The 115343-nt window shown below is 66.9% G+C and carries 97 protein-coding genes and 1 pseudogene (2 of these 98 running past the window's edge); 35 read left to right on the top strand and 63 right to left on the bottom strand.

What is annotated here, in order from left to right:
• From glnA to rdgB, 3 genes are all read right to left on the bottom strand, one after another.
• Positions 1-1357, bottom strand: the 5' portion of a protein-coding gene (glnA, locus tag AAID08_RS13265) for a type I glutamate--ammonia ligase (protein WP_049073515.1). The gene continues 56 nt to the left of window position 1, outside the view; the window shows 1357 of its 1413 coding nt (coding positions 1-1357); the start codon lies at positions 1355-1357; the stop codon falls past the left edge of the window.
• 184 nt (positions 1358-1541) lie between these two features.
• A complete protein-coding gene (hemW, locus tag AAID08_RS13260; RefSeq protein WP_269873900.1) occupies positions 1542-2765 on the bottom strand; it encodes a radical SAM family heme chaperone HemW in 1224 nt (407 codons plus the stop codon).
• Between the two features lie 36 nt (positions 2766-2801).
• Positions 2802-3425: an RdgB/HAM1 family non-canonical purine NTP pyrophosphatase gene (rdgB, locus tag AAID08_RS13255; RefSeq protein ID WP_054502632.1), complete on the bottom strand. Its 624-nt coding sequence runs from the start codon at positions 3423-3425 to the stop codon at positions 2802-2804.
• A 125-nt stretch (positions 3426-3550) separates the two neighbouring features.
• Here rdgB and AAID08_RS13250 point away from each other — a divergent pair, with 125 nt between their 5' ends.
• A complete protein-coding gene (locus AAID08_RS13250; RefSeq protein WP_231132851.1) occupies positions 3551-5407 on the top strand; it encodes an EAL domain-containing protein in 1857 nt (618 codons plus the stop codon).
• A 198-nt stretch (positions 5408-5605) separates the two neighbouring features.
• Here AAID08_RS13250 and AAID08_RS13245 read toward each other — a convergent pair.
• A pseudogene (locus AAID08_RS13245) lies at positions 5606-6991 on the bottom strand (methyl-accepting chemotaxis protein); the annotation flags it as partial.
• 233 nt (positions 6992-7224) lie between these two features.
• On the opposite strand from AAID08_RS13245, the gene AAID08_RS13240 reads away from it, so the two are divergent.
• Positions 7225-8385: an acyl-CoA dehydrogenase family protein gene (locus AAID08_RS13240; protein WP_054502634.1), complete on the top strand. Its 1161-nt coding sequence runs from the start codon at positions 7225-7227 to the stop codon at positions 8383-8385.
• Positions 8382-9752 (top strand): MmgE/PrpD family protein, encoded by a 1371-nt coding sequence (locus AAID08_RS13235; protein WP_395757816.1) that lies wholly within the window; start codon positions 8382-8384, stop codon positions 9750-9752. Before AAID08_RS13240 ends, AAID08_RS13235 begins: the two co-directional genes overlap by 4 nt.
• Before the next feature lie 16 nt (positions 9753-9768).
• Here AAID08_RS13235 and rph read toward each other — a convergent pair whose 3' ends face one another.
• Positions 9769-10503, bottom strand: a complete 735-nt coding sequence (gene rph / locus AAID08_RS13230) for a ribonuclease PH (RefSeq protein ID WP_054502636.1) — start codon at positions 10501-10503, stop codon at positions 9769-9771.
• 179 nt (positions 10504-10682) lie between these two features.
• Between rph and AAID08_RS13225 the strand changes: the two genes are divergently transcribed.
• The 3 genes from AAID08_RS13225 to AAID08_RS13215 all read left to right on the top strand — a co-directional run bounded on the left by AAID08_RS13225 (position 10683) and on the right by AAID08_RS13215 (position 12536).
• Entirely contained in the window at positions 10683-11612 is a 930-nt protein-coding gene (locus AAID08_RS13225) for a YicC/YloC family endoribonuclease (RefSeq protein WP_054502637.1), read from the top strand.
• 298 nt (positions 11613-11910) lie between these two features.
• Positions 11911-12255 carry a hypothetical protein gene (locus AAID08_RS13220; protein WP_064522992.1) on the top strand — a complete coding sequence of 115 codons (345 nt, stop codon included), beginning with the start codon at positions 11911-11913 and terminating at the stop codon, positions 12253-12255.
• Complete coding sequence (locus AAID08_RS13215) at positions 12252-12536, top strand: DNA-binding transcriptional regulator (RefSeq protein WP_064522994.1); 285 nt, start codon at positions 12252-12254, stop codon at positions 12534-12536. Before AAID08_RS13220 ends, AAID08_RS13215 begins: the two co-directional genes overlap by 4 nt.
• Before the next feature lie 96 nt (positions 12537-12632).
• Here the strand turns inward: AAID08_RS13215 and AAID08_RS13210 are convergent, their stop codons facing one another.
• A complete protein-coding gene (locus AAID08_RS13210) occupies positions 12633-14216 on the bottom strand; it encodes an amino acid permease (protein ID WP_336236256.1) in 1584 nt (527 codons plus the stop codon).
• 160 nt (positions 14217-14376) lie between these two features.
• Positions 14377-15876: an AMP nucleosidase gene (locus AAID08_RS13205; protein ID WP_369815833.1), complete on the bottom strand. Its 1500-nt coding sequence runs from the start codon at positions 15874-15876 to the stop codon at positions 14377-14379.
• Between the two features lie 222 nt (positions 15877-16098).
• On the opposite strand from AAID08_RS13205, the gene AAID08_RS13200 reads away from it, so the two are divergent.
• The 3 genes from AAID08_RS13200 to AAID08_RS13190 all read left to right on the top strand — a co-directional run bounded on the left by AAID08_RS13200 (position 16099) and on the right by AAID08_RS13190 (position 19405).
• Complete coding sequence (locus tag AAID08_RS13200; protein ID WP_054502639.1) at positions 16099-16452, top strand: hypothetical protein; 354 nt, start codon at positions 16099-16101, stop codon at positions 16450-16452.
• A 59-nt stretch (positions 16453-16511) separates the two neighbouring features.
• The gene (locus tag AAID08_RS13195) at positions 16512-18599 is read left to right on the top strand and encodes a TonB-dependent receptor (RefSeq protein ID WP_064522999.1); all 2088 of its coding nucleotides are present in this window, start codon (positions 16512-16514) and stop codon (positions 18597-18599) included.
• 212 nt (positions 18600-18811) lie between these two features.
• Complete coding sequence (locus AAID08_RS13190) at positions 18812-19405, top strand: C40 family peptidase (protein WP_175167355.1); 594 nt, start codon at positions 18812-18814, stop codon at positions 19403-19405.
• 208 nt (positions 19406-19613) lie between these two features.
• Here AAID08_RS13190 and AAID08_RS13185 read toward each other — a convergent pair whose 3' ends face one another.
• The 13 genes from AAID08_RS13185 to AAID08_RS13125 all read right to left on the bottom strand — a co-directional run bounded on the left by AAID08_RS13185 (position 19614) and on the right by AAID08_RS13125 (position 41451).
• A complete protein-coding gene (locus AAID08_RS13185) occupies positions 19614-20312 on the bottom strand; it encodes a hypothetical protein (RefSeq protein ID WP_175142381.1) in 699 nt (232 codons plus the stop codon).
• Positions 20309-23128, bottom strand: coding sequence for a hemagglutinin repeat-containing protein (locus tag AAID08_RS13180; RefSeq protein ID WP_395757731.1), 2820 nt, complete (start codon positions 23126-23128; stop codon positions 20309-20311). Before AAID08_RS13180 ends, AAID08_RS13185 begins: the two co-directional genes overlap by 4 nt.
• 3 nt (positions 23129-23131) lie before the next feature.
• A complete protein-coding gene (locus tag AAID08_RS13175) occupies positions 23132-23644 on the bottom strand; it encodes a hypothetical protein (RefSeq protein ID WP_395757730.1) in 513 nt (170 codons plus the stop codon).
• Positions 23641-24648: a hypothetical protein gene (locus AAID08_RS13170; protein WP_395757729.1), complete on the bottom strand. Its 1008-nt coding sequence runs from the start codon at positions 24646-24648 to the stop codon at positions 23641-23643. The genes AAID08_RS13175 and AAID08_RS13170 overlap by 4 nt, the downstream gene beginning before the upstream one ends.
• A gap of 484 nt (positions 24649-25132) precedes the next feature.
• The gene (locus tag AAID08_RS13165) at positions 25133-25477 is read right to left on the bottom strand and encodes a hypothetical protein (protein ID WP_395757728.1); all 345 of its coding nucleotides are present in this window, start codon (positions 25475-25477) and stop codon (positions 25133-25135) included.
• A gap of 2 nt (positions 25478-25479) precedes the next feature.
• Positions 25480-26019 (bottom strand): hypothetical protein, encoded by a 540-nt coding sequence (locus AAID08_RS13160; protein WP_395757727.1) that lies wholly within the window; start codon positions 26017-26019, stop codon positions 25480-25482.
• Positions 26020-26140: 121 nt separating this feature from the next.
• A complete protein-coding gene (locus AAID08_RS13155) occupies positions 26141-26992 on the bottom strand; it encodes a hypothetical protein (protein WP_326339597.1) in 852 nt (283 codons plus the stop codon).
• Positions 26989-29082 carry a hemagglutinin repeat-containing protein gene (locus AAID08_RS13150; protein WP_395757726.1) on the bottom strand — a complete coding sequence of 698 codons (2094 nt, stop codon included), beginning with the start codon at positions 29080-29082 and terminating at the stop codon, positions 26989-26991. Before AAID08_RS13150 ends, AAID08_RS13155 begins: the two co-directional genes overlap by 4 nt.
• Positions 29083-29599: 517 nt before the next feature.
• The gene (locus AAID08_RS13145) at positions 29600-29794 is read right to left on the bottom strand and encodes a hypothetical protein (RefSeq protein WP_395757725.1); all 195 of its coding nucleotides are present in this window, start codon (positions 29792-29794) and stop codon (positions 29600-29602) included.
• Positions 29795-29828: 34 nt separating this feature from the next.
• A complete protein-coding gene (locus AAID08_RS13140; protein WP_175188737.1) occupies positions 29829-30266 on the bottom strand; it encodes a hypothetical protein in 438 nt (145 codons plus the stop codon).
• A 470-nt stretch (positions 30267-30736) separates the two neighbouring features.
• On the bottom strand, positions 30737-38698 hold the full coding sequence (locus AAID08_RS13135; RefSeq protein ID WP_395757724.1) for a hemagglutinin repeat-containing protein: 7962 nt from the start codon (positions 38696-38698) through the stop codon (positions 30737-30739).
• A gap of 38 nt (positions 38699-38736) precedes the next feature.
• Positions 38737-40440, bottom strand: coding sequence for a ShlB/FhaC/HecB family hemolysin secretion/activation protein (locus AAID08_RS13130; protein ID WP_395757723.1), 1704 nt, complete (start codon positions 40438-40440; stop codon positions 38737-38739).
• 240 nt (positions 40441-40680) lie between these two features.
• Positions 40681-41451, bottom strand: coding sequence for an SDR family oxidoreductase (locus AAID08_RS13125; protein WP_054502644.1), 771 nt, complete (start codon positions 41449-41451; stop codon positions 40681-40683).
• A 360-nt stretch (positions 41452-41811) separates the two neighbouring features.
• On the opposite strand from AAID08_RS13125, the gene AAID08_RS13120 reads away from it, so the two are divergent.
• From AAID08_RS13120 to AAID08_RS13100, 5 genes are all read left to right on the top strand, one after another.
• The gene (locus AAID08_RS13120) at positions 41812-42534 is read left to right on the top strand and encodes a c-type cytochrome (RefSeq protein WP_054502645.1); all 723 of its coding nucleotides are present in this window, start codon (positions 41812-41814) and stop codon (positions 42532-42534) included.
• On the top strand, positions 42531-43460 hold the full coding sequence (locus AAID08_RS13115) for a c-type cytochrome (RefSeq protein WP_395757722.1): 930 nt from the start codon (positions 42531-42533) through the stop codon (positions 43458-43460). Before AAID08_RS13120 ends, AAID08_RS13115 begins: the two co-directional genes overlap by 4 nt.
• A gap of 84 nt (positions 43461-43544) precedes the next feature.
• Complete coding sequence (gene gmk, locus AAID08_RS13110; RefSeq protein ID WP_020927510.1) at positions 43545-44177, top strand: guanylate kinase; 633 nt, start codon at positions 43545-43547, stop codon at positions 44175-44177.
• 46 nt (positions 44178-44223) lie between these two features.
• A complete protein-coding gene (gene rpoZ, locus AAID08_RS13105) occupies positions 44224-44427 on the top strand; it encodes a DNA-directed RNA polymerase subunit omega (protein ID WP_006394760.1) in 204 nt (67 codons plus the stop codon).
• 22 nt (positions 44428-44449) lie between these two features.
• The gene (locus AAID08_RS13100) at positions 44450-46744 is read left to right on the top strand and encodes a bifunctional (p)ppGpp synthetase/guanosine-3',5'-bis(diphosphate) 3'-pyrophosphohydrolase (protein WP_006394759.1); all 2295 of its coding nucleotides are present in this window, start codon (positions 44450-44452) and stop codon (positions 46742-46744) included.
• A 123-nt stretch (positions 46745-46867) separates the two neighbouring features.
• Here the strand turns inward: AAID08_RS13100 and glnQ are convergent, their stop codons facing one another.
• From glnQ to glnH, 3 genes are all read right to left on the bottom strand, one after another.
• A complete protein-coding gene (glnQ, locus tag AAID08_RS13095) occupies positions 46868-47596 on the bottom strand; it encodes a glutamine ABC transporter ATP-binding protein GlnQ (protein ID WP_049073501.1) in 729 nt (242 codons plus the stop codon).
• Complete coding sequence (glnP, locus tag AAID08_RS13090) at positions 47593-48249, bottom strand: glutamine ABC transporter permease GlnP (protein ID WP_035360348.1); 657 nt, start codon at positions 48247-48249, stop codon at positions 47593-47595. Before glnP ends, glnQ begins: the two co-directional genes overlap by 4 nt.
• 167 nt (positions 48250-48416) lie before the next feature.
• Entirely contained in the window at positions 48417-49169 is a 753-nt protein-coding gene (glnH, locus tag AAID08_RS13085) for a glutamine ABC transporter substrate-binding protein GlnH (protein ID WP_006388205.1), read from the bottom strand.
• 165 nt (positions 49170-49334) lie between these two features.
• On the opposite strand from glnH, the gene AAID08_RS13080 reads away from it, so the two are divergent.
• Both AAID08_RS13080 and AAID08_RS13075 read left to right on the top strand, forming a co-directional pair.
• Entirely contained in the window at positions 49335-50375 is a 1041-nt protein-coding gene (locus AAID08_RS13080) for a C45 family peptidase (protein ID WP_064523006.1), read from the top strand.
• A 167-nt stretch (positions 50376-50542) separates the two neighbouring features.
• On the top strand, positions 50543-50695 hold the full coding sequence (locus AAID08_RS13075) for a hypothetical protein (RefSeq protein WP_395757721.1): 153 nt from the start codon (positions 50543-50545) through the stop codon (positions 50693-50695).
• A gap of 80 nt (positions 50696-50775) precedes the next feature.
• Here the strand turns inward: AAID08_RS13075 and AAID08_RS13070 are convergent, their stop codons facing one another.
• From AAID08_RS13070 to nudC, 3 genes are all read right to left on the bottom strand, one after another.
• Positions 50776-54399, bottom strand: a complete 3624-nt coding sequence (locus tag AAID08_RS13070; RefSeq protein WP_395757720.1) for a hydantoinase B/oxoprolinase family protein — start codon at positions 54397-54399, stop codon at positions 50776-50778.
• 84 nt (positions 54400-54483) lie between these two features.
• On the bottom strand, positions 54484-54993 hold the full coding sequence (locus tag AAID08_RS13065) for a winged helix DNA-binding protein (protein WP_006388202.1): 510 nt from the start codon (positions 54991-54993) through the stop codon (positions 54484-54486).
• Positions 54994-55193: 200 nt separating this feature from the next.
• Entirely contained in the window at positions 55194-55964 is a 771-nt protein-coding gene (gene nudC, locus AAID08_RS13060; protein WP_054502648.1) for an NAD(+) diphosphatase, read from the bottom strand.
• Positions 55965-56247: 283 nt separating this feature from the next.
• Here nudC and AAID08_RS13055 point away from each other — a divergent pair, with 283 nt between their 5' ends.
• The 4 genes from AAID08_RS13055 to AAID08_RS13040 all read left to right on the top strand — a co-directional run bounded on the left by AAID08_RS13055 (position 56248) and on the right by AAID08_RS13040 (position 60431).
• Positions 56248-57222, top strand: a complete 975-nt coding sequence (locus AAID08_RS13055; protein ID WP_116791231.1) for a TRAP transporter substrate-binding protein — start codon at positions 56248-56250, stop codon at positions 57220-57222.
• 7 nt (positions 57223-57229) lie between these two features.
• Positions 57230-57730: a TRAP transporter small permease gene (locus AAID08_RS13050; RefSeq protein ID WP_054502650.1), complete on the top strand. Its 501-nt coding sequence runs from the start codon at positions 57230-57232 to the stop codon at positions 57728-57730.
• A complete protein-coding gene (locus tag AAID08_RS13045; RefSeq protein WP_175167363.1) occupies positions 57723-59024 on the top strand; it encodes a TRAP transporter large permease in 1302 nt (433 codons plus the stop codon). Before AAID08_RS13050 ends, AAID08_RS13045 begins: the two co-directional genes overlap by 8 nt.
• A 336-nt stretch (positions 59025-59360) precedes the next feature.
• Positions 59361-60431, top strand: coding sequence for a porin (locus AAID08_RS13040; RefSeq protein WP_054502652.1), 1071 nt, complete (start codon positions 59361-59363; stop codon positions 60429-60431).
• Between the two features lie 101 nt (positions 60432-60532).
• On the opposite strand, the gene AAID08_RS13035 is transcribed toward AAID08_RS13040, so the two are convergent.
• The 13 genes from AAID08_RS13035 to AAID08_RS12975 all read right to left on the bottom strand — a co-directional run bounded on the left by AAID08_RS13035 (position 60533) and on the right by AAID08_RS12975 (position 73968).
• A complete protein-coding gene (locus tag AAID08_RS13035) occupies positions 60533-61240 on the bottom strand; it encodes an ABC transporter ATP-binding protein (protein ID WP_054502653.1) in 708 nt (235 codons plus the stop codon).
• Positions 61241-61244: 4 nt separating this feature from the next.
• Complete coding sequence (locus AAID08_RS13030) at positions 61245-61967, bottom strand: ABC transporter ATP-binding protein (RefSeq protein WP_054502654.1); 723 nt, start codon at positions 61965-61967, stop codon at positions 61245-61247.
• Positions 61948-62937 (bottom strand): branched-chain amino acid ABC transporter permease, encoded by a 990-nt coding sequence (locus AAID08_RS13025; protein ID WP_054472166.1) that lies wholly within the window; start codon positions 62935-62937, stop codon positions 61948-61950. The genes AAID08_RS13030 and AAID08_RS13025 overlap by 20 nt, the downstream gene beginning before the upstream one ends.
• Before the next feature lies 1 nt (position 62938).
• Positions 62939-63790, bottom strand: a complete 852-nt coding sequence (locus tag AAID08_RS13020; RefSeq protein WP_064523012.1) for a branched-chain amino acid ABC transporter permease — start codon at positions 63788-63790, stop codon at positions 62939-62941.
• A gap of 45 nt (positions 63791-63835) precedes the next feature.
• Complete coding sequence (locus AAID08_RS13015) at positions 63836-65086, bottom strand: ABC transporter substrate-binding protein (RefSeq protein ID WP_006388192.1); 1251 nt, start codon at positions 65084-65086, stop codon at positions 63836-63838.
• 296 nt (positions 65087-65382) lie between these two features.
• Positions 65383-66189, bottom strand: a complete 807-nt coding sequence (locus tag AAID08_RS13010) for a putative hydro-lyase (protein WP_217484221.1) — start codon at positions 66187-66189, stop codon at positions 65383-65385.
• A gap of 101 nt (positions 66190-66290) precedes the next feature.
• The gene (locus tag AAID08_RS13005; RefSeq protein WP_054502656.1) at positions 66291-67202 is read right to left on the bottom strand and encodes a LysR family transcriptional regulator; all 912 of its coding nucleotides are present in this window, start codon (positions 67200-67202) and stop codon (positions 66291-66293) included.
• A 194-nt stretch (positions 67203-67396) separates the two neighbouring features.
• Entirely contained in the window at positions 67397-68743 is a 1347-nt protein-coding gene (locus AAID08_RS13000) for an amidase (protein WP_064523014.1), read from the bottom strand.
• Between the two features lie 92 nt (positions 68744-68835).
• The gene (locus AAID08_RS12995; RefSeq protein ID WP_395757719.1) at positions 68836-69519 is read right to left on the bottom strand and encodes a DUF2848 domain-containing protein; all 684 of its coding nucleotides are present in this window, start codon (positions 69517-69519) and stop codon (positions 68836-68838) included.
• Between the two features lie 71 nt (positions 69520-69590).
• A complete protein-coding gene (locus AAID08_RS12990; RefSeq protein ID WP_006388187.1) occupies positions 69591-70874 on the bottom strand; it encodes a TRAP transporter large permease in 1284 nt (427 codons plus the stop codon).
• The gene (locus AAID08_RS12985; protein ID WP_006388186.1) at positions 70871-71491 is read right to left on the bottom strand and encodes a TRAP transporter small permease subunit; all 621 of its coding nucleotides are present in this window, start codon (positions 71489-71491) and stop codon (positions 70871-70873) included. The genes AAID08_RS12990 and AAID08_RS12985 overlap by 4 nt, the downstream gene beginning before the upstream one ends.
• Positions 71492-71577: 86 nt before the next feature.
• Positions 71578-72624: a TRAP transporter substrate-binding protein gene (locus tag AAID08_RS12980; protein WP_006388185.1), complete on the bottom strand. Its 1047-nt coding sequence runs from the start codon at positions 72622-72624 to the stop codon at positions 71578-71580.
• A gap of 435 nt (positions 72625-73059) precedes the next feature.
• Positions 73060-73968: a LysR family transcriptional regulator gene (locus tag AAID08_RS12975; RefSeq protein ID WP_054416693.1), complete on the bottom strand. Its 909-nt coding sequence runs from the start codon at positions 73966-73968 to the stop codon at positions 73060-73062.
• A gap of 86 nt (positions 73969-74054) precedes the next feature.
• Here AAID08_RS12975 and AAID08_RS12970 point away from each other — a divergent pair, with 86 nt between their 5' ends.
• Both AAID08_RS12970 and fabV read left to right on the top strand, forming a co-directional pair.
• Entirely contained in the window at positions 74055-75005 is a 951-nt protein-coding gene (locus AAID08_RS12970; protein WP_054502660.1) for a DMT family transporter, read from the top strand.
• Positions 75006-75105: 100 nt separating this feature from the next.
• Positions 75106-76302, top strand: coding sequence for an enoyl-ACP reductase FabV (fabV, locus tag AAID08_RS12965; protein ID WP_054502877.1), 1197 nt, complete (start codon positions 75106-75108; stop codon positions 76300-76302).
• A gap of 93 nt (positions 76303-76395) precedes the next feature.
• On the opposite strand, the gene serB is transcribed toward fabV, so the two are convergent.
• Positions 76396-77130: a phosphoserine phosphatase SerB gene (gene serB, locus AAID08_RS12960; protein ID WP_395757718.1), complete on the bottom strand. Its 735-nt coding sequence runs from the start codon at positions 77128-77130 to the stop codon at positions 76396-76398.
• A gap of 11 nt (positions 77131-77141) precedes the next feature.
• Positions 77142-78044 carry a LysR substrate-binding domain-containing protein gene (locus AAID08_RS12955; protein ID WP_395757717.1) on the bottom strand — a complete coding sequence of 301 codons (903 nt, stop codon included), beginning with the start codon at positions 78042-78044 and terminating at the stop codon, positions 77142-77144.
• Between the two features lie 243 nt (positions 78045-78287).
• Here AAID08_RS12955 and AAID08_RS12950 point away from each other — a divergent pair, with 243 nt between their 5' ends.
• The 3 genes from AAID08_RS12950 to AAID08_RS12940 are packed head-to-tail and all read left to right on the top strand — an operon-like array spanning position 78288 to position 82030.
• Complete coding sequence (locus AAID08_RS12950) at positions 78288-79364, top strand: ABC transporter ATP-binding protein (RefSeq protein ID WP_054502663.1); 1077 nt, start codon at positions 78288-78290, stop codon at positions 79362-79364.
• Positions 79365-79377: 13 nt separating this feature from the next.
• Positions 79378-81024, top strand: a complete 1647-nt coding sequence (locus AAID08_RS12945) for an iron ABC transporter permease (protein ID WP_049073477.1) — start codon at positions 79378-79380, stop codon at positions 81022-81024.
• 22 nt (positions 81025-81046) lie between these two features.
• Positions 81047-82030, top strand: coding sequence for an ABC transporter substrate-binding protein (locus tag AAID08_RS12940; protein ID WP_395757716.1), 984 nt, complete (start codon positions 81047-81049; stop codon positions 82028-82030).
• A gap of 106 nt (positions 82031-82136) precedes the next feature.
• On the opposite strand, the gene AAID08_RS12935 is transcribed toward AAID08_RS12940, so the two are convergent.
• Positions 82137-82808 (bottom strand): ABC transporter ATP-binding protein, encoded by a 672-nt coding sequence (locus tag AAID08_RS12935; RefSeq protein ID WP_049073475.1) that lies wholly within the window; start codon positions 82806-82808, stop codon positions 82137-82139.
• Here AAID08_RS12935 and AAID08_RS12930 point away from each other — a divergent pair.
• Positions 82807-83466, top strand: a complete 660-nt coding sequence (locus tag AAID08_RS12930; RefSeq protein WP_167517612.1) for an arylesterase — start codon at positions 82807-82809, stop codon at positions 83464-83466. The two genes, AAID08_RS12935 and AAID08_RS12930, sit on opposite strands and share 2 nt — an antisense overlap.
• A gap of 38 nt (positions 83467-83504) precedes the next feature.
• Here the strand turns inward: AAID08_RS12930 and AAID08_RS12925 are convergent, their stop codons facing one another.
• The gene (locus tag AAID08_RS12925) at positions 83505-85475 is read right to left on the bottom strand and encodes a SurA N-terminal domain-containing protein (protein WP_054502666.1); all 1971 of its coding nucleotides are present in this window, start codon (positions 85473-85475) and stop codon (positions 83505-83507) included.
• 335 nt (positions 85476-85810) lie between these two features.
• Between AAID08_RS12925 and AAID08_RS12920 the strand changes: the two genes are divergently transcribed.
• The 3 genes from AAID08_RS12920 to AAID08_RS12910 all read left to right on the top strand — a co-directional run bounded on the left by AAID08_RS12920 (position 85811) and on the right by AAID08_RS12910 (position 89303).
• Entirely contained in the window at positions 85811-87106 is a 1296-nt protein-coding gene (locus AAID08_RS12920) for a M20/M25/M40 family metallo-hydrolase (RefSeq protein ID WP_175142398.1), read from the top strand.
• Between the two features lie 544 nt (positions 87107-87650).
• A complete protein-coding gene (gene ugpQ / locus AAID08_RS12915) occupies positions 87651-88400 on the top strand; it encodes a glycerophosphodiester phosphodiesterase (RefSeq protein ID WP_395757715.1) in 750 nt (249 codons plus the stop codon).
• Positions 88401-88412: 12 nt separating this feature from the next.
• A complete protein-coding gene (locus tag AAID08_RS12910; RefSeq protein ID WP_372413492.1) occupies positions 88413-89303 on the top strand; it encodes a 23S rRNA (adenine(2030)-N(6))-methyltransferase RlmJ in 891 nt (296 codons plus the stop codon).
• Positions 89304-89388: 85 nt separating this feature from the next.
• On the opposite strand, the gene AAID08_RS12905 is transcribed toward AAID08_RS12910, so the two are convergent.
• The 5 genes from AAID08_RS12905 to AAID08_RS12885 form a co-directional block, all read right to left on the bottom strand.
• Positions 89389-90075: a GntR family transcriptional regulator gene (locus tag AAID08_RS12905; RefSeq protein ID WP_395757714.1), complete on the bottom strand. Its 687-nt coding sequence runs from the start codon at positions 90073-90075 to the stop codon at positions 89389-89391.
• Positions 90072-91736 carry a histidine ammonia-lyase gene (gene hutH / locus AAID08_RS12900; RefSeq protein ID WP_395757713.1) on the bottom strand — a complete coding sequence of 555 codons (1665 nt, stop codon included), beginning with the start codon at positions 91734-91736 and terminating at the stop codon, positions 90072-90074. The genes AAID08_RS12905 and hutH overlap by 4 nt, the downstream gene beginning before the upstream one ends.
• Before the next feature lie 231 nt (positions 91737-91967).
• On the bottom strand, positions 91968-93404 hold the full coding sequence (locus tag AAID08_RS12895; RefSeq protein WP_144655052.1) for a dihydrolipoyl dehydrogenase: 1437 nt from the start codon (positions 93402-93404) through the stop codon (positions 91968-91970).
• Between the two features lie 204 nt (positions 93405-93608).
• Positions 93609-94337, bottom strand: a complete 729-nt coding sequence (locus AAID08_RS12890; RefSeq protein WP_175167371.1) for a glutathione peroxidase — start codon at positions 94335-94337, stop codon at positions 93609-93611.
• A 177-nt stretch (positions 94338-94514) separates the two neighbouring features.
• Positions 94515-94715 (bottom strand): heavy-metal-associated domain-containing protein, encoded by a 201-nt coding sequence (locus AAID08_RS12885; RefSeq protein ID WP_064528716.1) that lies wholly within the window; start codon positions 94713-94715, stop codon positions 94515-94517.
• Positions 94716-94880: 165 nt separating this feature from the next.
• On the opposite strand from AAID08_RS12885, the gene AAID08_RS12880 reads away from it, so the two are divergent.
• Together AAID08_RS12880 and cueR are read left to right on the top strand one after the other, a co-directional pair.
• Complete coding sequence (locus AAID08_RS12880) at positions 94881-97157, top strand: heavy metal translocating P-type ATPase (RefSeq protein WP_395757712.1); 2277 nt, start codon at positions 94881-94883, stop codon at positions 97155-97157.
• Between the two features lie 26 nt (positions 97158-97183).
• Complete coding sequence (cueR, locus tag AAID08_RS12875) at positions 97184-97576, top strand: Cu(I)-responsive transcriptional regulator (RefSeq protein ID WP_020927477.1); 393 nt, start codon at positions 97184-97186, stop codon at positions 97574-97576.
• Positions 97577-97639: 63 nt separating this feature from the next.
• Here the strand turns inward: cueR and rlmD are convergent, their stop codons facing one another.
• From rlmD to surE, 7 genes are all read right to left on the bottom strand, one after another.
• Complete coding sequence (gene rlmD, locus AAID08_RS12870; protein WP_064528712.1) at positions 97640-99145, bottom strand: 23S rRNA (uracil(1939)-C(5))-methyltransferase RlmD; 1506 nt, start codon at positions 99143-99145, stop codon at positions 97640-97642.
• Between the two features lie 165 nt (positions 99146-99310).
• Positions 99311-100063 carry a TorF family putative porin gene (locus tag AAID08_RS12865; protein ID WP_054502674.1) on the bottom strand — a complete coding sequence of 251 codons (753 nt, stop codon included), beginning with the start codon at positions 100061-100063 and terminating at the stop codon, positions 99311-99313.
• A gap of 347 nt (positions 100064-100410) precedes the next feature.
• Positions 100411-101016: a hypothetical protein gene (locus tag AAID08_RS12860; RefSeq protein WP_175142402.1), complete on the bottom strand. Its 606-nt coding sequence runs from the start codon at positions 101014-101016 to the stop codon at positions 100411-100413.
• A 169-nt stretch (positions 101017-101185) separates the two neighbouring features.
• The gene (locus AAID08_RS12855; RefSeq protein WP_054502676.1) at positions 101186-101965 is read right to left on the bottom strand and encodes a 3'-5' exonuclease; all 780 of its coding nucleotides are present in this window, start codon (positions 101963-101965) and stop codon (positions 101186-101188) included.
• Positions 101962-102816: a peptidoglycan DD-metalloendopeptidase family protein gene (locus AAID08_RS12850; protein ID WP_054502677.1), complete on the bottom strand. Its 855-nt coding sequence runs from the start codon at positions 102814-102816 to the stop codon at positions 101962-101964. The genes AAID08_RS12855 and AAID08_RS12850 overlap by 4 nt, the downstream gene beginning before the upstream one ends.
• A gap of 17 nt (positions 102817-102833) precedes the next feature.
• On the bottom strand, positions 102834-103658 hold the full coding sequence (locus AAID08_RS12845) for a protein-L-isoaspartate(D-aspartate) O-methyltransferase (RefSeq protein ID WP_054502678.1): 825 nt from the start codon (positions 103656-103658) through the stop codon (positions 102834-102836).
• On the bottom strand, positions 103643-104401 hold the full coding sequence (surE, locus tag AAID08_RS12840; protein WP_054502679.1) for a 5'/3'-nucleotidase SurE: 759 nt from the start codon (positions 104399-104401) through the stop codon (positions 103643-103645). Before surE ends, AAID08_RS12845 begins: the two co-directional genes overlap by 16 nt.
• Positions 104402-104591: 190 nt before the next feature.
• Here surE and plsY point away from each other — a divergent pair, with 190 nt between their 5' ends.
• Positions 104592-105233: a glycerol-3-phosphate 1-O-acyltransferase PlsY gene (plsY, locus tag AAID08_RS12835; RefSeq protein ID WP_054502680.1), complete on the top strand. Its 642-nt coding sequence runs from the start codon at positions 104592-104594 to the stop codon at positions 105231-105233.
• A gap of 75 nt (positions 105234-105308) precedes the next feature.
• Here plsY and tsaD read toward each other — a convergent pair whose 3' ends face one another.
• Complete coding sequence (gene tsaD, locus AAID08_RS12830; RefSeq protein ID WP_064528704.1) at positions 105309-106340, bottom strand: tRNA (adenosine(37)-N6)-threonylcarbamoyltransferase complex transferase subunit TsaD; 1032 nt, start codon at positions 106338-106340, stop codon at positions 105309-105311.
• Between the two features lie 108 nt (positions 106341-106448).
• Between tsaD and AAID08_RS12825 the strand changes: the two genes are divergently transcribed.
• A complete protein-coding gene (locus AAID08_RS12825; RefSeq protein ID WP_049073458.1) occupies positions 106449-107741 on the top strand; it encodes an NCS2 family permease in 1293 nt (430 codons plus the stop codon).
• Positions 107742-107825: 84 nt separating this feature from the next.
• Here the strand turns inward: AAID08_RS12825 and AAID08_RS12820 are convergent, their stop codons facing one another.
• The gene (locus AAID08_RS12820; RefSeq protein WP_336236085.1) at positions 107826-108182 is read right to left on the bottom strand and encodes a VOC family protein; all 357 of its coding nucleotides are present in this window, start codon (positions 108180-108182) and stop codon (positions 107826-107828) included.
• 314 nt (positions 108183-108496) lie between these two features.
• Between AAID08_RS12820 and AAID08_RS12815 the strand changes: the two genes are divergently transcribed.
• Both AAID08_RS12815 and AAID08_RS12810 read left to right on the top strand, forming a co-directional pair.
• Positions 108497-109519, top strand: coding sequence for an LLM class flavin-dependent oxidoreductase (locus AAID08_RS12815; protein WP_054502681.1), 1023 nt, complete (start codon positions 108497-108499; stop codon positions 109517-109519).
• A 192-nt stretch (positions 109520-109711) separates the two neighbouring features.
• Positions 109712-110086 carry a co-chaperone YbbN gene (locus AAID08_RS12810; protein WP_049073455.1) on the top strand — a complete coding sequence of 125 codons (375 nt, stop codon included), beginning with the start codon at positions 109712-109714 and terminating at the stop codon, positions 110084-110086.
• A 32-nt stretch (positions 110087-110118) separates the two neighbouring features.
• Here AAID08_RS12810 and AAID08_RS12805 read toward each other — a convergent pair whose 3' ends face one another.
• The 6 genes from AAID08_RS12805 to AAID08_RS12780 form a co-directional block, all read right to left on the bottom strand.
• On the bottom strand, positions 110119-110706 hold the full coding sequence (locus AAID08_RS12805; RefSeq protein ID WP_395757711.1) for an IMPACT family protein: 588 nt from the start codon (positions 110704-110706) through the stop codon (positions 110119-110121).
• 72 nt (positions 110707-110778) lie between these two features.
• On the bottom strand, positions 110779-111597 hold the full coding sequence (locus AAID08_RS12800) for a transporter substrate-binding domain-containing protein (RefSeq protein ID WP_395757710.1): 819 nt from the start codon (positions 111595-111597) through the stop codon (positions 110779-110781).
• A gap of 5 nt (positions 111598-111602) precedes the next feature.
• Positions 111603-112376 (bottom strand): ABC transporter permease, encoded by a 774-nt coding sequence (locus tag AAID08_RS12795; protein ID WP_049073452.1) that lies wholly within the window; start codon positions 112374-112376, stop codon positions 111603-111605.
• Entirely contained in the window at positions 112373-113371 is a 999-nt protein-coding gene (locus AAID08_RS12790; RefSeq protein ID WP_395757709.1) for an ABC transporter substrate-binding protein, read from the bottom strand. The genes AAID08_RS12795 and AAID08_RS12790 overlap by 4 nt, the downstream gene beginning before the upstream one ends.
• Before the next feature lie 73 nt (positions 113372-113444).
• Positions 113445-114215, bottom strand: a complete 771-nt coding sequence (locus AAID08_RS12785; protein WP_395757708.1) for an ABC transporter ATP-binding protein — start codon at positions 114213-114215, stop codon at positions 113445-113447.
• 111 nt (positions 114216-114326) lie between these two features.
• On the bottom strand, positions 114327-115343 hold the 3' portion of the coding sequence (locus AAID08_RS12780; RefSeq protein ID WP_054502685.1) for an MFS transporter. It continues 201 nt past the right edge of the window; only the last 1017 of its 1218 coding nucleotides appear in the window; the start codon falls outside the window, past its right edge; it ends in the stop codon at positions 114327-114329.

Below are 115343 nucleotides of genomic sequence, written 5' to 3'. Positions count from 1 at the left end.
TCACATCGGCCATCTTCAGGTCGATGTAGGCGTTGAGCATGTCGTTGCTGAACACGCCGCCGCGGGTCAGGAACTCGCGGTCGTTGTCCAGCGCTTCCAGCGCCTGCTCCAGCGAGGAGCACACGGTCGGGATCTTGGCGTCTTCTTCCGGCGGCAGGTCGTACAGATTCTTGTCGGCCGGATCGCCGGGGTGAATCTTGTTCTGCACGCCGTCCAGGCCGGCCATCATCAGGGCCGAGAAGGCCAGGTACGGGTTGGCCAGGGGGTCCGGGAAGCGCGCTTCGACGCGGCGGCCCTTCGGGTTGCCCACGTACGGGATGCGGATCGAGGCCGAACGGTTGCGGGCCGAGTAGGCCAGCTTGACCGGGGCTTCGTAGTGCGGGACCAGGCGCTTGTACGAGTTGGTGCCCGGGTTGGTGATGGCGTTCAGGGCGCGGGCGTGCTTGATGATGCCGCCGATGTAGTACAGCGCGAATTCCGACAGGCCGGCGTAGCCGTTGCCCGCGAACAGGTTCTGGCCGTCCTTCCAGATCGACTGGTGCACGTGCATGCCGGAACCGTTGTCGCCGACGACGGGCTTGGGCATGAAGGTGGCGGTCTTGCCGTAGGCATGGGCCACGTTGTGCACGATGTACTTGACGATCTGGGTCCAGTCGGCACGTTGCACCAGGGTGCTGAACTTGGTGCCGATTTCCAGTTGGCCGGCGCCGGCCACTTCATGGTGGTGCACTTCGACCGGCACGCCCATCTGTTCCATCAGCAGGCACATTTCCGAACGCATGTCCTGGAACGAATCGACCGGGGGAACGGGGAAGTAGCCGCCCTTGACCGCGGGACGGTGGCCGGTGTTGCCGCCTTCGAATTCCAGGCCGGTGGACCAGGAGGCCTCTTCCGACTTGATCTTGACGAAGGTGCCCGACATGTCGGTGTTCCAGGTCACGCCGTCGAACACGAAGAATTCGGGTTCCGGACCGAAGTAGGCGGTGTCGCCCAGGCCCGAGGCCTTCAGGTAGGCTTCGGCGCGCTTGGCCAGCGAACGCGGGTCGCGGTCATAGCCCTTCAGGTCCGACGGTTCGACCACGTCGCACGACAGGATCAGGGTCGGCTCTTCGCGGAACGGATCCAGGTTGGCGGTCGACAGGTCGGGGATGAGCAGCATGTCGGAGGCTTCGATGCCCTTCCAGCCCGGGATCGACGAACCGTCGAAAGCCTGCCCGCTTTCCAGCTTGTCTTCATCGATAGCGGAAGTGGGCACCGACACGTGGTGCTCGCGGCCAACCGTATCGGTAAAGCGGAAATCCACGAATTTGACTTCGTTGTCGGCGATCTGTTTCAGGACGTCTTTCGGGCTTGCCATGTCATCTCCATTAGATAAAAGGGTCGAGGGCTGTGCCGCTCGACTGGCATAAAAGAAGGAAGCAATAAGCGTGCCAGGTCCCACCCCCGGGATTGCCCGGGGAGGCCTGTGAGGTCATGGGGCAATGTAGCACCATCTTGGTGCAAATGATGGGGCATGATTGCCCCATCATGGTGCTTTATTGCTACAGGAACATTTCCTGCAGGTCGTTCAGGAAGCGCCAGCCCAGGGGCGTGGCCCGCAGGCGGGTGGGATCGGCGTCCAGCAGGCCCTTGGCGGACGCTGCCTCCAATTGGTGCGCGATGGCGGCCAGCGACAGGCCGGTGCGCTCGTTGAACAGCGTGGCCGCGACGCCGTCCTTCAGACGCAGGGCGTTCAGCATGAACTCGAACGGCAGCTCGTCGGGGCCGACCTGGCGGCTCTCCGCCAGGTGGCTGCCGTCGCCGGCGGCGGCCGCGCGCATCCAGGACTCCGGGCTGCGCAGGCGCGCCTCGCGCACGATGCGGTCATGGAACGACAGTTTGCCGTGGGCGCCCGGCCCCAGGCCGAGGTAGTCGCCGAACTCCCAATAGTTCAGGTTGTGGCGGCAGCGCGCCCCGGGCCGGGCATAGGCCGAAACCTCGTAGCGCGCCAGGCCGGCCGCGGCCAGCTCGGCCTCGACCGCGTCCTGCATGGCGGCGCTGGCGTCGTCGTCCGGCAGGTCCTCGGGCGGGAACTTGGCGAAGACGGTGTTGGGCTCCATCGTCAGGTGATAGAGCGACAGGTGCTCGGTGCCGAAGCCGATGGCCTGGCGCAGGTCGGCCACGCAGGCGTCCAGGGTCTGGCCCGGCAGCGCGAACATCATATCCAGGTTGACGCGCGGCGCGGCGCGCTGGGCCATCTCGATGGCGGCGCGGGCCTGGGCCGCGTCGTGGATGCGGCCCAGCTTCTTCAACTGGGCGTCGTCGAAGCTCTGGATGCCCAGCGAGAAACGGGTCACGCCGCTGGCGGCGTAGTCGCGAAAACGGTCGGCCTCGGCGGTGCCGGGATTGGCCTCCATGGTGATTTCCGCATCGGGCCACATGTTCAGACAGGCGCGCAGCATGGCCAGCAATTCGTCCAGGCCGGCGGCCGACAGCAGGCTGGGCGTGCCGCCGCCGATGAACACCGAAACCACCTGGCGCCCCCAGATCGACGGCAGCGCCTGCTCCAGGTCGCTGCGCAGCGCGTCCAGGTAGGCGCGTTCGGGAATCTCGCCGCCGGGCGCGGCGTGCGAATTGAAATCACAGTACGGGCACTTGCGCACGCACCACGGCACGTGCACATAGACCGACAGCGGCGGCAGGCTGGCCAGGGTGGCGCCGGCCGGGGTGACCAGGCGCGAGCGGGCCGCGCCCATTTCGGAGCGGATGGGGATGGTGATGGACATTCGTGTTCCTGGCGGCGGCGCACACGCGCGCCGGGGTCAAGCCTGGTTCAGCTTGCTCAGCAGTTCGCGCAGCGCGCGGGCGCGATGGCTGATGCGGTTCTTTTCCTCGGGATCGAGCGCGGCGGCCGTCAGGCCCTGGTCGGGCAGGTAGAAGTGCGGATCGTAGCCGAAGCCGTTCTCGCCTTCCGGCTGGTCGATGATTTCGCCCTGCCACAGGCCTTCGCCGATCAGCGGGCGCGGGTCGTTTTCACCGCGCACCAGCGCCAGCACCGCCACATAACAGGCGCTGCGGTCGGTCGCCGACGCCAACTTGTCGACCAGCAGCGCGTTGTTGGCCTGGTCGGATTTCTCGCCGCCATGCATCTTGGCGTAGCGCGCCGAATACACGCCCGGAGCGCCGTCCAGCGCGGCCACGCACAGGCCGGAATCATCGGCCAGCGCCGGCAGCCCGGTCAGGCGGCTGGCATGGCGAGCCTTGGTCAGCGCGTTCTCGACAAAGGTGACGTGGGGCTCCTCGGCCTCGGGCACGCCCAGGTCGCCCTGGGGCACCAGCTCGATGCCGAGCGGGGCGAACAAGGCGGAGAACTCACGCAGCTTGCCCGGGTTGTTGGATGCCAGCACGACGCGGCGCAGGGAATCGGGAATCTTGGGGGAAGTCATGGCCAAATTGTATAGGGCGCGGTCACCGCCCCGGGCGGCATGTTACGTGTAAGCGCAACAACACAGACATATTTCGTCGTCAATATGGGCAATCTTGTCACTGATCGTATCTGAACGCCCCGGCGATGAACCCACTTCACGCTTTGCCACGGCCGGTTGCGGCCAGCGCGCCCACCCATTCCGCCGGCGCCGCTGCGCCAGCCCCCGTCAGCCTGGCCGGCATCCTGCGCGAACGGCTGCTGCGCCCCCGCTTCCAGCCGGTGATCGACCTCTCGCACAGCCGCATCTATGGTCATGAAAGCCTGATCCGCGGCCCGGTCGACACCACCCTGCACTTTCCCGACGCCCTGTTCGCCGAGGCCCGCCGCCAGGGCCTGCATCCGCAACTGGAGCTGGCCAGCTTCCGGGCCGGCGCCCAGGGCTTCGACCAGACCGCGGCCGCCGGCAAGCTGTTCCTGAACCTGTCGGGTTCGGCGCTGATCCACTACTGGACGCTGTGGGGCGACGAAATGCCGCTGCGCCTGCTCAAGGATTGCACGCTGGCGCCGTCCAACATCATCGTCGAACTGACCGAGCAGGATCCCCTGTCCGAGCACATGTCGACGCTGGGCAACGCCTTTGCCTGCCTGCGCGAATACGGCATGCGCATCGCCCTGGACGACTATGGCGTGGGCAATTCCAACCTGCAGTTGTGGGCCGAGATGCAGCCCGATCTGGTCAAGATCGACCGCTACTTCTTCAACGGCATCGGCCATGACGATCGCAAGCAGAACATGGTGCGCGCCATCCTCAAGGTGGCGCAGTACCTGGGCACGGCCATCGTGGCCGAGGGCATCGAGACCGCCGAGGACCTGGCGGTGGTGCGCGACCTGGAGATCCGCTACGCCCAGGGCTGGCTGCTGGGACGCCCCGACGAAGCCCTGCTGACCGAACTGACCCCGCCGCTGCGCGACTCGCTTCGGGTGCGGGCGCCCGCCCCACTGTCGCAGCGTTCGACCGGCGGCACCGCCGCCAGCCTGCGGGTCGAGGCCCCGGCCGCGCTGCTGCACAAGCACACCAACGACGACGTGCACCGCCTGTTCATCGAGCACAAGAGCCTGCACGCCGTGGCGGTGGTCGACGGCGACAACCGGCCGGTGGGCATCATCAACCGCCGCGACTTCTCCGAACACTACGCGCAGCGCTACACCCGCGAACTGTTCGGACGCGACGCCTGCTCGACCTTCATGAACGGCGAGCCGGTGCTGGTGGACCTGGACGTGTCGATCGACCAGTTGAGCCACGTGCTGATCTCGGAAGACCAGCGCTACCTGATGGACGGCCTCATCATCACCCGCGACGGCCGCTACGACGGCCTGGCCACCGGCGAGACGCTGGTGCGCTCGGTGACCGAGATGCGCATCGAGGCCGCGCGCTACGCCAACCCGTTGACCTCGCTGCCGGGCAACATTCCCATCAGCCGGCACATCGCCACGCTGCTGGAGGACGCCGCCGATTTCACCATCTGCTACGGCGACCTGAACAACTTCAAGCCGTTCAACGACGTCTACGGTTACTGGCGCGGCGACGACATGATCCTGCTAACCGCCGACATCATCAAGCGCCACTGCGATCCGCTGCGCGATTTCGTCGGCCACGTCGGCGGCGACGACTTCGTGGTGCTGCTGCGCAGCGCCGACTGGAACGAGCGCATCCAGCGCGTCATCGCCGAGTTCAACGAGCGCGCCATCGACCTGTACGACGACGAGGGCCGCCGCAACGGCGGCATCGAGGCCGAGGACCGTTACGGCGTGCCGCGCTTTTTCCCGTTCGTGACGCTGGGGGTCGGCGCGCTCACCGTCACCCCTTCCCTATGCGAGCGCATCCGCCCGGAGGACATCGCGTCGGCCGCTGCCCATGTCAAGCACAAGGTCAAGCATGGGAACCTGTCGCTGGTGACCGAGCGCTACAACGGCGGCGCCCTGCCGCAGCTCGTGCGCTGAAGCCTGCCCGGCGGCCTCCTGCGTCGCCTGGTCGATCTGGAATACCGACACCGCGCGCCGCAGGCCCTGGGCCTGCTGTTCCAGCGCGGCGGCCGCGGCGGCGGTCTGTTCGACCATTGCCGCATTCTCCTGGGTCGAGCGTTCGATATCCGCCACGGCGTCATTGACCGAGGCGATGCCCGCGGCCTGCTCGGCCGTGGCGCTGGAGATTTCCGCCACGATCTGGGTCACGCGGTCGACCGAGGCCAGCATGTCGCGCATGGTGTCGCCGGCCAGGTTGACCTGGCGCACGCCGGCCTCGACGCGCGCGGCCGAATCCTCGATCAAGCCCTTGATTTCCCTGGCCGCCTGGGCGCTGCGCTGGGCCAGCGAGCGCACTTCTCCCGCCACCACCGCAAAGCCCTTGCCCTGCTCGCCGGCGCGGGCGGCTTCCACCGCCGCGTTCAACGCCAGGATGTTGGTCTGGAAGGCGATGCTGTCCACCACCCCGACGATCTCGCCGATGCGGCGCGCGCTGTCGGCAATGCCCTGCATGCTGGTCACCACCTCCTGCACCGCCTGGCCGCCGCGCTGGGCCAGTTGGGTCGCGCTGAGCGCCTGGCGGCTGGCCAGATCGGCGTTGCCTGCGGTCATCTGCACCGTATGGGCCAGTTGCGTCATGTTGGCCGCGGCCTCCTGCAGCGAACCGGCCTGGCGCGCGGTGCGGTCCGACATGTCGGCGCCGCCGGCCGCGATCTCGCCCGAGCCCGTATGGATCTCCTCGACGCCATGGCGCACCGACGCCACCGCCGCCGACAGGCCGGTCTGCATGCGGCGCATGGCCGAATACAGCACGCCGATCTCGTTGTCGCCATGGACGGCGATGTGGCCGGTCAGGTCGCCGTCGGCGATGCGGTCGAAATGCGCGCCGGCCTCGTTCAGCGGCCGCAGGATGCGGCGGCGAAAGCCCAGCCGGATCAGCACCGCCAGCACCAGCACGAAGCCCAGCACCGCCGCGGCCACCACGGTCACGCGCTGCATGGTCTGGCTGGCCCCGGCCACCGCGGCCTGGCCCTGCTGGCGCGCATAGGCCTGGTAGGCGTCGGCCTGCTTCACGTAGGCCGAGCCGGATGCCGGCAACACCTTGTCGACCAATCGATTCACCTCGATGCCGTTCCAGCCCTTGATGGCCTTGAACATGGGCGCCAGCGTCTGGTCGGCAAAAGCAGCATAGGCCGCCAGCGCCTGGTCGAACAGCGGCGCGCCCTGGGCGCTGGTGTCGGGATTGGCTCGCAGCCGCGCCAGGCTGGCAGCGGCCTGCCTGAGCAGCGCATCGGCATGGTTCAGCGACTGGTCGCGGGCTTCCTCCAGCCCGCCCTCCATGGCCGTCTTGGCGTCGGTCAGCGCGGCGCGCGCCTGGAACAGGCTGCTGGTCATGTCCGACAGGTCGCTGGCGCGCTCGATACTGCCCCGCCCCAGCGCCTCGATGTCGGCGCGGTTTTCGCGCAGCACGAAGATCCCGGCCGCCGCGGCCAGCGCGAACAGCACCACAAACACTGCCAGAATGGCGGAAACCGCCGTCGTCACCCTGAGATTTTTCCGCATATCCGTCCGTCTGTTGCATCGCCACACAGGCGCATCGGCGCGATTATGGGGATGCAGTTTGGCAATTTCTTGACACAACCCGGCCCCCCGCATGACGAACGGCCGTCACACAAATGCGCTTTTGCGAACAGGAACCCGGTATTAATGAATTGTGAATTGGCAGGCGCGGCGCCTTGCGGCACATTCGATCCTGTCCCGAATTCCATTTCACTGTCGACATCGCAGCCCACCCCATGCCTCACGCCTCCCACGCCTACCAGGACATCCGCGAAGCCGTCCGCGACCTGTGCGCCCAATTCCCCGCCGAATACTTCCGCAAGGTCGATGAAGAACGCGGCTACCCCGACGCCTTCGTGCGCGCGCTCACCGAAGCCGGCTGGCTGGCCGCGCTGATTCCCCAGGAATACGGCGGCTCGGGCCTGGGCCTGACCGAGGCCTCGGTCATCATGGAAGAGATCAACCGCAGCGGCGGCAACTCGGGCGCCTGCCACGGCCAGATGTACAACATGGGCACCCTGCTGCGGCACGGTTCCGAGGCGCAGAAGCGCGAATACCTGCCGCGCATCGCCGCCGGCGAGCTGCGCCTGCAGTCGATGGGCGTGACCGAGCCCACCACCGGCACCGACACCACCAAGATCAAGACCACCGCCGTGCGCCGCGGCGACCGCTACGTCATCAACGGCCAGAAGGTCTGGATCTCGCGGGTGCAGCATTCCGACCTGATGATCCTGCTGGCCCGCACCACGCCGCTGGATCAGGTCACGCGCAAGTCCGAGGGCATGTCGATCTTCCTGGTGGACCTGCACGAGGCGGTCAAGCACGGCATGTCGATCCGCCCGATCCCCAACATGGTCAACCACGAGACCAACGAGCTGTTCTTCGACAACCTGGAGATCCCGGCCGACAACCTGATCGGCGAGGAAGGCAAGGGTTTCAAGTACATCCTGGACGGCCTGAACGCCGAGCGCACCCTGATCGCCGCCGAGTGCATCGGCGACGGCTACTGGTTCGTCGACAAGGTCACCGCCTACGCCAAGGAACGCATGGTGTTCGGCCGCCCCATCGGCCAGAACCAGGGCGTGCAGTTCCCCATCGCCCGCGCCCACATCAACGTCGAGGCCGCCAGCCTGATGCGCTACGAGGCCTGCCGCCTGTTCGACGCGCACGAACCCTGCGGCGCGCAGGCCAACATGGCCAAGCTGCTGGCCGCCGACGCCTCCTGGGAGGCCGCCAACGCCTGCCTGCAGTTCCACGGCGGCTTCGGCTTCGCCACCGAATACGACGTCGAGCGCAAGTTCCGCGAGACCCGTCTCTATCAGGTCGCGCCGATCTCGACCAACCTGATCCTCTCCTACGTCGCCGAACACATCCTGGGCCTGCCGCGCTCCTTCTGACCATGACCCCCGACACCTCCCATCCCAGCGCCGCCCTCGCCGCCTTCGCGGCCAACCTGCGCTTCGAGGACATCCCCGCCCCGGTGCTGCGCCGCGCCGAAGACCTGTTGCTGGACTGCCTGGCCTCGATCCTGGCGGGCGCCGCGTCGCGCCCGGTGCTGGCCATCGACCGCTACGCCGCCGCCATGGGGCCGGCGGACGGCCCCAGCGAGATCCTGATCAACCGGCGCCGCACCTCGCCGGTGTTCGCCGCCATGGTCAACGCCGCCGCCGCCCACGTGGTCGAGCAGGACGACGTGCACAACGGGTCGGTGTTCCACCCCGCGGCCGTGGTGTTCCCGCCGGTGCTGGCGGTGGCCCAGGCGCTGGGCCGCAGCGGCCGCGACCTGCTGGTGGCGGCCGTGGCCGGCTACGAAGTCGGCATCCGCGTCGGCGAATTCCTCGGCCGTTCGCACTACAAGATCTTCCACACCACCGGCACCGCCGGCACGCTGGCCGCCGCCGCGGCCACCGGCCGCCTGCTGGGCCTGTCGCCCGCGGCCATGCTGGACGCCTTCGGCTCGGCCGGCACGCAAGCGGCGGGCCTGTGGGAGTTCCTGCGCGACGCCGCCGATTCCAAACAACTGCATACCGCCCGCGCCGCCGCCAACGGCATCGCCGCGGCCTACCTGGCGCAGGAAGGCTTCACCGGCGCGCGCCACATCCTCGAAGGGCCGCAGGGCATGGCCGCCGGCATGTCGAGCGACGCCGACCCGGCCCGCCTGACCGACCGCCTTGGCACGCGCTGGGCGCTGGCCGAGACCTCGTTCAAGTTCCATGCATCGTGCCGCCACACCCATCCGGCGGCGGACGCCCTGCAACAGGTGCTGCGCGAACACAAGCTGGCCGAAAGCGATATCGCGCGCGTGGTGGCGCACGTGCACCAGGGCGCCATCGACGTGCTGGGGCCGGTGGTCGATCCGCGCACGGTGCACCAGTCCAAGTTCTCGATGGGCACGGTGCTGGGCCTGATCGCGCGCCAGGGTCGCGCCGGCCTGCCGGAATTCGACGCCGCGCTGGACGATCCGGCGGTGGCCGACTTCCGCGGCCGGGTCACGATGGAACTGGATCCGGAAGTCGACGGCGCCTATCCGCAGCGCTGGATCGGCAAGGTCACGGTGCATACCCGCGACGGCCGCGTGCTGCACGGCCGCGTCGACGAACCCAAGGGCGATCCCGGCAACACCCTGTCGCGCGACGAGATCGAAACCAAGACGCTGAGCCTGGGCCGCTATGCCGACGCCGCCACCGAGGCCGAGCTGCGCGGCCTGATCAAAGCGATCTGGGACCTGGAGCGAGCCGGCAAGGTGGGCGCCCTGCTGCCCTGAGGCCCGCGCCGGCCGCTTACGCCAGCGCCGCCCGCTGCGCCCGCACCAGGCCGGCGATGCCGCTCTCGGCCAGGCCCAGCATCGCGTCCAGTTCGGCGCGCGTGAAGGTCGCGCCCTCGCCCGTGCCCTGCACTTCCACGAAGGCGCCGCTGCCCGTCATGATGACGTTGACGTCGGCGTCGCAGGCCGAGTCTTCCTCATAGTCCAGGTCCAGCACCGGACGGCCCTGCACCAGCCCGACCGACACCGCCGCCACCGCGTCGCGGATCGGGTTCACGGCCAGGTCGCCGCGTTGCATCAGCAGCGCGACCGCGTCGGACGCGGCCACCCAGGCGCCGGTGATGCTGGCGCAGCGCGTGCCGCCATCGGCCTGCAGCACGTCGCAATCCAGGTGCAGCGTGCGCTCGCCCAGCGCCCGCATATCGAACACGGCGCGCAGGCTGCGGCCGATCAGGCGCTGGATCTCCTGGGTGCGGCCGCTCTGCTTGCCACGCGCGGCCTCGCGGTCGCCGCGGGTATGGGTAGCGCGCGGCAGCATGCCGTACTCGGCCGTGACCCAGCCCTCGCCTTTGCCCTTGAGGAATGGCGGCACCTTTTCCAGCACGCTGGCCGTGCACAGCACGTGGGTGTTGCCGGCCTTCACCAGCACCGACCCTTCGGCGTAGCGCGTGAAACCGCGCTCCAGGCTGAACGGCCGCAGTTCGTCGACGGCGCGGCCCGACGGGCGGGCAATGGCGGTGGCAGTGGTCATGGCAAGGCTCCAATCAGATTCGGTTGGCGGCATTGTACGGGCTGCGGGTCGCGGCCCCGCCCGGGTTTGGAGTATCCTGCCGCGATACACGGGTTGCATATACCCGCCCGCGTCCGCGCACGACGGACAGGCGGAACCGGCGCGGCCCGATCCAAAACAAGCAACAGGATATCGACACCATGATTCGCAGCATGACCGCCTTCGGCAACGCCCGGGCAGATCTGGAACAAGGCACGCTGGCGCTGGAACTGCGCAGCGTCAACAGCCGCTTCCTCGACCTCTATTTCCGCCTGCCCGACGAGCTGCGCCATGTCGAGACGCCGCTGCGCGAACTGCTGACGGCGCAACTGGGGCGCGGCAAGGTCGAGATCCGCGTGTCCTACACCCGCAACGTCAGCGCCGACCTGTCCAGGCTGGACCCCGCCTGGCTCGAAACGCTGGCCGAACAACTGCAGGCCGCGCGCCGCGTCCTGCCCGACATCGCCGCCCCGCGACTGGTCGAGCTGTTCAACTGGCCCGGCCAGCGCGCCAACGACGCGCTCGACCCGCAGGTCTGGGGCGCCGCCTGCATGCAGGCCGCCCAGGAAGCGCTCAAGCAGTTGCAGGAAGGCCGCGCGCGCGAAGGCGAACGCCTGGCCGGCATGATGCGCGACTGTGCCGACGGCGTGGCCGCCATCGTCGAACTGGTGCAGAACCACCTGCCGCAGTTGCTCGCCGACCACCGTGACAAGCTCGCCGCCAAGCTGCGTGAAAGCGTGGAAACGGCTTTCCCCGGCGGTTTCACCCATATCTCGGGCGCCGAATTGTCCGAGCGGCTGTCGCAGGAAGCCAACCTGTTCGCGCTGCGCATCGACGTCGCCGAGGAACTGTCGCGCCTGCGCTCGCACGTGGCGGAGCTGCGCCACCTGCTGACCGACGGCGGCGGCAAGGCCGAAGGCAAGAAAAACGCCGGCAGCGCCGGCAAGCGCCTGGACTTCCTGTTCCAGGAAATGAACCGCGAGGCCAATACGCTGGGCTCCAAGGCCGGCAGCATGGAAGTCACCCGCGCCGCCATGGACCTGAAGCTGCTGATCGAGCAGATGCGGGAACAGGCGCAGAACATCGAGTGACGGGTACGCAAGACTCACGCATCCGGATTGCCGATCTTTGTCGCTTCGGCTTGGCCGAGCCCCGACACCCAGCGCCGCAAATGGCAGGACTTCGGCCCTGCTTTGACCGGCAGTCCGGATGATCAACCTCCTCCTGCCGCCTCCTATTCCCGGGCTTGCCACCGACATTGGCTGCTCGCCCCAAAAGGGATGACGAATTGGTCTCAGGCCCGCCGATCGGCCCGCCGCCTATCCATACAATGCCAGTTGCTCTTGTATCAGCTAATCCAATGGATTAGGATAGGACTCACGCGAAGTCATGCACGGCCTTGTCGAACTGCCCTCTTATATTCGCTTGGCCGACAAGCTTCTGACCGAGCGGGAACGCCAAGACCTTATCGACTATCTGGCGGGGAATCCCAAGGCCGGAGACATCATGGAAGGCACGGGCGGCGTGCGCAAGCTGCGCTGGCGCCGCGGCGACCACGGCAAGCGCGCGGGCGTGCGCGTCGTTTACTACTATCACGATGACCAGATGCCCCTATATCTGCTGACGCTCTTTGCCAAAGGCGACAAAGGCAATCTGACCAAGGCGGAGCGCAATGATCTTGCCAGTCTGGTCGACGTCTTGACGAACCTCTGGAACCGGCGAGCGCAATCATGACCAGCACATTCAACAACATCAAGCAGGGCCTGCACGAAGCGATCGCCCATGCCGAGGGCGATACCCGGGGCGTGCGCGTGCACCGCCCCCGTCAAGTCGACGTCAAGGCGGTACGAGCCAAAGTGGGCATGACCCAGGAGCAATTCGCCGCCCGATTCGGCTTTTCCACCGCGACGTTGCGGCACTGGGAACGTGGTGACCGCTCTCCGCGAGGCCCGGCGCTGGTATTGCTCAACGTGATTGAACGGAACCCCGAAGCGGTGATGGAAGCACTGGCGTAAGTTGAACGTTTGTAGCGCTTCTGCTCGTGCGGGCTGTCGGCGACCCGCTGCCTCGGCGCCGTTCGTCGGCACCAGGACAACGGGGGAACCCGCATTTCAGCGGCCGCCAGTACTTGGTGTGGGCGCCGTCTCCGGCCCGACCGTGGCGGGCTCGCCGCGCAGGGCCGAATCCAGGTAGGCGCTGCGCGCCCGGGCGTCCGGGAAGGTCATGTCCTTGTAGCTGACGAAGCGCGAACCCTTGACCAGGCGGTAGCCCAGCCAGATCAGCAGGAACAGCGGGATGCCGATATAGGTGGCCGCCACCCCGCCCCAGTCGATCCGATGCTCCAGGAAGGCCTGGTAGTTCTGCCCCAGCGTGATGACCAGGCACAGCACGAAAGCGAAGATCGGGCCGAACGGGAAGAACGGCGACACGTACGGCAGATCGGCCAGGTTGCGGCCCTGCTTGACGTAGCCGCGGCGGAACCGGTAGTGGCTGATCGCAATGCCCAGCCAGGCGATGAAACCGGTCATGCCCGACGTGTTCAGCAGCCAGATGTAGACCGCCTTGGGGCTGAAGATGAACGAGAAGAAGCACAGCGCCGCCACCACGGTGGTGGCCAGCAGCGCCCACAGCGGCACGCCGTTGCGCGCCACCCGGCCGAAAATACGCGGCGCCTTGCCGTCACGCGCCAGGCTGTAGAGCATGCGGGTGGCCGCGTACATGCCGGAATTACCGGCCGACAGCACCGAGGTCAGCACCACCGCGTTCATGATCGAGGCCGCCGCCAGCAGCCCGGCGCGTTCGAAGATCAACGCGAACGGACTGACGCTGACGTCGGTGACGTCATTGCGCAGCAAGTGCGGATCGGTATAGGGAATCAGCAGGCCGATCACCAGGATCGCCATCACGTAGAACAGCAGGATGCGCCAGAACACCTGGCGCACGGCGCGCGGCAGGTTGCGCGCGGGGTCCTTGGATTCGCCGGCGGCGATGCCGATGAGTTCGGTGCCCTGGAACGAAAAGCCCACTACCATGGCCACCCCGATCAGGGCGGCGAAACCGCCGGCGAACGGCGCGTCGCCCACGGTCCAGTTGGCCACCCCGCCATCCTCGCCGCCGCGGATGATGCCCAGCAGCATCATCACGCCCATGGCGACAAACGCCAGCACGGCGATCACCTTGATCAGCGCGAACCAGAATTCGGCCTCGCCGAAGCCGCGCGCCGACAGCGCATTCAACCCGAAAGTGATGGCAAGGAACAGCGCGCTCCAGTACACGCCCGGCACGTCGGGAAACCAGTACGCCATCACCAGTTGCGCGGCCACCAGGTCCACCGCCACCGTGACGGCCCAGTTGTACCAGTAGTTCCAGCCCAACGCGAAGCCGAAGCCATCTTCGACATAGCGCGCGCCGTAGGTCGAGAACGACCCGGACACCGGCATCGCGGCGGCCAGCTCGCCCAGGCTTGTCATGAGGAAATAGACCATCACGCCGATCAGCACATAACCCAGCAGCGCCCCGCCCGGACCGGCCTGGGCGATGGTGGCGCCGGAGGCCACGAACAGCCCCGTCCCGATGGAGCCGCCCACCGCGATCATCGTCAGGTGGCGCGCCGACAGGGCGCGGCGCAATTCGGACGGTTCTGCCGCCCCCTTCTTGCCGCCGTCGCGGTGCTGGTCGTGTTCCGTCAATGCCAAAGTCGTGTTCCTTCAGAGCAAAAAAGCCCCCGCGGATTGTGCCCCCGGGCGCCGTGGGATTTCCACGCAACGCGCGAGCATAGCGCAACTGCCCCCGGTCGTCGAAACGGCCGGGGGCAGGCGTGGATCCGTCCCCGCGCGGGGGATATTCACGCCGGGGCTATTGAAACGCCGTTTCCATGAAGGTGCGCAGCTTGCGCGAATGCAGCCGCTCGGGCGGCATGTCGCGCAGGCGTTCGAGCGCCCGGATTCCGATTTCCAGGTGCTGATTGACCTGGCGGCGGTAGAACGCGCTGGCCATGCCCGGCAATTTCAATTCGCCATGCAGCGGCTTGTCCGACACGCACAGCAGCGTGCCGTACGGCACGCGGAAGCGGAAGCCGTTGGCGGCGATGGTGGCGGACTCCATGTCCAGCGCGATGGCGCGCGACTGCGCGAAGCGCTCGACCAGCTCGACGTGGTCGCGCAGTTCCCAGTTGCGGTTGTCGATGGTGGCCACGGTGCCGGTGCGCATGATGCGCTTGAGGTCCCAGCCGGACAGTCCGGCGACCTCTTCGACCGCCTGCTCCAGCGCCACCTGCACCTCGGCCAGGGCCGGCACCGGCACCCAGGTGGGCAGGTCGTCGTCCAGCACGTGGTCCTCGCGCACGTAACCGTGGGCCAGCACGTAGTCGCCCAGCCGCTGCGAATCGCGCAGGCCGGCGCAGTGGCCCAGCATCAGCCAGGCGTGCGGACGCAGCACCGCGATGTGGTCGGTGATGGTTTTGGCATTGGACGGCCCCACGCCGATGTTCACCAGCGTGATGCCCGAATGGTCGCCGCGCACCAGGTGATAGGCCGGCATCTGCGGCAGGCGCTGCGCCTGGCCGTCGTCGGCCGGGCCGGATTCGCCGCGCCGCGTGATGCGGTTGCCCGGCTCCACCAGCATCTCGTAGTCTTCGTTGCCGCTGGCCATCAGCGCGCGGGCGCGGGCGCAGAACTCGTCGACGTAGAACTGGTAGTTGGTGAACAGCACGAAATTCTGGAAATGCGCCGGCGCCGTGGCGGTGTAGTGCTGCAGCCGGTGCAGGGAATAGTCCACCCGTTGCGCCGTGAAGGGCGCCAGCGGCTTGGGCTCGCCCTCCTTGCCGCGCCACGAACCGTTGACGATGGCGTCGTCGGTCACCGCCAGGTCGGGCACGTCGAACAGGTCGCGCAGCGGGCGCTTGAGCGCCTCGAGATGCTCGCCTTCGACATACGCGCCCTCGGGGAAAGCGAAGTGCAGCGGGATGGGCGAATCGGATTCGCCAACCTCGACCGCCACGCGGTGGTTCTGCAGCAGTTGGCCCACCTGTTCGATCAGATAGTCGCGAAACAGCGCCGGCTGGGTGATGGTGGTCTGGTAGATGCCGGGTTCGGCCACGTGGCCGTACGACAGGCGGGTATCGATGGGATCGTAGGTTTCCACCAGGATACGGATGGCCGGGTAATAGGCCCGGGCCCGTTCGCGGCCATTGGACGAGCCTTTCAGGACTTCGCGGAACGCCGCCCGCAGGAATGCCGTGTTGCGGGCGTAGATCTCCGCCAGCCGGTCGACCGCCGCCACCGCGTCTTGGTAGGGCTCGAAAGGAATGGCCTCGGGCCGGTTCATCGAGGACAAAGGGTGTACTGCGTTCATCATGCGCTGGACTCCGCTTTCTTATGGTCTTGTTTTCAGCGGCCGCTGTCGGCGATCAAACCGGCAAGGGCCGATGGCACCGATTATGCCCGACCCAATCGCTCGATGAAGTGCCATATTGGCCCGCCTGACCAGACGCCATCTGACGCCTGATCTCCGGCGCCAGGGTCGTCATTGCGATGGAAACAATATATCATTCCGTTTTTCCATTTTTACGCCCTGCCCATGCCGCCGGCCACCGGCTTTCGCCCCCGCCCGACTCAGCGCCTTGCCCGATGGGCGACGCTGGCGTGGCTGTGCGCCTGCCTGCTGCTGGCGCCGCTGGGCGGAGTCCGGCACGCGCTGGCGCACCTGTATGACGCACCCGAGTCCAGCCAGGACGCCGCGCATACCCCCGACAAGCTCGGCCACTGCGACCTCTGCCATATCTGGGATCTGCTGGACGCAACGCTGCCAGCCTCGTTTCCCGTCATCAACGGCAGTCCGCCCCGGCTGACGCCGCCGCCGCCCACCCCGCGCGGCGCCACGCTCGTCACCAGTCCCTGGTTCCAATCGCGCGCCCCGCCCGCCGCGGCCTGATCCCCTCGCGCCCGATTCCAACCGCCGCCGTCCATCGGCCGGCACCCAGGACTGCCACCATGTCTATTGCTTCTTCCTTTGCGGGGACGCGCTCGTCCCTGCGCGCCTTCACCCTCAGCCCGCTCGCCCTCGCCTGCCTGCTGGCCCTGCCGCAGGCCGCCCGCGCCCAGGCCGCCGCCGACGCCACCACGCTGTCGCCCGTCATCATCACCGCCAATCCGCTGGGCAGCGAAGCGCTCGCCTCGCCGTCGACGGTGGTGCAAGGCACCGGCCTCGACCTGCGGCGCGCCTCGAACCTGGGCGAAACCCTCAACGGGCTGCCCGGCGTCTCCACCACCACCTACGGCCCGATGGTGGGCCGCCCCATCATCCGCGGCATGGACGGCGACCGCATCCGCCTGCTCAACAACGGCGTCGGCTCGCTCGACGCCTCGTCCCTGTCGTTCGACCACGCGGTGCCACAGGACCCGCTGTCCACCAACCGCGTCGAGATCCTGCGCGGCCCGGCCGCCCTGCTGTATGGCGGCAGCGCCATCGGCGGCGTGGTCAACACCATCGACAACCGCATTCCCACCGAACCCATCGACGGCATCCACGGCGACGTTGCCGGCAGCTACGGCGGCGCCAACAACGACCGCAACGGCGCAATCCAGCTCGAAGGCGGCGACGGCAACTTCGCCATCCACGCCGACGCCTTCAGCCGCAAGACCGGCGACCTGCGCATTCCCGGCTACGCCCGCACCTCGCAGCAACGCGCGATCGACGGCCCCGACCGGGACCAGCCGCGCGGCACCCTGCCCAACAGCGACGGCCAGGCCAGCGGCGGCGCGCTCGGCATGTCCTGGACCGGCGACCGCGGCTACGCCGGCCTGTCCTACAGCGGCTACGACTCGAACTACGGCTCGGTGGCCGAGCCGGACGTGCGCATCAGGATGCGCCAGGAACGCTTCGGCTTCGCCAGCGAGCTGCGCGACCTGGAAGGCCTGTTCACCAGCGTCAAGATGAACTTCGCCTACACCGATTACCAGCACAAGGAAATCGAGGACGGCGAGACGGGCACCATCTTCAAGAACCGCGGCTACGAGGCCCGCATCGAGGCCCGCCACGCCGACATCGGGCCGCTGCGCGGCGTGGTCGGCCTGCAACTGGGCCAGACGCGCTTCTCGGCGCTGGGCGACGAAGCGCTGGTGCCCACCACCGACACCGATTCCGCCGCGCTGTTCGCGCTGGAGGAATGGAAGATCAACGAGCGCCTGACGCTGAGCGCCGGCGCGCGCGCCGACCACACCCGCCTGACGCCGGGCGGCGGCGGCAACGAACGCTTCGACGGCTCCAACCGCCGCACCTTCACCGCCGGCAGCTTCTCGCTGGGCGGCATCTACAAGCTGGACAGCGCCTGGTCGGTGGCCGCCAACACCGCCTACACCGAGCGCGCGCCCACCTTCTACGAGCTGTACGCCAACGGCCCGCACGCCGCCACCGGCCAATACCTGCTGGGCGACCAGAACCTGGCCAAGGAACGCGCCTGGTCCGGCGACCTGTCGCTGCGCTACAAAAAGGACGCCGACAGCGCCAGCGTCGGCGTGTTCTACAGCCGCTTCTCCAACTACCTGGCCGAAATGAACACCGGCCGTTTCCGCAACGATGACGGCGACCTGGTCGCGGCCGGCGATGACGGCGCCCTGCCCGAGGCCCGCTACCAGGGCGTGTCCGCGCGCCTGTACGGCGTGGAAGCGGAAAGCAGCACGCGCGTGCTGCAATCGGGCGGCCACAAGCTGGACCTGGGCCTGTCGGGCGACTACACCGTGGCCCGCAACAGCGACACCGGCCGCTCGCTGCCGCGCATTCCGCCGCTGCGCCTGCGGGTGGGGTTGGACTACGGCTACGGCCCCTACAGCGCCGGCCTGAGCGTGTCCAAGGCCTTCGCCCAGCACAGCCGCCCGGACAACGACACGGCCACCGCCGGCTACTACAGCCTGGACGCCACCGCCGGCTACCGCTTCAAAGTCGCCGCAGTGCAATGGCAGGCCTACGTGCGCGGCATCAACCTGACCAACCAGGACATCCGCTACGCCACCTCGGTGCTGCGCGACGTCGCTCCCGAAGGCGGGCGCGCCGTGATGGTCGGCCTGCGCGGCAGTTTCTAGCCGCCAGGCGCGGCGCCCGTTACCTTTTCCCCACCGCCGCAGGTAACGGGCGCCCCGCCAGAATGCTGCATTGCACTACAAATGTAATGAAACTTTATTCCATTACAATGCGAAGGCAGTTTGCGAGGCTCAAGCCTCCCCTGCGCCCTTTTCCGCCGGCTTGTCTGACCCGACAAAGCCATGCCGCCCACTCCGATTCCTGAAGTGACGTAATGACGCCGCCTACGCGAAAAGCACGATCCGCCCTGTTCCGCCTGCCCGCATTCCTGTCCGCCCCCCTGCTGGCCCTGACGTTCTCCTGGTTACCCGGCGCCGCCCAGGCGTCCATCCCCTCCGAACAAGCCCGCGCCACCCTGTCCGGCCTGAGCCTGGCGCAGGAACCCACCGTGCCCACCCTGCGCGAACGCGTGGTGCAAGCCGGCCTGGCCGCCATCGGCACGCCCTACAGTTGGGGCGGCGACGACGCCGCCGAAGGCTTCGACTGCAGCGGCCTGGTGCTGTACGTGTTTCGCGAGATCGCCGGCCTGGAACTGCCGCGCACCGCGCGCCAGCAGCGCACCCAGGGCGACACGGTGTCCAACAAGAAGCAGCTCAAGCCCGGCGACCTGGTGTTCTTCGCCACCCGCGGGCGCGGCATCACCTCGCACGTAGGCATCTACATCGGCCAGGACAAATTCGTGCACGCCCCGCGCCGAGGCGCCAAGGTGCGCGTGGACGAGATGAAGAATCCGTACTGGTCCAAGCGCTATCTCGGCGCGCGCAGCTACATCGATACGGCCAAGGGCCAGATGCTGGCGCAGAAGTAGATAAGCCGCCACGCTGTGTGCCATGTGCTGGCGTCAGAACGAGCCAGCCCAATTCTGAAAGCTGACGCTCGCGGAGGGGCTGAGGCATGAGGCCGACTCCCGGAAAATTGGGGCGTTTGTGCCTGGTGTGAAACCCCTTACCGCCCGCCGACGGCCCTTTCACGTCATTGCTGTACTGCCCAAAGTCGGCAAAAGCCGTAGTCCCGCTTTATTTCCGGAGCAATGGCATCAGTTTTGGTGTGATCAGCTCTACTTCGTCAGTGCTCATCGGGTCGTAGGAGACAACGATATAGGCACCGCCCTCCAGCACATCAGCGCGGGCGACCTGGCCTTTGACGGCATTCACAACCTGCTCGGGGGTGAGGCCAAAATAGTTATTGCACTGTTCGCTGGCCCAGTAGTTGACCTGCCAGATATTGGAGCAAGTGGTCTCCGGCGAGCGGTCGCTTGCCATGAAGGTCTCGTAAGCCTCCTGACTCATTGAACGTAACGCTTCCCCAAATCGAACAAGCGTATCTAAGTCCTCCACTGTGACCCGAAAAGCGCCGAAGGTTCGCACATAGAAAGGAACTACCTCGTCGAATATATAGTGAAGGTTCTGTCCTTTCCTGGCTGCATTGAATTCGACAAAAAGGTGATCATGAAGGTAGTAAATATAGTCTGCATTTGGATCACGATTTCGGTTGCAGAGACCGATTTCAAGCCTTTTTGCACCACCCCGAAGGCGATAGTTAACTCCGTATGCTGTATTACCTGGTTTTCCGCCTTTTAGCGGCAATACATCAATACCACCGAGTCCCCACGGCTGGTCAAGTTCAGCCAACGCAGTGCAGAGGCCAGAGTAGAGAACTTTCACGTCCTCATTAAAGTTCATCTTGCGTAATACTCGAATGACGTTATAGCTCACTTACGTTTCCCTCTGGTTCGGACAGTAATTCGGTTAGAATACTTTGACTTTGAGTCGACACCAAAATTCAAATCTAGCTTCCTTTGCGCGTGGTTCGCCTTGGTACCAGTCGGCAAGTGCCACTCAGCATAAACGCCATTTTGATTTAGTGCAGATTGCTGCCGCGTTACGTCCTGAAGAGCCTTTGACCCTTCATACATTGAGTGGGTATTGTTCTTGCTGTCCAGAGGTATCAAGGTATTGCCTTGAATTTTATAGCCGTCGAAACGGACAATATTGAAACCTTTACCACGCGCTGAAGGTCCTGTCACGTCATTGTTGTACCGCAGAGTGAATACCAATCTCTGGCGGCTGTTCACATCACTCATCGCGCCCGGGGTTTGTGCATCATACTTGCCCGATGGTGTCGATATACCGGACGAAACTCGTTGATCCCCTCCCTGTGTAGTGAAAATCGCCCCGGTACCTGGTGGCAGCTTCTTGGCATCCTCGTAGGTATAAACGGGATATGAGTTGCCATTGACTTCGACGAAGGCGAAAGGTTTAACCGAAGACTTCGGGTCGTATCCTGACACCAAAGGTTTTGACGGCTTTGGTGATTCGCCTGATATTGACTGATAAGCGGTGGTGATGCCTGCAATCAGTAGGTCAGCAGACGCCTGTATGGCGTAATCCTGATTACTCCTGGGGCCATTGACCACTTCGCCGAAGCCGTTCAGTAGCGCCTGGTTTCGGATTTGAGAGTGTTCGGACTTGAGATAGTCTCGGATTTCCTCTGTAAGGGGGGATTCCCCTTCGATGCCCGAACCTTCGCCGGCCACCCTGGAGGCCGCAATATAGTTTTGCGTGACACAACTTAATCCCCGGCCTTCACAACCGAGCACAGCTTGGTTGAGATATTGATCTTGCTGAAATTCGGAGATTGCCCTCCAGCGTTCCCAGACTTCGCGCTTTTCTTCCTCGGAACAACCTCGTTGTTCACATGCCTTCAGCTCCTCATTAAGGCGCCGTTCCTGGCCCTGGGTGAGGTAGTTGTTGTCGAGAGCAGAAATTGCGCTGCTGCTCGCCGTTGATGCATCACTGCCCCCTGCGGCGGCAATTCCGGTCACGAGGGTGGCCAGCAGGTTTCGCTTTGCCTCCTTCTGCTCCGCGTTATCGCTGGGGTTTTCGTCAAAAAGGTTGGTCAAGAGGCTGCTGGTTGCGGCACCGAGTGCGCCGCTGCCGCATCCCTTGCCGGCCGCGGATGCCCCAGCGCATGCGACGATGGCATGTAGCGCGGCATGGGCCGGGCTGCCCTCCTTCACAATCCCCTTTGCAACCAGGTCTCCGATATAACCGGCGCCTTGTTGTTGTACATAGCTTGCAACCAGATTACGGGTGAACTGCGCGCCCGACGCCGATACATTGCCGCCAACGGCTGCGGTGAGAGCCGTCAGAAGCTGACGCCCAGTTCCTCCCGGCGCCCATGTAGCGCTGTCGGTTATCTGTCGCTGGAGAGCCGCGATGCGGGCTGGATCGCGTTCCGTATCCGGTTTATCAAGTTCGCGATCCAGGGTTTCTTTTGCCGCAACGGCTTCCCTGGCGCGGTTGTTGAGGAAGACTCCCGTTTCTCGCTGAAGGGCCCCTACAATCTCGAAGCCAGCCCTGATCTCCCGTTCGTTGAAGATGGGTTTGAGGGCGTTGGCGCCGTCCTGCCCGGTGAACACCTCACGGTTCAGTTCGGCCATCATTTCGTCGACCGACTTGCCCGACGCGGCCTGCTGGCCGGCTTGATCCGTGATAGTGACCTGCGCGCCGCTTATACCGCTGCGAGTTGTACTGCCACTGTTGCCGCTGGCGGCCATGACAACTGGCAGACTGGCGCTGAAGTTGCCCAGGGTCGGCAGGGTACTGCCGGGCACCTGGCCGCCGGTGGCGGCCTGCCCCTGCTGGTTGGTACCCACACCGTCGCCGGGCCCGGTTTCCTTCCTGTCGCCATTGCCAGTGCTGTACCCGCCGCCAACACTGATGCTGCTGGCGGAGTATTCGGCGTGGTTACTGATGTCACTCGTGGTGAGTGTGCCGGTGGTCAGCGTGTTGAAACCATCCCTGACCGCCTGTTCCGACGACGTGATGGCGGCTCCCCTGAGGTCGGTGTTGTCCCTGACTCTTATTTGGAACCCGCCGTCGCCAGCCTCGACGCGCGACTGTTCGGTGACGCTGGCATAGTCGCTGTGTGTCTTCTGCTGGCCAAGGTTTACACTGCCCGAGAAGCCCGCGCCCACGGTCACGCTGCCGCCAACGTTGGTGTCTTTGCTCTTGAATCTACTGGTGTCCTGCAGGCTCTCGATGCTGAGGTTGCCGCCTACGTCGGCCACCACCTGCCTGCCGCTGGCGACCGCGCCGCGCAGGCGGGTGTCGCCGCCGGACTCCAGGGCCAGGCGTTCGCCGGCAGTGACGTGGCTATTGGTCCAGGTCACGTCCCTGCCCTCGCCCCGGCCCCTGGCCCCGCTGGCGTTGGCGGTCACGCCGAAGGCCAGGCCGTTTTGGCCCACGGATATCGCCACGCCGACTCCCGCGCTGACGCTGCTGCTCTTGCGGTCGGTTTCGAAGGTGTTGCTGGCCGCCAGCAGATTGATGTCGCCATCCGCCTTGAGCACCGCGTCGCCGCCCGCGCGGATGTCGCTGCCGCGCACGGTCAGGTTGGAATCCGGGCCGCCGCTGGCGTCGATGCGCACATCGCCGCCCGCGGCCACGGCTGAACCGGCGGCCGTATCGGTAATGGCGGTGGATTTGCTGTCGCTTTTACTGGCGCCAACGGTGATGGCGCGCGCCATCGCTCAAGGCCTTTCTTGCCGCGGCGGTGAAAAATGCCGCGGTGGCAGGCGATCCCCCAGCGATTGCGGTGGCCACACATCCGACGCCCATGTTGGCCACGATCCGCCGTTTGGCTTAGGGGCTGGTGGACCGCACTTCTCTAACTTGTAGCACTGGGGAACGAACTGGTAGCCCTTCTTCTGCATGCAGCGTTTAAGCTCATCGCTGAATGCCATTGACTCTTTCAGATACTGTTCAAAAGTGAGCTTGTACTCATTCTTGACGGAGAAATCTCCGTTTCCCTTTCCGCCGCATTCCTTCCAATCCTGCCGACGGGTTTCCTCCGTTTGGCCATTGAGCGGCCAATACCACTCCATCGGGAGGACCTTGTACCCGACCCAGGCGCTCAACACAGGATCGCAAAGGGTCTGCGACTCCGTGATGCTGCATAAATACCCCCTTTTGTTGATATAGAAGCAGCCAGTCACCGACAGCAAAAAAGCGGAGACAAAAAATAGCCTTATCGTCGTTCTCATCGCTTCATCCTCAACAAAATGTCCAGCGCTTTCCATGCCTGGGGCGGCAGTGCTTCCGATAACGCAAAGGGAGTAGCGGGCAGGAGCGCAATGCCGGTCCAGGTTTCGTACATACCTTTCTGCAAGGCTGTCAGACCGCGCTTGGCGTTGCCCTGCTCGTCGTAAGAGCCACTCAGGGTGCCGCCTATGAAGTCATGTGAGCCGCCATAAGCCTCGTGCACGAGATCGAGAAGTCCCCCAGGTGAATACGGGAAACCGAAAACCGTTCCGGGTCCGCCTTGGTTGCCGCCTGTGGAGCCGGACATCTCCTTACCTGGATCGGATTCGAGAAACTTCGCCATTGACATTTCGGCCCGCGATGGATCAAACCGGACGAGCCCATCTCCATCCAACTCAAGTTTCGGAATGCCGTTTGCATCGAGTACGGATTTGCCGTTCGCGTCGAGCTGAGTCCTGCACCTTTCATTCACCTCGCCGCACAGTTTGTCCAACACCACCCGTGCCCCCGCCGTCTTAAACCCATCGCCCCGAATACCCGCACTTTTCCCGCTCTTGTTATCCAGCGTCGTCTCGCCATCGGTAATCCCCGCGAACTTCTCCGAGTCCGCGATCGTGTACCGCCGCATGCGGTCGGCCGCTTCCGACAAACCCGCTTGCAGCGCCGCCACGCCGCCCGAGCCGCCCAGCGCGCCCACCGCCACGTTCAGCAGCCGCTCCTGCGTGTTGATCTCGTTGATCCGTGCCTGCAGCGCCTTGATCTTTTCGGGGTCTTCCGTGGCCTTGATCTGCTGGCGCAGTTCCGCGCGTTTCTGTTCCGCGTGGCGCTCGATGGCGGCGCCGGCCTGCTGGCCGAACGCCGCGATGATTTCCGCTTCGGCCTGCACTTGCCGACGCAGCTTGTCGGCGTCCCATTTTTTCTTCAGGCCGCGGCTTGCCGCGCCGGTCAGGACGCTTCGATCCAGCATCGCCAGCACTTGGTCGGCGGTCTTGGTGGTGCGCGCCATTACTCAAGGCGCTTATTGCCGCGACGCGTAAAATGCCGCGGCGGCGGGCGATCCCCCAGCGATTGCGGCGGCCACACATCCGACGCCCATGTTGGCCACGATCCGCCGTTTGGCTTAGGGGGTGGTAGACCGCACTTCTCTAACTTGTAGCACTGGGGAACGAACTGGTAGCCCTTCTTCTGCATGCAGCGTTCGAGCTCATCGCTGAATGCCATTGAATCTTTCAGATACTGTTCGTCAGTAAGCTCGTTCTGGTTCTTAAGATAGAACCCTCCGTCTTCAGCTCCGCCGCATTCTTTCCAATCCATCCAACGGCCTTCCTCTGTTTGGCCATTTAGCGGCCAATACCACTCCATCGGTAGGACCGCGTACCCGATCCAGGCTTTTGTCCGGGGCAACCTGCACATATACCGCGGAAGCGTGAGGCAGCAGCCCCCCGCTAATAGCAATAAAGCTGATGAGAAAAAAAGCCTTATCGTCGTTTTCATCGTTTCATCCTCAACAAAATGTCCAGTGCTTTCCATGCTTGGGGCGGCAGCGCTTCTGCTAACGCAAAAGGAGTGGCGGGCACTAGCGCAATGGCGGTCCAGGTTTCATATATGAAATCCTGCACGGGCGTCAGGCCGCGCCGGGCATTGCCCTGCTCGTCGTAATATCCGCTCAGGGTTCCGCCAATGAAGTCATGCGAGCCGCCATAAGCCTCATGCGCCAGATCCAGAATTCCCCCAGGCGAATAAGGAAAAACGAGAAGCGTTCCAGGTCCGCCTTGGTTGCCGCCTGTGGGGCCGGACATCTCCTTACCTGGATCGGATTCGAGAAATTGGGCCATAGTCATTCGAGCCTTGGATCGATCAAACCGGACGCGCCACCTCCATCCAACTCAAGTTTCGGAATGCCGTTTGCATCGAGTACGGATTTGCCGTTCGCGTCGAGCTGAGTCCTGCACCTTTCATTCACCTCGCCGCACAGTTTGTCCAACACCACCCGTGCCCCCGCCGTCTTAAACCCATCGCCACGAATACCCGCACTTTCCCCGCTCTTGTTATCCAGCGTCGTCTCGCCATCGGTAATCCCCGCGAACTTCTCCGAGTCCGCGATCGTGTACCGCCGCATGCGGTCCGCCGCCTCCGACAAACCCGCTTGCAGCGCCGCCACGCCGCCCGAGCCGCCCAGCGCGCCCACCGCCACGTTCAGCAGCCGTTCCTGGGTATTGATCTCGTTGATCTGTGCCTGAAGCGCCTTGACCTTTTCGGGGTCTTGCGTGGCCTTGATCTGCTGGCGCAGTTCCGCGCGTTTCTGTTCCGCGTGGCGCTCGATGGCGGCGCCGGCCTGCTGGCCGAACGCCGCGATGATTTCCGCTTCGGCCTGCACTTGCCGGCGCAGTTTGTCGGCGTCCCATTTTTTCGTCAGGCCACTGCTTGCCGCGCTGCTCAGGACGTTTTCGATCGAGCATAACCAGCACCCAATGTGCGGTCTGCCGACGTACCATGATTCAACGCATTCTTAGGCACAGTGATTCCTCGGGCCATGACTGCCGCAACAGCCATGCCGGCCACGATTCGCCGTTTGGCGCAGGCGGCGGCGGGCCGCAATTATCCATCGAGTGGCACATTGGAAAATACTGGTAGCCTTTGTTCCGCATGCAAAGATCAACCTGATCCCAAAGTCGCGCCCAATCCCGATTGGACTGCTCCTTGGCACGCGCTTGTCCGTCAGTATGCGGCTCCAGACCCAGCATTCCATCAGGGAAGCCGCCGCATTCCACCCAATCTTTCCGGCGGGCTTGCTCGGTTTGGTTATTCAGCGGCCAATACCTATGTATCGGAAAGAGTCCGCTGGTAAGCCACACATCCAAAACCGGGTCGCAAACATATCCCTTCTTGGGAAGGCGGTATCGTTGCCATATCGCTTTCGGCGGCCACGACTTCCACAACAGCCATGCTGGCCACGATCCTCCGTTTGGCGCGGGCGGCGGCGGGCCGCAATTCTCCACCGAGTGGCATTCGGGAATGTACTGATAGCCTTTCTTCTGCATGCAGATGTCAATCGTCTCCCACAGTTGCTCCCACTCCCTATCGTATTGTTCCTTGGTACGTTTTTGCCCATCGGGAAGCGGCTTGATGTCAAGGCTGCCCCAGGAATATCCGCCGCATTCCACCCAATCTTCTTTACGGGTTTCCTCGGTTTGGTTGCTGAGTGGCCAATACCTGTCTATTGGGCTGAGTCCCCTTCGCAACCAGGCATCCAGCACCGGGTCGCACATATACCGCGGAAGTGTGAGGCAGCAGCCCGCCGCTAATAGCAATAAAGCTGATGAGAAAAATAGTCTTATCGTTGTTTTCATCGCTTCATCCTCAACAAAATGTCCAGCGCTTTCCATGCCTGGGGCGGCAGCGCTTCTGATAACGCAAAAGGAGTGGCGGGCACGAGCGCAATGCCGGTCCAGGTTTCGTACATAAAATTCTGCGCAGGCGTCAGGCCACGCTTGGCATTGCCCTGCTCGTCGTAAAAGCCGCTCAGCGTGCCGCCAATGAAGTCGTGTGATCCGCCATAAGCCTCGTGCGCAAGATCAAGAATTCCCCCTGGCGAATACCCAAAACCGAGAAGCGTTCCAGGTCCGCCTTGGTTGCCGCCAGTAGGCCCGGCCATTTCTTTGCCTTTTCGGTCTTCAAGAAATTGGGCCAACGACATCCCTGCGGCTTTCCTATCAAACTGGACGCGCCCATTTCCATTCAACTCAAGTTTCGGAATGCCGTTTTCATCCAATATGAGTTGGTTATTAGCGTCGCGCTGAATCTTGCACCTTTCATTCACATCGCCGCACAGTTTGTCCAACACCACCCGCGTGCCAGCAGTCTTAAACCCATCGCCCCGAATACCCGCACTTTCCCCGCTCTTGTTATCCAGCGTCGTCTCGCCATCGGTAATCCCCGCGAACTTCTTCGAATCCGCGATCGTGTACCGCCGCATGCGGTCGGCCGCCTCCGACAAACCTGCTTGCAGCGCCGCCACGCCACCCGAGCCGCCCAGCGCGCCCACGGCCACGTTCAGCAGCCGCTCCTGCGTATTGATCTCGTTGATCTGTGCCTGAAGCGCCTTGACCTTTTCGGGGTCTTGCGTGGCCTTGATCTGCTGGCGCAGTTCCGCGCGTTTCTGTTCCGCATAGCGTTCGATGGCGGCGCCGGCCTGCTGGCCGAACGCCGCGACGATTTCCGCTTCGGCCTGCACTTGCCGACGCAGCTTGTCGGCGTCCCATTTCTTCGTCAGGCCACCAGCCCCATCGCCCGCCCGCACGCGTCGATCCAGCATGGCCAGCACCTGATCGGCGGTCTTGCCGGTGCGTTCCCGCTGGGCGTTCATGTCGGTGATGGTCACGGCCGCGCCGCTGATGCCGCTGTGCGTCACGCTGCTTTCACTGCCCTTGCGTACGCTCATGCCAGGCGCGCCGGCGCTGACGCTGTTGCCGAAGTTCCGCGCCGACCAGGCGTCACCTTTGCCCGCGACATTGCTGGCCGCAGCCTCACCAGCCTTGCTGGCGCCGCCTTCTTCCTTGCCTGCGCTGCCTTCTTTCTTCGCGGCGGACGCCTTGTCATCGCCGGCAACACTGAAGCCTCCCGACAGGCTCACCCCTGTCGCCTTGTACCGGCTGCGGTTCTCGATGTCGCTAACGCTCAGGCTGCCCGTCGTCACGGTGTTCACTCCCCGCTTCACCGCCACTTCGGACGAGGCGATGGCCGCGCCCTTGAGGTCGGTGTTGCCCTGGACTCGGACCGTGAAGCCGTCGTCGCCCGCGTCAAGGCGCGACTGCTCGACGACGCTGGCGAAATCGCCATCCACCTTGTTGCTGGCGTAACTGCCGCTGGCGGCGAACCCCACCCCCGCCGTCACGCTGCCGCCGATCTGGGTGTCGCTGCTCTTGAATCTACTGGTGTCCTGCAAGCTCTCGATGCTGAGGTTGCCGCCTACGTCGGCCACCACCTGCCTGCCGCTGGCGACCGCGCCGCGCAGGCGGGTGTCGCCGCCGGACTCCAGGGCCAGGCGTTCGCCGGCTGTTACGTGGCTGTTGGTCCAGGTGACGTCCTTGCCTTCTCCCTTACCTCCGCCAACACTGGCGTTCGCCGTGACGCCCATGGCGGCGCCGCCCTGGCCGACAGAGATCGCCACACCCACTCCCGCGCTGGAGTTGCTGCTGGTTCGGCGGGTTTCAATGATGTTCTGCGCCGCCAGCAGATTGATATCGCCATCGGCCTTGAGCACCGCGTCCCCGCCCGCGCGGATGTCGCTGCCGCGCACGGTCAGGTTGGAATCCGGCCCGCCGCTGGCGTCGATGCGCACATCGCCGCCAGCGGCCACGGCTGAACCGGCGGCCGTATCGGTGGTGGCGGTGGATTTGCTGTCGCTTTTACTGGCGCCAACGGTGATGGCGCGCGCCATCGCTCAAAACCTTTCTTGCCGCGGCGGTGAAAAATGCCGCGGTGGCGGGCGATCCCCCAGCGATTGCGGTGGCCACACGTCCGACGCCCAAGTTGGCCACGATACGCCATTTGGCGCTGGAGGCGGTGGGCCGCATCTTTCTAATTGGTAGCACGGGGGGACGAACTGGTAGCCCTTGTTCTGCATGCAGCGTTTAAGCTCATCGCTGAATGCCATTGACTCCCTACGATACCGTTCGTCATTAACAGTAAGCTTGTACGCGTCCTTAATATGGAAGCCCCGTTTTTATCTCCACCGCACTCTTTCCAATCCACCCAACGGGTTTCCTCTGTTTGGCCATTTAGCGGCCAATACCACTCCATCGGTAGGACCTCGTGCTCAACCCACGCGCTCAACACGGGGTCGCAAAGGGTTTGCGACTCGGTGATGCTGCACAAATACCCCCTTTTGTTGATATAGAAGCAGCCAGTCACCGACAGCAAAAAAGCGGAGAAAAAAAATAGCCTTATCGTCGTTTTCATCGCTTCATCCTCAACAAAATGTCCAGCGCTTTCCATGCCTGGGGCGGCAGCGCTTCCGATAACGCAAAGGGAGTGGCGGGCACCAGCGCAATACCGGTCCAGGTTTCATACATGAAATCCTGCACAGGCGTCAGGCCACGCCAGGCATTGCCCTGCTCGTCGTAAAAGCCGCTCACAGTGCCGCCGATCAAGTCATGCGAGCCACCACTGGCCTCGTGCGCCAGATCAAGGACTCGCCCAGGCAAATACGGAAAACCGAGAAGCGTTCCAGGCCTGCCCTGGGTTGCCGCCAGTGGGGCCGGACATGTCCTTGCCTTCACCGCATGACGGATATGCGCGCTTCAATTCGCTATCGCATTCTCCGACGAAGGTGTAGTTTTTTGCCTCCATGCAGAGTCGGATGCGATTGAATAATGCCATCGACTCTCTCCAATACTCCTCATGGGTTCGTGTTTTCTCGTCAATATCATACGATCCATCTTTCGCACCGCCGCACTCTTTCCAATCCTTCAATCGGGTCTTATCAGTTTGGCCCGTGAATAATCCATAATCTTCCACGCGGAGATTCGCTTTATATATATCCCAGTGCGCATTGTCGGCGCAGGCATTCGGCCCTTGTATGGGGCAGCAGCCAGCCGCCAACAGAGAAAAAAATAGAGGCAAGAATAATCTCATCATCGCTTTTATCGCTTCGATATCAGAAAATAAATATGCAGGGCAACACAGACAAGGTGACTGGAAGCATGTCAAAAAAGGGCTTTTCCCCGAAGCGCATTATCAAGGCGCCCCGCAAGACGGAAATGTGCGTCTGAATTTGCTATCGCATTTTCTGATGTACTGATAATTCTTCTTAAGCATGCACCGTTCCATGCTGAGAAACCTTGAATCGTCGTCGGTGTTAGCCCACCCATCCGGGCTTCCACCGCAACTAACCCAATCTCGTGATCGTGATTCGCTATCCGGCCCCACCCAGTAGTCACGAAGAGGAGTGGGATGCATTAATTCTCTATACGTATTTGGGTAGCAAGAATTCTGCGACGTGGTAATGCCACATAACCGCCCCTGTTTGGTGATGTAGCAGCCAGTCACCGACAGCAGAAGAACAGAGAAAAAAAATAGCCTTGTCGTCGTTTTCATCGCTTCATCCTCAACAAAATGTCCAGCGCTTTCCACGCTTGGGGCGGCAGCGCTTCCGATAACGCAAAGGGAGTAGCGGGCAGGAGCGCAATGCCGGTCCAGGTTTCGTACATACCTTTCTGCAAGGCTGTCAGACCGCGCCTGGCGTTGCCCTGTTCGTCGTAAAAGCCACTCAGGGTGCCTCCTATAAAGTCATGTGAGCCGCCATAAGCCTCGTGCGCGAGATCGAGAATTCCCCCAGATGAATACGGAAAACCGAAAAACGCTCCAGGTCCGCCCTGGTTTCCGCCAGTGGGGCCGGGCATCCCCTTGCCTGGATCGGTTTCGAGAAATTCGGCCATCGTCGTTTCTGCGGCTTTTCTATCAAACCGGACGAGCCCATTTCCATCCAACTCAAGTTTCGGAATACCGTTTTCATCCAGGATCTCCTTGCCTTGGAAATCCTTTTCTTTCTTGCACCGTTGATTTACTGGTCCACACAAAATATCCAACACCACCCGCGTCCCCGCTGTCTTAAACCCATCGCCCCGAATACCCGCGCTTTCCCCGCCCTTGTTATCCAGCGTCGTCTCGCCATCGGTAATCCCCGCGAACTTCTCCGAGTCCGCGATCGTGTACCGCCGCATGCGGTCGGCCGCTTCCGACAAACCCGCTTGCAGCGCCGCCACGCCAGCCGAGCCGCCCAGTGCACCCACCGCCACGTTCAGCAACCGCTCCTGCGTGTTGATCTCGTTGATCTGCGCCTGCAGCGCCTCGATCTTTTCAGGGTCTTCCGTGGCCTTGATCTGCTGGCGCAGTTCCGCGCGTTTCTGTTCCGCGTGGCGCTCGATGGCGGCGCCGGCCTGCTGGCCGAACGCCGCGATGATTTCCGCTTCGGCCTGCACTTGCCGACGCAGCTTGTCGGCGTCCCATTTCTTCGTCAGGCCACCAGCGCCGTCGCCCGCCCGCACGCGTCGATCCAGCATGGCCAGCACCTGATCGGCGGTCTTGCCGGTGCGTTCCCGCTGGGCGTTCATGTCGGTGATGGTCACGGCCGCGCCGCTGATGCCGCTGTGCGTCACGCTGCTTTCACTGCCCTTGCGCACGCTCATGCCAGGCGCGCCAGCGCTAACGCTGTTGCCGAAGTTCCGCGCCGACCAGGCGTCACCTTTGCCCGCGACATTGCTGGCCGCAGCCTCACCAGCCTTGCTGGCGCCGCCTTCTTCCTTGCCTGCGCTGCCTTCTTTCTTCGCGGCGGACGCCTTGTCATCGCCGGCAACACTGAAGCCTCCCGACAGGCTCACCCCTGTCGCCTTGTACCGGCTGCGGTTCTCGATGTCGCTAACGCTCAGGCTGCCCGTCGTCACGGTGTTCACTCCCCGCTTCACCGCCACTTCGGACGAGGCGATGGCCGCGCCCTTGAGGTCGGTGTTGCCCTGGACTCGGACCGTGAAGCCGTCGTCGCCCGCGTCAAGGCGCGACTGCTCGACGACGCTGGCGAAATCGCCATCCACCTTGTTGCTGGCGTAACTGCCGCTGGCGGCGAACCCCACCCCCGCCGTCACGCTGCCGCCGATCTGGGTGTCGCTACTCTTGAATCTACTGGTGTCCTGCAGACTCTCGATGCTGAGGTTGCCGCCTACGTCGACCATCACCTGCCTGCCGCTGGCGACCGCGCCGCGCAGGCGGGTGTCGCCGCCGGACTCCAGGGCCAGGCGTTCGCCGGCAGTGACGTGGCTGTTGGTCCAGGTCACGTCCCTCCCCTCGCCCCGGCCCCTGGCCCCGCTGGCGTTGGCGGTCACGCCGAAGGCCAGGCCGTTTTGACCCACGGATATCGCCACGCCGACTCCCGCGCTGACGCTGCTGCTCTTGCGGTCGGTTTCGAAGGTGTTCCTGGCCGCCAGCAGATTGATATCGCCATCGGCCTTGAGCACCGCGTCGCCGCCCGCGCGGATGTCGCTGCCGCGCACGGTCAGGTTGGAATTCAGGCCGCCGCCGGCGCCGATGCGCACATCGCCGCCCGCGGCCACGGCTGAACCGGCGGCCGTATCGGTAATGGCGGTGGATTTGCTGTCGCTTTTACTGGCGCCAACGGTGATCGAGATATTGGCGCCGCCGGCCGACTGCGGGTCGGCCTGGACGGCATCGTAGGCATTCTTGGCCGCCAGCCCCGTGGCCGCGCCTGCCAGCACCTGCATACGTCCGTCAGTCGTCTGGCCGGCAGCGCGCTTCATCTGCCCTGCGGTCTCAATGGCCGACAACACCGGCGCAGAAAGCGCCACGGTCAGGCCGGACTGGCGGAACTTGCTCTGTTCCACGCGCTTGCCGGTTTCCCGCGCGTCGACGATATCGACCTTCTTGGCCTGGATATCGATGCCGCCCTTGGGCGCCAGCACATGGCTGCCGGTCTGCTGGTAGTGGCCGCCCGCCACCAGGGTCACGTCGCCGGCCGTGGAACCCGCGGTTGACGCCGCTGCGTGGGTACTGGCGTCCCGGCGGTCGCCGCTTTGCATCTGGCTGCCGATCGTGAAGGCGAGCCCCCCGTTGTAAAGGAAGCCGCTTTTCCGGTTTTCCTTGAAGTGGCTTTCCTGGCTGGTTTCGGTGGCGGCCAGCAGGGTCAGGTTGTTGTTGGCCACGATGGCCGTGCCGGCATCGGAGACGACGTTGCTGCCGGTCAGGTTGACGTTCTCGCCCCGGATGGCGACGGTGTTGCCGCTGAAGGTGCTGGATAGCGCCGTGGTCTCTTCCAGGCTGTCGCGGGTCGTCTTCGTGCTGGAGCCCAGCAGGCTCCTGGACGAATGGCGACGGCCTTCGGCCCAGTTGCGGTTCGCTTTGCCTGCCAGGATATTCACCTCGCCCCGCGCAACGGCAACCAGGGCTCCCTGCTCGCTGGTGACAGCGCCCGCGGTGCTACTCAGATCGCGGCCAGCCTGCAGGCGCACGTCGCCGGCCGTGGTGATGGTGCTGCCGACATCCTGCTCGTAACCCTGCCTGAGATAGTTGCTGGCATTGCGTACGTTGTTCTCCTGCTCGGCAATCGTGACGGTGCCCAGCGTCAGGTCCCGGCCGGCGACCATGGCGGTCTGACCATCCTTGCCGCGGTTGCCGACCCGGGCCGCGATCAGCTTGGCGTCACGCCCCGCCGAGGCCAGCAGGAGGCCATTCGGGTTGGTGACGTAGAGACCGGCCACGCGATCCAGGCTGGTCCGGCTGAAGTCGCTGCGTCCGGCCCGCGTGGCGCCGCCGCGAGTGGTGCTGACCACGTTGAGGTCGCGTCCGGCGCCGAGCCGCAGCGTCGAACCGGCATCCAGCGTGCCGCCGATGTTGTCGATGTCGGCGCGGGCGCTGAGCGCCACGGCATCGCCGGTGATGCGGCCGCCGAGAATGCGCAGGTTCTCGCCGCTGAGACTGACCACCGCGCGTCCCGCAATGGCGCCGGAACTAACGAGATCGCCTTTCAGGTTGAGATCGATGGAGTTGGCGGCCAGCAGGCTACCGTTGCCGTCAATGTCGCCAGGCCGTACGCGGACGTAGACCTGCGGCGCCAGGGCGCGCGTGATACTGCCATCGGCCAGCGTCACGTCGCGTTCGACCAGCCAGACGATATCGCTGGTGAGCTGGGCCATCTGCCTGGCGCTCAGCGCCACGCCAGGACGCAGATTCCATTCTTTCGCATAGGTGACGCCTGCGTCCAACAATGCCTGGAACTGCGCCTCGTCGCTGGCGTAGCCGCCGAGGAATCGGCGGCCAGTCAACTGGCCTATCTGGTCGCGGACCAGTTGCTGTTCGTAGAAGCCATCGCCCAGTCGCTTGTGCACGAGGGCCGGGTCATGGCCGAGCTGCGACAGCATGTAGTCGGAACTGAGCCAGTTGCGGTAGTCGGTGAAACGCGGATCGGTCTCGACCAGGTAACCCCTGGCGTTCGGGGCAACACGAAACAGGCTGTTGGCGGGCGCCGCCGTGTCCAGCCGCGCGGTAGCGGAACCGCTACCGCCGGCGGCATGTGTTCCTCTGTCGATTCCCGGCCCCTCGATGCGGTCTGCTTGCGTCCGGGGGTCCGTTATCCGCGCTGGGTCGGCATTGACGGCGGCACGGACGCCGCCGCCCACAATGGGGCCAACGCGATGGTCCTGGCGGTCGGCGACCGCGAAGCCGCTGCCTGCGCCCGCGGCGTTCTGCACAATGCGGGAAACGCCGAGCTCGATGGTGGTCGCCAGGTCGACCGGCGCGTAGGCGATCTTGCCGTCCCACTTGCGCTTGTGGTGGCGTTTGAAACCGCCGTGCCATTTCGAGTAGGTGTACTGGCTGGTTCCGACCCGGTTGATCGTGTGCTCGCCCAGGGCGGCCACGTTGTCGATCCGGTCCAGATCGCCGTGCAGGGCGCCGCCGGCCATGATCCGGCTCTTGTCGTTGACGAGCTGGTCGCCGCGCAGGGTCATGTTGCCGCCGGCGCGGATGAGCGCCGGCGCGCTCTCCATCACCTGCGTTTCATACTCGGTCTGCGCTATGTCGTATTGGGTCCAGTCGTGGATCTTCGCGCCGGTTTCCCTGTGCCGATAACGTCCGGCCCTGCTCCAGCTTTCCCAGCGGTATTCGCCGGCATCGTGTTTTTCAGGATCGCCTTCAGGCTGGATGTACAGGTGCCGGGTCGGGCCGCTGATCCTTGCCAGTTCGGTGCGGAAGTGCAGGTTGCCATTGAACAGCCCAGCGCTATCCAGGGTCAGCCCGCCCAGCGACTCGATGGTGGCGCTGTCGTTGCGGACGAGGTCGGCGCGCGCGGCCGCATGGCCGTTGACGTCCAGCGTACCGCCGATGTTCAGCGCATCGCCACCGCCGCCCGCGCTGAAAATCAACGCCTGCTCGCGGTTGGTGATGAAGCGGGCGCCGATATCCAGGCGCTGACGCGCCGCGATGACGGCGGCGGCGCCCGCTTCTTCGCGATTGACGACGGTAGCCGCCTGGATGGCAAGCTGGTCGCCATAGAGCCGGCCGCTGCCGGCGTTATCGAGAGTGCCGGCTTCGATATGGGTCTGGTTGCCGTCGACAAGTCCCCGGTTGGTCAGGCTGTGTTGCGCGGCGACGGTGGCGCGTACGCCGTTCATCTTGCCGGTGACGCTGTTGATGACGTCCGCGCCGCGCACGTCGAGGTCACCGGCCTGCAACACGCCGTGGTTGATCAACAGGCCAGCGGTGCTGATGCGGGCGTGGCCATTGGCGGTGATTTCCCGGAGGTGGGTGAAGTCCTGCCGCAGGCTCAGGCGCAGATCCCCCCTGGACAACAGGTTGCCGTCACCGTCCAGGCTGTCGGCGGCGACGTTGAGCAATTTGCCGGCGATCAGCGTGCCGCTCGGATTCAGCACACGACTGACGGCCACATCGATGCTGCCGCCCGAAGCGATGTGACCGCGCGCGTTGTCGAGCTGGCCTGCGGCGTGCGCGCCACGGATGACGATGCGGCTGTCGGCGGCGACGATGCCGGCAGTGTTGTCGGTGCGACCGGCCGCCAGCATGACGCTGTCGGCCTGCAAGCCGAGCGGCTGGCTGTCTTTCGCGCTTTGCGTGTCGCGGTTGAGGATCTGCGAGGCGCCAAGGGTCAGGCCATGGCCCGCGACCATCAGGCCGGCGTCGTTGTTTGCCTGGCCGCGCAGGAATGCCTTCAGGTCATTGCCTGCCTGGACCCGGCCCCTGGCGTTGTCGATCGACGTCGCGCCGATATCGACGTCCGCGCGGCCGCCCAGCAGCCCGCCTGTGTTGTCAATGTCGCTGACCCGGGCGATGAGATCCTTTCCGCTGTGCACGACGCCGTCGCGATTGGTCAGATTGCCGCTGTTCAGTGCCAGCGTGGCGAGGCTGAGAATGCCGCCCGTGTCGCCGGCATCGGCATTGATCAATGCCTGACCGTGCGTATCCACGCGCATTCCCTGCCGGGACTGCAGGAGGCCGCCGGCATTGTTCAGCGCGCCGCTGTCGATGTCGAGCAGGCCGCCGGTGGCGGCGATGGTCCCGCGGGCATTGTCGAGCGCCGCCAGTCGTGTATCGACTGCGACGCTGGCGCCCAGCACCATGCCCCCGGCATTGCCGAATCCACCGTTGGCCAGAATGACGTTGCCCGCCCCCCGCAGCGCGCCGCCAGCGTTCCCGGTATGCCCGCGCGTAGCCACGCTCAGGTCGCCGTCGGTGGAAACGATCAGGCCGCCATCGCGGTTGTCCAGCACCGAGGCGGCGGCGGTCATGTCACCGCCGGCCACAAGCAGGCCCCCGTCGCTGTTGTCCAGGCGCCCGTTGATACTGATACTGGTATCGGACCTGCTGTCGTTCCGAAAAGTCCCGGCGCGGTTGGAGAAGTCCTGCGCGCTGACGGACACGGGGCCGTGCACTTGCATCAGCCCGGCGTCGTTGCTGAGCAGGCTCGCGGCAATGCGCGCGCCGGCGGCAACCCGGATTTCACCCTGGCGATTGCTGAAATCGCCACCGCTCACTTCGAGCTGAAGCGCGCCCAGATGCCCGCCGTCATTGTCAAGGCCGCCGCTTGCGGTCAGGTCGATATGCCCGCCGGCCAGGATGCGGCCGCCGTTGTTGTCAAGCATGCCGGCGATCTTGAGCGCGCCATTGGGCATCGAGGCAAGCTCGGCGTCCGGCTGGGCGCCATTGCCGTCCGCGCCCTCCGCACCCGCTTGCGGCGCCTGCTCATTGCCCGAAGACGCGCCCGACCGCGGCGCCGCGAGACCGATACGGCCGCCATCCCGGTTACTGAGGCGGCCCGCATGAATCGCCAGGCTCAATGGACCGGTCTGCCCGATAACCCCTTCGCGGTTGGTCAGGGACTGCGCAGTGACGCCGATGCGCCTGGCGCTGAGCGTTCCGCCGCGATTGTCGATATCCTCGGGAGTGTCGAGCGCCAGTTCGCGGCCCGCGCTGAGCGTTCCGGCATTGGCAAGGCCGCCGCTCGCGTCTATGCGCGTGTCGCTGCTGGCCTGCATCGTGCCGAGGTTTTCCAGGCGTCCGTCGGCGGTGACCAACAGTTGGCCGGCCTGAGCGCCCATCGTACCGGCGTTGCGCACCCCGACGCCATGCTCGGTTCCCACCAGGACGATCTTCTGGCTGTACATGCCGCCGAGCGCGCCGACATCCAGCGCAAAGGCTGGCGCATCGCCACTGGCGGCGATCTTGCGCACCTCCGCCTGGTCGGCGCTGACGTCATTGCCTCCGGTGGCGATCCGGAGCTGCCGCGCCCAGATCCCGGCGTTGGCTTCCACGGAGCGGGCGATCAGATCCGTGTAGTTCGCCGTGCTGGCATCCATGCCCTGGCCCGTAACGCGGATGGCGCCGCCCTGCACCCGATAGCGCTCCAGCGCCCCGCCGTTGATGACGGGCCGGCCGGTGGTGATGGTGGCCCGCTCCGCGTTGATGAAGCCGCAGCCATCGCAGGAAATGCCCGCCGGGTTGGCGATGACAAGCTGCGCCCGATCGCCCGCGACCTCGACATAGCCATTGAGCCGGCTCGGGTCGCTGGAGTTGACTTCATTGAGAATGACCCGGGCCGTACCGCGCGCCAGCCACGGGTTGCCCTGGACCCAGCCGCCAAGCTGTGTTTGCGCGCTGGTGCGGGAATTGTTGAGAATGACGCCCGGTTGCCCGACATCGAACTGGCGATAGGCATTGCGTGAAACGCCGGCTGCGCTCGGGGTCTGGATATTCACCAGCGGGACGCCGCTGGCCGCTTCCAATACCGTCGGTCGCTGATTGCCGGGGGCGCCGGGGTCGGCCACGACCTGCGCGTTCGCCAGGGGCACCATGACCACCAGGCCGAACGCGGATGCCACGGCAAAGCCCAACGGCCTGAGCGTGGCAAGGAAACGGCTGCCGGCGGCGCTTGCCTCCCCGCCCTGGCCTGGGCCGTCACGCCGGGCAAGCTCCGTGACGGCCTGGAACAGGCCCAGCGCCCGATTGAAAACGATGCGGTGAAGGTTCCTGTTCATGCCATCGATACCGTTGCCTGCGCGCGATCCATGCGGCGTCAGCAGGACCAGTTGAGGCTGAAGCCGGTCGTCAGCGACCCGCTGCGAAAGCCCGCGGGCCTGGAGAGCGGCGTGCCGACAAACAGATCCCACCAGAATCCCGCGGCGCCGCCACGCAGACCGATGACCGCGCCTGCGAGGCTGCGTCCCTGCAACCAGCGCGTGGACGGGCCCGACACATGGCCGTAGTCGGCGCCGAAATAGAGTTCCTGTGCGACGCCCAGTTGCAGACCGATTTCGTTGCGCCAGACCCAGCCACGCTCGCCCATGAGCGTCAGTTCGCCGTCAAAGCCGCGTACCGTGTAACGACCGCCGATCGAGAAGCGGTCCGGCGGCGCCAGCGGCGTGCGCGCCCATTGCGCGCGCCAGTTGCCGGAGTAACGGGCACGCTGCGATCCCGGCCGGAACGGAACCACCAGTTGCACGTCGGCGGTGAGCACCTTCATCCGCGAAGTGCCTTCCCCGAAGTCTTCCTCGGGCGCGGCCATCGCGTTGAAGGCGCCCGTGCCGCGCCGCCAGGCCAGACCCGCATCGAGCGTGCTTTCGTGCAGGAATTCGCGGTGGGTCAGCCCCAGTTCCCAACCGCCGGTGCGACGCCGTTGAACCCCGATTTCCGTGTCATCGATGAAGTTGTTGGACCTGCGCATCCAGCCGCGTCCGTAGAACGAGGTCTTGCGGCTGGCATCCCGGTACACCACGCGCGACAGGCGCACTTCGGCGTTGTTGCTGGTGCCGCTGTAGAGGTAGTTCTGGCGGTATCCGGCAACGGTCTGGTGGTACCTGTAGCCGCTGAGGGTGGCGCTGATCGTCCAGTAGCCCCAGGGCGCGCCGTAATGCGTGGTGTATCCCCGGGAGCCCTTGCCGCTGGCGTTGAAGACGTCTTGACTGACGTTGACGTAGAACAGATCGTTCAACGAGAGTGGGGAATCGAGCAAAAGCGTGGCCGAACCCTGCAGCTTGCCGGTCGCCCTGCTGCCGGCGTCGTCCAGCGATAGGCTCAAGCGCACCGGAGGCAAACGCTGTCGCCAGAGGATCACCAAATCGCTGTCGCCGGGTCGCGCATCGTCAGCTTCAGCAGGCGTGATTTGCAGGTCGGCCGCTACGGTGGGGACGCGTCGGAAGTTTTCCAGCGCCTGTTCGATATCGCGCAGATTGAGCAGGTCGCCGCGCCTGGCCGGCACGGCATTCAAGGCAGTGGCCCGGGGCGACGTACCGGGCGCGAATCGGATGGCACGGACGCGGCCGGGCACGACGGTGAGCGTCAGCGTGCCGCCCTTCAGATCCTGGGGCGCGGCGAGAATGCGGGTGGTGACGAAACCCCGCGCGACGACGGCATTCTGCACGCGCGCCATGACCACGCTGATGCCCTCGGCGCCAAGGCAGCGCCCCGTGGCGGCGTCGTTCTCGGGGTCGGCGGCGCGCAAGGACCAGAGAAAGCGCTGCGCGTCCTCGCCATCAAGACGGATACGGTCAATCGGAAAGCATGGCGTCTCTTCCCGAGGCAACAGGTCCGGCGACGGCGCGCGCGCCGACCGCGCCCGTACATTCGGCGCCGTTTCCTGCTGTTTGCGCAACATCCTTTCGCGCTCCTGCTGGCGCAGCAGTTCCTGCGCGGCGCCAGCCTGCGTCTGTGCGGACGCCGATACCATGAACAGCAGCAGGCTGAACGAGATCCATACGCGCTGCGGCAACCACCCGACCATCCTCCCTCCCTATGTATCCGAGCCCGGTCATGCTTCGGCATTGGATGGCGGCAAGGCGGATATTGGGATGCGGCGAGCTGGTTTGTCGGACCAGGCGTTGGCCACCGCTCACGTTCTCGGATCACATAACCTATTGACGAGGAATGGCGACAGCGCCTCGCGTGATGCCCGGCAAGGAAAAACGGCAACCAAAGAAAAAAGCGCCCGAGGGCGCTTTTGTCATGGCCGGCGGAAACCCGGTCAGCCGCGGCCGACGAACGGCATGTTAGTCGCCATGATCGTCATGAACTGCACGTTGGCGTCCAGCGGCAGGCGGGCCATGGCGGCAACGGCCTGCGCGACGTGGGCGACGTCCATGCGCGGCTCGACCTTGGTGCTGCCGTCGGCCTGCAGGATGCCGGCGGCCATGCGCTCGGTCATGTCGGTGGCGGCGTTGCCGATGTCGATCTGGCCGCAGGCGATGTGGTACGGCCGGCAGTCCAGCGAAATCGACTTGGTCAGGCCGGTCACCGCGTGCTTGGTGGCGGTGTAGGCGATCGAGAACGGACGCGGCGCGTGCGCCGAGATCGAACCATTATTGATGATGCGGCCGCCCTGCGGCGTCTGCGCCTTCATGACCCGGATCGCCGCCTGCGCGCACAGGAACATGCCGGTCAGGTTGGTATCGACCACCTCGCGCCAGAGCGCCACCGGCAATTCCTCGATCGGCATGGCGGGCGCGCCGCGGCCGGCGTTGTTGAACAGCACGTCCAGACGGCCGTACTCGCGCTGGGTCGTGTCGAACAGTTCGCGCACCGCCTGCTCGTCCGACACATCGGTCGGCACCACCAGCGCCCGCACCCCGTCTTCGCCCGCCGCCGTGCGCGTGGCTTCGAGCGGTTCGCGCCGGCGGCCGGCCAGCACCACGCGATAGCCCTGCGCCAGGAACTCCAGCGCCACCGCCCGGCCGATGCCGGTGCCGGCGCCGGTGACCAGCGCGACGCGGGGAGGTTCGATCTCGTTCGTGTGCATCGCAAGCTCCTTGTTATCTGTCGGCGAAATGCTACCCGAATCATTCCGGCGATGCTGCAAGCGAACGTTCCATCGTTCTCGCCCGGCCGACCCTGGCTGCCCTCATCGGCAAGACGCCCGCTTCACGCCTTGCGCGCCAGGCGGGTGGCGTGCGCCAGGCGCGCCCCCGCGGCTGAAAACAACGGCCTCGAAAGCGCTATCGAACAACGCCCCTCGCCCATCGCCGCGCGGTCGAACGCCCTCGCCCGCCCCGGCTGACCTGGCGCAACATGCCATCAAGACTTTGCGCTGTCACAAATTTACATATAATTTTGGGAAATTAACTTATTACCAAAATTCCAATAAACCCCGGAGATACCCATGGCGTTACAGCCCTACCTCCCCCGCTGGGCGGGCGTGCTGGCCCTTGGCGCCAGCGGCCTGGCCGCCCTGCCTGCCGCGGCGCTCGCCGCCCCGGACGGCCGCCAGATCAGCACCCAGGGCGCCAACGGCGCGCCCGCCTGTATGACCTGTCACGGCGCCCAGGGGGAAGGCAACCCCGCCGCCGGCTTCCCGCATCTGGCCGGCATGGGCGCCGCCTACCTGGCCGAGCAGCTCGAGGCGATGGCCAATGGCTCGCGCGTCAGCCCGGTGATGGCGGCCACCGCCAAGGCGCTGGACCCGGCGCAGCGCCAGGCCGTGGCCCAGTACTACGCCGGCCTGCCGGCGCCGCTGAACATCGATCGGCTGGCCGCCACCGCGCGGCAATTGGCCAAGCCGGACGATACCGGCGCCTGGCTCGCCACGCGCGGCGCCTGGGACAGGAACATCCCCGCCTGCAACCAGTGCCACGGCCCGGGGGGCATTGGCGTCGGCGCCAACTTCCCCAGCCTGGCCGGCCAGCCCGCGGCCTACATCGCCGGCCAGTTGCGCGCCTGGCGCCAGGGCCAGCGTCCGCCCGGCCCGCTGGGCCTGATGCCGGCCGTGGCCACCCGCCTGACCGACGCCGAGATCGACGCGGTGTCGGGTTACTACGCCGGCCTGCCCAAGGCCGCCGACCTGCTTGCCACGCAAGCGAACGCCGCCGGGGGAGCCAAGCAATGACCTCGATCCGCAACCGAATCGCCCGCCTGCTGCTCGCCGCCGCGGGAACCGGCGCGCTGCTGTCGACCACGGCGGCCTTCGCCGCCGACGCGCGCCCCGAATTCACGCCGCCCAGCGCCGCGTCGCTGCCCGACAGCGAATTCGGCAAGATCGTGCGCCAGGGCGAACAGATATTCCTGCACACGCCGCAGAATGCCGGCAAGTTCGTCGGCAACGACCTGAACTGCGCCAGTTGCCACCTGGACGCCGGCCGCCGGCCCGATTCCGCGCCGATGTGGGCGGCCTACGTGCTGTATCCCGCCTACCGCGCCAAGAACGGCCACGTCAACACGCTGGCCGAGCGCCTGCAGGGCTGTTTCCGCTTCAGCATGAACGGCAAGCCGCCGGCGGCCGACGATCCGGTGCTGACCGCCTTGCAGACCTACATGTTCTGGCTCGCCAGCAAGGCGCCCACCGGCGTGGCGCTCAAGGGCCAGGGCTACCTCAAGCTGCCCAAGCCCGCGCAGAAAGCCGACTACGTGCGCGGCGGCGAGGTCTACGCCCAGTACTGCGCCGTCTGCCACGGCGCAGAAGGCAAGGGACAGAAGAACGGCGAGCACTGGGTCTTCCCCGCGCTGTGGGGGCCGGATTCCTTCAACTGGGGCGCCGGCATGCACCAGATCGGCAACGCCGCCGGCTTCATCAAGGCCAATATGCCGCTGGGCCAGGCCGGGATGCTCAGCGACCAGGAGGCCTGGGACGTGGCGTACTTCATGAATGCGCATGAACGGCCGCAGGACCCGCGCTACTCCGAATCGGTCGCCAAGACCCGCGCCAAGTACCACGACTCGGACGATTCGCTGTACGGCATCGAGGTCAACGGCCACCTGCTCGGCAGCGATTCGCCCGCCCCCGGCGGCAAGCTGACGCAGGCGGCAGCCCGCTGACGACGCGGCGCGGCGGGTTTTCCCCCTGCCGCGCCGTGCGATTTGCTATCCTTCGGGTCTCGGCATCACACGCTCGTCACATTCATGCACGCCACCTCCGGCAATGTTTTCATGGTCGTCGCCCCCAGCGGCGCCGGCAAATCCAGCCTGGTCAAGGCCTTGCTGCAGCAAGACCCGTCCATCCTCCTGTCCGTCTCCTGCACCACGCGTGCCCCCCGCCCCGGCGAGGAAGACGGCCGCGAATACCGCTTCATCGGCATCGACGAATTCAAGCAGTTGCGCGACGAGCAGCGCCTGCTGGAATGGGCCGAGGTGCATGGCAATTTCTACGGCACGCCGCGTGACCGCATCGACGAAGCCACCCGCGAGGGCCGCGACGTGCTGCTGGAGATCGACTGGCAGGGCGCGCGCCAGGTGCGCCAGCGTTTTCCCGGCGCGATCGGCATCTTCGTGCTGCCGCCGTCCATCGAGGAACTCGAAAGCCGGCTGAAGGCGCGTGGCCAGGATGCGCCGCAGGTGATCGCGCGCCGGCTGATGGCCGCGGGCGGCGAAATCGCGCACGCGCCTGAATGCGAATATGTTATTATTAATCAAGAATTTAGCGTAGCCTTGTCGGAACTGACTCAAATCGTCAGCGCCGCGCGGCTGCGTTTTTCGTCTCAGGCCGTCCGCCACGCCGAGCTGTTCGCGCAGTTGGGCATCCCGGCGGCGCACTGAAACGAATCCGCATTCTCCCTATCCACCATCAGCACCAGGTGTCCTAATGGCTCGCATTACCGTCGAAGACTGTCTGAATCAGATCCCCAACCGTTTCAAGCTCACGCTGGCCGCGACCTACCGCGCCCGCGAGCTGGCGCAAGGCCATGCCCCGCGCCTGGACAGCAAAGACAAGCCCACCGTCACGGCCCTGCGCGAAATCGCGGGCGGCCTCACCGGCGCGGAAATGCTGCGTAAAGTTCCCACCTGATATTTTCCGGGGGGCGGCAAGCATGGCTTTTCCCGGGCTGAAGTACGCTTCATCAGGTCTGCTTGCCGCGCTACGTGCCGGCTCCCGTCTCGGGCGCCGCACGGGCAAGAAAGACAAGAATTCCCCCACGCCAGCCTCCGTCGCCGCGCAAGAAGCGGCGGACGCGACCGCCTCGCCGGTCGCCTCACTGGCGCCGCTGACCGAAATCATCGGCAGCTATCTCGACAAGAAAGATGTAGAACGCGTGCGCGAAGCCTATCGCTTCGCCGACCAGGCGCACCTGGGCCAGTTCCGCGCCAGCGGTTCGCCCTACATCTCGCACCCCATCGCCGTCACGGAAATCTGCGCGGGCTGGAAGCTCGACGCGAACGCGTTGTCCGCCGCCCTGCTGCACGACGTGATGGAAGACCAGGGCATCGCCAAGCACGAGCTGGCCGAGAAATTCGGCCCTGAAGTCGCCGAGCTGGTCGATGGCCTGTCCAAGCTGGACCGCCTGGACTTCGCCACCAAGGCCGAGCAGCAGGCCGAGAGCTTCCGCAAGATGCTGCTGGCGATGGCGCGCGACGTGCGCGTCATCCTCATCAAGCTGGCCGACCGCCTGCACAACATGCGCACGCTGGACGCGGTCAACCCCGAAAAGCGCCGCCGCATCGCCCGCGAAACGCTGGACATCTACGCGCCCATCGCCCACCGGCTGGGCCTGAATCTGCTGTTCCGCGAACTGCAGGACCTGTGCTTCGCGGCCATGTACCCGAATCGCTACCAGGTGCTGTACAAGGCCGTGCTGGCCGCGCGCGGCAACCGCCGCGAGGTGATCGGCAAGATCGCCGACTCGGTGCGCGCCGCGCTGCCGGCCGCCGGCATCGAGGCCGAAGTCACCGGCCGCGAGAAGACGCTGTTCGGCATCTACCGCAAGATGGTCGACCAGAAGAAGTCTTTCTCGGACGTGCTGGACATCTACGGTTTCCGCGTCATCGTCCACACGCTGCCCGAGTGCTACCTGGCGCTGGGCACGCTGCACCAGTTGTACCGGCCGGTGCCCGGCAAGTTCAAGGACTACATCGCGATCCCCAAGGTCAACGGCTACCAATCGCTGCACACGACGCTGGTGGGCCCCTACGGCACGCCGGTGGAATTCCAGTTCCGCACCCGCGACATGCATCACGTGGCCGAGGAAGGCGTGGCCTCGCACTGGCTGTACAAGGGCGCCGACCTGACGCTCAACGACCTGCAGAAACGCACCCACCAGTGGCTGCAATCGCTGCTGGACATCCAGAGCCAGACCGGCGATTCGGGCGAATTCCTCGAACACGTCAAGGTCGACCTGTTCCCGGACGCCGTCTACGTCTTCACCCCGCGCGGCAAGATCATCTCGCTGCCGCGTGGCGCGACGCCGGTGGACTTCGCCTACGCCATCCATACCGACATCGGCAACCAGGCGGTGGCGGCCAAGGTCAACGGCGAGTTCGTGCCGCTGCGCACGGAACTGAACAGCGGCGACACGGTGGAGATCGTCACCTCCCCCGCTTCGCGCCCGAACGCGCAATGGCTCAACTACGTGCGCACCGGCCGCGCCCGCTCGGAAATCCGCCACTACCTGCGCACCGTCAAGTACGAGGAATCGGTAGCCTTCGGCGAGCGCCTGCTGGGCCAGGCCCTGCAGGAGCTGCACATGCCGCTGCCGGCCACCGACGATCCGGCCTGGCAGAAGCTGGCGCGCAGCACCGGCGCCAGCTCGCGCGAGGAAATCCTGGCCGACATCGGCCTGGGCAAGCGCCTGGCCGCCGTGGTGGCGCGCCGCTTCGCGCCGGAGCACCAACTGGTGGCCACCACCGCCGCCGCCGTGGACGAACTGACCTCGGCCCGCAGCGCCCCGATCCTGATCCAGGGCAACGAAGGCCAGGCGGTGCAACTGGCGCCGTGCTGCGGGCCGCTGCCCGGCGACCCGATCATCGCCGGCATGCGCATGGGCCACGGGCTGGTGGTGCATACCGCCGACTGCCCGGTGGCCATGCGCCAGCGCCTGCGCGAACCGGAACGCTGGATCAACGTCGCGTGGGACGCCCACACCGCCAAGCACCTGGCCACGCGCCTGGACATCGTCACCCGCAACGAGCGCGGCGTGCTGGGCCGGCTGGCCGCGGAAGTCACGGCGGCCGACGCCAACATCATGCATGTGACGATGCACGATGATGCGGTCTCGACGGTGTCGCTGCACCTGACCATCCAGGTGGACAGCCGCAAGCACCTGGCGCAGGTGATCCGCGCGATCCGCCACGTGCCGCAAGTGCAGAAGATCGTGCGCGTGAAGGGCTAGGGGGGAGGAGGAAGCCCACCCCCGAAGCGCTGCGCGCTTCCCCCTCAAGGGGGCATGTCTACGGACCGGCGGAGCCGGATCCGTGACATCCCGCTTGGGGCGCGGTTCTGGGGCGATCCGCGCTCAGGCCACGTGTTGCAGGAAGTCCTTCAGGCGCTGGCTGGGCGGATTGTCCAGCAGCTCGGCCGGCGGACCGTCATGGGCGATCTTGCCGGCGTCGATGAAGATCAGGCGGCTGCCGACCTTGCGCGCGAACTCCATTTCGTGCGTGACCACCACCATGGTCATGCCCTCCTCGGCCAGGTCGCGCATCACCTTCAGCACTTCGTGGCGCAGTTCCGGGTCGAGCGCCGAGGTCGGCTCGTCGAACAGCATCAGCTTGGGCTTGATGGCCAGCGCGCGGGCGATCGCCACGCGCTGCTGCTGGCCGCCGGACAGCTCGGACGGATAGTGGTTCATGCGCTCGCCCAGCCCGACCTTGCGCAGCAGTTGCTCGGCCAGTTCGCGCGCCTCGTCGCGGCCCTGGCCGCGCGTGTGGATCGGCCCGAACATGACGTTCTGCAACGCGGTCATCTGCGGGAACAGATTGAACTGCTGGAACACCATGCCGGCCTCGCGCCGGATCTCGCGCACCTGGGCGGCCCCGCCATGCACGCTCAGGCCGTCGACCAGCAGGTCGCCGCCGTTGATCGTTTCGAGCACGTTGATGCAGCGCAGGAAAGTGGACTTGCCGGAGCCGGACGGCCCCACCACCACGACCACCTCGCCCGCGTCGATATTGAGCGAGATGCCGTTCAGGACCGTGGACTCGCCGAACGTCTTGGTGACGTCATGAAATTCAACCATGCTCATAGTATGCGCATCCTCTTTTCCACCAGGTGCAGGATCAGCGCCATCGTGCCCGTCAGGATCAGGTAGACGATGGCGATGGCCGACCAGATCTCGACCGCGCGGAAGTTGCTGGCCATGATCTCCTGGCCCTGGCGGGTCAGTTCCGCGACGCCGATCACGATGAACAGCGACGAATCCTTCAGGCTGATGATGCACTGGTTGCCCAGCGGCGGAATCATGCGGCGGAACGCCACCGGCCCGATGATGTGGAACAGGATCTTGTGAAACGGCAGGCCCATCGCCTGCCCGGCTTCCTTCAGGCCCTTGTGCACCGACAGCAGCGAGCCGCGCACGATCTCGGAGATATAGGCGCCCGAGTTGATGATGAGCGTGACGATGGCCGCCCACTCGGCGTCCACCCGGATGTTCGCCAGCAGCGGCAAGGCGAAATAAATGAACATCACCTGCACCACGATCGGCGTGCCGCGGATCACCGCGACGTACACCTGGGCGATGCCCGACAGGATCGGATGCCCGTAGGCCCGGGTCACGCCGGAGAGCGCCCCCAGCAGGAACCCGCCGAACAGGCCCCAGAAGGTGATCTTGATGGTCATCTGCGTGCCGACCCACAGGTTGGGCAGCGCATCCATCACTACATTCCAGTCAAAATCCACGAATTACCCCTCAATGGCGCGCCTCGCGCGCCGCATCATGGCGGAACGCCCGGCGACGCACGCGACTCGGGGCCGCCCCGTCCCGGGCCCGGCGCCGCCGGAGCGAAGCGCCGGGGCCCCAGACTGCCGGGCGGCCCCGAAATGCAACATCAATCCGGCGGAAAAGCTCAGGGCTTCTTGCCGAACCACTTCTCGTAGATGGCGTCGTACTGGCCGTTGGACTTGAGCGTGGCCAGGGCCTTGTTGACCTGCGGCACCAGTTCGCTGCCCTTGGGGAAGGCGATGCCGTAGAAGTCGCCGCTCTTGACCGAGCCGACCACCTTGACACGGCCCTTGCCGGCCGTGTTGGCGTAGTACTGGACGTTGGGCGTGTCGTGCACGGCGGCATCGACCCGGCCGGTGGCCAGTTCCAGGTAGGCGTTGTCGATGTTGGGGAACAGCTTGAGCTTGGCGTCCGGCACCTGGGCCTTCAGGAAGTCCACCGTGGCCGTGCCCGTCTTGACCGCGACGGTCTTGCCGGCCAGCGACTTGGCGTCCTTGATGTCGGTGTTCTTTTCGCCGACCAGGATGGCCAGGCCGCTTTCGTAGTAGGGATCGGAGAAGTCGATCACCTTCTTGCGGTCGTCACGGATGGTGATGCCGGCCAGCGCCACGTCGATGTTCTTGGTCTGCAGGCCGGGGATGATGCCGTTGAAGTCCATCGGCTGCAGCTTGTACTTGACGTTCAGCTCCTTGGCGATGGCGGCCCACAGGTCGACGTCGAAGCCGGTGTAGGTGTTGCCCTGCTTGAACTCGAACGGCACGAAAGCGGTATCGGTGGCCACCACCAATTCCTTGCCTTGGGCGTAGGCGCCGGAGGCGGCGCCGAACATGGCCATGGACAGGCCGACCAAGGCGGCGGCGACTTTACGTTTAATCATGAAACTCTCCTCTTGGGGCTGATAGCGCCCGGGGTTGCAGTTGGAACATGATGCGCGGGCCACGCCGGGATCGCCGGAGCAACTTACGGCGCATGTTAACGCATCCGTCCCCACCGCAGAGAGCTTAGAAAAATTACAATCCGCATGACACCCCGGAGAATCCCCATGCCCTACAAGTATGTACGCATCGCCGGCAACCGGCGCCAGGTCGGCGTGGCCCTCGGCAAACTGGCCCGCCCGCTGATGGCGACCTACCTGGACCAGAGCGCCACCTGGAAGGCGCTGCGCCCCTGGCGCGGCCATCCGTACCTGGACGAACTGGGCGAACAGGCCCGGCGCGCCCTGCCCGCCGTGTGGGACGAACTGGAGGGGCTGGCCGAGGGGCTGGGGATGCCGCTGGCGGACGTGTTGCTGTGGAACTGCCGGGGCGACCTGCTGCACAGCAGCGGCAGCGGCGACGGCTGCACCTCGGTGGCGCTGAAGGCGGCCGATGGCACCCGCTGGATCGGCCACAACGAGGACGGCGATCCGTTCCTGTACGGCCGCTGCCATCTGGTCGACGTGGCGCTGGACGACGCGCCGGGCTATCTGAGCTTCTATTACCCGGGATCCCTGCCCGGCCATACCTTCGGGGCCAATCGCGCCGGTCTGGTGCAGACCATCAACAACCTGCGCACGCGCCTGCGCCAGCGCGGCCTGCCGCGCATGCTGCTGGCGCGCGCGGTGCTCGACTGCGCCACGCTGGACGAGGCCGTGGCGCTGCTGCGCGACGCGCCGCGCGCGGGGGGCTTTCACCATACGCTGGGGTCGGCGGCCGACGCCCGCATCTTCAGCGTCGAGGCGACGCCGGGCGCCGCGTCAGCGCAGGAGATCGGCACCCGGTATGGCCACGCCAACCACATGGTGCATCAGGCCAGCCGGGGGCAATCGCAGATCATCACCGACTCGTCGCGCGAGCGCCAGCGCCGCATCGAGGGCATCGTCGACACCTGGTCCCCCGCCACCATTGGCGCCGACCTGCTGACGGCGCTGCATGACACCGAGGGCGAGCTGCCGATCCTGCGCACCGATCCCAAGGATCCGGACGGCGAAAACACGCTCGCCACCGCGATCTTCGAGATCGGCGATGGCGAGGTGACGCTGCGGGTCTATGACCGCAAGGCCAAGGCGGACATTGTGCTGGATGTGATGAACGATCCGGAGTGACGGGGCGCGAATCGTCTCGTGCGGACGGCCCAGCATTCACATTGATCGAAACACCCGCACATCGATTAGGACTCGAACCATACGCGCCACCGAAAAATCTCGGATCAATCGCCAACTGAAAATGGGGCGACGCTGCATAGAATGAGACTCAATTCATTGAGAGTCTCATGCGCGAAAAAATACTCAACTACTTGCGTTCGATACCGTGGCACGATCCGGGAACGGTCGCCTTCATGATTGACCTGGTTCAAATCGTGGCGATCGTGATCGTTCTCATCCTTGTGGCGATCGCGGCAATTCGAAATTGGCTTTTCGCCTGAGAAGCCAATCCCAAGGCGCCAACGCAAACGGGGCGACCCGTGATGACCATCCCGGATCGCCCCGCCGTCATCCCACCGACTCAACGGGCGCCGTAGCCCCCGCCTCCCGGCGTTTCCACCACGAACACGTCGCCCGGATGTAACTGGGCGCTGTCCTGCGGACCGAGTTCCTCGACCGTGCCGTCCAGCCTTTCGACATAGTTGCGGCCCATCGCGCCCGGCTCGCCGCCGGCCAGGCCGAACGGCGCATAGCGGCGGTTGTTGGACAGGATCGCGGCGGTCATGTCTTCCAGGAAGCGGATGCGGCGCACGCCGCCGTTGCCGCCCGGATAGCGCCCCGCCCCGCCCGAACCGTGGCGGATCTCGTACGACTCCAGCCGCACCGGGAAGCGGAACTCCAGCACTTCGGGGTCGGTGAGGCGCGAGTTGGTCATGTGCGCCTGCACCACCGAAGTGCCCGGGAAGCCTTCGTCGTGGGGACCGGCGGCATCGATGCGCACGGGACCGGCGCCGGTGCCGCCCGAGATGGTCTCGTAGTACTGGTGACGCGCGTTGCCGAAGGTGAAGTTGTTCATGGTGCCCTGGCTGGCGGCCAGCACGCCGAGCGCGCCGTACAGCGCGTTGACGATGCACATGGACGTTTCGACGTTGCCCGCCACCACCGAGGCCGGCGGGTTCGGGCGCAGCATCGAGCCTTCCGGCAGGATGATCGACAGCGGCACCAGGCAGCCGTCGTTCAGCGGGATGTCGTCGTTGACCAGGGTGCGGAACACGTACAGCACCGCGGCCACGGCGATGGCGCCCGGGGCGTTGAAGTTGTTGTCCAGTTGGTCCGAGGTGCCGGTGAAGTCGACCACGGCGCTGCGCGCCTGGTTGTCCACCCGCACCGCGACGCGGATGACCGCGCCGTTGTCCAGCGGATACTCGTAGCTGCCGTCCTTGAGCACCGAGATCACGCGGCGCACCGCCTCTTCGGCGTTGTCCTGCACGTGGCCCATGTAGGCCCGCACGACATCCAGGCCGAAGTGATCACACATGCGTAGCAGTTCCTGCACGCCCTTTTCGTTGGCGGCGATCTGCGCGTGCATGTCGGCGATGTTCTGGTCCGGATTGCGCGCCGGCCAGCGGCCCGAGCCGAGGATGTCGCGCGCGGCCTGTTCACGGAACTCGCCGCCCTTGACCAACTGGAAGTTGGTGAACAGCACGCCTTCGTCTTCGACCGTCTTCGAATCCGGCGGCATCGAGCCCGGGGTGGTGCCGCCGATGTCGGCGTGGTGGCCGCGCGAGCCGACGTAGAACAGGATCTCGCTGCCCTTGCGGTCGAACACCGGCGTGATCACCGTGACGTCCGGCAGGTGGGTGCCGCCGTGGTACGGGTCGTTGACCACGTAGGCGTCGCCCGGCTGCATGCGGCCGGCGTTGGCGTTCATGACGGTGCGCACCGATTCGCCCATGGAGCCCAGGTGCACCGGCATGTGCGGCGCGTTGGCGATCAGGCGGGCCTGGGCGTCGAAGATGGCGCAGGAGAAGTCCAGGCGTTCCTTGATGTTGACCGAGTATGCCGTGTTCTGCAGGCGGTAGCCCATCTGCTCGGCGATCGACATGAACAGATTGTTGAACACCTCCAGCATCACCGGGTCGGCCTGGGTGCCGACAGCGCGGCGCTGCGGGCGGGCCTCGACGCGGCGGATCACGAAGTGGTCCTGTTGCGTCAGCTCGGCCTGCCAGCCGGGCTCGACCACGGTGGTCTGGTTCGGCTCGGAGATGATGGCGGGGCCCGCCACCACGTCGCCGCCGGCCATGTCTTCACGCACGTACAACGGCGTGTCGCGCCAGGCGCCGCCGCTGTACATGCGCACGGTGCGGCGCGGCGCCAGCGCGCCGTCGCGGCTGCGCGAAGCGGGCGTCTCGGTGACGCGCTCGCCGCCGCCGGTGGCTTCCACCGAGATGGTCTCCACCACCAGTTCGCGGTTGGGCATGAGGAAGGAATAGCGCTGGCGATAGGCCGCCTCGAAGTCCTTGCGGGCCTGGTCCAGCTCCGAATACGGCACTTCGAGCGCGGTGTCGGTGCCGCGGTACTTCAGGTGCAGGCGGCGCTGCACCTGGATGTCGCTGTCGGCCACATGCTGGCGGCGCAGTTCGCCCACGGCCTGCTCGGCCAGCGCGTCCAGTTCGCCTTGCAGCTCGGCCATCAGCGCGGCGTCGAGCGTTTTTTCGACGGTCTTCTGGCGCATGTCGGTCTGGTCAGCCAGGCCCATGCCGTAGGCCGACAGCACGCCGCCCAGCGGGTGCGCGAACACGGTGGTCATGCCGAGCGCGTCGGCCACCAGGCAGGCGTGCTGGCCGCCGGCGCCGCCGAACACGGTCAGCGCATATTCGGTGACGTCGTGGCCGCGCTGCACCGAGATGCGCTTGATGGCTTCGGCCATGTTGCCGACGGCGATTTCCAGGAAGCCTTCGGCCAGTTGTTCCGGCGTCATGTCGCGGCCGGTGGCGGCGCGGACCTCGTCGGCCATGGCCTGGAAGCGCTGCACGACGGCGTCGCGGTCCAGTGGCTCGTTGGCGTCGGGGCCGAAGACCTTGGGGAAGAAATCGGGCTGGATCTTGCCGAGCAGCACGTTGCAGTCGGTCACGGCCAGCGGGCCGCCGCGGCGGTAACAGGCGGGGCCGGGGTTGGCGCCCGCCGAATCCGGGCCGACGCGCAGGCGCGCGCCGTCGAAATGCAGGATCGAGCCGCCGCCGGCCGCGACCGTGTGGATGCTCATCATCGGTGCGCGCATGCGCACGCCGGCCACCAGGGTCTCGAATTCGCGTTCGAATTCGCCGGCATAGTGCGACACGTCGGTGGAGGTGCCGCCCATGTCGAAGCCGATGATCTTGTCAAAACCCGCTTGTTCGCTGGTGCGCACCATGCCGACGATGCCGCCGGCCGGGCCGGACAGGATGGCGTCCTTGCCGCGGAAGCGGTGCGCGTCGGTCAGGCCGCCGCTCGATTGCATGAACATCAGGCGGATGCCGGGCAGCTCGCTGGCCACCTGGTCGACGTAGCGCTTGAGGATGGGCGACAGGTAGGCATCGACCACCGTGGTATCGCCGCGCGAGACGTACTTGATCAGCGGGCTGACCTCGTGCGAGGCCGATACCTGGGTGAAGCCGATCTCGCGCGCGATGCGGGCGGCGCGCTGCTCGTGGCCGGTGGCGTGCCAGGCGTGCATGAAGACGATGGCGACGGTGCGGATGCCGCTGTCGTACGCCGCCTGCATGTCGCGGCGCAGCGCCGCTTCGTCCAGGTCGCGGATCACTTCGCCATCGGCGGCGACGCGCTCGTCGGCCTCGACCACGGCCTCGTAGAGCATTTCCGGCAGCAGCACGTTGCGGTCGAACAGGCGCGGGCGGTTCTGGTAGGCGATGCGCAGGCCGTCGCGGAACCCGCGGGTGGTGACCAGCAGCGTGCGTTCGCCCTTGCGTTCGAGCAGCGCGTTGGTGGCGACCGTGGTGCCCATCTTGACGCATTCGACCTGCTCGGCCGGCACCGGCTGGCCGGGCGCGATGCCCAGCAGCTTGCGGATGCCCGCCACCGCCGCGTCGCGGTACTGCTCGGGGTTCTCCGACAGCATCTTCGCGGTGGTGGTGGTGCCGTCGGGGCGGCGCGCCACGATGTCGGTGAAGGTGCCCCCACGATCAATCCAGAATTGCCACTTCATATTCATCCTCGGGTACAAGAAGCCGCCACGGCGCTGCCGGCCGCGGCGTGCGGGTGGTGGTACGGGAAGGATCCCGCGTATCGGTTACAGGGAGGTCGCGGCGCGCGCGGCCTGGTCGTACAGGCCGGACAGGGCGCGCAGCGTGTGCGCCAACTGGCGGCTGAATTCCAGGCCGCCCCCGCCCGGCGCGTCGAGGCCGGCGGTGAGGCATTGCTCGCGGATTTCGCCGTAGCGCTTGATGATCGCCGCGCCCTCGGGCGTGACGCTGTAGAACACTTCCTTGCTGGCGCGCTCGCCCTTGACCACGCCCAGGCGGTCGAGCTTTTTCAGCGCGTAATTGACGATGTGCGTGTCTTCGACATTGAGCGTGAAGCAAATGTCGGCCAGCTTCTTGGGACGCTGGCGGTGGAACACGTGGTGGAACACCATGACATCGGTGGGCGTCAGGTCAGGCAGGCCCGCCGCCGCCATGCAGCGCACGGTCCAGCGGTCAAAGGCGTGGCTGGCGATCATCAGGCCGAATTCGACTTCGGACAGATCGGGCGCGCTGCCCCCGGCCAGGTGGGCCGACGAGGCGATCAACGTGGAGGTCATAACGGCCGCGCAACGAGTTTATCTGCGCGAAATACTAATAATTTATCTATATTTCATCAATAAAAAATAAATCAGGGACATAAAAAAACCCTCGTTTCGAGGGAATACCCCTAGCTCCTGGCCCCCGCTGACAGAACCGTCCGGCCGCGCCAGGGCGTTCGCGGCAGACGCCCGCCGCGGCGCCTGCCCTGAACAAAAGACTACGGCGCGTCCCAGCCCGCCGGCAGATTCGCGCGGATCAGCGACCCCGCGATGGAGATGCGCGCCGCGATCTCGGGCATCGGATCGCCCGGGCCAAACCAGCGCGCATCGGCGATCTCGTCCTCCTGCACGCGGATGTCGCCGGATACGTACTCGGCCGTATAGGCCACCATCAGCGAATGCGGGAACGGCCACGACTGGCTGCCGAAGTACTTGAGGTTGCCGACCTTCAGGCCGACCTCTTCCAGCACCTCGCGGTGCACCGTCTGTTCGATGCTCTCGCCCGGCTCGACGAAGCCGGCCAGCGCCGTGTAACGCCCGGCGGCATTGGCGGTGTGGCGCGCCAGCAGGATGCTGTCGCCCTTGCGGATCAGCACCATCATGGCCGGCGAGATGCGCGGATAGGCCGAGAAGCCGCAGGCCGGGCAGCGCTGGCAGAACTCGCCGCTGACACGCGTGGTAGGCGTGCCGCAGGCGCCGCAGAAACGATGGGTGCGGGCCCATTCCGCGATCTGGTAGGCGCGCCCGGCAAGCGCCATGCGTTCCTCGTCCAGCACCCCGAACAGCGACCGCAGCTTCTTGAACGCGTAGCCGTGCGGCGCTTCGATGCCCGGCTCGACATGCGCGGCGCGGGCCGGCGATTCCGGCGCGGCCCAGACCGGCTGCAAGGCATCGGCGCCAAGTCCTGCCCGCACACAGGCGTCCAGGTCCGGCAACACGCTGGTGGCTTCCTCGACCAGCAACTCGTCACGACGAAAAACGAAATTCACACGACCCTCTGCGGCACGACTGCGATGACGAGATCTTAGAAGAAAAAAGCCCCGCCGCAAGACTTCGTCCGGCCCGTGGGCACACTATTTCAATCTTCAAGCAATCCGCGCGCGCCAGCCTAGGAATTACCCGTAAACGCGCATTTACAGGCACTTTGTGACCAATTGGCAACATAGAATGGCACGGCTTTTAAGCTACGCGTCATACGACGCCGCGCGCTCTTTTCGCAATGCCTACCGGGCCACGACGTCCCGCACTCCTCATTCGCAAAGAAGGACCATCATGTTCAAGAAGCTCTCGCTGTTGACCGGCAGCCTCATCGTGGCGTTCAGCGCCGGCGCCCAGGCCCAGACCAAGTGGGACCTGCCCAGCGCCTATCCCGCCAGCAACTTCCACGTCGAAAACCTGACGACCTTCATCAAGGACGTGGACACGCTGTCCGAAGGCAAGCTCAAGATCACGCTGCACAACAACGCCTCGCTGTACAAGGCGCCCGAGATCAAGCGCGCCGTGCAAGGCAACCAGGCCCAGATCGGCGAGATCCTGCTGACCAACTTCGCCAACGAAGACCCGATCTACGAACTGGACGGCCTGCCCTTCCTGGCCACCGGCTACGACGCCTCGTTCAAGCTCTACCAGGCGCAGAAGCCGTTCCTGGAAAAGAAGCTGAACTCGCAGGGCATGACGCTGCTGTACGCGGTGGCCTGGCCGCCCCAGGGAATCTTCGCCAACAAGAACATCAAGCAGATCAGCGACATGAAAGGCCTGAAGTGGCGCGCCTACAGCCCGGTGACGGCCAAGATCGCCGAGCTGGTCGGCGCCCAGCCGGTGACGGTGCAGCAGGCCGAACTGTCGCAGGCCCTGGCCACCGGCGTGATCGACTCGTACATGTCGTCGGCCTCCACCGGCTACGACACCAAGACCTACGAGTACATCAAGAAGTTCTACGACACCCAGGCCTGGCTGCCCAAGAACGCCGTGATCGTCAACAAGAAGGCGTTCGACGCGCTCGATCCGGCCACGCAGGAAGCCTTGAAAAAGGCCGGCGCGCAGGCCGAGGAACGCGGCTGGAAGCTGTCGCAGGAAAAGAACAAGTGGTACCAGGAAGAACTGGCCAAGAACGGCATGGAAACCATCAAGCCGACCGTCGAGCTCAAGGAAGGCCTGTCGGTGATCGGCAAGCGCATGCTGGATGACTGGCTCAAGAAGGCCGGCGCCGACGGCCAGGCCATGATCGACGCCTACCGGAAGCAGTGATACGACCATGCGCCGCTTTCTGGATGGACTTTACGGCGCGGCCGGCCTGCTGGCCGGCCTGTGCACGATCGGTGTATTGGTGGCGGTGCTGGCCGCGATCGTCGCGCGCCAGCTCGGCCTGAACATTCCCGGCACCGACGCCTATGCCGGGTATTTCATGGCCGCCGCGGGCTTCCTGGCGCTGGCCAGCACCTTCAAGCATGGCGAGCACATCCGCGTGACGCTGGTGCTGAACGCGCTGTCCCCGGCCGGCAGCCGCCGCCTGGATATCTTCGCGCTGGGCATCGGCTGCCTGATGGCCGCCGCCTTCGCCTTCTTCAGCGTCAAGCTTACCTACGACTCCTGGCAGTTCAACGACATCTCCACGTCCAACGACGCCACGCCGCTGTGGATTCCGCAGTTGAGCATGGCCGTGGGCACGGTCCTGTTCCTGGTCGCCCTGCTCGATGAGCTGGTTCGCCGTTCACGCGGCCTGGCCGCCGCCACCTCGCAGCAAACCCATGAATGAACTTCTCGTCATTACCCTGCTGGTCGTCTCGATCTTCGCGTTCCTGGGATGCGGCGTCTGGGTCGGCCTGACACTGGCGGGCACCGCCTGGATCGGCATGGAGATCTTCTCCAGCCGTCCCGCCGGCGATGCCATGGCCGTCACCATCTGGGGCGCCTCGTCGAGCTGGACGCTGACCGCCCTGCCCCTGTTCCTGTGGATGGGTGAAATCCTGTTCCGCACGCGCCTGTCGGAAGACCTGTTCAAGGGCCTGGCCCCCTGGCTCAACCGGCTGCCCGGGCGCCTGCTGCACACCAACGTGATCGGCTGCGCCATCTTCGCGGCGGTGTCGGGCTCGTCGGCCGCCACCTGCGCCACGGTCGGCAAGATGACCATCCCCGAGCTGACGCGCCGCGGCTACCCCGAATCGAAGATCCTGGGCACGCTGTCGGGCGCCGGCACGCTGGGGCTGCTGATCCCGCCGTCGATCATCATGATCGTCTACGGGGTGGCGGCGGACGTGTCGATCGCCAAGCTGTTCATCGCCGGCATCGTGCCGGGCATCCTGCTGGCGCTGCTGTTCATGGGCTACATCGCCTGGTGGGCGATCCGCAACCCGGACGAAGTGCCGGCCGCCGATCCCGGCCTGACGTTCATGCAAAAGCTGTCGCGTTCGCGCCACCTGATTCCGGTGATGCTGCTGATCGGCGCGGTGCTGGGCTCGATCTACACCGGCCTGGCCACGGCCACGGAAGCGGCGGCGGTGGGCGTGGTCGGGGCGTTGATCCTGTCGGGACTGCAAGGCTCGCTGAACCGTTCCACCTTCATGCAGTCGCTGCTGGGCGCCACCCGGCTGTACTGCATGATCGCGCTGATCCTGGCCGGCGCGCAGTTCCTGACGCTGGCAATGGGCTACATCGGCCTGCCGCGGGCGCTGGCCGAATGGATCGGCGGGCTGGGCCTGTCGCAGTTCGGGCTGATCATGGCGCTGATGGTGTTCTTCATCGTGCTGGGCTGCTTCCTGGACGGCATTTCCATCGTGGTGCTGACCATGGGCGTACTGCTGCCGACCGTGCAGGCGGCCGGCATCGACCTGATCTGGTTCGGCATCTTCATCGTTTTCGTTGTGGAAATGGCACAGATCACGCCGCCGGTGGGCTTCAACCTGTTCGTGCTGTCGGGCATGAGCGGGCGCGAACTGCCCTACATCGCGCGCGCCTCGCTGCCGATGTTTTTCCTGATGATCCTGGCGGTGCTGCTGCTGTACATGGTGCCCGGCATCGCCACGTGGCTGCCGCTGCATATGACGCTATGAGCCCGTAGCGCCCCCCAGAAACCCCGTTCTCGCAACGGGGTTTTTTTTGGAACAATCGCCTGATTGTTTCAACCATCGCCTTTTTTGTAATTCTGTAAACCCAGGGAAAACGCGAAAAAGATAAACGCACTACACAAGCCGTAACTTTTTTAGAATCCCCGTGGCGTTCCAGTGCGCACCAAGATGGCGCACAAACGCAACCAGGGCCAACGCTCCGGACCCGCGCCAACCCCTGGCGTCGGTGCAGCGGCCCCGCTCCGGGCGAACCGCCAGGCGCATCCCGTCGAGTCAAAAGCCCGACGTACGCAAAGAACAGAAACATTAGGAGAAGCCTTCGTGAAACGCATCACCCTCTCGCTCGCCGCAGCCGGTCTCGGCCTGGCCGCCGGCGCCGCTTCCGCGGAAACCAGCGTCACCCTGTACGGTATCGCCGACGTCAGCATCCGCTACGTCAACACCAGCGACGGCGCCACCGGCCAGGACGGCAGCCGCATCTCCATGGCCAACGGCGCCATCTCCAACAGCCGTTGGGGCCTGCGCGGCTCGGAAGACCTGGGCGACGGCAACCGCGCCTTCTTCCGCCTGGAGCAAGGCTTCAACGTGCAGAACGGCAAGGCCTCCGACACCAGCAAGACCTTCAACCGCCTGGCCTACGTCGGCCTGGATGGCGGCAAGATCGGCGCGCTGACCCTGGGCCTGCAGAACACGGTGATCCAGGACCTGATGGCCGACTACTTCGACCCGCTGACGGTCGGTAACTACAACGAAAACTCGTGGCTGCCCGCCGCCATGGGCCGCGTGCGCAACAACAACTCGTTCCGCTACTCGAACACCCTGGGCGACCTGAACGTGATCGCGCAGTGGGCCAACGGCGACAAGTGGTCTGACCGCAAGGCCGGTCAGCAGATGGGTGTGAGCCTGCGCTACACCGTCGGTCAACTGGGTCTGGGCGCCGCGTACCAGAACACCTACGAAGGCAACGATTCCGACCTGCGCCAGCGCGTCTGGAACTTCAGCGCCTCGTACCAGTTCGAAAGCGCCAAGATCTTCGCGGGCTACTTCAACGGCCGCGACCAGACCGGCTGGGTCAACGCCGTCATGGGCGGCACCACCACCGCCCAGCTCGACCGCAAGGACAACGGCTACTTCGCCGGCGTGACCTGGCAGGCCACCCCGCGCTGGGCCATCACCGGCGCCGCCTACTACGACCAGAGCAAGAACGTGGTCGAGGACGGCGACAAGGGCAAGCGCTACGCCCTGGTGGCCGTGGCCGAGTACTCGCTGTCCAAGCGCACCCAGGTGTACGGCACCGTGGACTACAACAAGGTCCGCGACGCCGCCACCGGCGAAATCGCCGGCCGCACCAGCCAGGTCGGCGCCGGCGTGGGCATCCGCCACATCTTCTGAGTCCTTCGAGACTGTCGGCCCGCCCCCGGCCGCCTATCAAGAAAAAGCCCGTCGCCTCGCGCGACGGGCTTTTTTTCGCCTGGCGGAAAGCGGCCGACGGGCTACATCCCGAGATACGCCTTGCGCACCTCGTCCGACGCCGCCAGCTCGGCGGCATCACCCGACAGCGCAATGCGCGCGCTCTGCATCACATAGGCGCGCGACGCCACTTCCAGCGCCTGCGTCATGTTCTGCTCGACCAGCAGCACCGACAGGCCATCGTCGCGGTTCAGCGCGGCCAGGGCGTCGAACACCTGCTCCACCAGCAGCGGCGACAGGCCCAGACTGGGCTCGTCGATCAGCAGCAGCCGCGGCCCGCTCATCAGGGCGCGGCCGATCGCCAGCATCTGCCGCTCGCCGCCGGACATGGTGCCCGCGAGCTGTTCACGGCGCTCCTTGAGCCGCGGGAACAGCGTGTAGACCTTGTCCAGCCGCTCCTGGTAGATGCGCTCGTCGCGCACGGTGTACGCCCCCAGCCGCAGGTTCTGCTCGACCGGCTGGCGCGCGAACACCCGCGCGCCTTCCGGAATCATGGCGATACCCTGCTTGACCAACTGGTCCGGCGGCGTTCCCGTGATGTCGCGCCCTTCGAAGACGACCCGGCCTTCCCTGGGCTTGACCGAGCCGATGATGGCCAGCAGCGTGCTGGACTTGCCGGCGCCGTTGGCGCCAAGCAGCGCGGCGATTTCGCCTTGCCGCACTTCCAGCGACACATCGCGCACGGCCTGCACGCCGCCGTAGGCCACGCTCAGGTTGTCGACCTTCAACATCGCATCAGGCACGGTGCTTCCTCCCCAGATAAGCCTCGATCACGGCGGGATGGCGCACGATGTCCTGGGGCGCCCCTTCCGCGATCATCTGGCCAAAATTCAACACCAGCACGCGTTGCGCCAGCCGCATCACCACCTCCAGCACGTGCTCGACGATGATCAGCGTGACCCCGGCGGCATGGATGCCGCGCAGGATCTCGGCCAGCGCGATGGCCTCAGCCGGATTGAGGCCGCCGGCCACTTCGTCCAGCAGCAGCATGCGCGGCTCGGTCGCCAGCGCACGTGCCAGCTCGACCCGCTTCTGCCCTGCCACATTCAACTCGGCCGCCAGCGTATCGGCGCGGTCGGCCAGGCCCACCAGCTCCAGCACCCGCGCCGAGGCGCGACGCGCGTCGGGCAGGCGCGGATGGCGCAGCAGCGCGCCGACCATGGCGTTCTCCAACACTGTCATCTGGCCGAAGCTGCGCGGGATCTGGTAGGTGCGCACCAGGCCCATGGCCGCGACCTGCTCCGGCCGCCGGCCGATCATGGACTCGCCGGCGAACGCCACCGTGCCCGAGGTCGGCTCGTGATGGCCGACCAGTCCGTTGAACAGCGTGCTCTTGCCCGCGCCGTTGGGACCGATGATGGCGACGATCTCGCCCGCCTCGACCGACAGCGAGATGTCCTTGTTGGCGACCAGGCCGCCGAAGCGCTTGGTCAGGTTCTTAACGTCGAGCAGAGCCACGGCGCCTCCTCAATGTCACCAGACCGCCTGGCAGGAACAGGGTGACGAGCAGGATCGCCAACCCGAAAATCAGCAGGTCCAGGCCCAGGCCCGAACTGCCCCACAGCACCCGCGTGCCTTCCGACAGCGGCAACAGCACCGCGGCGCCCAGCCACGGACCGACCAGCGTGCCGACCCCACCCAGGATGGCCACCAGCACCACCTGCACCGACATCGTCAGGCTGAACATCGACTCAGGATCGATGAAGCCCACGTACATGGCGAAGAAGCCGCCCCACACCCCGGTCATGCCGGCGGACAGCACGAACGCCAGCATCTTGTAGCGGTCCGCCGGCACGCCCAGGCTGCGCGAGGCCGCTTCGTCGCCATTGATGGCGCGCCAATAGAAGCCGGTCTTGGAATGCACCAGGAAGTACGTGGCGCAGAACGTCAGGAACGCCAGCCCCACCGCGATCCAGTAGTACGGCACCTTGCTGCGGAACAGCAGCATCCAGGCGGCGTCGCCGATCGGCGCCTCCAGCCCGACCGCGCCGCCGGCCCAGTCCCAGTTGATCATCAGCAGCAGCCCGATCTGCAGCAGCGCGATGGTGGCCATGGCGAAATAGTGGCCGGACAGGCGCAGCGTCGGCCCGCCCACCAGCCAGGCCAGCGCCGCGCTGATCAGGCCGCCCAGCGGAATGCCGAGCAATGGTGTCAGCTTCAGATGATGCAGCAGCAACAGCGTGGTGTAGCCGCCCACGCCCACGAACACCGCGTGGCCGAAGGAAATGCGCCCGAGAAAGCCGCCCACCAGGTTCCAGCACGCGCCGAGCGCGCCGAACATGATGGCCAGCAGCAGCACCTGCAGGGTGAACGAGTCGGTCACCACCAGCGGCACCAGCGCCAGCAGCACCGCCGCCGCCAGGGCCACGGCCACCGGCCATTTCGGCACGCCCGAGGCCGCGCCGTCCTTTTTCTGTGTCGTCGTCATGTCACCACCGCCCGAACAGGCCGCGCGGCCGATACCAGAGAACCAGGATGAAGAGGATGAAGACGCTGACCGTCTTCAGCGCCGGCGCCACGAAGTAGCCCGTCATTGCCTCGATGATCCCGATCAGGATGCCCGCGATGAAGGCGCCCGGCAGCGAGCCGAAGCCGCCCATGCAGACCGCCACGAAAGCCAGCAGGCCGAATACCGTGCCCACCGAGGGGAACACGTAGAAGAACGTGGTCAGCAGCGCGCCGGCCAGGCCGACGGCGGCGCTGCCCAGCATCCAGACCTGGGCGTTGACGCGGTCGGGCGAAATGCCGACCAGCGCCGCCACCTGGCGGTCTTCGGCCACCGCCTGCAGCGCATGGCCCCAGCGCGTGCGGTACACCAGCACGAACAGCGCGACCACCATCACCAGCGCGATCAGTCCGGTCACCACCTGCGGACGGCCCAGCGAGATGCCCGCCACGGTGACGCTGCCGGACACCAGGGTGTCGGGCAGGCTGCGGTAGTCGGGGCTGAAGGCGATGAACGCCAGTTGCCGCAGCACCAGGCCCAGGCCGAAGGTGGCCAGGATCACCGCCATGGCGGGACCTTTCTGCAGGCGCTTGATGATCAGCGCATAAGTGAGGAAACCAACGAAGGCCAGCACGATGGCGACCAGAGGGGCCGACAGCGTGGGGTCGATATGACCCAGGGTATAGAGCCAATAGGCGGCATACATGCCGAGCATCAGGAATTCGCCATGGGCGAAGTTGATGACGTCGGTGATGCCCCAGATCAGCGCCAGCCCCACAGCCACCGCGGCATAGATCAGGCCGTTGAACAGGCCTGCCGAGAGAGCTTCAAACATGGAGTGCTCCTGTGGCGGGCCCCCGCGGCCCGCCACGGCTGATGATTACTTCCAGGAGAACGGCAGCGTGGGCAGCGTCTTGTCGGTGCGGTACTTTTCCGGCCAGACCGTCTGGTAGGACGAGCCCTTCAGTTCCAGGATCAGTCCCGAACCCTTGGTGTTCTGGCCCTTGTCGTCGAACTTCACGCCGGCCCAGGGCATGGCCACTTGCGCCTCGCCCAGGTCGGTGGCCGCCAGCGCCTTGCGGATCGCTTCCGGATCGGTGGAACCGGCGCGGTTGATGGCATCGGCCAGCACCAGCACGCCCTGCATCGAACGGGCGTTGTTGCCGTTCAGATCCTTGCCGGTCTTGGCCTTGTACATGTCGTTGATCTTCTTCAGGCCGGCCTTGGCGGCGGCGACGTCGTTGCCCCACACGTCGCGCGTCAGCACGCCCTGCACCTGCGGGCCCACTTCCTGCACGAAGCGCGAATCGATGAAGCCGGCGTCGTTGGCCAGCAGCACCGGCGGCGCGTACTTGCTTTCGCGCATGGTGCGCACGAACAGCATGGCGTCCGAGGTGTAGCTGGCGAAGATCGCCACGTCGGGCTTGGCGGCGGCCAGCTTCTGCACCTCGGCCGTCACCGAGGCCGAACCGGCGCTGTAGGCGATGTTGGCCACCACCTGGCGCTTGTACTGCTTGGCGAACTTCTCGACCGCCTTGTAGGTGTTGACGCCAAAGTCGGTGTTCTCGTAGACCACCGCGATCTTGGCGGTCGGCGTGCCCTTCACGCCGTCCAGGAACTGCATCATGTTCTCGACGAAGGTGTCGTCGTTGGGCGAGGTGCGGAAGAACCACTTGTAGCCGCGCTCGGTCAGGTCCGGGCTGCTGGACTCGCCATTCAGGTAGGGAATGCCGCGCTGCTCGGCGATGCGGCTGGCGGTCTTGGTGACGGCCGACTGGTAGGCGCCGGTCAGGGCCACCACCTTTTCCTGATCGATCAGCCGCTGCGCGTCGGCCAGGCCCACTTCGGGCTTGCCCTGCGAATCGCCGAACACGACCTCGATCTTGGCGCCGCCCAGCGCCGGCAGGCCGGCGCCCGCGGCCAGCGGGATCCCTTCCAGTTCGGGATGCGGATTATTGACGATGTCCACGGCCAGTTCGACCGCGGCCTTGATCTCGGCGCCGGTGGACGCCAGCGCGCCGGACAGGGGATAGATCGCGCCGATCTTCACGGTCTTGACCTGGGCCTGCGTCGGCGCGGCGGCCAACAGCGCCAGACTCGCGGCGACACCCGCAATGAGCTTCATCTTCATTACCTGACTCCTGGAGAAATTCCACTGTGAAAGCAATGCAAAACGCGGGGCGCATGGCCCCGGGCCCGGGAAATCCGGGCCTGCGGCGACCCGCCACCCGTGCGCAGTCCGACGGGTGGTGGATCTTGAACTCTTGTCGCCTTTTCCCCTTGTCCTGTCATGGATCTTTCTGGAGGCAAAACCAAAGCTGCTGACGCGTCCGACCATGGACGCTTTGTAATGGCTACTGCTAGTGCGTGAAGACTGTGATTTCTAGCGGTTTTCCGCTGACGGTTGACTGAGAATCGGAGCGCGGCCTACAGGATCGCCATGCGGCTGTTGACCAGGTCGGTGACCAGCATATGCCCGGGCGCGTGGGTGATGCAGAAATCGGGGCGCACGGCGGCCACCACCGATTGCGGCGTCACGCCGCAGGCCCAGAACACCGGCAGCTCGCCGGCGCGGATCTCCACCGCGTCACCATAATCCGGTCGGTCGATATCGGCAATCCCGATCAATGCGGGGTCGCCGATGTGCACCGGGGCGCCGTGCACCGAGGGAAAACGCGAGGTCACCTGGATGGCGCGGATGGCGTCGGCGGCCTTCAGGGGCCGCATCGACACCACCAGCGGGCCGCCGAAGACGCCGGCGGCATGGGTCGGGATATTGGTGCGGTACATCGGCACATTGCAGCCCTGCTCGATGTGGCGCACCGGCAGGCCGTTGTCCAGCATCGCTTCCTCGAACGAGAACGAGCAGCCGATCAGGAACGACACCAGGTCATCGCGCCACAGGTCGCGCACGTCGGTCGGCTCGGCCACCAGCTCGCCGTTCCGCCACACGCGATAGCGCGGGATGTCGGTGCGGATGTCGATGTCCTGGCCCAGTTCGGGCAGGGAGGGATCGCCCGGCTCGGACATGGCCAGCAATGGGCACGGCTTGGGATTGCGTTGGCAGAAATGCAGGAAATCCGCCGCCAGCGCGCGCGGCAGGATCGCCAGGTTGGCCTGCACGTGCCCCGGCGCCAGGTTGGCCGTGGGACCGCTCAGTTTGCCGCTGCGGGCGTCGAGCCTTGCGCGACGCGCCAGTTCCACGCTGTTGCGGGCCGCCGAATCCAATGCCATGTCCATTCCCCTGAAGCCAGTGTTGGTATGGCGCCATTGCACCGGAACTCGGGCCCGGCGTCTAATCACATGTTGCGATAGACCCCGATCAGAATTCCTTATCAGGGTTTTGCCGGATGGCGCAGCGCTTCTTCACGCGCAATATGCTGGGCGGCCTCGGCCACGGTGCGCGGCACCTGGCTGTCGGGGCCCTGCATCCAGCAGGCGGTGTAGTGCAGCGGCGGCAACGCCGGCGCCTTGACCTCCAGCACCCGCAGCTCGCCCTGGGTCAGCTCCTTGCGCAGGATCACCGGGGCGATCACGGCGGTGCCGATGCCGTCGAGCGCCATGCGCACGATCACGCTCAGCGCCGAACTGCCATACATGCGCGGCGCGTCCACGCCGGCCTGCTGCAGCAATTGCCGCACCGCGCGGTGCGGATCGGTGGTGGACGAATAGGTGATGACCGGCCACTCCCCCAGCCGCTTCAGGCTGATGGGCTGGCGTCCCACCTTCAGCTTGGGGCTGGCGACCCAACTGAGCGGGTAATTGCACAGGTACAGGTTTTCGATGCGCGGCTCTTCCATCGGCCCCAGCAGGAACGCCAGGTCGATCTGGCGCGAGGCCAGTTGGGTCTTGAGCACGGTAGTGGTGTCCACCTGGATCTCGACCATCAGCGCCGGGTAGGCGTCGTGCAGGTATTCCATCAGCGTCGGCAGCCAGGTATGCACGATGGTCTCGGACACGCCCAGCCGCAGGGTGCCGGTCATCACGCTCTTGGCCCGCGCCGCTTCCTGCATGTCGCGGCGCAGTTGCAGCATGCGCTCGGCGTGTGACAGCAGTTCCTGGCCCTTGCCGGTCAGCTTGATGCCGCGCACGTCGCGGTCGAACAGGCGGATGCCCAGGTCGGATTCCAGCGACGCGATGCGCTGGGAAATCGCCGGTTGGGTGGCATTGAGCTTTTCGGCCGCGGCGCGAAAGCCGCCCAGCGTGGCCACCCAGAAAAACGTCTCGATATTGCGCAGATCTATCATGGCGCCCGTATCCTGCCCCGTTGCGCGGCATGTCCAGCCTGGATGTTAGCGTCAGGGGGACGGTTCCGATATGGCGGAAAACACCGCCCTGCCCGCCCGCGCGGCCGCCATCCCCGCCCGACAGCCGTCCCTGCGAAGCAAGGCCCGACGGCGGGCGGCCCGGGGCCGTGAGCGGGCGCGGCCCGGGCCCGGGTTCAACCCGCGAGCAGTTCCTCGACCGCCAGGCCGATGGCCAGGATGCGGCGGTCGGCGCCGTTGCTGCCGGCGATCATCAGGCCGACCGGCGCGCTGCCGTCGGCGTGGCAAGGCAGCGACAGCGCGCAGCCGTCGAGGAAGTTGATCAGCGTGGGATTGCGCAGGATCAGGCCGTTGGCGGCGTAATAGGCTTCATCCGAGGCCGTCAGGTCGGCCACGGCCGGCGCCACGATCGGCGTGGTCGGCAGGATCAGCGCATCGTAGCCGGCGATGCGGCGGTCGACCGCGGCGACCCAGGCTTCGCGCGCGTCCAGCAGGTCCAGGTAGTCGGCGGCGCTCATGTCCTTGCCGCGCATGATGCGCGACACCACGCGCGGATCGTAACGCTTGCCGGCGCGGGCGATCAGGTCGCGATGCCAGGCCCAGGCCTCGGCGGCGGTGAAGCCGCCCTTGGCGTTGATGCCGGCCAGCTCGGCGAATTCCGGGATGGCAACCTCGTCGACCAGCGCGCCAGCCTCTGCCAACCGCGCCACGGTGCGCGCGAAGGTGTCGGACACGTGCTTGTCCATGGCATCCAGCGCCAGCGTCTGGGGCACCGCCAGGCGCAGGCCGCGCAGCGGCAGCGCCTCGGGCACCGGCCCGCCCTCGCCCGACAGGATGGCGTCGAGTTCGGCGCAGCAGCGCACGCTGGCGGCGATGGGGCCGATGGAATCCAGGTTGGCCGACAGCGGCAGCACGCCTTCCATCGACACGCGCCAGGCGCTGGGCTTGAAGCCGGTCAGGCCGCACAGCGCGGCGGGAATGCGCACCGAGCCGCCGGTGTCCGAACCGATGGCGGCCACCGCCATGCCGTCGGCCACCGACACCGCCGCGCCCGACGAGGAGCCGCCAGGAATGCGGCCCGTGGCGCGGTCCCAGGGGTTCAGCGGCGTGCCGTAATGGGGATTGATGCCCAGGCCCGAATAGGCGAATTCGGTCATGTTGGTGCGGCCGATGATGACCGCGCCGGCGGCGATCAGGCGCTGCACCACTTCGGCGTTGGCGTCGGCCGCCGGTTCGCCCTCGCGCGCCACCGAGCCGGCCATGGTGGTCTCGCCCTCGATGTCGAACAGGTCCTTGATGCTGATCGGCAGGCCCTCGATAGCCGAGCGCACGATGCCGGCGGCGCGCAGCGTGTCCGAGGCGCGGGCCTGGGCCAGCGCCGCCTCGGCATACAGGCGGGTGAAGGCGCGGGCGCCCTCCCCGGCCGGATCGTTGGCGCGCGCCAGGGCGGCCTCGGTCAGTTCAACGGAAGTGGTGCGGCCGTCGTTGAGGGCGGCGGTCAGGTCATTCAGGGTCGAAAGCATACGGTTCCAGGGGGCCGCGGGGCGGCATGAAAAGTGTTGGACCGGCGCGCCCCGCCGGGGCGCGTCATGGCAATCAGGGCGCCTGCCGGGCGTCAGGCCACCACCGGCAGGATCTCGACATGATACCGGTGGCGCAGGCTGCGTTGGCGGCGCGGATCGAACAGTTCCATGGTGAATTCGGCCGACGGGCGGATGCCGCCGATGGCGCCGACGGTGCCGCAGGTCATGCCGGCGCCTTCGGGCAGCGTCGCGGCGCCGCCGGTGTAGCCGGCGATCAGGTCCTGCGGCGTGCGCAGCGAGGCCAGCGGGCCTTCCTGGTACAGCACCTCGGCGCCGTTCTCGACGATGTACGAACGGATTACCAACTCGTCCCAGTATTCGGCCACGTCGGCCAGGCGCCAGGCCGAGGTCGCCACCGGCTTGACGCAGACCTGCTTGGACATGGCCACACTGACCGTCTCCAGCTTGCGGTCGGTGTGGTCCGAGGCAATGCTCACGTACATTTCGCCGTCGGCCGCGAACACGAAGGTCTCGACCTCGCCGGACGAATCGCCGCCCACCGCCTGCACCCGTTCGGCCTGGGTCAACTGGTTGTCGGCGATGCGGTAGTACAGCGGCACGCTGGTGGGACGCGGCACGCCGATGGCGGCCAGTTCCTCGATGTGGTGCTCGATGGCGGCGAGGTCGCGCCCGGCCCAGCCGGCCACGATGAGGGTATTGAAGTCCACCTCGACCTGGCGGGGGGAATCGGCTTCGATCTGGAATACGGCTTTCATGAAAAGTCCTGCGGAGGTAAACGGGGAAGAATGGGCACGGCCGCGCGGCCGTGCCCGAAGGGATACCGGGGCTAGCCGAACACGCGCGGCAGCCACAGGGCCAGGTCGGGCCACCACGCCAGCAACGCCAGCATCACGAACATGGCCAGCACGAACGGCAGGCTGCCGGTGATCACGGCGCTCATCGAGCCGCTCTTGCGCAGGCTCTGCACCACGAACAGGTTCAGCCCCACCGGCGGCGTGATCAGCGCGGCCTCGACCAGGATGATGATGATGATGCCCAGCCAGATCGGGTCGTAGCCCAGCGCGATCATGATGGGCGCGACGATGGGGATGGTCGTGATCATCATCGACAGGGTCTCCATGAAGCAGCCCAGCACCAGGTAGAACACGATCACGATCAGCAGCATCCAGCCCGGCGACAGGCCCAGCCCGGTGATGGACTGGGTCAGCGCGTCGGTCAGGCCGGTGGCGGACATGACGAAGTTCAGGAAGCTGGCAGCCACCACGATCAGCATGATCATGGCGGTCGAGCGCATGGTGCCTTCCATCGCCTCGCGCAGCATGGTCCAGGTCAGGCGGCGGAACCAGGCGGCCAGGATCAGCGCGCCCAGCACGCCCAGCGCGGCGGCCTCGGTGGGCGTGGCCAGGCCGGCGTAGATCGAGCCCACCACCAGCAGGAAGATGCCCATCGGCGGCGCCAGATGCACCAGGCTGGCGAAGCGCTGGCCCCAGGTGGCCTGGATCTTCTTGCCGCCCCAGGACGGCTTGACCACGCAGGCGATCATCACCGTCAGCATGAACAGCGCCGCCATGGCGAAGCCCGGGATGATGCCGGCCAGGTACAGCTTCGGCACGGACGAATTGGTCAGCACGCCATAGATCACCAGGTTGATCGACGGCGGGATCAGGATGCCGAGCGTGCCGCCGGCGGCCAGGCTGCCCAGGAACAGCGGCTCGTTGTAGCCATACTTGCGGATCTGCGGAATCGCCACCGTGCCGACCGTCGCGGCGGTTGCGACGCTGGAGCCGGAGGTGGCCGAGAACAGCGTCGAGGCGCCGATGTTGGCGTGCATCAGGCCGCCCGGCAGCCACGACAGCCACAGGCTCATGGCGCCGTACATGCGTTCGGCGAAGCCGGCCCGCAGCAGCACCTCGCCCAGCATGATGAACAGCGGAATGGCGACCAGCAGGAATTCGTTGTTGGTGCTCCAGGAGATCTCGCCGATCGCGCGCGACAGCGGCAGCATCGAGAACATCGGGTCCAGGATCAGGCCCAGCACCCCCAGGGCCGCGCCCACGGGGATCGACAGGCCGATCAGGACCAGCAACAGAGTCAGGGCGGTGGCGATCATGCGGCGGCTCCCTTGACCATGCGCTCGCCGGCGGCGGCTTCCTCGTCGGCTTCTTCCTGCGCGGAACGCACGCCGCAGATTTCCTTGACCAGTTCGATGTCGCCGGTCACCAGGGCGGCCGAGGCGCGCGCCAGCATCAGGGCGACGGTAATGCACATCCAGGCCAGGCCCAGCAGCCACAGGCCTTGGGGAATCCACAACGGCGTAGCCAGCGGCGTGTTGGCGGCGGACTTCTGCGCCCACGACATCTGCACCACTTCATAGGCGTAATAGGTCAGGAACACCATGAAGACCGCCAGCGCCACCATGGAAACCCAATCGAGCACGGCCGACACGCGCACCGGCAGCTTCTGGTAGAGCACGTCCACCCGCACGTTGGCGCGCTGCAGCGTGGCAAAGGCCAGCGCCCAGGAGGTGCTGATGGCGAAGGCGTAGCTGGACAGTTCGTCGGCGCCGCCGGTGTTGAAGCCCAGGAACTTGCGGGCCAGCACGTCGAAGGAAATGAGCAGCACGCTGGCGATGGTCAGCGCGCCGCCCGCCCACACCGCGACGCGCGAGAAGGTCTCGGCGCGACGCAGCAGCCCGCCCAGCAGGCGGAAGTGTTCGGTTCGGGTCATGGGAAAAACCTCTGCGGCCGGATACGGCCTCGATGATGAATCGCAGGCGCGCCGCCGCTGCAACGGCGGACGGCGCGCGGTCTCGCTTACTTGCTGGCGGTCACGCCCAGCGTCTTGCCGACGGTGGCGTTGAAGTCCTTGACGCACTGCGCCGAGCAACGCGCGGCCCACTTGGGCAGCACGGCTTCCTGCGTCACCTTCTTGAGCAGTTCGCGGTCGGCGTCCGAAGGCTGCACCAGCACCATCTTGCCCTTGACCGGGAACGGGCACGCGGCCGCGCCGGTGTTGCAGTCATAGCCTTCCTGGGTCTGGCGCGCCGCGGCATCCCAGATGTTGTCGACCAGCGTCTTGACGTTGGCCTGCAGGAAGGTGCGCACGTTGGGATCGAGCTTGTCCCAGGCCTTCTGGTTGACGGCGTGGATCTGCTGGTTCCAGTTGATCGGCAGCGCCACCAAATGGGTCGACACTTCGTACCACTTGGCCGAGTAGCCCGACAGCGAGCCGGTGATGGCGCAATCGACCACCTTGTTCTGCAGCGCCGGCACCACTTCGCCGAACGCCATGGTGACGCTGGAGCCGCCCAGCGCTTCCACGAATTCGGCGGTGGTGCGGCTGCTGGTGCGGACCTTCTTGCCCTTGATGTCGGCCAGGCCCTTGATCTCGGCGTTGCAGAACAGCACCTGCGCCGGATAGGTGGAGATGCCCAGCAGCTTGACGTTGCTGCCCTCGCCATAGAGGCGCGCGTAGACCGGCTCGAAGGCGTTGGTCACCTCGCGCGCCGTCTTCACGTCCGGCGCCAGGCCGGCCAGGTCGATGGCTTCGTTGATCGGGTTGTCGCTGGCGAAGTACGACAGCGTGGCGGTGCCGAACTCGACCACGCCGGTCGACATCAGGCGCAGCAGTTCCGGGCCCTTCAGGCCCATTTCATTGAAGCCCTTGATGTCCGCGGTGACCTGGCCCTTGGATGCTTCCGGAATGGTCTTGGTCCAGAACGGCTTTTCGTAATCGTTGTAGGCGGTCAGGTTGGACAGGCCGCCCACCACCTTCAAATGGGTCTTGGGCAGGTCTTGCGCCTGGGCGGCGCCGGCCAACAGGCTGGCGGCGACGGCGGCGAGAGCGAGCGACTTCTTCATGGAACAAACTCCTGGCTGGCGGGATGGTCTGGCGCGCGCGGGTCCCCGTTACCTTGAGCGCGCGGGTAGGAATCGGAACGTCAGAGGAGCAAAGTTTTTCCCCCGCGCCTGTGTTTCCAGGCGATCTTCTTGATGTGCCGCCATTGCAGCGTCAGGGGCGCCGAGCGTCCAATCGTATGTTGCGATGTGGGGGTATAAATATTTCTTGGGTCTCGCCGGCGGGCCGCCCGGCGCCGGCCGCAGAGCCAGCAACCATGCGGCCTGGCGCGGGATCGCGGCGTCGGACGCGGGCGCGCCGCGAGCGCTTCGCATGACCGTCCGCGCGCGCGGCGCTGGGGAAAACACCTAGGCGCGCGCGCCCCGGCGGATCATGATGCGTGCCGTTGCCGGCGCGGCCCGGGGTCCGTGCGCGGCTTGCTTTTGCGCGGACAGGCCTTAGGACGACGCCACACCGTCGCCCGCCTGCGCGGCCACTTTCTGCGCCATCTGCGCGATCAGGCGCGCCGCATGGCTGTCGGGTCCCTGCACCCAGGTGGCCGTGAAACTCAATTCGGGCAGCGGGTCGGCGTCGACCCGCAGGATGCGCAGTTCGCCGCGCGCCAGTTCCTTGCCCAGGAACACCGGCGCGATCACGCTGGTGCCGATGCAGTCCTGCGTCATCCGCACCACCATCGACATCGAGGCGCTGCCGTACATGCGCGGCGACGCCACGCCGGCGCGCGTCAGCATGTCGCGCACCACACGATATGGCGCGCTATTGGACGGATAGGTGACGATGGGCAGGCGGCCGATGCGTTCCAGCGTCAAGGGCTCGGGGCCCAGTTCCAGCAGCGGACTGGCGACCCAGGCCAGCGGATAGGTGCACAGCGGCAGGTTCTCGACCCGCGCCTCCAGCACCGGCCCCATGAGGAAAGCCAGGTCGATCTGGCGCGACATCAGGTGCGAGCGCAGCACGTGGGTGGTGTCCACCTCGATCTCCAGCACCAGCGCCGGATACGCGGCGTGCACCAGCTCGATCAGCGTCGGCAGCCAGGTCTGCACGATGGTCTCGGCCACGCCGATGCGCACCGTGCCCGTCATGACGTTCTGCTCGCGCGCGGCCTCGAACATGTCGCGCCGCACTTGCAGCATGCGCTCGGCGTGCGACAGCAGTTCATGGCCCTTGGCGGTCAGCTTGACGCCGCGGGCGTCGCGCTCGAACAGGCGCACGCCAAGATCGGCCTCGAGCGAGGCGATGCGTTGCGATACCGCCGGCTGCGTGGTGTTGAGCTTGTCGGACGCGGCGCGGAAGCTGCCCAGCGTGGCGACCCAAAAGAATGTTTCTATATTGCGTAGTTCGATCATGAACCTTTCCCCTTGCCGCGATGAGCGTATCATGTCAGCCGCCCCGTGGCCCCTCCACGGCCCCATCGCGTACAAGGAGCCTGTCCATGTCCCCGGCCGATACCGGTCGCCCGCGTCCCGCCCCCAGCGGCCCGCTCGTCGGGATCCTGTTGCTGGTGCTGTCGATGTGGACGCTGTCCTGCCTGGACGCCAGCGGCAAATGGGTCATGAACGCGGGGGTGCCGCTGCTGGTGCTGTCGTGGTTCCGCTACGCCGTGCACCTGCTGCTGGTGCTGGCCCTGGTGCTGCCCACGCGCGGCATGGGCATCCTGCGCAGCAAAAAGCCGCGTGAACAGCTCCTGCGCGGCGGCTCGATGTTCCTGGCCACGCTGATGTTCTTCACCACGCTCAGCTACATTCCCCAGGCCGAAGCCACCGCCATCAACTTCCTGGCGCCCTTGCTGGTGCTGTCGCTGGCGCCGTGGATCCTGAAGGAGCCGGCGCGCATGTCGCGCTTCGTGGCCGCGGGCATCGCCTTCATCGGCGTCATCATCGTCATCCGCCCGGGCGGCGGCCTGCATCCGGTCGGCACCATTTTCGGGCTGCTGACGGCCTGTTGCTTCGCGGCCCAGTTCATCGCCACGCGCCGCGTCGCGGGCGACGATCCGTTCACCTCGCTGATCTGGAGCGGCGCGGTCGGCACCGGCTGCCTGACGCTGGCCCTGCCCTTCATCCTGCCGCCCGCCCTGCCGGTGCTGCAGGCGCTGACGCCGCTGGACTGGACGCTGCTGATCTCCACCGGGGTCACCGGCGGCCTGGGTCACCTGTTCCAGATCGCCGCCTATCGCCGCGCGCCGGCCTCGACCCTGGCGCCCTTCATCTACCTGCAGATCATCAGCGCCACCACGGTCGGCTGGCTGGTGTGGGACCACTTTCCGGATCCCCTGACCTGGCTCGGCATCGCCATCATCTGCGCCAGCGGCATCGGCATCGGCCTGGTGGAGTGGCGCCGCAGCCGCGTCCAGGCGGCCGCGCCGGCCGGCGCCAGCGCGCGCTGACACGCCCCGGGCGGCCGGCGGCCGCCCCGCCTCCCGTACAATGCCCGGCGCCGCCCGCCTGCGCGGGCCGTCTTCCCCGCATTTCCAGAACGAGGGCTCCATGATCATCAAACCCCGCGTGCGCGGCTTCATCTGCGTGACCACCCATCCCGTCGGCTGCGAAGCCAACGTCAAGAACCAGATCGACTACGTCCGCGCCCAGGGCCCGATCAGCGGTGGCCCCAAGCGCGTCCTGGTGATCGGCGCCTCCACCGGCTACGGCCTGGCGGCCCGAATCAGCGCCGCCTTCGCCTGTGGCGCCCAGACGCTGGGCGTGTTCTTCGAGCGCCCCGGCGAGGCCGCCAAGGCCGGCACCCCAGGCTGGTACAACAGCGCCGCCTTCGACAAGTTCGCCAGCGCCGAGGGCCTGTACGCCAGGAGCATCAACGGCGACGCCTTCTCCGACGCCATCAAGGCCCAGACCATCGCCGCCATCAGGCAGGACCTGGGCCAGGTCGACCAGGTCATCTACAGCCTGGCCGCGCCGCGCCGCACCCATCCGGTCAGCGGCACGGTGTTCAACTCGACCCTCAAGCCGGTCGGCCAGGCGGTCACGCTGCGCGGCCTGGATACCGACAAGGAAGTCATCAAGGAATCGGTGCTGGAACCGGCCACCCAGGAAGAGATCGACGCCACGGTGGCGGTCATGGGCGGCGAGGACTGGCAGATGTGGATCGACGCCCTGCTTGAGGCCGGCGTGCTGGCCGAGGGCGCCACCACCACCGCCTTCACCTACCTGGGCGAGAAGATCACCCACGACATCTACTGGAACGGCTCGATCGGCGCCGCCAAGAAAGACCTGGACCAGAAGGTGCTGGACATCCGCGCCAAGTTGGCCGCGCGCGGCGGCGACGCCCGCGTCTCGGTGCTGAAGGCGGTTGTGACCCAGGCCAGTTCGGCCATTCCGATGATGCCGCTGTATCTGTCGCTGCTGTTCAAGGTCATGAAGGAAAAAGGCACGCACGAGGGCTGCATCGAGCAGGTCTACGGCCTGTACCGCGACAGCCTGTGCGGCGCGGCGCCGATCCTGGACGACGAAGGCCGGTTGCGCGCGGACTACCTGGAACTGGACCCCGCCGTGCAGGCGCAGGTGCAGGCGCTGTGGCACCAGGTGACCGAGTCCAACCTGTATGAACTGACCGATTTCGCCGGCTACAAGCGCGATTTCCTGCGCCTGTTCGGGTTCGAGATCGATGGGGTCGATTACAACGCCGATGTCGACCCGGATGTGAAGATCCCCGGCCTGATCAGCGCCTGAGGCGGGTTCGGGTCCGCCGGGGGCCGCGTTCGCGCCTCGCTCACGCCTCTTTCACGCCCCCTCGCGCCTCGTTCGCGCCGCGGTGGCGGCCCGTCAGCGCCGCGCCTGCGCCTTGCCGGCGCTGAACAGCCGCAACAACTGGTTCAGCCCGCCCTGGTCGATCGCCACCCTGGCCTCGCGCCGCACCGCCGGCTTGGCGTGATACGCCACCGACAGCCCGGCGGTGCGCAGCATCGGCAGGTCGTTCGCGCCGTCGCCCACCGCGATGGCGCGCTCCGGTCCGACCCCCAGCGCCGCGCACACCTCCAGCAACTTGCGGCGCTTTTCCTCGCCGTCGCACAGGTCGCCCCACGCTTGCGGCAGCAGCCGCCCAGTCAGGCGGCCATCGACGATCTCCAGCACGTTGGCGCGCACGTCGTCCAGCCCCAGGCGCACGCGCAGCCGGTCGGTGAAGCAGGTGAAGCCGCCCGTCACCAGCAGGCAGAACAGGCCGGCGGCCTTGCAAGCCGCGATCAGCGTTTCCACGCCCGGGTTGAGCGCCAGGCGGTGTTCATACACCTCGTCCAGCGCCGCCGCCGGCATGCCGGCCAGCAGCGCCACGCGCTGCCGCAGGCTCTGCTTGTAGTCGACGATCTCTCCCTGCATCGCCGCCTCGGTCAGCGCGGCCACCTCGGCCTTTTTCCCCATCAGGTCGGCCATCTCATCCAGGGTCTCGATGGCGATCAGCGTCGAATCCATGTCGAAGGCGATGACCTTGTAGTCCGACAGTGTCAGCGGCGGCTCGATACCGCGCCAATGCAGGCCGGCGTCGCTCTGGAAATCTTGCATGGGCAATCCTTCTATTGCTCGGGTGGCGGATGACCGGCCTCGCGGCCCAGCCAGTCGATGAAATGGCGCGCCGCGGCCGGCGCGTCCGGGCGGAACAGCGCATGCACGCCGGCGTTGGGCAGGCGTGGCTGCAGGAACAGCGGCCGCAGCCGGTCGGCGCGCAGGTCGTCCTGCAGCAGGCACCACGGCGCCAGGGCAATACCCAGGTCGTTCATGGCGGCCTGCATGCACAGGAATTGATGGTCGAACACCGGCCCGGGCAGTTGCGCCGGCACGTCCACCCTGGCCAGCGCGAACCAGCGCGGCCAGTGGTCCATGCCGCCCGCGACCTTCAGCAAGGGGTGCCCCAGACAGTCGGCCGGCGTGGCCAGGCGGTTGCGCTCGATGAAGCGCGGCGACGCCACCGGCACGTGGAAGTCGTCCAGGCAGTGCACGCAGCTCATTTCGGCGTGCGCCACGAAGCCATGGCGGATCAGCACGTCGCCGCCGGCCTCGTCGCCGCGATCCAGGAACGAGCGCCCCTGCGTGGTCAGTTGCACGTCGATGCCCGGATGCAGCGCCTGGAACGCCGACAGCCGGGGAATCAGCCATTTCATGGTCAGCGACGGCGTGGCGCTGACGCGCAGCACGCCGCCATGGCCGGGCGAGCGCAGCTTGGCGGTGGCTGCCGCGATGCGCTCCAGGCTGGCCTGGACCTCGGGAAAATACGCCTGCGCGCACGGCAGCAGCGTGACGCCGCGGGCCTCGCGCGCGAACAGCGGCTGGCCGACGTAGTCTTCCAGGATGCGGATCTGCTGGCTGACCGCGCTATGCGTGATGCTCAGTTCGTCGGCCGCCGCCGTGAAACTGCGCAGGCGCGCCGCGGCCTCGAATACCCGCAGAGCTTTCAGCGGCGGCAGGCTCGGGCCCGCCATCTCAGGCGCCGTCCGCCCGTGCGCGCCCCTGGCGCAAGGCTTTGCTGCTAATACCCACGATTTCCCTTGTCGTCTGTTTTTTGCCGGCGCCGCGCGAGGCCGCGCCGTGGCTATGAGCCGCATTCTAGGGGATTGCGGCGCCGCCGACCTCTTAGAAAAACTAACGCCAGCCCTTAAAAAACACCGCTGGTGGCAGCGCGGCCGGGTTCCTATGATGCGTCCAATCCCAGGCAGGAACCTTTCATGGCATCGATCACCGTAGACGGCATCATCAAGACATTCGGCGGCCAGCAGGTGCTGCGCGACCTGTCGCTGCACATTCCCGACGGCGGGTTCTACACGCTGCTGGGCCCCAGCGGCTGCGGCAAGACCACCCTGCTGCGCTGCATTGCCGGCTTCTACGCGCCCGACGGCGGCCGCCTGCTGTTCGACCAGGACGACGTCACGCACGTGTCGGCGCACCGCCGCGACATCGGCATGGTGTTCCAGGACTACGCGCTCTTTCCCGACAAGACCGCCTTCGACAACGTCGCCTACGGCCTGCGCGCCCGCGGCGTGGCCCGCGCCGAGATCAAGCGCCGCGTCGACGAGGCGCTGGACAAGGTCGGCCTGGCGGCGCTGGCCGACCGCTACCCGGCGCAAATGAGCGGCGGCCAGCGCCAGCGCGTGGCGCTGGCGCGCGCCCTGGTGATCCGGCCGCGCGTGTTGCTGATGGACGAGCCGCTGTCGAACCTGGACGCCAAGATGCGCCTGCAGATGCGCGACGTCATCCTCGACCTGGTGCGCGAGGCCGGCATCACCACCGTGTTCGTCACCCATGACCAGGAAGAAGCCCTGGCCATGTCCGACCGCATCGCCATCATGGACCACGGCCGCATCGCCCAACTGGGCACGCCCGAGGAACTGTACGGCACGCCGGTCAACGCCTATGTGGCCGACTTCATCGGTTCGGCCAACGTGATCCCGGTGCCGGCGCGCGGCGGGCTGCCCGGCGCGCCGGCCGGCCACGTGCGCTACGAGCTGTGCGGCCTGGGTTTCGACGGCACGCTCGGCAGCGACACGCTGGCCGAACGCGCGGTGCTGATCGCCCGCCCCGAGGAACTGGCCCTGATGGCGCCGGCGCCCTACGTGCCCAACACGCTGCCCGGCAAGGTGCTGCGGCGCCAGTACCTGGGCTTCAAGACCGCCTACCGCATCGCGCTGCAGGACGGCTCGGAGATCCGCGTGGAGCTGCACGCGGGCAACATGGTGGCGCAGTTCCAGCCCGGCGAGGCCGTGCAGGTGCTGATTCCCGCCGACAGCCGCGTCGTCAACGCCTGAGGACCGCCACGCCATGAAAATCAAATGGTGGCCCTGGGGCATCCTGACGGCAATCAGCCTGGCGCTGCTGCTGTTCTTCGTGCTGTATCCGCTGGCGGTGCTGTTCAGCAACAGCGTCACCGGCCAGGACGGCGGTTTCTCGCTGGAGGGGTTCCGCGCCCTGCTGGCCGACTCGCAATACCTGGAGGCCTTCGGCAACACGCTGGTGCTGGGGCTGGTGGTGACCGCCTGCACCATCCTGGTGGGCGTGCCGTTCGCCTACATGGTGGCGCGCTACGACTTCCCGCTCAAGAACCTGGTGGCGATCCTGCCGGTGCTGACCATCGTCATTCCCGAGATCATCGTCGGCCAGTCTTGGCTGCTGGTGCTGGGCAACAACGGCATCCTGACCAACCTGCTGGGTGACGCGGGCATCTCGCTGCCGTCGTTCTACGGCTGGACCGGCATGGTGTTCTCGATGACACTGGTCTACTACACCTACATCTACCTGGGCGTGCTGGCCGCGTTGCGCGGCTTCGACGGCCAGTTGGAGGAAGCCGGCCTGAGCCTGGGCACGCCGCCGCTGCTGACCCAACTGCGGGTGCTGGTGCCGGTGCTGCTGCCGGCGGTGCTGGTGAACGCGCTGGTGGTGTTCACGCTGGTGGTCGGCAACTTCGCGCTGGCGATGCTGCTGGGCAGCCGCGTGCCGCTGCTGTCGGTGATGACCTACAACACCTTCGTCAGCGAAATGGGCGGCAGCCCGACGCTGCAGAGCGCCATGTCGGTGGTGTCGATCGCCATCGTCGCCATCGTGCTGTTCGTGCAGAAGCGCGTGGTCGAGCGCAAGGTCTACACCATGACCCAGGGCCGCGCGCCGGCGGCGCGCCGGGTGCGTTCGTGGCAGGCCATCCTGTACACCGGCGGCGTCGGCCTGGTGATCCTGCTGTCGCTGCTGCCGCTGATCGTGGTGTTCATCGCCGCCTTCACCAAGACCAGCGGGCCGGTGATGCACTGGGGCTCGTGGTCGCTGGCCAGCATGCAGCGCGCCCTGCACGGCGCGCCCGAGCCGATCCTGAATTCGCTCAAGTTCGCCTCGCTGGCCACGGTGACGGGCGTGGCCTTCGCGGTGCTGGTGAGTTATCTCACCATCAAGAAGCGCAGCGCCTTCACCCAGGTGCTGGACTACATCGTAGTGCTGCCGCTGACCATCTCCGGCACGGTGCTGGGCATCGCGCTGGTGCAGACCTTCAACACCGGCTGGCTGGTGCTGGCCGGCACCTCCGGCATCATGGTGCTGTGCTACGCGGTGCGGCGCCTGCCCTTCGCGGTGCGCAACGCCTCGTCGGTGCTGTTCAACATACCCGACTCGATCGAGGAAGCCTCGATCAGCCTGGGCGTATCGCCGCTGATGACCTTCTTCAAGGTCATCCTGCCGGCCATGAAGGCCTCCATCATCTCGGCCGCCATCCTGATGTGGCTGACCACGATTTCCGAGCTGTCGGCCTCGATCGTGGCCTACAGCGGCGGACTGGAGACCATGCCGATCGCCATCTTCCGCCAGGTCGACGGCGGCCGCCTGGGCATGGCCTCGGCTTACGGCGCGGCGCTGGTCACGGTGATCGTGCTGCCCATCATCGTGTCGGTCAAGGCATTCCGCATCAAGCTGTTCTCCGGCAAATAACCCGCATCCACAAAGGCTCACCATGCACCTCAAACACTTCCTGCAAACCGGCCTGCTGGCCGCCACCCTGGCCGCGGGCGCCGCGCAGGCGCAGAACGTGGTCCTGTACTCGTCCAACAACACCGAGACCATCGAGACCGCGCTCGACGCCGTCAAGAAGCAGTCGCCCAAGCTGAACGTGCAGCCGGTCACCGGCGGCACCGGCACCATGATGAAGCGCATCGAGGCCGAGTCCCAGAACCCGCGCGGCGACCTGTTCTGGAGCGGCGGCTTCGGCACGCTGGGCGCCTACCGCCAGCACCTGCAGCCCTACCGTCCGGCCGACATCGACAAGATCCCGGCCGAGTTCCGCGGCCCGGACGATCTGTGGGTCGGCACCAACGTGCACATCATGGTGCTGATGGTCAACGAGCGCCAGTTGAAGGGCCTGGCGGCGCCGGCCACCTGGTCCGACCTGATGCAGCCGCAATGGAAAGGCAAGTTCGCCATCACCGATCCGTCCAAGAGCGGCACCGCCTACATGCTGGTCTACGGCCTGTACAAGCAGTTCGGCCAGGAAGGCCTGGACAAGATCGCCGCCAACGCCGTGGTCACGGCCTCGTCCGGCACCACCTACAAGGGCGTGGCGGCCGGCGAGTACGCGGTCGGCATGACGCTGGAATACGCCGCCCAGGAATACGTGGCCGGCGGCCAGAAGGAGATCAAGCTGGTCTACCCGACCGAGGGCAGCTACCTGGCGCCGGAAGGCATGTTCATCATCAAGGGCGCCAAGAACCTGGAGGCCGCCAAGGCGCTGTACGACGGCCTGCTCAGCAAGGAGGCGCAGGAAGCGCAACTGGTGAAGAACTTCCGCCGCCCGACCCGCAGCGACATTGCGGTGGCCAGCCTGACCACCCTGCCCGACTTCAACAGCATCAAGATCTTCCCGGTGAGCCAGGACGCGGCCGCCAAGGAGTACGAAACCGTCGTCGCCGCCTGGAACCAGGCCGTGGCCAAGGCCAAGTAAGGTCCGCGCCAGAGGTTTGCGCCAAGCAAGAACGCCACCTTCGGGTGGCGTTTTCGTTTCAGGCTTGCGCCGCTGGCGCGGGCCGCAACGGCCGGTCGCATCCCGCCTACGCGGCCATGCGTCCCGCCGCCAGCACCACCTGCCGGCCGCAACGCGCCGCCAGTTGGGGATCGTGCGTCACCAGCACCAGCGTGGTGCCGTGCTCGCGGTGCAGGTCGAACATCAGGTCGATGACGGTGACGCCGGTGGCGGCGTCCAGGCTGCCCGTGGGTTCATCGGCGAACAGCAGGTCGGGCTGCACCACGAAGGCGCGCGCCAGCGACACGCGCTGCTGCTCGCCGCCGGACAGGGTGCGCGGATAATGATGCAGGCGCGCCCCCAGCCCGACGCGCTCGAGCATGGCCTGGGCCGCCTCGCGCGCCGGCTGGCCCGCCAGTTCCAGCGGCAGCATGACGTTTTCCAGCGCAGTCAGGTTCGGCAGCAACTGGAATGACTGGAACACGAACCCCACGTGATTGGCCCGCAGGCGCGCGCGGCCGTCCTCGTCCAGGGCGAACAGGTCCTGCCCGGCCAGGCGCACGCTGCCCGCGCTGGGAACATCCAGCCCGGCCAGCAGTCCCAACAGGGTGGACTTGCCCGACCCGGAGCTGCCGGTGATGGCCACGGCGCTGCCCGCCGCCACCGTAAAATCGATGTCTTCCAGGATAGACAGCGTCCCGCCGGCATCGGCCACCCGCTTGCCCAGCCCTTTCACCTCGATCGAATTCTTGCTATCCATGCGCCTGATTCCCCTGATTCGCCGTTCACTACTGATATCCACGCTGGCCACGGCCACCCTGATGGCGCCCGCCCACGCTCAGACCGCCCCGGCAGCCCAGGGTTCCGCGCAACGCACCGTGCTGGTGGTGGGCGACAGCCTAGCCGCCGAGTACGGCATCAAGCGCGGCACCGGCTGGGTGCCGCTGCTGTCCGCGCGGCTTTCCGAACAATACCCGAAGTACAAGGTCGTCAACGCCAGCATCAGCGGCGACACCACCAGCGGCGGCGTCGCCCGCCTGCCGGCGCTGCTGCGCCAGCACGAGCCGGCGGTGGTGGTGCTGGAGCTGGGCTCGAACGACGCCCTGCGCGGGCTGCCGCTGAACATGACGGAGCAGAACCTGCGCGCCATGGCGCAGGCGGCGCGTAAAGCCGAGGCCGAGGTGGTCATCGTCGGCATGCAGATCCCGCCCAACTACGGCCGCGACTACACCCAGCGCTTCGCCCAGGTGTTTCCCACCGTCGCCAAAGACGAAAACGCCCGGCTCGTGCCCTTCCTGATGGAAGGTATCGCAACGAACCGGGCGATGTTCCAGGCCGACGGCATCCATCCCAACGAGGACGCCCAGCCCCAACTGCTGGACAATGTGTGGCCGGCGCTGCGGCCCTTGCTGCAATGACGCGGGCCTGAGCGGCCCGCGACCTGCCGCGCGGCCGATCAGCCCGCCGCCTGCTGCGAGGCGTCGCCGCCGCGGATGGCGTCGGCGGCCGCCGGCAGCACCTGCACCTTGTATTCCTCGCGCAGCATGCGCACCAGCGCTTCGCTCTCGGCCTGGCCCCAGGCGCCCGCCAGTTGCTGCGCCAGGCGTTCCTTGTCTGCGGCCTCGACCGTGCCGGCCTCGACCTTCTCCAGGCGCACCAGCGTGTAATCGGCGCCCGACTGCACGCCGGTATAGGCCGGCAGCTTGGCGGCCGGCAGGCGCATCACGGCGTCCAGCACCGAGCGCGGCAGGTTCTTGGGATCCTGGCGCGACACCACCAGCGGACCGCCGAAGCCTTCCGGCGCGGCGGCCGGGTTGGCCTGGTCGGCCGCCAGCGCGGCTTCGCCGGCCTTCTTGGCGGCTTCGGCCGAACGCTCGTCCAGCAGCTTGGCGCGGATCGAATCGCTGACCTTCTCCAGCGCCGGCACGTGGGCCGGTTCCACGGCGGCCACGCGCACCGCCAACATGGTGTCCGGCGACAGCTCGATCACGCCGGAGTTCTGCTTTTCACGCAGCACGTCGGGCGAGAACAGCACCTGGCGCACGCGCGGGTTGTCCAGCAACGCCGCGTCCGGGCTGTCCACGGCGGAGCCCGGGCCGGCCTGGTCGGCGGGCAGCAGGCCTTCGCGCGTCACGCCCGAGGCGGTGCGCAGCTTCAGGCCGACCGCGTCGGCGGCCGGCTGCAGGCTGTCGCGCTGGTCATAGACCTGCTTGTTCAGTTGGCTGGCCATTTCCGAGAAACGCACGGCGGCCAGTTGCTTGCGCACTTCGGCGGTGATCTGGCTCTTGACCTCGGCCAGCGGCTTGATCGAGGCCGGCTGGATCTCGGTGACCTTGATGACGTGGAAGCCCGACGGGCTTTCGACCACGCCCGACACCTGGTCCTTGGACTGGCTGAAGATCGCCTTTTCCAGCGGGCCGGACAGCATGCCCGGCGCCAGCCAGCCCAGGTCGCCGCCATTGGCGGCCGAACCGGCGTCCTGCGAATTCTTGCGGGCCAGCTCGGCGAATTGCGCCGGGTCGGCGGCGGCCTGCGTGGCCAGAGCCTCGGCCTTGGCGCGGGCGGCCTTGCGCGCATCGTCCGAGGCGCCGGCCGGCACTTCGATCATGATGTGGCTGGCGCGGCGGCGCTCGGGCTGGCCGAAGCGGTTCTTGTTCTGCTCGTAGTACGAGGCCAGGTCCTCGTCCTTGACCTGCACACCCTCGGTGGCGGCGGCTTCGTTCAGCACCAGGTACTGCACCTGGACCTGCTCGGGAATCTGCAATTGCTGCTTGTTGGCGTCGTACCAGGCCTGGATGTCGGCCGGGGTGACCGTCACTTGCGAGCGGAAATCGGCGGCGGCGAAGCGGCGCAGTTGCACCGTGCGCTGCTGCGTCAGGGCGGTTTCGAGCGACGCCACCACTTCCGAAGGCGCGCTGGCCGACTGGCCGACCGGCTCGAGCACGCGGGCCACGGCCAGATCGCGGCGCAGGCCGGCTTCGAACGACGTCGGCGACATGCCCTGGGCCGCCAGCACCTGGCGGTAGCGCTCGGGCGAGAAGCGGCCGTTGTCCTGCACTTCCGGGATCGCGGCAATGGTATTGCGCAGCGTTTCGTCAGACACCGAGAAGCGGTTGTCCACGGCCACGTTCGCCAGCAAGCGCTGGTTGATGAGCTGGTTCAGCAGCGCTTCGCGCAGTTGCGGCGTGTCGATCACGGCCGGGTCGAACTGCGCGCCCAGGCGCTGCCGATATTGTTCAAGCTGGTTGCGGTGCGCCTGGTCGAACTCCGAGCGGGAAATGGGCTGGCCGGCGACCGTCGCCAGTTCCGGCTCCTTGCGCATGAAGCTCTCATAGCCCTGAATCCCGACGAGGAAGAAGGAAGGCACAATCAGAAGCAGCAGGATGAACTGCATCCAGCGCCGGTGGCTGCGAATAAATTCGAACATGGAATCCCTGTTGCCGCACTCGGGAGGAGACTTCCGCCCGGGCCGCACGAAAACGCATAAAAAAAGGCGAATCTCATTCGCCCTATTCCCATACCGGTCAAACCGGGTCAGCGGGCGGATTTTAGCATTTCTCATTCGTCCCGCAGCGTCTGCTTACATCGACCCGCCCGGCGCCCCCGCGCGCCCGACGACGAGGCTTGCCACCCCCACGGAAGCCGGCCCGGGTCAACCCGGGAAACCCCGGTTTTCGCCTTCCGCCCCCCCTCGTATCGTGACCTTCGGGCCGCCACGCCACGCCCGCCGTCTTCCTTCCTTTCTCACAGAGGTGACTTTCCATGCCGTTCCCGCTCTCACGTCCGCTCGTCCTGCGTGCCGCGCTCGCCCTGGGCTTCCTGGGCAGCGTCTCCTTCGCCGCGCTGGCCGCGCCCGTCGCCGCCGTGCATGAAGCCGCCGAGCAGCAGAAACAAGGCATGCTCGACACCATGCGCGACCTGGTCAACATCGAATCGGGCAGCAGGGACGTGGAAGGCGTCGAACGCATCGCCGCCCTCATCGGCGAACGCTTGAAGGCGCTGGGCGGCACCGTCGAGATCCTCCAGCCCACCGACATCTTCCGCCTGGACGACACGCCGGAGCGCGTCGGCCCCATGGTGCACGCCGAATTCAAGGGCAGCGGCCAGAAAAAGATCATGCTGATCGCGCACATGGACACCGTCTACCGCAACGGCATGCTCAAGGACCAGCCCTTCCGCATCGACGGCGACCGCGCCTACGGCCTGGGCATCGCCGATGACAAGCACGGCGTCGCCATCATCCTGCACACCGTGGCCCTGCTGCAAAAACTGGACTTCAAGGATTACGGCACCCTGACCGTGCTGATCAACGGCGACGAGGAAATCAGCTCGCCGGGCGCCCGCGCCACCATCACCCGGCTGGGCGCCGACCAGGACGCCGTCTTCTCCTTCGAAGGCGGCGGCGCCGAGGGCCGCCTGACCCTGGCCACCAGCGGCATCGGCGCCGCCTACCTGACCGTGCAGGGCAAGACCTCGCACGCCGGCGCCCGTCCCGAGGGCGGCGTCAACGCCCTGACCGAGCTGTCCCACCAGATCCTGCAACTGAAAGACCTGTCCAAGCCCGAGGAAGGCCTGAAACTGAATTGGACCGTGGCCCAGGCCGGCACCAACCGCAATGTCATCCCCGGCCAGGCGACCGCCCAGGCCGACGCCCGCGCCCTCAAGGTCGCCGACTTCGACGCGCTCGAACGCACCTTGCAGGAACGCATCCAGAAGAAACTGCTGCCCGAGGCCAAGGTCAGCGTCAAATTCGAAGTGCGCCGCCCGCCGCTGGAAGCCACCCCTGCCTCGCGCGCCCTCGCCAACCACGGCGTCGCCATCTACCAGGAACTCGGCCTGCCCATGAAAGTCATCGACCGCGCCAGCGGCGGCGGCACCGACGCCGCCTTCGCCGCCCTCAAGGCCCGCGGCCCCGTCATCGAAGGCATGGGCCTGAGCGGCTTCGGCGCCCACTCCAACGACGCCGAATACATCCAGATCCCCTCCATCGTCCCCCGCCTCTACCTGGCCGCCCGCATGATCATGGACGTCTCCCAGGACAAGGCCCCGATGAAATAAGCGCAAGGCGCCTGCGGCGGCCCCGCCCTCCCAACCCGCGGGCGCCGGACAGACGGCCCCAGCAAGCAGTCCCTCCGCCAGCAACTCCCCACCTCCCCCAGGAAGATGCGCCCACCGCAAGCACCCCCCACGTATGTCCGGCCAGGCCGCGCAGGGCGGCCTGGCCGGACGGGCGCCAGCAAATCTTTCAGCCCCCCAATCCTTCCCACAAAGCCCAAGCACACCGCCCGCCCCGGCGACGCCCCGAACTTTCCCACCACGAGCGGCTGCGGGGCCGTGGCGCGGGGCCGGGGCGTGTAGAGGCGCGCGCGACGGAATCCGAAGGAGCCGCAGGCGACAAGGATGAGGACGCGCTGTCCGGCGCGCAGGCGCCGGACAAGCCTCGTAGCCCCGGCCCCGCGCCACGGCCCCGCAGCCGCGCCAAAAGAACCGAACCCGCGACACAGGCACGAAGCCAGAACCCGCCCCCACACGACAGGAAAGGAACCCCCAGAACAGAGTATCCTTCCACCCTGTCCCAAAGAACCCCAAAAGCATCAAAGAAATGACCGCATCCCTCCCCACCTGGCCCTATTCCCGCCACATCGCCCACCGCGGCGGCGGCCGCCTGGCCCCGGAGAACACCCTCGCCGCCATGCACGTCGGCGCCGAACACGGCTTCACCATGTTCGAATACGACGTCAAGCTCAGCCGCGACAACGTCCTCGTCCTGATGCATGACGACGACGTCGACCGCACCTCCAACGGCCACGGTCCCGCCGCCGCCAAGACCTTCAGCGAACTGGCGCAACTGGACTTCGGGAGCTGGCACTCCGCCGCCTACGCCGGCGAACCCCTGCCCACCTTCGCCGCCGTGGCCCGCTACACCGTCGCCAACGGCATCGCCAGCAACGTCGAGATCAAGCCCTGCCCCGGCCGCGAAGCCGAAACTGGCGCCGCCGTCGCCCTGGCCGCCCGTGAACTCTGGAAAGGCGCCGCCGTGGCCCCGCTGCTGTCCTCCTTCGCCGAGGAAGCCCTGCAGGCCGCCAAGGACGCCGCGCCCGAACTGCCGCGCGCCCTGCTGGTCGAGAAGGTGCCCGCCGACTGGCTCGACCGCCTGGTCAAATACGACTGTGTCGCCCTGAACATCAACCAGAAGGACGCCACGCGCGAACTGATCGACGCCGTGCACGCCGCCGGCTACCGCATCGCCGCCTGGACCGTCAACGACCCCGAGCGCGCCCGCCTGCTGCTGGATTGGGGCATCGACGGCATCTTCACCGACGAACTGGCCGCCATCCGGCCGGCCGCCTGAGGCCCCCGCCCCGTGTTCAGCTATCGCCACGCCTTCCACGCCGGCAACCATGCCGACGTGCTCAAGCACGCCATCCTGGTCCACACCCTGGACTATTTCAACCGCAAGGACGCGCCCTACTGGGTCATCGACACCCACGCCGGCGCCGGCCTCTACAGCCTGGACAGCGACTGGGCTGCCAAGACCTCGGAGTTCGCCGACGGCATCGGCCGCCTGTGGGAACGCGACGACCTGCCGCCCCTGCTGGCCGACTACGTCGCCCGCATCCGCGCCTTCAACACCAACGGCCGCCTCAAGCGCTACCCCGGCTCGCCCTGGCTGACGCTGGACGCGCTGCGTCCGTCCGACCGCCTGCGGCTGTTCGAAATGCACCCGACCGAGATCGACACCCTGGTCGGCAACCTCGAACACATGGACCGCACCGCGCAGCGCCAGACCACCATCTACGGCGACGACGGCTTCGAAGGCGTCAAGGCCCTGCTGCCGCCGCCGACGCGCCGCGGCATGGTGCTGATCGACCCGTCCTATGAAGACAAGAACGACTACCGCCGCACGCTGATCACCGTCAAGGAATGCGTCAAGCGCTTCGCCACCGGCACCATCGCCGTCTGGTATCCGCTGGTGCAGCGCCGCGAGGCCAGCGAAATGGCGCGCCACTTCGAGAACCTCAAGGTCAAGAGCTGGTTGCACGCCACGTTGACGGTCAAGAAGGCCACCATCGACGGCTACGGCCTGCACGGCAGCGGCATGTTCCTGATCAACCCGCCGTGGACGCTGCACGACGGCCTCAAGCAGGCCATGCCCTACCTGGCGCGCGAACTCGGCCAGGACGAGCGCGCCGGCTTCACGCTGCAGTACCGCGAGAATCCGTTCCCCGTGCCGAAGAAGCAGTCGGACGACTGATTGCCGCCCGGCAGCGCATGAAAAAACCGGCCCCGCGTTGCACAACGCGGGGCCGGTTTTTTCATGCAGGGCGCACGCGGCCCGCTCAGGATTCGCCGACCACCGTCAGGCGCCAGATTTCCAGCCCGCGCACCAGGATCTCGCCCGCCTCCGCGATATGCGCCTCGAGCAGCCGGCAGGCCCGCTCGACCTCGCCATGGCGCACGGCGTCCAGCAGCTCCAGGTGCTCGCGCTGCGAGCCCGGATCCCATGCGACGCACGACGCCGTCACATGCATGTAGCGCGTGCGCGATTCATGCAGCATGTCGATCGTCGCCAATAGCCGCGGCATCGCGCACGGCCGGTACAGCGCCTCGTGGAAGGCGCGGTTGGCCGCCTCCCAGTCGCGCATGTCGCGCGCCTGGTCGCCCGCGTCGATCGCGGCCTGCGCCCGCGCCAGGTCGCCGGCGCTCATCGCCGCCATCGCATGGCGCAGCGCCAGCGATTCGAGCGCGCCGCGCATCCGCGTGATCTCCACGATCGACGCCTCGTCCAGCGAACTGACCCGCACGCCCTTGCGCGGCTCGCTCACCAGCAGTCCGCGCGCCTCCAAACGGCGGAACGCCTCGCGCACCGGCACATGGCTGGCGCCGAACTCCGCCGCCAGCGCGTCCTGACCCACCCGCTCGCCGGGCCGCAACTGGCCTGTGATGATGCGCTCGACCAGCGCGCGCGCGATGCGTCCAGGCAAGGTGTCGTCGTCGTCGCGGGAGGCGCCGTGGGCCAGGGTCATGCCGCCTCCCGCGCCTGCCAAAGCGGGCCGCAGGCGGATTGCGTGGCGGCGGCCAGACTGCCGTCCGCGACCTGGGCGCGCAATAGCGCGATGTCGTCATGGACCCAGCGGTCATCGCCAAGCATTGGCGGCACCACCGCCCGCACCGCGGACCAGGCCGCGGCCGTGCCCGCGCCGACCGGATAGGCGGCCAGATCGGGCTCGGCCAGATCCAGCGCCTGCGCGGCCAGCAGCAGCTCGACAGCCACCACCGCCTGGCTGTTCTGGACCACGGTGCGCGTGCGGCGCGCCGCGAAACACGAGTTGCTGATGTGGTCCTCGGTATTGCCCTTGGCGGGCAGGCTGGTGGCGCTGGCCGGGCCGCACAGGCCCATGTTTTCCAGCACCAGCCCCGTACCCATGCTCTGTGCCACCGAAAAGCCGGTATTGATGCCGGGGCGCTGCGCGATCAGGTTGGCCGGCAGGCCGAAATTGCAGGCCGGGTCGACCAACCGCGCGCTGCGACGGTCGCAGATCGCCGACAGGTCGGTCACCGCCAGCGCCAGCAGATCCATGGCCTGGGCGATGTATTGCCCATGGAAGTGGCCGCCCGAGACGATGGCGTAGCCCGCGTCTTCCGGGAAGATCAGCGGATTGTCGGTGGCGCTGTTCATTTCGGTCGCGAGGATGCCGTCGACGTAGTCCAGCGCGTCCAGCACCGGTCCGTAGACCTGCGGCACGCAGCGCAGCGAATAGACGTCCTGAATGCGCGGGGCCAGCGGCGGCGCGTGCGGCGTGCCCGCCTGCGCCGGATCCAGGCCGGGCGTCCCGCGCAGGCGCACCTGTCGGGCCGGCTCGGTGCAGCGCCGGCTGCCCGCCACCAACTGGCGAATCGCCGCGGCCACCCGCCGCTGGCCGCGATGCGGACGCGCCAGCATGACGCGGTCCTCGAAACACGACAATTCGCCGCGCAGCGCCTCCAGCGTCATGGCCATCGACAACGTCGCGCCGCCCAGCAGCTCGCGCGCGTCGTGCGCGGCCAGCACCGCGTAGGCGAGCGAGGCCGTCGCGCCGTTGATCAGCGCGGTCGCGTCCTTGGCCTGCACGTCCATCGTGGCGGCCATGCCGGCCTGTTCGAAGGCGTGCGCGGCCGGCATCACCTCGTTCCGGTAGGTGACGCGCGATTGCGGCAAGCCCATCAGGGCGCCGCTCATCAGGGCCAGGGGCGCCAGGTCGCCGCTGGCGCCGACGCTGCCCTTGGACGGCACCACCGGCGTGATGCCGTGGTTCAGCATGGCGATGAGCCGGTCGATGATCGCGACCCGCACGCCGGAATGATTGCTGGCGAAGGCGTTCACGCGCAACGCCATCATGGCCCGCACCACCTCGTCCGGCATCGGCTCGCCCGTGCCGGCCGAATGCGAACGCACCAGGCTGGCCTGGAATGTGGCGATCTCCGCCGGCGCGATGCGTTGGCTCTTGAGCGCCCCCACGCCGGTATTGAAGGCGTACATCAGCGGCGCGGCGTCGTTGAGCCAGTGCGATTCGATGTAGCCGCGCGTGGCGTCCAGCGCCTGGCGGGCGGCGTCGGCCAGGGCGACGGTGGCGCCGCCGCGCGCGATGGCAACGACGTCCTCGGCGCGCAAGTGCGCGCCGTCCAGCGAAATGACGGGAATGTTCATGGGCAGGGGCCTGGTCAATTTTTATAGATTATCTATAAAATTTCCTGACGTGACAAGAAATCCACGGTCCGTGCGAGGCCCCCTCTCTTCCCCGGCCCCCAGCCCCCGGCCCCAGCCCCCGGCCCCCAGCGCCAGTCACGCCAGTCACGCCAACTGCGCCTGCCCGGACGGCCGCTCAAGACGAAGAAGAGGCTGCCCCGCGGGGCAGCCTCTTCCATGCATGGCTCGCCCTCAGGCGGCCGCGCCTTCCGCTTCCACCTGGCGCAGCGCCTCCTGCGCCCGCGCCAGCTTGGCGGCCGCGTCGCGCAGCGCGGTGCGCAGGCCTTCCTCGATGACCGGATGGTAGAACGGCATTTCCAGCATGCGCGCCACGGTCAGCTCCTGTTGCACGGCCCAGGCCAGCAGATGACCGATGTGCTCGGCGCTGGGGCCGACCATTTCCGCGCCCAGGAAACGGCCGGTGGCGATATCGGCGTACACGTGCAGCAGGCCGCGGTTCTTCAGCATCACCCGCGAACGGCCCTGGTCGCCGAAATCGACCTCGCCCGTCACGAAGGTGCCCGGCGTCAGGCGGGCATGGCCCTGCCCGGCCAACGCGATCTGCGGATCCGAGAACACCACCGCCAGCGGCGCGCGGCGCAGGCCCTGGCGCACTTCCGGATAACGCGCCGCGTTCTCGCCGGCGATGCGGCCTTCGTCGGCCGCCTCGTGCAGCAGCGGCGCGTCGGCGTTGGCGTCGCCGGCGATGAAGATCGCCGAATCGCCCGCCTGCATGGTGTCGCGGTCGAACAACGGCACCCCTTGCGCGTTCAACTGCAGCGAGGTGTTCTCCAGGCCCAGGCCGTCCACATTGGGGCGGCGGCCGGTGGCCACCAGCGCGTAGTCGAAGCGTTCAGTGCGTTCGGTGTTGTCCAGCGCCACGTAGCGCACCTCGACCTCGTCGCCGACGCGCTGGGTTTCCAGCACGCGCGCATCCGGGTCCAGGTAGAACTCCTGCTGGAAGATCTTGCGGGCGCTGTGGCGCACCTGCGGGTCGCTGATGCCGCCCAGGCTGCCGCTGACGCCGAACACGCGCACCTCGACGCCCAGCCGCGCCAGCGCCTGGCCCAGTTCCAACCCGATCACGCCGGGGCCGAACACCGCCACGCGGCGCGGCAGGTCATCCCAGGCGAACACATCGTCGTTGAGCACCAGGCGGTCGCCCAGCCCCCGGAACGGCGGCGGCACCGACGGCCGCGAGCCGGTCGCGATCACCACGCGGGACGCATGGATCTCGGTGTGGTCGTCGACCCGCAGCACCGTGTCCGATTCGAAGCGGGCGTAGCCGCGGATCTTGTCTTCGGCCGGGATGTTCTCCACGCCCTCCAGCACGAAGCCGACGAAACGGTCGCGCTCGCGCTTGACGCGGTCCATCACCTCTTCGCCGTTGACCGTGACCTCGCCCTCGACGTGCACGCCGAACGGCGCGGTGTGCGCGGCGTGATACGCGGCCTCGGCGGCGGCAATCAGCAGCTTGGAAGGCATGCAGCCGACGCGGGCGCAGGTGGTGCCATAAGGACCGCCTTCGATCAGCAGCGCGCGCTTGCCCGCGGCCTTTGCGGCGCGGTAGGCGGCCAGGCCGGCGGTGCCGGCGCCGAGGACGGCGATATCGGTGTGCAGAGTCTTCATGAGAGGGATCCCCCGGTGTAGCGTGGAGCAGACATTGTCAAAGGCGGATTCCGCCTTGTTGCGCACCCTCAGGGACGAACGCCGTCCCGCAGCGCCCGCCGGGGCCGCGCGAAGATGCGGAAAAAGGGAAACCGGCGCGCCGGACCGCTCCTCGCGGGAGCGGCTGCGGCAAGGGAAAGGGAGCGCGTCCCCTTCCCGCCAGCATCAGGCGAAGTGCGCCTTCAGGTCGTCCAGGCCGCCGATCAGCGAACCGTTGATGAACACCTGCGGAGCGGTGCCCTTGCCGGACACGGCGCCGATCACGCGGCCGCGCACCTTGTTCTCCAGCGGGATCTCGATCGGGGCATAGCCCTTGTCTTCGAGCAGCGCCTTGGCTTCCACGCAGAACGGGCAGCCGGGCTTGGAGAACACCACCACCTGGTCGGGCTTCTTGGCCGTCGGGGCGAAGTGAGCCAGCATGGTGTCGGCGTCCGACACTTCAAACGGGTCGCCTTCCTTCTCGGGCTCGATGAACATCTTCTGCACCACGCCGTCCTTGACGAGCATGGAGTAGCGCCAGCTGCGCTTGCCGAAGCCCAGGTCGCTCTTGTCGACCAGCATGCCCATGCCGGCGGTGAATTCACCGTTGCCGTCGGGCAGCAGCGTGATGTTGGACGACTCCTGGTCCTTGGCCCATTCGTTCATGACGAAGGTGTCGTTGACCGACACGCAGACGATGCTGTCGACGCCGGCGGCGGCGAAGGCCGGAGCCAGTTCGTTGTAGCGCGGCAGGTGGGTCGACGAGCAGGTCGGCGTGAAAGCGCCGGGAAGCGAAAAGACCACGACCGTCTTGTTCTTGAACAGGTCGTCGGTCGTGACCTTTTTCCAGGTGTTGCCCTCGCGAACGGGGAACGTTACGTTGGGAACACGTTGGCCTTCACGGTTTTGCAGCATGCAATCTCTCCTTGGGGTAGCGGGGTCTTGTTCAACCACCATGGAAAGAATGATAAACGTCAGCTATCAATTATTCAAATTTAATTAATTTAATTGATTGATAGCTTAAAACAATAATCAAATAGCCGCCGTCAGGTTTTTTCTATCATACGCCCGACGGCAGCCGGCCGTCACACGTCACACGCGCTGCGGCTCGTAGCCGGCATCGCGGATCGCGGCCTCGACCTTATCAGCCTGGTCGGTGCCCGTGACGGTGACGCGATGCGCGGGCAGGTCCACCGCCACGCTGGCGCCCGGCGCCGCCGCCGTCACCGCGCCGGTGATGGTCTTGACGCAGTGGCCGCAGGTCATGTCGGGGACTTGGAATTCGATGCTCATGGTGTTCTCCATAGGAATCAGGGGGGATTGCCGCACCGCCTCCGGTGCCAGCTCCATTTGAGCTTAGACCTTCCCATTATAGGAAGGTCAAGCGTAGAATAGTCCTTGACCTTCCCATCATGGGAAGGATGAAACTGGGGTCTTCCTACCTCAACCGAGACAGCCATGAGCGTTGCCAACCCTTCCGTCGAGCTTGAACTTGCCATCGAAGGCATGACCTGCGCGTCCTGCGTGAAGCGCGTGGAAAAGGCCCTGACCCGCGTGCCGGGCGTCGCCCAGGCCCAGGTCAACCTGGCCACCGAACGCGCCCTGGTGGCCTATGATCCGGCCGCGGCCCAGCCCGATGCCCTGGTCGCGGCCGTGGTCAAGATGGGCTACGAGGCCCGTCCGATCGCCGCCCAGGACGACCACGCCGAACGCCAGTCCGAAGCGCGCGACGCCGAGGCGCGGCGCCTGCAGCGCGCCTTCATCGCCGCCCTGGCGCTGACGCTGCCGGTGTTCGCGCTGGAAATGGGCTCGCACCTGATCCCCGCCATGCACCACTGGGTGCTGGCGAACATCGGCCAGCAAAATAGCTGGCTGCTTCAGTTCGTGTTGACCACGGCGGTGCTGGCCTGGCCCGGCCGCCACTTCTTCAGCAAGGGGCTGGCGGCCTTGTGCCGCCGCGCGCCCGAGATGAACTCGCTGGTCGCGCTGGGCGCCGGCGCGGCCTGGGGGTATTCGGTCGTCGCCACCTTCGCCCCCGCCTGGCTGCCGGAGAGCGCCCGCAACGTCTATTACGAAGCCGCCGCCGTCATCGTCACGCTGATCCTGCTGGGCCGCACGCTGGAAGCGCGCGCCAAGGGCAAGACCGGCGCCGCCATCAAGCGCCTGATCGGGCTGCAGCCGCGCACCGCGCGCGTCATGCGCGACGGCCAGCCGCGAGACATCGCCATCGAGCAGGTGCGCAAGGGCGACATCGTGGTGGTGCGCCCTGGCGAAAAGATCCCGCTGGACGGCGAGATCATCGAGGGCAGCTCGTACGTCGATGAATCAATGCTGACCGGCGAACCGGTGCCCGTGGAAAAGCAGCCGGGCATGCAGGCGACCGGCGGCACGCTCAATACATCCGGCAGCTTCACGCTGCGCGTCACCCACACCGGCGCCGACACCATGCTGGCCCGCATCATCCGCATGGTCGAGGCCGCCCAGGGCGCGCGCCTGCCGATCCAGGCGCTGGTGGACCAGGTCACCGCCTGGTTCGTGCCGGCCGTCATGGGCATGGCGCTGCTGACCTTCCTGGCCTGGTTCTTCCTCGGCCCCACGCCGGCGCTGTCGCATGCGCTGGTCAACGCAGTGGCGGTGCTGATCATCGCCTGCCCCTGCGCCATGGGCCTGGCCACGCCGACCTCGATCATGGTCGGCACCGGCCGCGCCGCCGAAATGGGCGTGCTGTTCCGCCAGGGCGACGCCCTGCAGACGCTGCGCGACGTGCAGGTGGTGGCCTTCGACAAGACCGGCACCCTGACGCTGGGCAAGCCCACCCTGACCGAACTTGCGCCGGCCGCCGGCTTCGCCGACCGCGACGTGCTGCAATGGGTCGCCTCGGTGCAGGCGCGCTCCGAACATCCGATCGCGCTGGCCATCGTGGCGGCCGCCGCCGAACGCCAGATCGACCTGTTGCCGGCGGAAGGCTTCGCCGCCATCACCGGCGCCGGGGTCGAAGCCAGCGTGGCCGGCAAGCGCGTGCTGGCCGGCGCCGACCGCCTGATGGCCGAGCGCGGCATCGACGTCAGCGCCTTCGGCCAGCGCGCCGAACAATGGGGCGACGAGGGCAAGACGCCGATCTACGTCGCCATCGACGGCCAGGCGGCCGCCATGATGGCCGTGACCGACCCGGTCAAGCCGTCGGCCGTGGACGCCATCGCCGCGCTGCACGCACAGGGCCTGAAGACCGCCATGATCACCGGCGACAACCGCCATACGGCGCAGGCCGTGGCGCGCCAATTGGGCATCGACGAAGTGCGCGCCGAGGTGCTGCCCGACGGCAAGGTCGAGGCCATCGCCGCGCTGCGCGCCGGCGGCCGCAAGCTGGCCTTCGTCGGCGACGGCATCAACGACGCGCCGGCGCTGGCCGCGGCCGACACCGGCATCGCCATCGGCACCGGCACCGACGTCGCCATCGAGGCCGCATCCGTAGTGCTGATGGCCGACGATCTGCACGGCGTGCCCAACGCCATCGCGCTGAGCCGCGCCACGCTGGCCAACATCCGCCAGAACCTGTTCTGGGCCTTCGCCTATAACGCCGCGCTGATCCCGCTGGCGGCCGGCGCGCTGTACCCGGCCTACGGCCTGTCGCTGTCGCCGATCTTCGCGGCCGGCGCCATGGCGCTGTCCAGCGTCTTCGTGCTGGGCAACGCGCTGCGCCTGAAGACATTCCGCCCCCCGCGCGCCGCGCACTGACGCGCCGTTCTTCCAGGAGACCGCATATGAACATCGGACAAGCCGCGCAGGAATCCGGCATCTCGGCCAAGATGATCCGCTACTACGAGAGCATCGGCCTGATCGGCCCGGCGCTGCGCAAGGACTCGGGCTACCGGGTCTACAGCGAGCACGACCTGCACACGCTGCGCTTCGTGCGGCGCGCGCGCGACCTGGGTTTCTCGGTGGAACAGATGAACGAGCTGCTGGCGTTGTGGCGCGACCGCAGCCGCGCCAGCGCCGACGTCAAGCGCATCGCGCTCGAACACGTGGCCGAACTGGAACGCAAGGCCTGCGCGCTGCGCGACATGGCCGCCACGCTCAAGCACCTGGCGCACAACTGCCACGGGGATGATCGACCCGATTGCCCCATCCTGGAAAACCTGGGGCGCTCCCAGTAAGAAAAAAGGGCAAGCCAACCGGCTTGCCCTTCTTGCATGCGGCCCGGTCGACGCCGGGGCGGGTCACGCCTGGCTTTGCGCCGGCGTCTCGCCCTCGGCCGCGACGCGGGCGTGGTAGGCCTCGGTGGCCGCCTGCTTGGACGCGGCCTTCTCGGCGGCCGCGGCGGCCTTTTCCGCTTCCGCGGCGGCCGCATCGGCCGCCTGCTGCAAGGCGCGCTGGCGGGCGCGCTCCTGCACTTCGCGCACGCCCTCGGCATCCAGCGATTCGAACACCGCGATCGACTCCACGTGCCCGGTGTGCGGGAACATGTTGATGACGCCGGCGCTCTTGAGCAGGTAGCCGCCCTCGTGCACCATGATGGCGGCGTCGCGCGCCAGCGTGGCGGGATTACAGGACACGTAGACGATGCGACGCGGGCGCTCCTCGGCTTTCAGTTGCGACAGCGCCTGCGCCACGGCCTGCGCGCCTTCGCGCGGCGGATCGATCAGCATGCGGTCGAAGAAGCCCAGGCCGCGCAGCCATTCGACGTCCACCTCGAACAGGTTGAGGGTGGCGAAACTGGTGCGCTCGCCCAGCCCGTGGCGCGCGGCGGCCTCATGGGCGCGGTCGGTCAGCGCCTTGCTGCCCTCCACGCCCACGGCCTCGCGGCCCTGGGTGGCCAGCGGCAGCGTGAAGTTGCCCAGGCCACAGAACAGGTCGGCGACGCGGTCCGTCGGCTGCACTTCCAGCAGCGTGAGCGCGCGCGACACCATGGAACGGTTGATGGCGTGATTGACCTGGGTGAAGTCGGTCGGCCGGTACGGCATGCGCAGGCCGAATTCGGGCATGGTGTAGGTCAGCGCGTCGCGGTGCTCGGGCACCAGCGGATGCACCGTGTCCGGACCCTTGGGCTGCAGCCACCATTGCACGTTGTGCTTGTCGGCGAAGGCGCGCAGCACGGCGATGTCGTTGTCGGTCAGCGGCAGCAGGTGGCGCAGCACCAGCGCGGTCACGCCGTCGCCCAGCGACACTTCCACCTGTGGCAGGCGGTCGGGCGCGGACATCGACGCGATCATGGCGCGCAGCGGCATCAGCAGGTCGCTGACGTGGCGCGGCAGCACATGGCATTCGCGCATGTCGGCCACGTAGCTGCTCTTGCGCTCGTGAAAGCCCACCAGCACCCCGCCCTTCTTGGGCACCACGCGCACCGACAGGCGGGCGCGGTAGCGGTAGCCCCAGGTCGGGCCATGCAGCGGCGCCAGGATGCGGGCCGGACGCAGCTTGCCGACGTGCCAGAAGGTGTCTTCGAGCGAACGCTGCTTGATCGCCACCTGCGTGGACGGTTCGAGATGCTGCATGGCACAGCCGCCACAGACGCCGAAATGCGGGCAACGCGGCGCCACGCGCTGCGACGAGGGGCGCATCACCTGGTCAACCCGCGCGATTTCATAGGACGGTTTGCGGCGCACGGTGGTCGCCGTGACCCGCTCGCCGGGCAAGGCGCCTTCCACGAACACGACCTTGCCATCGCGGCGGGCGATGCCCCGGGCTTCCAGGTCCAGGGATTCGATACTCAAAACGTCAGACATCTCACGCAGTCCAGAAAATTCACGCAACCCGGCATTGTAAGAGGATTCGGCGGCGCCCCGCCCGCGCCCGAAAAAAAGGGGGACTTGCCGGAGACGGCCCGCCGGGCAGTCTCCATCAAGCCCCCCAAAAGCCGGCGCCGGTCAGGGCGCCGCCACGGATGGGAATCAGAACGAACGCGACACCGAGAACACGGCGCCCAGGCGGCCCGACGGATGGCCGTACTTGGTCGGCAGCCAGTTGTCCTTGGTGGCGCCGACGGCGGCCAGGCCCAGCACCCAGCCCTTCAGGTCCTTGGTCACGCCGAGCTTGTAGTCGACGTAATGGCCGATGGAGTCGCCGTCCATGTTGACCTGGTTCTTGAGCTTCTGGTAACCCAGATGGCCCACCAGTCCCCAGCCGTCGCCCAGGTCGAAGTTGGCGGTGCCGTCCAGGTACCAGGTGCCCTTGCTGTCGGGCGTGCTGAAGAAGTCGCTGGGCGTGTAGGAATACTTGAGGGTGTAGTTGGCGTAGGTCGCGGCCAGATAAAGGTCGGTGTTGTTGTAATTGCCGCCCTTGGGCGAGCTGGAGCCGGGATAGTAGTAGTGCAGCACGCCGGCATCGAGCGTGAAGCCGCCGCCCACGTCGCCCTTCCAGCCGCCGTAGAAGTCCATTTCCAGGTTGCCGTCGGTGAAGACGAAACTGGATACGTTGGAGTTCCAGTTGCCCAGGTAGAAACCGGAGCTGTGGGTCAGATCGATGCCGAGTTGGGCCGCGGGCCGGAAATCGGTCTGCGAGTAGCCGCGGAAGCGATAGTCGCTCGCGATGGTGGCATTGCCGCTGAGCGAGAAACCGCCGCCCAGGTCGGTGGGTTCGGCCTGGGCCGTTGCGATGAAACAAGCGGCGAGCACAACGGGCAAGGCTAGCAACGTCTTCTTCATGGTGCGATGTCCTGATCGGATTTGACGAGGAGGAAGGCCGAAGGCGCATCCATCGGGCCGGTCCTGCAACGGCGGATGCCGGCTCCTTCCCCATCAAGCAAGGTCCGTGCCAGGTTTCAATTGCATCTCAACGGGCTGGCGCCGCGCTGAACGGGCATGCTGGTCGCACCAGGACGGTGCATCACGCCGCGCATGCAGGCGGCGGCGCATCAAAATGGGGCTGGCGCCCCGTGATGGCGCCGGGCACGAAAAAAACCCCGGCCCGCACAAAAGCGGGTCGGGGTCGCGCGGCGCCGCCCGCGATGGGCGGGCCGCAAGGCGGCGAATCGGGGGCCGCCCGGAACGCCTCAGTTGGCGGCCGGAGCGGGCGGCGGCGGCACGGCGCCCGGCGCGTTGCCCGGGCCCTTGCCGTGGCGCCCTTCCATGCGCGCGTGGCGCTCCTGCATCTTGGCCTGGCGGTCCTTGAGCATCTGGGTCACCTGGGTGCGCTGGGCGTCGTTCAGGCTGTCCCACACGGCCAGCCATTGATCGCGGACCTGCTTGGCCTGCGTGCCGAACTGGTCGCGCGACTTGTCGGATTGCTCCAGCAATGCGCGCGGATCGAGCTTGCCGCTGTCCAGTTGCGCCTTGAGCAGATCGTGGCGCTGGCCACCGGAAGCGCGCATGGCTTCGTGCAGGCTGCGCTGGCCGTCCTGCGCGGTCTTGACCAGGGCCTGCTGCTTGTCGTCCAGCTTGAGCTGATCGAGCTGCGCCTTGGACACGGGGCCCAGGCCCGGGATCCACAGGCCGTCGCGCATGCCCTTGTGGAAGCCGCCATCACGGGGGCCTTGATGCATCGCGGCGGGACCACCGTCGGCGGGCGCCGCCGCCATGACGGGACCGGCCAGCAAGCCGCCGGTGGCGGCGACCATGGCCAGGGCAGCCAGGTTGGAGCGGAGTGCGAATCGGGACATGTAGGTCTCCTGAAAGTGAAGAAAGCGAGGCCATTGTGCGATCCGCCCGGTTTCATCCAGGTTTCGTCCCCGCAAGCTATGTTTCAGTCGATTGCGCCTGCGCCAGGCGTGAAAACGGGGCCCGGCGGGCCCCGTCTGTCGAGCATGCCGCGCCAACCGCGCGCGCCGCTCAACTGGCGTCCCAGGCCGCCATGTACTCCTTCCAGTGCGGCGCATCGCTGGCCGTCAGCGTGTCGCGCACCAGCGCGATCTCGGCCTCGTAGGCCGTGCGGTCGAGTTCGCCGCGCAGGAAGCGGAAGCGGCAATACACCAGCCAGGTGTTGACCACGTCCGTTTCGCAATAGGCGCGGACCTCGTCGGCGCGGCCCTGGCTCCAGGCCTCCCAGACCTTGCTGCCATCCATGCCGAGCTTGCCCGGAAAGCCGCACAGCTTGGCCAGTTCGTCCAGCGGCGCGTTGGCGCGGCCGTTGTACTTGGCCAGCAGGTCCATCAGGTCGGTGTGGCGCGAGTGATAACGCGAGATGTAGTTGTTGAACTTGAAATCGCGGTCTTCCTCGCCCATGTCCCAGTAGCGCGGCGCGGGCACGCCCTGGATCAGGCTGCGGTAGTGCAGCACCGGCAGGTCGAAGCCCGAGCCGTTCCAGCTAACCAGCTTGGGCGTGTAGCGCTCGATGGTCTTAAAAAAGCCGGCCAGCAGAGCGGCTTCGGGATCGTCGGGCTGGCCCAGCGTCTTGACGCGAAAGCCCTGGTCGTCGCGGAACACGCAGCCCACCACCGCCACCTTGTGCAGGTGCAGCGGCAGGAAGTCGTGGCCCACGGCCTCGCGGCGCGCGGTGAGCGCGCGCTCGACCACTTCGGCATCGGGCACGTCGGCGCTCCAGCCGTTGAGCTTGCGCAGGCCTTCCGCGTCGGGAATGGTCTCGAGGTCGAATACCAGGGTGGGCGTCATTTGGCGGGCAGGTACTGCATCGGATCCACGGGCGTGCCCTGGCGGCGGATCTCGAAGTGCAGGCGCGGCGAGGTGGTGTCGCTCTGGCCGATCTCGGCGATCTTGGCGCCGCGCTTGACGTCCTGGCCGGTCTTCACGAGCAGCGTGCGGTTGTGCGCATACGCCGTGATGAAGCCGTTCTGGTGGTTCACGATGATCAGGTTGCCCAGGCCGCGCACGCCGTTGCCGCTGTACATGACCTTGCCATCCGCGGCGGCGGTGACCGGGTCTCCCAGCGCGCCGGCGATATCGATGCCCTTGCTGTTGTTGTTGAAGCCCTGCATGATCTGCCCGCTCGCCGGCCAGGCCCAGTTGATCACGCCGGCATCGGCCGCGCGCGTGGCGGGCTTGGTCTCGGCCGGAGTCGGGGTGGGCGGAGGCAGCGACGCCGTGGCGGTGGCCGAGGTGTCGTTGGGCTGGTCCAGCGGACGCGGTTGCGGCTTGCTGCTGGCAATCGGCGCCGGTTGCGCGCCGCCGCCCGACGAACCGGACATCTTCAGCACCTGCCCGACCGAAATCTGGTTGGGATCGGTGAGGTTGTTCCAGCGCTTGATGTTCTCGACGTCGACATTGTTGGCGCGCGCGATCTTGTAGAGCGTGTCGCCCGGCTTCACGACATAACTGCCGCCCGGCTGGGCGGCGGCGGACGGCTGGCCGCCGGCCAGGTCGACGACCGGGGCGCGCGTGCCTTTGGATGCGCAGCCGGCCAGGATGGCCAGGCTGAGGACGCCAGCCACGAAAAGCGGGCGGCGCAGGCGGGTCATGGACACGCCGAGGGTCATATCGGTCAGTTGCAACTGCCCGTTGAGCATACGTTTCTCCTGTTTGCTCAAGATTGTATTCCGGCACGCAGCGGCACAAAGCGCACGGCCTCTAATTCGGTTCGTTTCCAGCTGGCCGCGCCTGTGCGTTCGATCAGCACCAGGCGCTGGTTCGAGCCCCCTTCGGGGGCGATCAGGCGTCCACCCGGCGCCAGTTGCTGGAGCAGCGCTTGCGGGATGGTCAGGCCGGCGGCAGCCACAACGATAGCATCGAACGGCGCCACGCCGGGCAGGCCCAGCATGCCGTCGCCGTAGATCAAGCGGATTCGCGTGGTCAGCCGCAAGGCGCGCAGATGCTCGCGCGCCAGCTCATAGAGACCGCGAATGCGCTCGATGGAATGGACCTCGCGCACGAACTGCGCCAGCACCGCGGCCTGGTAGCCGCAACCCGCGCCGACTTCGAGCACGCGGGTCGGCGCGCGGTCTTCGCAGACGGCCGCGATCATGCGCGCCACCACCCAGGGTTGCGAGATGGTCTGAGAATGGCCGATGGGCAGCGCCGCATCCTCGTAGGCCCGACTGGCCAGCGCCTCGTCGACGAACAAGTGGCGCGGCACCACGGCCATGGCGTTGAGCACGCGCTCATCGCTGACGCCCTGCCCGCGCAGGCGCTGCACCATGGCCTGGCGCAGGCGATCGGAATTGAGCCCCAGATTGCCGCCAGCCGTCGGCGTCGGCGCCTTGGCCTGGCTTTGCAGCGTGGCGGCCGAAACGCGGGTGTTGCTGTTGGCCGGCGTAACGCCGGGGCTGAGCCGTCCGGAGTCGTAGCGGACGGGACTGGGCCGACCGGGCACGGCCTGGGAGACGTCCGGCTGGCTTATGCGTCGGCGCATAGCGGCTCCGCCCAGGTCCGGATTTCGTCGAGCTGCCCGTGCTGGGTCAGGTCCAGCCGCAGCGGCGTGACCGACACCCTGCCCTGCGCCACCGCGTGGAAGTCGGTGCCTGGCGTAGCATCGGCGGCCTGCCCCACCGGCCCGATCCAGTAGACCGTGTCGCCGTAGGGGGTGGTTGTGCGCACCACCGGCTGCGACGGATGGCGCTTGCCCAGGCGGGTGACCTGGAAGCCATGCATGTCGTCGAAGCGGCGGCTGGGAATGTTGACGTTCAGCAGCACCGGCGCGGCCAGTGGCTGCGCCAGGTGGCGCTCGACCACCAGGCGCGCGGCGCGGGCGGCGGAGTCGATGTGTTCCCACCCCTTTTCGGCCAGCGAGAAGGCGATGGCCGGGATGCCGAACAGGTAGCCCTCGCTGGCGGCGGCCACGGTGCCCGAATAGAGCGTGTCGTCGCCCATGTTGGCGCCGTTGTTGATGCCGGACACCACCAGGTCGGGACGCGCGTCCATCAGCCCGGTCAGGGCGACGTGGACGCAATCGGACGGCGTGCCATTGACGGCGATGAAGCCGTTGGAGGCGGTGCGCACCGACAGCGGGCGGTTCAGCGTCAGGGAATTGGACGCGCCGCTGTGGTTGGTCTCGGGCGCGACGACGGTCAGATCGCCCAGGCCTTCCAGCGCCTTGACCAGCGCTTCGAGGCCAGGGGCCGAATAACCATCATCGTTCGAAACCAGAATTCGCATTGTGCATCCGAAAGAAAATAAAACGCGGGTGGACCGGCTGGATTGTACCGTCCGCGGAAGGCGCCGGCATGTCCGGCGCCAGCCGTCTCCGATCGTCCGCTCGCTAACCCGTAGGCGGGTCGGCCGGCGACCGGGGTAGAATCCGCAGCCATCGAGACAATTGCAAGATAACAACGGACTTCCTTACAACATGGCGATCACCGAACCGTCCCTGGCGTTTACCGCGGCCCTCATCCTGCTGGCCTACCTGATCGGCTCCGTGCCGTTCGCCGTGGTGGTCAGCAAACTCATGGGACTGCAGGACCCCCGCAGCTACGGCTCCAAGAACCCCGGCGCCACCAACGTGCTGCGCACCGGCAACAAGACCGCCGCCGCGCTGACGCTGCTGGGCGACGCCGCCAAGGGCTGGTTCGCCGTCTGGCTGGCGGCCAGGCTGGCCCCTGGCATCGCCCCCGGCCCCCTGGCTGCGGTGGCCGTGGCGGCCTTCCTGGGCCATCTGTATCCCATCTTCCTGGGCTTCAAGGGCGGCAAGGGCGTGGCCACCGCGCTCGGCGTGCTGGTGGCCATCCAGCCGTGGCTGGCGGTCGCCACCGCGGCCACCTGGCTGATCATCGCGGTGTTCTTCCGCTACTCGTCGCTGGCCTCGCTGGTGGCGGCGTTCTTCGCCCCGGTCTATTACGTGTTCGGCTCCGGCCTGGCGTGGTACGCCCAGCCGGCCATGGGCATCGCCCTGGCCATCATTGGCGTGCTGCTGTTCTACCGCCACCGCGCCAACATCGCGCGCCTGGTGCAAGGCACCGAAAGCCGCATCGGCGGCGGCAAGAAGAAGTGATCCGCGGGCCGGCGCGGGCGCCGCGCGCGGAATGAAAAAGGGGGCCTCGGCCCCCTTTTTCATTGCCCGTCCCGGTCAGGCGATATCGGCCAGGTCCCAGCGCGGCCGCACGGTGAAGCCGTGCGCGTCCGGGTCCAGCGTCACCAGCCCCGCCTTGACCCGCTCGGCCGCGGCGAAGGCGATCATGGCGCCGTTGTCGGTGCACAACGACAGCGGCGGAAAATAAGCCTGGGCCTTCAGGGGCTTGAGCGCGGCGGCCAGCCTGGCGCGCAGCAACTGGTTGGCCCCCACCCCGCCGGCCACCACCAGCCGGCGCAGGCCGGTCTGCTTGAGCGCGCGGATCGACTTGGCGGCCAGCACCTCGACGATCGCGGCCTGGGTCGCCGCGGCCAGGTCGGCACGGGTCTGTTCGTCCAGCCCGCCGTCCTGCTCGGCGGCCTTCACCCGGGTCAGTACGGCGGTCTTCAGGCCGCTGAAGCTGAAATCCAAGTCGCCGCTGTGCAGCATGGGACGCGGCAGGTCGAAACGCGCGGCATCGCCCTGCTCCGCCAGCCGCGCCAGCGCGGGGCCGCCCGGGTAGCCCAGCCCCATCAGCTTGGCGGACTTGTCGAAGGCTTCGCCGGCGGCGTCGTCCAGGGTTTCGCCCAGCAATTCGTAGCGCCCCACCCCGTCCACCCGCATCAATTGCGTGTGGCCGCCGGACACCAGCAGCGCCACGAACGGAAAGTCGGGCCGGGGATCGGCCAGCATCGGCGACAGCAGGTGGCCTTCCAGGTGATGAATGGCGATGGCGGGCAGGCGGCGCGACCAGGCGAACGATTGCGCCACGCTGGCGCCCACCAGCAGCGCGCCCGCCAGCCCGGGCCCGGCCGTATACGCCACCGCGCCGATGTCCGACATTTCCAGGCCCGCATCCTGCAGCACCTGGCGGGTCAGCGGCACCACGCGCCGGATATGGTCGCGCGAGGCGAGTTCGGGCACCACGCCCCCGTATTCCTGGTGCATGGCGATCTGGGTGTGCAGGGCGTGCGCGAGCAGGCCGCGTTCCGTACAGACGGCTGCGACGCCCGTTTCGTCGCAGGAGCTTTCAAAGCCGAGAATAATCATGGCGGCAGAGTTTACAACTGATGCGAAAATACGCCCGTTTACAAAATGACCGGGGGCGCCCAAGCCCCCTTCTCACCAACCAAGCCTGCAAGCACCCTGGGGACAAGAATGCTGGAGAAGCTATTCAACCTGCGTGAACACGGCACGACCGCGAGAACCGAGATCGTGGCCGGCCTGACGACATTCCTGACGATGTCGTACATCATCTTCGTGAACCCGGACATCCTGTCGTCCACCGGCATGGACCGCAGCGCCGTGTTCGTCGCCACCTGCCTGGCGGCCGCGCTGGGCTCGCTGGTGATGGCGCTGATCGCCAACTGGCCGATCGGCATGGCGCCGGGCATGGGGCTGAACGCCTTCTTCGCCTTCACCGTGGTCAAGACCATGGGCTACACCTGGGAGCAGGCGCTGGGCGCCGTGTTCATCTCGGGCGTGATCTTCCTGATCCTGACCATCTCGGGTATCCGCGTCTGGCTGGTCAAGGGCATCCCGCACTCGCTGCGCAGCGCCATCGCCGCCGGTATCGGCCTGTTCCTGGCCATTATCGCGCTGTCGAGCGCCGGCATCGTGGTGGCGCATCCGGCCACCAAGGTGACGCTGGGCGACCTGACCACGCCGGGGCCGCTGTTCGCCATCCTCGGCTTTTTCATCATCGCCTCGCTGGACGCGCTGCGCGTGCGCGGCGCCATCCTGATCGGCATCCTGGTGGTCACGGTGCTGTCGATGGCGCTGGGCTACAACGAATTCAAGGGCGTGTTCGCCGCGCCGCCGAGCCTGGCGCCGACGCTGTTCAAGATGGACATCCTGGGCGCGCTGCACACCGGCTTCGTGCACGTCATCCTGGTGTTCGTGCTGGTCGAGGTGTTCGACGCCACCGGCACGCTGGTGGGCGTGGCCAAGCGCGCCGGCCTGATGCCGGAGGGCCGTCCCAACCGCCTGGGCCGCGCGCTGTTCGCCGACAGCACCGCCATCGTCGCCGGCTCGATGCTGGGCACCAGCAGCACCACCGCCTACGTCGAAAGCGCCTCGGGCGTGCAGGCCGGCGGCCGCACCGGCCTGACCGCGCTGGTGGTGGCCCTGCTGTTCCTGGCCGCGCTGTTCATCTCGCCCCTGGCCGGCGCCGTGCCCGCCTACGCCACCGCGCCCGCCCTGCTCTACGTGGCCGGCCTGATGATGCGCGAACTGATCGACATTGACTGGAACGACGTCTGCGAAGCCACCCCGGCCGCGCTGACCGCGCTGGTGATGCCGTTCACCTATTCCATCGCCAACGGCATCGCCTTCGGCTTCATCAGCTACGTGGTGCTCAAGACCGCGACCGGCCGCGTGCGCGACGTGCATCCGGCCACCTGGCTGGTGGCGATCCTGTTCGTGATCCGCTACGCGTTCTTCCCGGAATAACGCCGGCAAGGCATGCATGCAAAACCGCCGCGCTTCCGGTCCGGAAGGCGGCGGTTTTTTCATTGCCGGCGCTCGTGCCAGCCATCAGGCCGTGGCTGTCCAGACCGCCAGCTCATAACCATCCAGGTCGGTGAAGTGGAAACGGCGGCCGCCGGGGAAATCGAAGGCCTCGCGGCTGACGCGGCCGCCCGCCGCCGTCACGCGGCGCTGCGCCTCGCCCAGGTCGTCGGCGTACAGGATCACCAGCGGCCCGCCCGGGCGCACCGGCTCGCCGGTGGTGAGGCCGCCCTTCAGCCGGCCATCGGTGAATTCCGTGTAGGTTGGCCCGTAGTCGGTGAACGACCAGCCGAAGGCCTCGCCGTAGAAGCGCTTGCTGCGCGCGATGTCCGCGACGTTGAATTCGATGTTGTCGATCTGGTGGTTGTTGCCGGTGGCGCCCATGCGTGTCTCCCGAGGATATTGAAGAAAACCGCATCATCCCCGATTCGCGGGGCCATGTCTTGGGGCGGGACTGGGGCCATGGGAACAATGCTTGCGGAGTCGAAATGACCACCATACCGGTACCACCGCCAGGGTGCCGGGCCGTCCGGCGAATCGTCGCCATTGAGCCCGGCTATCAACCCGCCGGCCCGCATGGTTGCTGGCGGGAGCGGTTGAATTCGCCGATACACTCCCCATGTATATAAGACCATGGAGCCGACCTTGTCCCACCCCCACCCGCATTCCTGTCCCCGCCGCCACCGCGAGCCCCGCGTATGAGCACCCTCGCCCGCATCCCCTTCTCGGTGCTGGACCTGGCGCCGATCGTGCAAGGCCGCGACGCCGCCGACGCGTTCCGCAACAGCGTGGCGGTGGCGCAGCATGTCGAGCGCCTGGGCTACAAGCGCTTCTGGCTGGCCGAGCACCACAACATCAACGGCGTGGCCAGCAGCGCCACGGCGGTGCTGATCGGCCACATCGCCGGGCACACCTCGACCCTGCGCGTCGGCTCGGGCGGCGTGATGCTGCCGAACCATGCGCCGCTGATCATCGCCGAGCAGTTCGGCACTCTCGAAACGCTTTACCCCGGCCGCATCGACCTGGGCCTGGGCCGCGCGCCCGGCAGCGATGGCGCCACCCAGCACGCGCTGCGCCGCGGCCCGCGCAGCGGCCTCGAATTCCCGGCGCTGGTCGAGGAACTGCGCGGGTTTCTCGCGCCCTCGCGTCCCGGCCAGCCGGTGCGCGCGATTCCCGGCGAAGGCCTGGACATCCCCATCTGGCTGCTGGGTTCGAGCGATTTCAGCGCGCGGCTGGCGGCCGAACTGGGCCTGCCGTTCTCCTTCGCCGGCCACTTCTCGCCGGAAGGCATGGCGGCCATGCGCCTGTACCGTCACCTGTTCAAGCCGTCCGAGACCCTGTCCCGTCCCTACGCCATGATCGGGGTGCCGGTCGTGGCCGCCCCCACCGATGAAGAGGCGCAGCGCCTGTCCACCACGCAGCAGCTCAAGTTCCTGTCGCTGGTGCGCGGCAACCGCCTGCAACTGCAGCCCCCGGTCGATAGCATGGACGGGCTGTGGAACGAATGGGAGCGCGAGGCGGTCAATCAAAGACTGGGCGCCGCGATCGTTGGCGGCCCCGAGACCGTCAAGCGCCGCCTGGAGGCCCTGGTGGCCGAGACGGAAGCCGACGAAGTCATGATCGTGTCGGATTTTTACGATATTGCCGACCGCCTGCGTTCCTTCGAGATCGTTGCGGCCCTCAAACAGGGCGAAGGCGTGCCCACGACAACCGCGGCCTGAGGCCGGCGGCCGCGCGCCGCCAGCCTTGCCCAGCCGCAGACTGCGCTCACCATGGCGCCAACCATTGCGACCCGGCCGGTCCCCGCTCTACTATGGACTGGCAATACCGCGTCGCCACCTCCGGTGCGAGCCTGACCGCCCCCGCGCCGCCGATACCGACACTTTGCGCCGCGCCCGCGGCAAGGATCCAAAATGAGTATTGTTGAACTCACCAAAGACAGCTTCCAGGAAGCCATCACGCCGGACGGCACCCTGATCGTGGACTTCTGGGCTCCCTGGTGTGGCCCCTGCCGCGGCTTCGCGCCGGTTTTCGAGCAGGCCGCCAACGAGCATCCCGACGTCACCTTTGCCAAGGTCAACACCGACGTCGAACAGGAACTGGCCGGCGCGCTGGGCATCCGCTCGATCCCCACGCTGATGGTGTTCCGCGAAAAAGTCCTGCTGTTCTCGCAGCCGGGCGCCCTGTCGGGCGGCCAGCTCAACGAGCTGCTTGCCAAGATCAAGGAAGTGGACATGGAAAAGGTCCACCAGGAAATCGCCGCGGCCCAGGACAGCCAGGACGCGTGATGGACAAGGGCCCTTCGGGGCCCTTGTGCGTTTTACGCCAGTTGTTCCCAGGCCGACCGGCCGCGCGTGATGTTGGCCGCCGTCATCTCCAGGTCGGCCACGGCGCCGCGCGGCACCTGGAAGCGCAACGCCACGCCGTCGGCGCCGAAATCCTCCTGCACGATCACCGCGCCGGCCTGCGCCAGCCGCGACTTCAAGAGCGGCAGCTCGGCGAAGCCGCAGGCGCACGCCACCGTGGCCAGGTCCACGATCTCGGCGCGCGGGCCGTTGCGCAGGCAGTTGGCGGCGCAACCGCCGTAGGCCCGCACCACCCCGCCGGCGCCCAGCTTGACGCCGCCGAACCAGCGCACCACCAGCACCGCCACGCGGTCCATGCCCTGCCCTTCGATCGCCTGCAGGATCGGGCGTCCGGCCGTTCCGCCGGGCTCGCCATCGTCATTGAAGCGGTATTCCTGGCCGATGCGGTAGGCCCAGCAATTGTGGGTGGCCTCAGGGTCGCTGTGCGCGGCGAAGAACGCCATGGCCTCGTCGATGCTGGACACGGGCGCGGCGTGCGCGACGAAGCGGCTTTTCTTGATGTCTTCCTCGTGCGAGCAGACGGCGGTCAAGGTGGTGGTCATAGCCCGGCATTGTAAGGGCGCGACCCACGCCGCGCTGGCACGGCCAGGGCGGACGGATCCGGCGCGCGGGCCTCAGCCGTGGCAGTCGGCGACTTCCTGGTCCAGGTAGACGTCGAAGGCCACGTCGCGCGCCCACTTGGCGGGCAGGGCCTTCCAGGCGCCGGCCCGCGCCCATTCGCGCATCCGCGCATCGAGCCAGGCCTGCGTGGCCGTGTTGGCCGCCGGCAGCAGCCACACGCGCTCCTGGCGGGCCCCCTCGGCGCCGAGCGTGGCCGAGAACTTCTTCCATTCGGGGAAACGCATCAGCGGCTCCCACGCCGCGTCATCGATCAGGCCGATGTCGCAACTGCCCTCGCGCACCGCCACCAGTGCGTCCGACGGCACGCGGTAGGTGCGCACCACCGCGCCCCAACTGCGGGCCAGCGCCTGCGCGCCGACGGCGGCTTCGGCCATGCAGACGCTGCGGCCGCGGGCATCGCTGCCATGGCGCATGCGGGTATCGCTGCGGATCACGGCCTTGGGACGCGCGGCGTAGCCGGTGGCCACCGCCGCCAGATCGCCGGGCAGCGCCTGGGCCGGCGACACGCGATCGGCCAGCACCACGTCGACTTCCCCCGCGGCCAGCAGCCGGGCCGCGTCGGCCGCCGCCACCTGCCGCAGGCTGAACGGCAAGCCCAGGTCCTGGGCCAGCTTCTCGGCCATGGCGACATCCAGGCCTTCGGGCGTGCGGATCTTGGCGCCGGCCGCCGGCGCGGGCGCCAGGTACGGCACGCCCACCACCAGTTCGCCACGCTGGCGCGCGGCCGCCAGGCCGTCGGGCGGCGCCGCGCCGCTGGTGGCGGACAGCAAGGCCAACAGGCAGGCCACGAAACGCAGACCGCGCCGCATCATGGGTCTCACACGTACTGGTAGCGCAGCAGCCGGTGCTTGAGGTTCTCGAGCACGAACTGGTCGATCAGCGCGGCCAGCACCGCGATGACCAGAATGTTGGTCATGACGCCGGTCATGTCGGCGATTTCGCCCGAATAGGCCAGCGAGCGGCCCAGGCCCTTGCCGAAGCCGATCAGCATCTCGGCCGATATCAGCGCGCGCCACGCGTTGCCGAACGCCAGTTGGGCGCCGGTGATCAGCTCGGGCATGACGGCCGGCAGGTACACGCGCTTGACCAGGCCCCAGGGCGTGGCGCCCATGACGCGGGCGGCCGACACGTGCACGCGCTGCACCGACTCGGTGGCGTTCATCACGCTCAGGGCCGCCGGGAAGAACGCCGACAGCGCCACCACCACGATGATCGGCGTGCTGCCGAAACCCATCACGATCAGGAACAGCGGCACCCAGGCGATCGACGGGATCGACTGCAGGATGACGATGGCGCTGCGCAGCACTTCGCGAAAGAAGAACAGCACCGCCGCCACCAGGCCGAAACCGATGCCCGCCGCCAGCGCCAGGCCGTAGCCCGCGCCCAGCCGGCCCAGCGTGCCCATCAGGCTCTGGTGGAACGATTGCTTGCCGAGGTCTTCGAACAGGCGTTCGAGCACCGCCGGCACGCCCGGCATCAGGAAATCGGGCAAGGCGAACGCCGCCGCCTGCCACAGCGCCAGGATGAACAGGACGCCCAGCACGCCCGCCAGATGCTTGCGGGCGCCGGTCACACGGGTCGATGCGCTCAAAGCTTGCGAGCCTCTTGCCAGGACAGGTCGACGATGCTGGAGACGTCATACGGCTTGCCGTCGCGCGTCTTGAGCGAACCCTGGGCCTGCAGGATGTCGGCGATCTCCTGCATGCGCTTGGTGTCCTTCTCGGTCAGCTTGGGCGTGAACACCTGCGTGCTGATGGCCTCGGCGATCACCGTCTCGCGCGGCAACTCGCCACGGTTCAGGGTCTTGAGCGTGGGCTCGGCGATGAAGTACGAGGCGATCAGCTTGGAGGCCTGCGCCGGCTCCTTCTGCAGCAGCGCGATGGCCTGGTTCTGCGCGTCCAATGCCTTCCAGACGTCGTCCTTGCGCTTGGCCAGCGTCTCGCCCGAGGTGATCACCACCATGCACGGGAACGGCCAGGCCTGGCCCACTTCGTAGATCTGCTTGACCGGCGCCACCAGTTGCGCGATGCGGTCGTAGGGTTCGAACAGAAAGGCCGCGTCGACGCGCTTGCCCACCAGCGACTGCACCGCCACCGCCGGGCTCACGCCCATCACGTTGACGTCGTCCGCGCCCAGGTTGCCCTGCTTGAGCACCACGCCCTTGAGCACCACGTCGGCGGTGCTGCCTTCGGCCTGCGAGGCCAGCGTCTTGCCCTTCAGGCCGGCAATGTCCTTGATGCCCGAATCGTCGCGCACGATCAGCGAGTGGTAGCCCTGCTGCGCGCCGCCCACCACTTTCAGGTCCGCGCCCTTGGAGGCCCAGGCCACGGCGTTGGTGAAGCCCAGCACGCCGATGTCCAACTGGCCGCCGACGATGGCCTTGATCAGGTCGGTGCCCGACTTGAACTCGATCAGCTCGGAATCCAGGCCGGCCTTCTGGTAGTAGCCGCCCTCCTGCGCCACGATGGCCTGCGCGTCGTCCATCACGCGCAGGTAGCCGACGCGGAATTTCTCGACGGCCATGGCGGGCGCCGCGGCCAGGAGCGCCGCGGCCAGCGGCAGGGACAGCCATTGCTTGAATTTCATGGGAAAGGCTCCAGGGAATCGAGGATGGCCGACGCCTGGTGGCGCCGCCCGTGAACCGGAAAATCGAAGGAGATCAGGCGGCCAACGCCAGATCGGAATGCGCCGCCGCGCCGTCGACCGCGATGCCCAGCAGGCGCAGGATCTCGCGCTTCTCGGCGGCCAGGTCGGACAGGTCGTGGCTCTTGGCGCGGTGCGCCAGGTTGAATTCGCGCAGCACGCGCGCCGGACGCGGGCTGAACACCACGATGCGGTCGGCCAGGAACAGCGCCTCGTCGACGTCGTGGGTCACCAGCAGCACGGTGGGTTTTTCCTGCGCGATCAACTGGCGCAGCACGTCCTGCAGCGCCAGGCGCGTCAGCGCGTCGAGCGCGCCGAAGGGTTCGTCCATCAGCATGGTCTGCGGCTGAGCGATGAAGGCGCGGGCCAATGCCGCGCGCTGGCGCATGCCGCCGGACACCTGGTGCGGGTAATAGTGCTCGAAGCCGGCCAGGCTGACACGCGCCAGCCATTCGCGCGCCGCCTCGCGGGCGCGCTTCTTCGGGGTCTTCTGGAATTCCAGCGCCAGCGCCACGTTGTCTTCCAGCGTCAGCCACGGATACAGCGCATGTTCCTGGAACACCAGCGTGCGGCTGGGATGCGGGCCGGTCACGGCCTTGCCGTCGGCCAGCACCTGCCCTTGCGTCGGCTTCTCCAGGCCGGCGGCCAGGTGCAGCAGGGTCGACTTGCCGCAGCCGGACGGGCCGACCAGCGCGCCCAGCTCGCCGGTCTTGAATTCGCTGGTGAAGCCGTCGACGACCGGCAGGTCGCCGAAGTGCTTGTGGACGTGGTCGAAAGTCAGGTTCATGGAACGAATCGTGGCGCGCGTGGGGAACGGGCCTAATCTAACAATTCGTTATATGAATCCAAACGATCAATATCGCATGTTCTTAAGACTTTTGGTTATGAACAAAGTACCTCAGGCCGCCGCCTGCGCGCGGCTGGCGTGGCGCTGCAGTCCGAATGCGATCAGGAAGCCGAGCAGCACCGCCACCGCCGCCGACAGGAAGATCGCCGGATAGCCGAAGCCGCCCGAGATATAGCCCGCCACCGGGCCGGTGGCGCCCAGCGCCAGGTCCAGGAAGGCCGAATAGGCCCCCAACGCCGCGCCGCGGCTGCCGGCCGGCACGCGCGCCACGGCCTCGACGCCGATGGCCGGGAACACCAGCGCGAAGCCGCAGCCGGTCAGGGCCGCGCCCACCAGCGCGGCGCCGGGATTGGGCGCCAGCCACAGCAGCGCCAGGCCCGCCGCTTCCACCAGGAACGACACCTGCGCCACCTTGAAGCCGCCAAAGCGCGTGATGGTGCCGGCGAACAGCAGGCGCACCCCGATGAAGGCACAGCCGAACGCGCTGAGCGCGTGCGCCGCGCCCTCCCATGAGAAGCTGGCGTAGTACAGCGCCACGAAGGCGGCCAGCGTGCCGAAGCCGACCGAGCCCAGCCCCAGCGCCATGCCGTGCGGGAACACCCGCAGCACCACGCTCTTGAAGGCCATGCGATGCCCGCCGACGATGGCCACCGCGGCCCGCGCCAGCGCCAGCCCCAGGCCGGCCAGGCCCAGCAGCAGCACCGCGCCGCCCAGCGCGCCCATGCTCCATTCGGTTTCCAGGTAGACGCCCAGCGGCGCGCCCAGCGCCAGCCCGCCGTAGGTGCAGATGCCGTTCCAGGAGATCACCCGCGCCGTGTGCAGCGGACCGACCCGGGCAATCGCCCAGGTGGCCGAACCGGTGCCGACCCAGCTTTCGCCAAAGCCCAGCGCCAGCCGGCTGACGATGATGGCGCCCAGGCTGAGCCAGGCGCTGCGTTCAAAGGCATAGGCCAGCAGCAGGAACACGCCGCTGGCGGCGCAGGCCGCCATGCCGATGACCACGGTCTGCTTGGGCCCGACCGTGTCGGCCATGCGGCCGGCGTGCGAGCGGCTCAGCAGCGTCGCCAG

The organism is Achromobacter sp. EB05 (genome assembly GCF_044232075.1).
Classification (GTDB): Bacteria; Pseudomonadota; Gammaproteobacteria; order Burkholderiales; family Burkholderiaceae_B; genus Achromobacter; species Achromobacter dolens.
This window is presented reverse-complemented; position numbering and strand designations above follow the sequence as displayed.

Bases quoted from the DNA above. Each gene is read 5' to 3' on its own strand.
- hemW (WP_269873900.1), bottom strand. From the start codon at position 2,765: ATGTCCATCACCATCCCCATCCGCTCCGAAATGGGCGCGGCCCGCTCG.
- rdgB (WP_054502632.1), bottom strand. From the start codon at position 3,425: ATGACTTCCCCCAAGATTCCCGATTCCCTGCGCCGCGTCGTGCTGGCA.
- AAID08_RS13250 (WP_231132851.1), top strand. From the start codon at position 3,551: ATGAACCCACTTCACGCTTTGCCACGGCCGGTTGCGGCCAGCGCGCCC.
- AAID08_RS13240 (WP_054502634.1), top strand. From the start codon at position 7,225: ATGCCTCACGCCTCCCACGCCTACCAGGACATCCGCGAAGCCGTCCGC.
- rph (WP_054502636.1), bottom strand. From the start codon at position 10,503: ATGACCACTGCCACCGCCATTGCCCGCCCGTCGGGCCGCGCCGTCGAC.
- AAID08_RS13225 (WP_054502637.1), top strand. From the start codon at position 10,683: ATGATTCGCAGCATGACCGCCTTCGGCAACGCCCGGGCAGATCTGGAA.
- AAID08_RS13220 (WP_064522992.1), top strand. From the start codon at position 11,911: ATGCACGGCCTTGTCGAACTGCCCTCTTATATTCGCTTGGCCGACAAG.
- AAID08_RS13215 (WP_064522994.1), top strand. From the start codon at position 12,252: ATGACCAGCACATTCAACAACATCAAGCAGGGCCTGCACGAAGCGATC.
- AAID08_RS13205 (WP_369815833.1), bottom strand. From the start codon at position 15,876: ATGATGAACGCAGTACACCCTTTGTCCTCGATGAACCGGCCCGAGGCC.
- AAID08_RS13200 (WP_054502639.1), top strand. From the start codon at position 16,099: ATGCCGCCGGCCACCGGCTTTCGCCCCCGCCCGACTCAGCGCCTTGCC.
- AAID08_RS13195 (WP_064522999.1), top strand. From the start codon at position 16,512: ATGTCTATTGCTTCTTCCTTTGCGGGGACGCGCTCGTCCCTGCGCGCC.
- AAID08_RS13190 (WP_175167355.1), top strand. From the start codon at position 18,812: ATGACGCCGCCTACGCGAAAAGCACGATCCGCCCTGTTCCGCCTGCCC.
- AAID08_RS13180 (WP_395757731.1), bottom strand. From the start codon at position 23,128: ATGGCGCGCGCCATCACCGTTGGCGCCAGTAAAAGCGACAGCAAATCC.
- AAID08_RS13175 (WP_395757730.1), bottom strand. From the start codon at position 23,644: ATGAGAACGACGATAAGGCTATTTTTTGTCTCCGCTTTTTTGCTGTCG.
- AAID08_RS13170 (WP_395757729.1), bottom strand. From the start codon at position 24,648: ATGGCGCGCACCACCAAGACCGCCGACCAAGTGCTGGCGATGCTGGAT.
- AAID08_RS13165 (WP_395757728.1), bottom strand. From the start codon at position 25,477: ATGGCCCAATTTCTCGAATCCGATCCAGGTAAGGAGATGTCCGGCCCC.
- AAID08_RS13155 (WP_326339597.1), bottom strand. From the start codon at position 26,992: ATGAAAACAACGATAAGACTATTTTTCTCATCAGCTTTATTGCTATTA.
- AAID08_RS13150 (WP_395757726.1), bottom strand. From the start codon at position 29,082: ATGGCGCGCGCCATCACCGTTGGCGCCAGTAAAAGCGACAGCAAATCC.
- AAID08_RS13135 (WP_395757724.1), bottom strand. From the start codon at position 38,698: ATGAACAGGAACCTTCACCGCATCGTTTTCAATCGGGCGCTGGGCCTG.
- AAID08_RS13130 (WP_395757723.1), bottom strand. From the start codon at position 40,440: ATGGTCGGGTGGTTGCCGCAGCGCGTATGGATCTCGTTCAGCCTGCTG.
- AAID08_RS13125 (WP_054502644.1), bottom strand. From the start codon at position 41,451: ATGCACACGAACGAGATCGAACCTCCCCGCGTCGCGCTGGTCACCGGC.
- AAID08_RS13120 (WP_054502645.1), top strand. From the start codon at position 41,812: ATGGCGTTACAGCCCTACCTCCCCCGCTGGGCGGGCGTGCTGGCCCTT.
- AAID08_RS13115 (WP_395757722.1), top strand. From the start codon at position 42,531: ATGACCTCGATCCGCAACCGAATCGCCCGCCTGCTGCTCGCCGCCGCG.
- gmk (WP_020927510.1), top strand. From the start codon at position 43,545: ATGCACGCCACCTCCGGCAATGTTTTCATGGTCGTCGCCCCCAGCGGC.
- rpoZ (WP_006394760.1), top strand. From the start codon at position 44,224: ATGGCTCGCATTACCGTCGAAGACTGTCTGAATCAGATCCCCAACCGT.
- AAID08_RS13100 (WP_006394759.1), top strand. From the start codon at position 44,450: ATGGCTTTTCCCGGGCTGAAGTACGCTTCATCAGGTCTGCTTGCCGCG.
- glnQ (WP_049073501.1), bottom strand. From the start codon at position 47,596: ATGAGCATGGTTGAATTTCATGACGTCACCAAGACGTTCGGCGAGTCC.
- glnH (WP_006388205.1), bottom strand. From the start codon at position 49,169: ATGATTAAACGTAAAGTCGCCGCCGCCTTGGTCGGCCTGTCCATGGCC.
- AAID08_RS13080 (WP_064523006.1), top strand. From the start codon at position 49,335: ATGCCCTACAAGTATGTACGCATCGCCGGCAACCGGCGCCAGGTCGGC.
- AAID08_RS13075 (WP_395757721.1), top strand. From the start codon at position 50,543: ATGCGCGAAAAAATACTCAACTACTTGCGTTCGATACCGTGGCACGAT.
- AAID08_RS13070 (WP_395757720.1), bottom strand. From the start codon at position 54,399: ATGAAGTGGCAATTCTGGATTGATCGTGGGGGCACCTTCACCGACATC.
- AAID08_RS13065 (WP_006388202.1), bottom strand. From the start codon at position 54,993: ATGACCTCCACGTTGATCGCCTCGTCGGCCCACCTGGCCGGGGGCAGC.
- AAID08_RS13055 (WP_116791231.1), top strand. From the start codon at position 56,248: ATGTTCAAGAAGCTCTCGCTGTTGACCGGCAGCCTCATCGTGGCGTTC.
- AAID08_RS13050 (WP_054502650.1), top strand. From the start codon at position 57,230: ATGCGCCGCTTTCTGGATGGACTTTACGGCGCGGCCGGCCTGCTGGCC.
- AAID08_RS13045 (WP_175167363.1), top strand. From the start codon at position 57,723: ATGAATGAACTTCTCGTCATTACCCTGCTGGTCGTCTCGATCTTCGCG.
- AAID08_RS13035 (WP_054502653.1), bottom strand. From the start codon at position 61,240: ATGTTGAAGGTCGACAACCTGAGCGTGGCCTACGGCGGCGTGCAGGCC.
- AAID08_RS13025 (WP_054472166.1), bottom strand. From the start codon at position 62,937: ATGACGACGACACAGAAAAAGGACGGCGCGGCCTCGGGCGTGCCGAAA.
- AAID08_RS13020 (WP_064523012.1), bottom strand. From the start codon at position 63,790: ATGTTTGAAGCTCTCTCGGCAGGCCTGTTCAACGGCCTGATCTATGCC.
- AAID08_RS13015 (WP_006388192.1), bottom strand. From the start codon at position 65,086: ATGAAGATGAAGCTCATTGCGGGTGTCGCCGCGAGTCTGGCGCTGTTG.
- AAID08_RS13010 (WP_217484221.1), bottom strand. From the start codon at position 66,189: ATGGCATTGGATTCGGCGGCCCGCAACAGCGTGGAACTGGCGCGTCGC.
- AAID08_RS13005 (WP_054502656.1), bottom strand. From the start codon at position 67,202: ATGATAGATCTGCGCAATATCGAGACGTTTTTCTGGGTGGCCACGCTG.
- AAID08_RS13000 (WP_064523014.1), bottom strand. From the start codon at position 68,743: ATGCTTTCGACCCTGAATGACCTGACCGCCGCCCTCAACGACGGCCGC.
- AAID08_RS12995 (WP_395757719.1), bottom strand. From the start codon at position 69,519: ATGAAAGCCGTATTCCAGATCGAAGCCGATTCCCCCCGCCAGGTCGAG.
- AAID08_RS12990 (WP_006388187.1), bottom strand. From the start codon at position 70,874: ATGATCGCCACCGCCCTGACTCTGTTGCTGGTCCTGATCGGCCTGTCG.
- AAID08_RS12985 (WP_006388186.1), bottom strand. From the start codon at position 71,491: ATGACCCGAACCGAACACTTCCGCCTGCTGGGCGGGCTGCTGCGTCGC.
- AAID08_RS12980 (WP_006388185.1), bottom strand. From the start codon at position 72,624: ATGAAGAAGTCGCTCGCTCTCGCCGCCGTCGCCGCCAGCCTGTTGGCC.
- AAID08_RS12975 (WP_054416693.1), bottom strand. From the start codon at position 73,968: ATGATCGAACTACGCAATATAGAAACATTCTTTTGGGTCGCCACGCTG.
- AAID08_RS12970 (WP_054502660.1), top strand. From the start codon at position 74,055: ATGTCCCCGGCCGATACCGGTCGCCCGCGTCCCGCCCCCAGCGGCCCG.
- fabV (WP_054502877.1), top strand. From the start codon at position 75,106: ATGATCATCAAACCCCGCGTGCGCGGCTTCATCTGCGTGACCACCCAT.
- serB (WP_395757718.1), bottom strand. From the start codon at position 77,130: ATGCAAGATTTCCAGAGCGACGCCGGCCTGCATTGGCGCGGTATCGAG.
- AAID08_RS12955 (WP_395757717.1), bottom strand. From the start codon at position 78,044: ATGGCGGGCCCGAGCCTGCCGCCGCTGAAAGCTCTGCGGGTATTCGAG.
- AAID08_RS12950 (WP_054502663.1), top strand. From the start codon at position 78,288: ATGGCATCGATCACCGTAGACGGCATCATCAAGACATTCGGCGGCCAG.
- AAID08_RS12945 (WP_049073477.1), top strand. From the start codon at position 79,378: ATGAAAATCAAATGGTGGCCCTGGGGCATCCTGACGGCAATCAGCCTG.
- AAID08_RS12940 (WP_395757716.1), top strand. From the start codon at position 81,047: ATGCACCTCAAACACTTCCTGCAAACCGGCCTGCTGGCCGCCACCCTG.
- AAID08_RS12930 (WP_167517612.1), top strand. From the start codon at position 82,807: ATGCGCCTGATTCCCCTGATTCGCCGTTCACTACTGATATCCACGCTG.
- AAID08_RS12935 (WP_049073475.1), bottom strand. From the start codon at position 82,808: ATGGATAGCAAGAATTCGATCGAGGTGAAAGGGCTGGGCAAGCGGGTG.
- AAID08_RS12925 (WP_054502666.1), bottom strand. From the start codon at position 85,475: ATGTTCGAATTTATTCGCAGCCACCGGCGCTGGATGCAGTTCATCCTG.
- AAID08_RS12920 (WP_175142398.1), top strand. From the start codon at position 85,811: ATGCCGTTCCCGCTCTCACGTCCGCTCGTCCTGCGTGCCGCGCTCGCC.
- ugpQ (WP_395757715.1), top strand. From the start codon at position 87,651: ATGACCGCATCCCTCCCCACCTGGCCCTATTCCCGCCACATCGCCCAC.
- AAID08_RS12905 (WP_395757714.1), bottom strand. From the start codon at position 90,075: ATGACCCTGGCCCACGGCGCCTCCCGCGACGACGACGACACCTTGCCT.
- hutH (WP_395757713.1), bottom strand. From the start codon at position 91,736: ATGAACATTCCCGTCATTTCGCTGGACGGCGCGCACTTGCGCGCCGAG.
- AAID08_RS12895 (WP_144655052.1), bottom strand. From the start codon at position 93,404: ATGAAGACTCTGCACACCGATATCGCCGTCCTCGGCGCCGGCACCGCC.
- AAID08_RS12890 (WP_175167371.1), bottom strand. From the start codon at position 94,337: ATGCTGCAAAACCGTGAAGGCCAACGTGTTCCCAACGTAACGTTCCCC.
- AAID08_RS12885 (WP_064528716.1), bottom strand. From the start codon at position 94,715: ATGAGCATCGAATTCCAAGTCCCCGACATGACCTGCGGCCACTGCGTC.
- AAID08_RS12880 (WP_395757712.1), top strand. From the start codon at position 94,881: ATGAGCGTTGCCAACCCTTCCGTCGAGCTTGAACTTGCCATCGAAGGC.
- cueR (WP_020927477.1), top strand. From the start codon at position 97,184: ATGAACATCGGACAAGCCGCGCAGGAATCCGGCATCTCGGCCAAGATG.
- rlmD (WP_064528712.1), bottom strand. From the start codon at position 99,145: ATGTCTGACGTTTTGAGTATCGAATCCCTGGACCTGGAAGCCCGGGGC.
- AAID08_RS12865 (WP_054502674.1), bottom strand. From the start codon at position 100,063: ATGAAGAAGACGTTGCTAGCCTTGCCCGTTGTGCTCGCCGCTTGTTTC.
- AAID08_RS12860 (WP_175142402.1), bottom strand. From the start codon at position 101,016: ATGTCCCGATTCGCACTCCGCTCCAACCTGGCTGCCCTGGCCATGGTC.
- AAID08_RS12855 (WP_054502676.1), bottom strand. From the start codon at position 101,965: ATGACGCCCACCCTGGTATTCGACCTCGAGACCATTCCCGACGCGGAA.
- AAID08_RS12850 (WP_054502677.1), bottom strand. From the start codon at position 102,816: ATGCTCAACGGGCAGTTGCAACTGACCGATATGACCCTCGGCGTGTCC.
- AAID08_RS12845 (WP_054502678.1), bottom strand. From the start codon at position 103,658: ATGCGCCGACGCATAAGCCAGCCGGACGTCTCCCAGGCCGTGCCCGGT.
- surE (WP_054502679.1), bottom strand. From the start codon at position 104,401: ATGCGAATTCTGGTTTCGAACGATGATGGTTATTCGGCCCCTGGCCTC.
- plsY (WP_054502680.1), top strand. From the start codon at position 104,592: ATGGCGATCACCGAACCGTCCCTGGCGTTTACCGCGGCCCTCATCCTG.
- tsaD (WP_064528704.1), bottom strand. From the start codon at position 106,340: ATGATTATTCTCGGCTTTGAAAGCTCCTGCGACGAAACGGGCGTCGCA.
- AAID08_RS12825 (WP_049073458.1), top strand. From the start codon at position 106,449: ATGCTGGAGAAGCTATTCAACCTGCGTGAACACGGCACGACCGCGAGA.
- AAID08_RS12820 (WP_336236085.1), bottom strand. From the start codon at position 108,182: ATGGGCGCCACCGGCAACAACCACCAGATCGACAACATCGAATTCAAC.
- AAID08_RS12815 (WP_054502681.1), top strand. From the start codon at position 108,497: ATGAGCACCCTCGCCCGCATCCCCTTCTCGGTGCTGGACCTGGCGCCG.
- AAID08_RS12810 (WP_049073455.1), top strand. From the start codon at position 109,712: ATGAGTATTGTTGAACTCACCAAAGACAGCTTCCAGGAAGCCATCACG.
- AAID08_RS12805 (WP_395757711.1), bottom strand. From the start codon at position 110,706: ATGACCACCACCTTGACCGCCGTCTGCTCGCACGAGGAAGACATCAAG.
- AAID08_RS12800 (WP_395757710.1), bottom strand. From the start codon at position 111,597: ATGATGCGGCGCGGTCTGCGTTTCGTGGCCTGCCTGTTGGCCTTGCTG.
- AAID08_RS12790 (WP_395757709.1), bottom strand. From the start codon at position 113,371: ATGAAATTCAAGCAATGGCTGTCCCTGCCGCTGGCCGCGGCGCTCCTG.
- AAID08_RS12785 (WP_395757708.1), bottom strand. From the start codon at position 114,215: ATGAACCTGACTTTCGACCACGTCCACAAGCACTTCGGCGACCTGCCG.